83 protein-coding genes and 3 pseudogenes (2 of these 86 running past the window's edge) are annotated in these 115343 nt (G+C 41.9%); 23 read left to right on the top strand and 63 right to left on the bottom strand.

Going from position 1 to position 115343, the window contains the following annotated elements:
- Positions 1-1361, bottom strand: partial view of a M3 family metallopeptidase gene (locus GD630_RS10795; protein ID WP_143865482.1) — the 5' portion only. 700 nt of this gene lie to the left of the window's left edge; the window shows 1361 of its 2061 coding nt (coding positions 1-1361); the start codon lies at positions 1359-1361; its stop codon lies beyond the left edge, outside the window.
- Between the two features lie 168 nt (positions 1362-1529).
- A complete protein-coding gene (gene gap / locus GD630_RS10790) occupies positions 1530-2540 on the bottom strand; it encodes a type I glyceraldehyde-3-phosphate dehydrogenase (protein ID WP_007765077.1) in 1011 nt (336 codons plus the stop codon).
- 143 nt (positions 2541-2683) lie between these two features.
- Here gap and mscL point away from each other — a divergent pair, with 143 nt between their 5' ends.
- Together mscL and guaA are read left to right on the top strand one after the other, a co-directional pair.
- Positions 2684-3130, top strand: coding sequence for a large-conductance mechanosensitive channel protein MscL (mscL, locus tag GD630_RS10785; protein ID WP_007757250.1), 447 nt, complete (start codon positions 2684-2686; stop codon positions 3128-3130).
- A 135-nt stretch (positions 3131-3265) separates the two neighbouring features.
- Positions 3266-4789, top strand: a complete 1524-nt coding sequence (guaA, locus tag GD630_RS10780) for a glutamine-hydrolyzing GMP synthase (protein ID WP_143865480.1) — start codon at positions 3266-3268, stop codon at positions 4787-4789.
- A gap of 162 nt (positions 4790-4951) precedes the next feature.
- On the opposite strand, the gene GD630_RS10775 is transcribed toward guaA, so the two are convergent.
- A complete protein-coding gene (locus GD630_RS10775; RefSeq protein ID WP_055278462.1) occupies positions 4952-5620 on the bottom strand; it encodes a Crp/Fnr family transcriptional regulator in 669 nt (222 codons plus the stop codon).
- Positions 5621-5757: 137 nt separating this feature from the next.
- Between GD630_RS10775 and GD630_RS10770 the strand changes: the two genes are divergently transcribed.
- The 10 genes from GD630_RS10770 (at position 5758) to GD630_RS10725 (ending at position 22149) form a co-directional block, all read left to right on the top strand.
- Positions 5758-6357, top strand: coding sequence for a MarC family protein (locus GD630_RS10770; RefSeq protein WP_143865478.1), 600 nt, complete (start codon positions 5758-5760; stop codon positions 6355-6357).
- A gap of 608 nt (positions 6358-6965) precedes the next feature.
- A complete protein-coding gene (locus tag GD630_RS10765) occupies positions 6966-7487 on the top strand; it encodes an RNA polymerase sigma-70 factor (protein ID WP_143865477.1) in 522 nt (173 codons plus the stop codon).
- A 56-nt stretch (positions 7488-7543) separates the two neighbouring features.
- Positions 7544-8632: a FecR family protein gene (locus tag GD630_RS10760; RefSeq protein WP_182505586.1), complete on the top strand. Its 1089-nt coding sequence runs from the start codon at positions 7544-7546 to the stop codon at positions 8630-8632.
- A 106-nt stretch (positions 8633-8738) separates the two neighbouring features.
- A complete protein-coding gene (locus GD630_RS10755) occupies positions 8739-12353 on the top strand; it encodes a SusC/RagA family TonB-linked outer membrane protein (RefSeq protein WP_143865473.1) in 3615 nt (1204 codons plus the stop codon).
- Positions 12354-12408: 55 nt separating this feature from the next.
- Positions 12409-13848 (top strand): RagB/SusD family nutrient uptake outer membrane protein, encoded by a 1440-nt coding sequence (locus GD630_RS10750; protein WP_182505585.1) that lies wholly within the window; start codon positions 12409-12411, stop codon positions 13846-13848.
- A gap of 36 nt (positions 13849-13884) precedes the next feature.
- Positions 13885-14808 (top strand): hypothetical protein, encoded by a 924-nt coding sequence (locus tag GD630_RS10745; protein WP_143865469.1) that lies wholly within the window; start codon positions 13885-13887, stop codon positions 14806-14808.
- 39 nt (positions 14809-14847) lie between these two features.
- Positions 14848-16833: a TlpA family protein disulfide reductase gene (locus GD630_RS10740; protein ID WP_143865467.1), complete on the top strand. Its 1986-nt coding sequence runs from the start codon at positions 14848-14850 to the stop codon at positions 16831-16833.
- Complete coding sequence (locus GD630_RS10735) at positions 16834-19440, top strand: alpha/beta hydrolase family protein (RefSeq protein WP_143865465.1); 2607 nt, start codon at positions 16834-16836, stop codon at positions 19438-19440.
- A gap of 14 nt (positions 19441-19454) precedes the next feature.
- Positions 19455-20975, top strand: coding sequence for a S41 family peptidase (locus tag GD630_RS10730; RefSeq protein ID WP_143865464.1), 1521 nt, complete (start codon positions 19455-19457; stop codon positions 20973-20975).
- Between the two features lies 1 nt (position 20976).
- Positions 20977-22149, top strand: a complete 1173-nt coding sequence (locus GD630_RS10725) for a TlpA disulfide reductase family protein (protein ID WP_182505584.1) — start codon at positions 20977-20979, stop codon at positions 22147-22149.
- Positions 22150-22195: 46 nt separating this feature from the next.
- Here GD630_RS10725 and GD630_RS21580 read toward each other — a convergent pair.
- Positions 22196-22333, bottom strand: a pseudogene (locus tag GD630_RS21580) (rhomboid family intramembrane serine protease); the annotation flags it as partial.
- A gap of 165 nt (positions 22334-22498) precedes the next feature.
- On the opposite strand from GD630_RS21580, the gene GD630_RS10720 reads away from it, so the two are divergent.
- The 3 genes from GD630_RS10720 to GD630_RS10710 are packed head-to-tail and all read left to right on the top strand — an operon-like array spanning position 22499 to position 27137.
- A complete protein-coding gene (locus GD630_RS10720) occupies positions 22499-24436 on the top strand; it encodes a glycogen debranching enzyme N-terminal domain-containing protein (protein ID WP_143865460.1) in 1938 nt (645 codons plus the stop codon).
- 17 nt (positions 24437-24453) lie between these two features.
- A complete protein-coding gene (locus tag GD630_RS10715; protein WP_143865458.1) occupies positions 24454-25722 on the top strand; it encodes a glycosyltransferase in 1269 nt (422 codons plus the stop codon).
- Between the two features lie 17 nt (positions 25723-25739).
- On the top strand, positions 25740-27137 hold the full coding sequence (locus GD630_RS10710; RefSeq protein WP_143865456.1) for a glycoside hydrolase family 57 protein: 1398 nt from the start codon (positions 25740-25742) through the stop codon (positions 27135-27137).
- Positions 27138-27313: 176 nt separating this feature from the next.
- On the opposite strand, the gene GD630_RS10705 is transcribed toward GD630_RS10710, so the two are convergent.
- Positions 27314-29032, bottom strand: coding sequence for a DUF4270 domain-containing protein (locus GD630_RS10705; protein WP_143865454.1), 1719 nt, complete (start codon positions 29030-29032; stop codon positions 27314-27316).
- 21 nt (positions 29033-29053) lie between these two features.
- Entirely contained in the window at positions 29054-29893 is an 840-nt protein-coding gene (locus GD630_RS10700; RefSeq protein WP_007765114.1) for a glycogen/starch synthase, read from the bottom strand.
- A 142-nt stretch (positions 29894-30035) separates the two neighbouring features.
- Here GD630_RS10700 and panC point away from each other — a divergent pair, with 142 nt between their 5' ends.
- Together panC and panD are read left to right on the top strand one after the other, a co-directional pair.
- Positions 30036-30881, top strand: coding sequence for a pantoate--beta-alanine ligase (panC, locus tag GD630_RS10695; protein ID WP_143865453.1), 846 nt, complete (start codon positions 30036-30038; stop codon positions 30879-30881).
- 18 nt (positions 30882-30899) lie between these two features.
- A complete protein-coding gene (panD, locus tag GD630_RS10690; protein WP_007765116.1) occupies positions 30900-31253 on the top strand; it encodes an aspartate 1-decarboxylase in 354 nt (117 codons plus the stop codon).
- A gap of 103 nt (positions 31254-31356) precedes the next feature.
- Here panD and GD630_RS10685 read toward each other — a convergent pair whose 3' ends face one another.
- From GD630_RS10685 to GD630_RS10580, 22 genes are all read right to left on the bottom strand, one after another.
- On the bottom strand, positions 31357-33657 hold the full coding sequence (locus GD630_RS10685) for a bifunctional dihydroorotate dehydrogenase B NAD binding subunit/NADPH-dependent glutamate synthase (RefSeq protein WP_143865451.1): 2301 nt from the start codon (positions 33655-33657) through the stop codon (positions 31357-31359).
- A 140-nt stretch (positions 33658-33797) separates the two neighbouring features.
- A complete protein-coding gene (gene serS, locus GD630_RS10680; RefSeq protein WP_007765118.1) occupies positions 33798-35072 on the bottom strand; it encodes a serine--tRNA ligase in 1275 nt (424 codons plus the stop codon).
- Positions 35073-35218: 146 nt separating this feature from the next.
- Positions 35219-35482, bottom strand: coding sequence for a 50S ribosomal protein L27 (gene rpmA, locus GD630_RS10675; protein ID WP_007757287.1), 264 nt, complete (start codon positions 35480-35482; stop codon positions 35219-35221).
- Positions 35483-35504: 22 nt separating this feature from the next.
- Positions 35505-35822, bottom strand: coding sequence for a 50S ribosomal protein L21 (gene rplU / locus GD630_RS10670; RefSeq protein WP_007765121.1), 318 nt, complete (start codon positions 35820-35822; stop codon positions 35505-35507).
- A 140-nt stretch (positions 35823-35962) separates the two neighbouring features.
- Positions 35963-36601, bottom strand: a complete 639-nt coding sequence (locus GD630_RS10665; RefSeq protein ID WP_007757290.1) for an HAD-IA family hydrolase — start codon at positions 36599-36601, stop codon at positions 35963-35965.
- A 22-nt stretch (positions 36602-36623) separates the two neighbouring features.
- The gene (locus GD630_RS10660; RefSeq protein WP_143865449.1) at positions 36624-37136 is read right to left on the bottom strand and encodes a C40 family peptidase; all 513 of its coding nucleotides are present in this window, start codon (positions 37134-37136) and stop codon (positions 36624-36626) included.
- Positions 37137-37162: 26 nt separating this feature from the next.
- Positions 37163-37867, bottom strand: a complete 705-nt coding sequence (locus GD630_RS10655) for an ABC transporter ATP-binding protein (protein WP_143865447.1) — start codon at positions 37865-37867, stop codon at positions 37163-37165.
- A 40-nt stretch (positions 37868-37907) separates the two neighbouring features.
- Positions 37908-39401: a DUF5687 family protein gene (locus GD630_RS10650; protein WP_182505753.1), complete on the bottom strand. Its 1494-nt coding sequence runs from the start codon at positions 39399-39401 to the stop codon at positions 37908-37910.
- 22 nt (positions 39402-39423) lie between these two features.
- The gene (locus tag GD630_RS10645) at positions 39424-42261 is read right to left on the bottom strand and encodes a M16 family metallopeptidase (protein ID WP_143865445.1); all 2838 of its coding nucleotides are present in this window, start codon (positions 42259-42261) and stop codon (positions 39424-39426) included.
- Positions 42262-42341: 80 nt separating this feature from the next.
- Positions 42342-43142 (bottom strand): 3-deoxy-8-phosphooctulonate synthase, encoded by an 801-nt coding sequence (kdsA, locus tag GD630_RS10640; RefSeq protein ID WP_143865443.1) that lies wholly within the window; start codon positions 43140-43142, stop codon positions 42342-42344.
- A gap of 36 nt (positions 43143-43178) precedes the next feature.
- A complete protein-coding gene (locus GD630_RS10635; RefSeq protein WP_143865441.1) occupies positions 43179-44105 on the bottom strand; it encodes a diacylglycerol/lipid kinase family protein in 927 nt (308 codons plus the stop codon).
- 55 nt (positions 44106-44160) lie between these two features.
- Complete coding sequence (gene miaA / locus GD630_RS10630) at positions 44161-45081, bottom strand: tRNA (adenosine(37)-N6)-dimethylallyltransferase MiaA (RefSeq protein ID WP_007765136.1); 921 nt, start codon at positions 45079-45081, stop codon at positions 44161-44163.
- 709 nt (positions 45082-45790) lie between these two features.
- On the bottom strand, positions 45791-48451 hold the full coding sequence (locus GD630_RS10625) for a TonB-dependent receptor plug domain-containing protein (protein ID WP_143865439.1): 2661 nt from the start codon (positions 48449-48451) through the stop codon (positions 45791-45793).
- Between the two features lie 16 nt (positions 48452-48467).
- Entirely contained in the window at positions 48468-49673 is a 1206-nt protein-coding gene (locus tag GD630_RS10620) for an ABC transporter permease (RefSeq protein WP_143865610.1), read from the bottom strand.
- 73 nt (positions 49674-49746) lie between these two features.
- Positions 49747-50391: an ATP-binding cassette domain-containing protein gene (locus GD630_RS10615; RefSeq protein ID WP_143865437.1), complete on the bottom strand. Its 645-nt coding sequence runs from the start codon at positions 50389-50391 to the stop codon at positions 49747-49749.
- Positions 50392-50407: 16 nt separating this feature from the next.
- Entirely contained in the window at positions 50408-51955 is a 1548-nt protein-coding gene (locus GD630_RS10610) for a DUF4836 family protein (RefSeq protein ID WP_143865435.1), read from the bottom strand.
- Between the two features lie 50 nt (positions 51956-52005).
- Positions 52006-52704: a 16S rRNA (uracil(1498)-N(3))-methyltransferase gene (locus GD630_RS10605; RefSeq protein ID WP_143865433.1), complete on the bottom strand. Its 699-nt coding sequence runs from the start codon at positions 52702-52704 to the stop codon at positions 52006-52008.
- A gap of 8 nt (positions 52705-52712) precedes the next feature.
- The gene (locus GD630_RS10600) at positions 52713-53267 is read right to left on the bottom strand and encodes a bifunctional nuclease family protein (protein ID WP_143865431.1); all 555 of its coding nucleotides are present in this window, start codon (positions 53265-53267) and stop codon (positions 52713-52715) included.
- Between the two features lie 17 nt (positions 53268-53284).
- The gene (locus tag GD630_RS10595) at positions 53285-54532 is read right to left on the bottom strand and encodes a nucleoside permease (RefSeq protein WP_143865429.1); all 1248 of its coding nucleotides are present in this window, start codon (positions 54530-54532) and stop codon (positions 53285-53287) included.
- Positions 54533-54843: 311 nt separating this feature from the next.
- On the bottom strand, positions 54844-56022 hold the full coding sequence (locus GD630_RS10590) for a class I SAM-dependent rRNA methyltransferase (protein WP_143865427.1): 1179 nt from the start codon (positions 56020-56022) through the stop codon (positions 54844-54846).
- 6 nt (positions 56023-56028) lie between these two features.
- Positions 56029-56673 carry a 3'-5' exonuclease gene (locus GD630_RS10585; protein ID WP_007757345.1) on the bottom strand — a complete coding sequence of 215 codons (645 nt, stop codon included), beginning with the start codon at positions 56671-56673 and terminating at the stop codon, positions 56029-56031.
- Between the two features lie 6 nt (positions 56674-56679).
- The gene (locus GD630_RS10580; protein ID WP_007765165.1) at positions 56680-57330 is read right to left on the bottom strand and encodes a DUF5063 domain-containing protein; all 651 of its coding nucleotides are present in this window, start codon (positions 57328-57330) and stop codon (positions 56680-56682) included.
- A 125-nt stretch (positions 57331-57455) separates the two neighbouring features.
- Between GD630_RS10580 and GD630_RS10575 the strand changes: the two genes are divergently transcribed.
- Genes GD630_RS10575 through trxB form a run of 3 tightly spaced genes read left to right on the top strand, consistent with a single transcriptional unit; the run spans position 57456 to position 61602 of the window.
- Positions 57456-59945, top strand: a complete 2490-nt coding sequence (locus GD630_RS10575; protein ID WP_143865425.1) for a DNA translocase FtsK — start codon at positions 57456-57458, stop codon at positions 59943-59945.
- A gap of 19 nt (positions 59946-59964) precedes the next feature.
- On the top strand, positions 59965-60612 hold the full coding sequence (locus GD630_RS10570) for a LolA-like putative outer membrane lipoprotein chaperone (RefSeq protein ID WP_143865423.1): 648 nt from the start codon (positions 59965-59967) through the stop codon (positions 60610-60612).
- Between the two features lie 39 nt (positions 60613-60651).
- On the top strand, positions 60652-61602 hold the full coding sequence (gene trxB, locus GD630_RS10565) for a thioredoxin-disulfide reductase (protein ID WP_143865421.1): 951 nt from the start codon (positions 60652-60654) through the stop codon (positions 61600-61602).
- A gap of 135 nt (positions 61603-61737) precedes the next feature.
- On the opposite strand, the gene GD630_RS10560 is transcribed toward trxB, so the two are convergent.
- From GD630_RS10560 to GD630_RS10505, 12 genes are all read right to left on the bottom strand, one after another.
- Entirely contained in the window at positions 61738-63027 is a 1290-nt protein-coding gene (locus GD630_RS10560; RefSeq protein WP_143865419.1) for a thioredoxin domain-containing protein, read from the bottom strand.
- Positions 63028-63046: 19 nt separating this feature from the next.
- On the bottom strand, positions 63047-64222 hold the full coding sequence (locus GD630_RS10555) for a pepsin/retropepsin-like aspartic protease family protein (RefSeq protein WP_143865416.1): 1176 nt from the start codon (positions 64220-64222) through the stop codon (positions 63047-63049).
- Positions 64209-65348, bottom strand: coding sequence for a pepsin/retropepsin-like aspartic protease family protein (locus tag GD630_RS10550; protein ID WP_143865415.1), 1140 nt, complete (start codon positions 65346-65348; stop codon positions 64209-64211). Before GD630_RS10550 ends, GD630_RS10555 begins: the two co-directional genes overlap by 14 nt.
- Positions 65349-65358: 10 nt before the next feature.
- Complete coding sequence (locus tag GD630_RS10545; RefSeq protein ID WP_143865413.1) at positions 65359-67065, bottom strand: S8 family serine peptidase; 1707 nt, start codon at positions 67063-67065, stop codon at positions 65359-65361.
- Between the two features lie 30 nt (positions 67066-67095).
- Positions 67096-68100, bottom strand: coding sequence for a TlpA family protein disulfide reductase (locus tag GD630_RS10540; protein WP_143865411.1), 1005 nt, complete (start codon positions 68098-68100; stop codon positions 67096-67098).
- Positions 68101-68253: 153 nt separating this feature from the next.
- A complete protein-coding gene (locus GD630_RS10535) occupies positions 68254-69297 on the bottom strand; it encodes a hypothetical protein (RefSeq protein WP_238482984.1) in 1044 nt (347 codons plus the stop codon).
- Positions 69298-69345: 48 nt separating this feature from the next.
- Positions 69346-70914 (bottom strand): RagB/SusD family nutrient uptake outer membrane protein, encoded by a 1569-nt coding sequence (locus GD630_RS10530; protein WP_143865407.1) that lies wholly within the window; start codon positions 70912-70914, stop codon positions 69346-69348.
- Positions 70915-70933: 19 nt separating this feature from the next.
- Complete coding sequence (locus tag GD630_RS10525) at positions 70934-74512, bottom strand: SusC/RagA family TonB-linked outer membrane protein (protein WP_143865405.1); 3579 nt, start codon at positions 74510-74512, stop codon at positions 70934-70936.
- A gap of 25 nt (positions 74513-74537) precedes the next feature.
- Positions 74538-75698, bottom strand: a complete 1161-nt coding sequence (locus tag GD630_RS10520) for a FecR family protein (protein WP_143865403.1) — start codon at positions 75696-75698, stop codon at positions 74538-74540.
- 67 nt (positions 75699-75765) lie between these two features.
- On the bottom strand, positions 75766-76320 hold the full coding sequence (locus GD630_RS10515) for an RNA polymerase sigma-70 factor (protein ID WP_007765204.1): 555 nt from the start codon (positions 76318-76320) through the stop codon (positions 75766-75768).
- A gap of 33 nt (positions 76321-76353) precedes the next feature.
- Positions 76354-77055: a Crp/Fnr family transcriptional regulator gene (locus GD630_RS10510; RefSeq protein WP_143865401.1), complete on the bottom strand. Its 702-nt coding sequence runs from the start codon at positions 77053-77055 to the stop codon at positions 76354-76356.
- Positions 77056-77171: 116 nt separating this feature from the next.
- Positions 77172-79361 carry a glutamine synthetase III family protein gene (locus tag GD630_RS10505; RefSeq protein WP_007765217.1) on the bottom strand — a complete coding sequence of 730 codons (2190 nt, stop codon included), beginning with the start codon at positions 79359-79361 and terminating at the stop codon, positions 77172-77174.
- Between the two features lie 539 nt (positions 79362-79900).
- Between GD630_RS10505 and GD630_RS10500 the strand changes: the two genes are divergently transcribed.
- A complete protein-coding gene (locus GD630_RS10500) occupies positions 79901-82108 on the top strand; it encodes a DUF5686 family protein (RefSeq protein WP_182505752.1) in 2208 nt (735 codons plus the stop codon).
- Between the two features lie 269 nt (positions 82109-82377).
- On the opposite strand, the gene GD630_RS10495 is transcribed toward GD630_RS10500, so the two are convergent.
- The 14 genes and pseudogenes from GD630_RS10495 to GD630_RS10430 all read right to left on the bottom strand — a co-directional run bounded on the left by GD630_RS10495 (position 82378) and on the right by GD630_RS10430 (position 92338).
- The gene (locus GD630_RS10495) at positions 82378-82971 is read right to left on the bottom strand and encodes an RteC domain-containing protein (RefSeq protein WP_143865399.1); all 594 of its coding nucleotides are present in this window, start codon (positions 82969-82971) and stop codon (positions 82378-82380) included.
- Between the two features lie 122 nt (positions 82972-83093).
- Complete coding sequence (locus GD630_RS10490) at positions 83094-83903, bottom strand: alpha/beta hydrolase (RefSeq protein WP_182505751.1); 810 nt, start codon at positions 83901-83903, stop codon at positions 83094-83096.
- A gap of 292 nt (positions 83904-84195) precedes the next feature.
- Positions 84196-84543, bottom strand: coding sequence for a Spy/CpxP family protein refolding chaperone (locus tag GD630_RS10485; RefSeq protein ID WP_143865396.1), 348 nt, complete (start codon positions 84541-84543; stop codon positions 84196-84198).
- 36 nt (positions 84544-84579) lie between these two features.
- On the bottom strand, positions 84580-85944 hold the full coding sequence (locus GD630_RS10480; RefSeq protein WP_143865394.1) for a formylglycine-generating enzyme family protein: 1365 nt from the start codon (positions 85942-85944) through the stop codon (positions 84580-84582).
- A gap of 21 nt (positions 85945-85965) precedes the next feature.
- A complete protein-coding gene (locus GD630_RS10475) occupies positions 85966-87387 on the bottom strand; it encodes a formylglycine-generating enzyme family protein (protein WP_229093815.1) in 1422 nt (473 codons plus the stop codon).
- Positions 87388-87396: 9 nt separating this feature from the next.
- Positions 87397-87840, bottom strand: a complete 444-nt coding sequence (locus tag GD630_RS10470) for a hypothetical protein (RefSeq protein WP_143865393.1) — start codon at positions 87838-87840, stop codon at positions 87397-87399.
- Between the two features lie 21 nt (positions 87841-87861).
- Positions 87862-88191, bottom strand: coding sequence for a hypothetical protein (locus GD630_RS10465; protein ID WP_143865391.1), 330 nt, complete (start codon positions 88189-88191; stop codon positions 87862-87864).
- 4 nt (positions 88192-88195) lie between these two features.
- Positions 88196-88741, bottom strand: a complete 546-nt coding sequence (locus tag GD630_RS10460; RefSeq protein WP_143865389.1) for an RNA polymerase sigma factor — start codon at positions 88739-88741, stop codon at positions 88196-88198.
- Positions 88725-88934, bottom strand: coding sequence for a hypothetical protein (locus tag GD630_RS10455; RefSeq protein WP_143865388.1), 210 nt, complete (start codon positions 88932-88934; stop codon positions 88725-88727). The genes GD630_RS10460 and GD630_RS10455 overlap by 17 nt, the downstream gene beginning before the upstream one ends.
- Before the next feature lie 6 nt (positions 88935-88940).
- Positions 88941-89297 (bottom strand): hypothetical protein, encoded by a 357-nt coding sequence (locus GD630_RS10450; protein WP_143865386.1) that lies wholly within the window; start codon positions 89295-89297, stop codon positions 88941-88943.
- Positions 89298-89989: 692 nt separating this feature from the next.
- Positions 89990-90115, bottom strand: a pseudogene (locus tag GD630_RS21320) (DUF3408 domain-containing protein); the annotation flags it as partial.
- A gap of 404 nt (positions 90116-90519) precedes the next feature.
- Positions 90520-90888, bottom strand: a complete 369-nt coding sequence (locus tag GD630_RS10440) for a hypothetical protein (protein ID WP_143865382.1) — start codon at positions 90886-90888, stop codon at positions 90520-90522.
- A 23-nt stretch (positions 90889-90911) separates the two neighbouring features.
- Positions 90912-92144 (bottom strand): site-specific integrase, encoded by a 1233-nt coding sequence (locus tag GD630_RS10435; protein WP_143865380.1) that lies wholly within the window; start codon positions 92142-92144, stop codon positions 90912-90914.
- A gap of 26 nt (positions 92145-92170) precedes the next feature.
- On the bottom strand, positions 92171-92338 hold the full coding sequence (locus GD630_RS10430) for a hypothetical protein (RefSeq protein ID WP_182505750.1): 168 nt from the start codon (positions 92336-92338) through the stop codon (positions 92171-92173).
- Between the two features lie 339 nt (positions 92339-92677).
- Here GD630_RS10430 and GD630_RS10425 point away from each other — a divergent pair, with 339 nt between their 5' ends.
- On the top strand, positions 92678-93808 hold the full coding sequence (locus GD630_RS10425) for a retron St85 family RNA-directed DNA polymerase (protein WP_143865378.1): 1131 nt from the start codon (positions 92678-92680) through the stop codon (positions 93806-93808).
- A gap of 1 nt (position 93809) precedes the next feature.
- On the opposite strand, the gene GD630_RS10420 is transcribed toward GD630_RS10425, so the two are convergent.
- Positions 93810-99767 (bottom strand): DUF3320 domain-containing protein, encoded by a 5958-nt coding sequence (locus GD630_RS10420; protein WP_143865376.1) that lies wholly within the window; start codon positions 99765-99767, stop codon positions 93810-93812.
- Positions 99768-99863: 96 nt separating this feature from the next.
- On the opposite strand from GD630_RS10420, the gene rpsA reads away from it, so the two are divergent.
- Positions 99864-101666: a 30S ribosomal protein S1 gene (gene rpsA, locus GD630_RS10415; protein ID WP_004301842.1), complete on the top strand. Its 1803-nt coding sequence runs from the start codon at positions 99864-99866 to the stop codon at positions 101664-101666.
- Between the two features lie 90 nt (positions 101667-101756).
- Here rpsA and GD630_RS10410 read toward each other — a convergent pair whose 3' ends face one another.
- The 8 genes and pseudogenes from GD630_RS10410 to GD630_RS10375 all read right to left on the bottom strand — a co-directional run.
- A complete protein-coding gene (locus GD630_RS10410; RefSeq protein WP_143865375.1) occupies positions 101757-104006 on the bottom strand; it encodes a glycoside hydrolase family 3 N-terminal domain-containing protein in 2250 nt (749 codons plus the stop codon).
- 56 nt (positions 104007-104062) lie between these two features.
- Positions 104063-105583, bottom strand: a complete 1521-nt coding sequence (locus tag GD630_RS10405) for a hypothetical protein (RefSeq protein ID WP_143865373.1) — start codon at positions 105581-105583, stop codon at positions 104063-104065.
- Positions 105584-105598: 15 nt separating this feature from the next.
- Complete coding sequence (locus GD630_RS10400; RefSeq protein WP_143865371.1) at positions 105599-107344, bottom strand: fimbrillin family protein; 1746 nt, start codon at positions 107342-107344, stop codon at positions 105599-105601.
- Between the two features lie 30 nt (positions 107345-107374).
- Positions 107375-108322, bottom strand: a complete 948-nt coding sequence (locus GD630_RS10395; RefSeq protein ID WP_143865369.1) for a glycoside hydrolase family 16 protein — start codon at positions 108320-108322, stop codon at positions 107375-107377.
- A gap of 12 nt (positions 108323-108334) precedes the next feature.
- Positions 108335-109633, bottom strand: coding sequence for a hypothetical protein (locus tag GD630_RS10390; RefSeq protein WP_143865367.1), 1299 nt, complete (start codon positions 109631-109633; stop codon positions 108335-108337).
- 28 nt (positions 109634-109661) lie between these two features.
- Positions 109662-112796: a glycoside hydrolase family 2 TIM barrel-domain containing protein gene (locus tag GD630_RS10385; RefSeq protein WP_143865365.1), complete on the bottom strand. Its 3135-nt coding sequence runs from the start codon at positions 112794-112796 to the stop codon at positions 109662-109664.
- Positions 112797-113088: 292 nt separating this feature from the next.
- A complete protein-coding gene (locus GD630_RS10380; protein ID WP_143865363.1) occupies positions 113089-114813 on the bottom strand; it encodes a DUF6377 domain-containing protein in 1725 nt (574 codons plus the stop codon).
- 234 nt (positions 114814-115047) lie between these two features.
- A pseudogene (locus GD630_RS10375) lies at positions 115048-115343 on the bottom strand (ISAs1 family transposase); it runs 834 nt beyond the window's last position.

Below are 115343 nucleotides of genomic sequence, written 5' to 3'. Positions count from 1 at the left end.
ATAACAACGGATACGTGCGGACGGCTGTTTTCACCGGTTTGCTTATCTATCCATTGATCTTTGTAGCTGGTCATCCAAGCTCCGGCACGTTTTCCTAGACGCGGATGGAAGTCAGTATACAGGACAGCCAGGAATTTCCCGTCTTTATCGAATACTTCAAAAGCCTCTACATCTTTATGGTAGACAGGAATCTCCGTGTTTTTGCGGAAAGTTATTCCATATAACCTTTCTGCAAGTCCGAATACTCCTTTCTTTACCTGTTCGAGTTCGAAGTAGGGGCGAAGCATTTCTTCGTTGATATTGAATTTCTTATCTTTCAGCTTGTTGGAGTAATAACTCCAGTCCCACGGCATTAAGACAAAATCCTCTCCTTGCTCTTTACGTGCCAACTCCTGTACCTCTTTGTATTCCTGTTGTGCGGTAGGTGTGTATGCTTCCAACAGTTGGTTAAGCAGCTTGTATACAGACTCGCTGTTTTCGGCCATCCGTTTTACGAGCGTATATTCCGCATAATCCTTGTAACCTAGCAATTGCGCTATTTTCATGCGCGTATTTGCTATTTTTTTTACGATCTCGATATTGTTGAATTCGTTGTCATGCGTACATTTTGTATTGTACGCCATGTATAACCTCTGCCGTAAATCACGGTTGTCGGCATAGGTCATAAAAGGAACATAACTTGGCGCGTGAAGGGTAAATGCCCATCCTTCTTTATCTTCGCTTTTCGCTGTTTCGGCAGCTGCTTCCACAATAATTTCGGGAAGTCCGGCAAGACTTTCTTTTTTCGTCAACAGCATTTGGTAGCGATTTGTTTCTTTTAAGTTGTTCTCACTGAAAGTCAGTGTCAACTTACTTAACTCGGTGGTTAACCGACGGTATTCTTCACGTGCTTCTCCTTCCAGATTAGCACCGTGACGGACGAAGCTGTTATAGGCATTTTCCAACAACTTACTTTCTTCCGGATTGAGCTGTAAGTTTTCTTTTTGGTTGTATACCTCTTTTACACGTGCAAAGAGTTTTTCGTTCAGCGTGATATTGTTACTATGCTCGCTGAGTAGCGGCATTATTTTTTGCGCCAATGCTTGCAGGTCATCGTTGGTTTCCGCACTGAGCATATTGCCGAACACGGCGGTAACTCTGTCCAGTAACTCTCCAGATTGTTCGAAAGCTTCTATTGTATTTCGGAAGTCTGCTTTTTCCGGGTTATGTATGATAGCATTTATTTCTGCATTTTGTTGCTTGATTCCTTCAAGAATAGCAGGTTCATAGTGCTCGGTTTTTATACGGTCAAAAGGCACGGTTTCGTGCGGTGTCAAGTACTGCCCGAAGAAAGGATTCTGGGCATTTATTATATTACTCATGCTGCAAATTAGTATCAATGTTATTAATAATCTTTCCATAAGAACACAAAACTACTAAAATTGTAGCTTACTATGCGGATAAAAGCTTGCTTTTTAACAATATATAAAATGAATACAAAAAAACCGCTACGGTTATCCGCAGCGGTTTCTTATATGTTAATCTTCTAATTAAGCGTTAACTGATGCCATGTGAGCGATCAAGTCAAGAACTTTGTTAGAGTAACCGATTTCGTTGTCATACCAAGATACAACTTTAACGAATGTGTCAGTCAAAGCGATACCTGCTTTAGCATCGAAGATAGAAGTACGAGTGTCACCCAAGAAGTCAGAAGAAACAACTGCATCTTCAGTGTAACCCAGGATACCCTTCAATTCGCCTTCAGAAGCTTCTTTCATTGCAGCGCAGATTTCAGCGTAAGTAGCCGGTTTAGCCAAGTTAACTGTCAAGTCAACTACAGATACGTCCAAAGTCGGAACACGCATAGACATACCAGTCAATTTGCCGTTCAATGCAGGGATAACTTTACCTACAGCTTTAGCAGCACCGGTAGAAGAAGGGATGATGTTACCAGAAGCAGCACGACCACCTCTCCAGTCTTTCATAGAAGGACCGTCAACTGTTTTCTGAGTAGCAGTTGTAGAGTGAACTGTAGTCATCAAACCGTCAAGGATACCGAACTTGTCGTTCAATACTTTAGCGATAGGAGCCAAGCAGTTAGTAGTACAAGAAGCGTTAGATACGAATTGAGTACCTTTAACGTATGTTTTTTCGTTTACACCGCAAACGAACATCGGAGTGTCATCTTTAGAAGGAGCTGACATTACAACATATTTTGCACCAGCTTCGATATGAGCCTGAGCTTTGTCTTTGCTCAAGAACAAACCTGTAGATTCTACAACGTATTCAGCTTCTACTTCATTCCATTTCAAGTCAGCCGGATTTCTTTCAGCTGTGATACGGATAGCTTGACCGTTAACGATCAATTTGCTGTTTTCAACATCTGCTTCGATAGTACCGTCGAATTGACCGTGCATTGTGTCATACTTCAACATGTAAGCCAAGTAATCAACCGGGCAAAGGTCATTGATACCTACGATTTGAATATCGTTTCTCTTCATTGCAGCGCGGAAAACGAAACGTCCGATACGTCCGAATCCATTAATACCTACTTTAATCATTTTGTTTAAACTTTTAAGGGTTTTATAATATTTGTTCAAATATCTCTCGGTCTCCGCATTTGTTTTATTTTTCAAATGCGGTGCAAAATTACAAAAATGTTTTTATATTCGCATATTAAATTCACATTAAATATTGAAAAAAGATGGGAAAGAGTACATTTTTACAGGACTTTAAGGCGTTTGCAATGAAAGGAAACGTCATTGACATGGCTGTCGGTGTGGTTATTGGTGGGGCGTTCGGCAAGATCGTATCATCGCTGGTTGCTAATGTAATTATGCCTCCGATCGGCTTGCTGGTTGGCGGTGTGAACTTTACGGATTTGAAATGGGTAATGAAGGCGGCTGAGATTGGAGCCGACGGCAAAGAGATTGCGCCTGCGGTATCATTGGATTACGGTCAGTTCTTGCAGGCTACCTTTGACTTTCTGATTATTGCCTTTTCTATATTCTTATTTATACGCCTGATTACGAAACTGACGGCAAAGAAAAAAGAGGAAGCGCCTGCCGCACCTCCTGCTCCTCCTGCACCTACGAAAGAAGAGGTACTGTTGACGGAAATTCGTGACTTGCTGAAAGAGAAGAGAGATTAATTCCGATAAAATAATAGGAGGAGGTTCCGGGCATTATCCTGTGAATCTCCTTTTATTTTTCTCCTTATTATTAATAATAGATTGCGTACTTTTTTCTACTTTTGCAAATCATTTATTTAAAATCCAACCATTTATATGCAGGAAAAAATAATAATTCTTGATTTCGGTTCACAAACAACACAGCTTATAGGCCGTCGTGTGCGCGAATTGGATACATATTGCGAAATCATTCCTTACAACAAATTTCCAAAAGATGATTCAACAATTAAAGGGGTAATCCTTTCGGGCAGTCCTTTTTCGGTTTACGATAAAGATGCGTTTAAAGTCGATTTGAGTGAGATTCGCGGTAAATATCCGATATTGGGTATCTGTTATGGTGCGCAGTATCTGTCGTATACCAATGGTGGAAAAGTGGAACCGGCAGGTACACGTGAATACGGACGTGCTCATTTGGCTTCTTTCTGCAAAGATAATGTGCTGCTGAAAGGAGTGCGTGACGGCTCGCAAGTATGGATGAGCCACGGTGATACGATTACCGCTATTCCTGACAATTTCAAAAAGATCGCTTCGACGGATAAAGTAGAGATTGCGGCTTATCAGATAGAGGGTGAGCAGGTATGGGGCGTACAGTTCCATCCGGAGGTGTTTCATAGTGAAGACGGTACGCAGATATTGAAGAATTTTGTGGTGGATGTCTGCGGTTGCAAGCAAGACTGGTCACCGGCCTCTTTCATTGAAAGTACTGTAGCTGAATTGAAAGCCCAGTTGGGAGATGATAAGGTTGTGCTCGGTTTGAGCGGTGGTGTAGATTCTTCTGTTGCTGCCGTGTTGTTGAATAAGGCTATTGGCAAGAACCTGACTTGTATTTTCGTAGATCATGGCATGCTGCGTAAGAATGAGTTCAAGAATGTGATGAAAGATTACGAATGTCTCGGACTGAACGTGATTGGTGTAGATGCCAGCGAAAAATTCTTCTCGGAACTGGCGGGCGTGACTGAGCCGGAAGGTAAACGTAAGATTATAGGTAAGGGTTTTATCGATGTATTCGATGTGGAGGCTCATAAGATAAAGGATGTAAAATGGCTGGCTCAGGGAACAATCTATCCGGACTGCATCGAGTCGTTATCCATTACAGGTACGGTGATTAAAAGCCACCATAATGTAGGCGGACTTCCTGAAAAGATGAATCTGAAACTTTGCGAGCCGCTTCGCTTGTTGTTCAAGGATGAAGTTCGTCGTGTGGGGCGTGAATTGGGTATGCCGGAGCATCTGATTACCCGCCATCCGTTCCCCGGACCGGGCTTGGCTGTACGTATTTTGGGCGATATTACCCGTGAGAAAGTACGTATCTTACAAGATGCGGATGATATTTTTATTCAAGGATTGCGTGATTGGGGACTGTACGATAAAGTATGGCAGGCGGGAGTTATTCTGTTGCCGGTGCAGTCTGTCGGTGTCATGGGTGATGAGCGTACATATGAACGTGCTGTTGCATTGCGTGCTGTGACCTCAACCGATGCTATGACTGCCGATTGGGCACATTTGCCATATGAATTTATGGGTAAAGTATCAAATGATATTATTAATAAGGTGAAAGGCGTGAATCGCGTAACCTATGATATTAGTTCTAAACCGCCAGCTACCATAGAGTGGGAGTGACAAATTATTCCTAGTTATATATCAAAACTCACCACAGATTACACAGATTTCCACAGATTTTTTATTAAAACGAGCTTTTAATGTTAATCTGTGGAAATCTGTGTAATCTGTGGTGAAAAATTTAGCAATAGTCGAATTGTTTCGTTTATTGCAGAGCCACTTCTAATCGTTCACTAACTTCACTGCGTCCGGGATTAGGATCTCTTTCCGGCGTAATTCAAGCACACCGTTGTCTTGCAGTTCATTAAGAGCTTTGGACGTATTCAGCCGGGTGTCATCCAGATAACGGGCAAGGTCGTCCATCTTTACCTTGAATATTTTTTCTCCCTGTGTTTTTTCGCAATGTAGCAGGAAGAAACGAATGATTTTATTTTTCAAGTCCTGAGCCGGTTCCTCCCATAAACGGGAATAGAGATTTTGTGCCCGATTGCTGACAATATTCATGTAGTTAAGTCGGAAAATATCATATTTGAACAGGTCGCTGAGCACAAAGGCTTTGCTGATACTTACAGTATGCGCTTCTGTATGTGCTATGTAAGAAGAGGTGTAATGGGTGCTCATTCCGAACAGTGACTGCGGCTCTATTAAATAAGGTGCTTCCATCTGTTCAATAACTGTGTATATATTTTGGGGGGAATTTGTGACGATTGAAACTTCTCCTTTCAATAGAAAACAAAGTTGTGTGCAAGCACTTCCATTTTCAATGATGGTCTCCCCCGCTTTATGTTTAATAAAGTGTAGCTTTACTTTTTCCAGAATACTGGTAAAATCTTCATTACAAAGACCTTGAAATAAAGGCAATTGGAGCAAAGTGTCGAACATTGTTTCCATACGTCGTAATTTCTTGTTAATCGTACAAATTTACTCATAATACGATACTGCTGTCAACATCTGACCTCTCTTTTTGTTTTTTTTATTGTTTGAATGCATAAAAATAGAGTATATTTGCAGAAAAAAAGGAGGAAATTATGTTCACAGGCTTTAATTGGCAGCAGATGGTCAGTGCGTTTATCGTACTTTTTGCCGTAATAGATATTATCGGCTCTATACCTATTATTATTAACCTGAAAGAAAGAGGCAAAGATGTAAATGCGATGAAAGCTACTGTCATCTCTTTCGTCTTGTTAATCGGGTTCTTCTATGCGGGTGATATGATGTTGAAGCTTTTTCATGTGGATATTGAGTCATTTGCGGTTGCAGGTGCATTTGTTATTTTTCTCATGTCTTTGGAGATGATTCTGGATATTGAGATTTTTAAGAATCAGGGTCCTATCAAAGAGGCTACTTTGGTTCCGCTTGTTTTTCCTCTGCTTGCGGGCGCTGGAGCTTTCACGACGTTGCTTTCTCTCCGTGCTGAATATGCAAGCATTAATATTATTATAGCTTTGGTGCTGAATATGATCTGGGTATATTTCGTGGTGAGTATGACCGGACGTGTTGAGCGTTTTCTCGGCAAAGGTGGTATCTATATTATTCGTAAGTTCTTTGGTATCATTCTATTGGCTATTTCCGTCAGATTGTTCACCGCCAATATAACATTGTTGATTGAGGCATTGCAGAATCATTGATGTCACTAAACGATTAAAAAAAATCATCTCTCATATCTCTCATAAAATAATGATAAGCTATTGATAATTAGTTGTTTGTTTTATGAGAGATACTTTAATGTATCTGTATCTCTCATACTCTATGTCGTTATCTCTCATTCTTTTCTCTGCTATCTCTCATACACGATTTGTATTATCCTTTCTATCTTAAATTAAAGGCTGTTTATGTGTCGGATTACCGCATTTTTTAAGCGATTTAGCCTTTATTCTCCGTTTTCTAATAGACATATCAACCATTTCACTCCAGTGAATAGTTCTTTGCATTGAAGTGAACGGATCTATTCACTCTAGTGAGCAGATCTGTTCACTAGAGTGGAACGGTTGGGATATCTTATTGGAAATCGGACTTTAGTATTTGAACAACAGGAGTTTAAATGTTTGTTTATCTCTAAAATACAGTTTGTTGTTTTAAGGAATGCTGTTCGATGGAAAGAGAAAGGGGAGATTGCCAGTCATTTGGATTATAAGAGATTATAGAACAAAGATGAGTACAGGATTTAAAAATAAAAAGCTTTTTTATTTTAGTTTTTATCTATAATTTGTACTTTTGGCTCCAAACGAATGGGCTGATGAAGATGCATGAAAAGAATTTGAAGATAACAATAGAGGAGTTCGATAAGATATATAGTAAATATTATTCCCAACTCTTCTACTATGCCTATGGTTTCGTGGAGGATTCGGAGACTTGTCGTGATATTGTATCGGATGTTTTTGGACAGGCGTGGGAAAATATAGAGCGTTTGGAGAGAGCTACAATTGGGAGTTACTTGTATTCGTGCGTGCGAAATAAATGTATAGACTATTTGCGGCATGATCAAGCGGCTCGCCAGTATGTGGAATATTTGCAGGATGTTGTGGAAGATGATGAGGGAATGACTCCGGAAGAATATGAAGAACGGCTCAGAATCGTGAAACAGATTATATCGGAACTACCGCCTCGGACACGATTTGTTTTAGAACAATGTTATTTCAATAATAAGAAATATCAGGAGGTAGCAGAGATTCTCGATGTAACTTCCAGTGCAGTGAAAAAACATATTATGAAAGCACTTTCTATACTTCGAGAACGGTTATCTGTTATAAAATCGTAAAAATGGTACCCAAAATGGGGTTAAACCGTATTAATATAAAAGTAAGTTGTAGCAATATGATAGAAAATATAGATGATAAAAAGGATATAGGGCTGATATTAGACTGTAAACGAGCAATGGCAATGGACAATATTCCTTTTCCTGATATAGAGGAGGAAAGGAAACGTTTTTGGGAGAAACAAAAACAGATCCGTTCATCTGTCAATGAAGTACGTTGTGACGAATCTGTGAAGATGCGGCGGCTGAAGCGTTGGTGTATTGCCGCTTCGGTGGCTGCCATATTGTTTTTAGGGTTGTTTTTGGGAGTGTTTTTCTATCAACCTTCTGTGGTGCAGGTACAGGTATTTGCAGCCGATGAGTCGGCAGTAGATCCCAAGTTGAATTTCGGAGATGTTACTTATGTAATAAAAGAAGAAACGCCGGATCGTCAGTTATATGCTCATGGGATTGTTGCCACTCGTAAATCCATTGATTTGAGTGCGAAGAAAACGTCTGTTTTACCTTTGCAAGAACAGTTGCAAACACTGACTACTCCTTGTGGACAGGACTATACGGTTACTCTTTCCGATGGAACTACCGTATTGCTTAATGCTGCCAGTCAGCTAGTCTTTCCGGATGTTTTTGTGAAAGAACAACGAATCGTTTATTTGAAAGGAGAAGCTTATTTTGATGTAGCGTCGGATAAAGAACATCCTTTTATTGTGAAGACCGATTATTTCGAGACTGCTGTACTCGGTACTAAATTTAATGTGCGTTCTTATTCCAAAATAGATGCTCATGTCACTTTGTTAGAGGGTAAAGTGACGGTAACTAATGACAAAACGGAATCTTTGATTTTGGAACCGGGAGAGCAAGTTACCTTGTCTGAAAATGGAAAGTTAGAGAAGCAGGTAGTAGATACCTATCCATATTTAGAGTGGCAGAAAGGATATTTTTATTTTGATAATGTATCACTTATAGAGATAATGCAGGAATTAGGAAGATGGTATAATGTGGATGTTGTTTTTGAGAATGATGAGATGATCGATTATAAGATGCACTTTGTTGCCAGTCGTACAGAAAGCCTGATGTATGCGATACGTAATTTGAATGCGCTTGGCATATTTTATGTAACATTGGATGGAAACCGAATAATAATTCAATAAAATCTTCTATTTTTAATCTTTTTGCTATTTTCTTTTTAAAATTGGTACCCGATTATTGTTGATTACGTATTATTTGTGACTTTACATTTAAATTAGCAAATAATATATGATGAGACGATTGAATGAAGAGCTCCGAGAAAGATCGGGGGTACGGTATTGGAAGTACCTGGTGTGTTTCCTGATAATGTGCGCCTTGGTTACTGGTTTAGCTGCGCAGGAGAAGGAAAAGAGGGTTACGATGAAATGCGTGAATGAAAAATTAACAGATGCTTTGAAGAAAATAGAGAAGCAGTCTAGTTATAAAATTGTATTTAGTTACAATGAACTTCATGCCATCCGTGTAAATGCTACTATTGAGGGATTGACTGCTCCGGAAGCTGTAAAGAAACTGATTGCCGGACAACCGATTAACAGTTCGGTAGATGGTAGGTATATTCATGTGTTCTTGAAAAAAGATTATTCGCAGAAAGGTTTCTTAAACGGTCAGGTAGTAGATGAAAATGACGAACCTTTGCCTGGTGTATCCGTGCGTGTGAAGAATGGACGTTCGACAGGAACATTGACCGATTTGAATGGTTGCTTTTCTATTCCGGTAAAAGAGGGACAGAGTGCGATGCTTACCTTTTCTTTTATAGGGAAGAAGACTGTAGAAAAAATGGTAAATGATGGCTGGGGAGTCCAGGTGAAACTGGAAGAACTGGTGAATGCTGTTGATGAAGTGGTAGTTACCGGTTATCAAGTGATGGATAAGCGTCTGATGGCAAGTTCCACTTCTATGGTGAAGATGGATGATATAAAAATTCCGACTCTCAATACAGTGGATAAAATGTTACAAGGTACTGTACCGGGGTTAATGGTACAGAATAGTTCCGGTTCTCCTAATGCTACTCCCCGTATTCGTATGCGTGGCTCTTCTACGATTTATGGAAATGCTTCTCCTTTGTGGGTGGTGGATGGAATTGTTTATGAAGACCCTGTTGATTTGTCTAATGATGAATTGAATAATGTGTTACAGGGAACAGGAGCAGATATGCTTGAACAGGTGAACTTGAATGCCACCCGTAGTTTGCTGGGGAATGCAATTGCGGGAGTTAATCCGAATGATATTGAATCCATTACATTTTTGAAAGATGCTTCGGCTACCGCTATTTATGGTACGCGTGCAGCGAATGGAGTCATTGTGTTAACAACAAAGAAAGGTAAGATAGGGAAACCTTCGATAAGTTTCTCGGCTTCTTTGGGTTTCACAGGGCGGCCTCGTTATTCGCAGTACAATCTTATGAATTCAAAAGAACGTGTTGGTATTTCTAAAGAGGTGGCAGAAAAAGGGTATTTATATGATTATATACCTTATGCGACAGGTTTTGAAGGTGCTTTGTTCGATTTTTATAATATGAAGATTACGAAGAGTGAGTTTGACGCACAGGTGGCTAAATATGAGACAATGAACACAGATTGGTTTAAGTTGCTTTGCCAAAATGCCTTTAATCAAGATTATAGTGCCAGTATTTCAGGAGGAAATGAAACTATCAATTACTATACTTCTATTGGATATAATAATTCTAAAGGTACGACAAAGGGAGATAATTCAACCAGTTATAGTCTGACATCCAATATTTCCGCACGTCTTACAAAAAAGGTCAGAGCTTATACTCGTTTGAGCTTTTCGGAACAAAGCAGTGATGGATTTTACACTACTAATCCTTACTCTTATGCGTTAGAGACAACCCGTGCCATTGCTTCTGATGAGTACTATACAACCAAAAATAATACAATCGACGGGTTGTCCAACAACTATCCTTTGACCTATAATATATTCAATGAGTTGGCACATACCGGCAATGAGGCTAAATCTCGTAATTTCAGTGGTAATGTGGGTATTGACATAGATATCTTGAAAGGATTGAAACTCCAGACTCTTTTTGGGATGCGCTATGTTAATTCTACTAACTATCAATGGGCGGACGAACGTTCTTATTATATCGCTAGTATTCGTGGATATGATTATGGTGCGGTAGCTCCTAACAGTGAAGAAGAAAAGAAAAGCGTGTTGCCACATGGGGGTATTCTCAATTACAGTTCTACAAATAACGTAAGCTATACGGCTCGTGCACAATTTTCTTATGCTACGCTTTTAGGGGCGATGCAACAACATGCTATTAATGCTATGATTGGCTATGAAGCCAATTCTAATCAATATGATGGATTAAGTGATGTGGAATATGGGTATTATCCGGATCGTGGAATGGCCATTAGTTATGAGTATGATAAGGAAAGTGCTGGAAGTGGAGTTCTGAATAATTCTTCATTGGACAAACATAATGTGTCGCGTAAGAACTCGAAAAGCAATACGGTATCTGCTTATGCCACTTTTGTTTATGCATTAAAGAATCGTTATATTTTTAATGCTAATTTACGTGGAGATGCTTCCAATCGCTTTGGACAATATACAAATCATAAATTTCTTCCGGTGTGGAGTATGGCTGCAAGATGGAAAGTGAATGATGAGGCTTGGTTTAGGGGATGGAAAGCTTTAGATGATTTTAGCATACGTTTTTCTTATGGTCAGCAAGGAAATATTCCGACTTCGGTAGGTCCGAATTTGGTAGCGCAGTATATGGCGCTTGCAGTCAACCGTTTCTCCGGGAATTACCAGTTGGGTATCAAACGGCTTCCTTATCCGGATTTACGTTGGGAGAAGACTATAAGTACTAACTACGGATTGGATTTCTCTCTTTTGAATGGCCGGATATCCGGTACTGTTGATTATTATGTTCGTAAAGGAAAAGACCTGATTTTTAGTTTGCCGGTAGCCAGTGAATATGGAACGACTCAAACTTTCCGTAATGGAGCTAGTATGAAAAACTATGGTATTGAGGTAGGGTTAACTTTCATTCCTATCAAGACCCGTGATTTTACTTGGACATTAACTCCTATTTATTCAAAGAATACTAATAATATTAGTAATACTACTAAACAGGATTACACTTATCTTGATTATTTGGCTGGTAATGCCTATGAAGATGGAAAGCCTGTGAATGCACTGTATGCATGGGAGTTTACAGGGCTTGATCATGAGACGGGACGTGCTACGTTTGCGCATTGTTCAACAAAAGAATCGGATGTGGAGAAAAGTGACGACCCGAAAAGTTATTTGAAATATTGCGGTTCAACCGATCCGAAATTTAATGGCGGACTTTCTACTTCTTTGCGTTATAAGAACTTTATATTGAATGCCCAATTTGCTTATGCTTTTGGTCATGTGAGACGTCTGAATTTCCTATTCAACGGAACAATGAAGATGCCTACTCCACAGACAAACTTAACTACGGATTTTTTGAATTGTTGGCGTGAACCTGGCGATGAGGAGCATACAAATATTCCGGGCATTGCTTTTGGGGAGGCTCAGAACTATTATGTCTATACTCCGATTGCGAATGCATCTCAACAGAATACTTATGATATGTATAATTATTCAGATGTCCGTGTAGTAAAAGGTGACTTTTTCCGTTGCCGTAATCTGATGTTGACTTATACTTTTCCAGATAAGTGGATGCGTCCGTTAAATGTCGGAAGTATGTCTTGTTCATTTAATGTTACTAATCTTTTTACTTTGTGTAGTTCGAAATTTAACGGGCAAGATCCGGAGGTGGAATCTACAGGAAGCGTAGCATTGCCCATTACACGGACTTATTCATTTTCTGTAAGTCTTAGTTTTTAAATCTTAATATCTTTTGTAGATTATGAAAGTGAAAAATATATTAACAATATTCATTGTGTGTATACTATCTTCTTGTGGAGACTTTTTGAAAGAAGTCTCACAGGATGAATTTGAACCGAAAACCGCAACTGCTTATCAAGAATTGTTGAATGGAGAAGGATATTCGACGACAATCTGTTTGGATCCTATAACGGATGTATTGAGTGATGATGTTGAAGGGGTACAAGGACAATCGTATAATTATACAGATGAGAATTTAGCTCATCGGGCGGTTTATACGTGGCAACCCAATATGTATTTGCTGTTGGCTGATTATGATATGACTAGTCTGTTGCACGCATATCAAAACCTCTATAAATGTATTATGGCTTGTAATCTTGTGATTGATGGATTGACTGATGCGGATGGAACAGAGGATGAAAAAGCACAGACAAGAGGCGAGGCTTTGTCGCTTCGCGCTTATTACTATTTTTTATTAGTAAATATGTATTCTATGCCTTATAATTGTCCGGGAAATACTCCGGAAACTCTTTTGGGGGTACCTTTGGTTATTGAACCGGAGATAAAAGATGAGGGTATTGCACGTAATACTGTTGCTGAAGTTTATGCTCAGATATGTAAAGATATTGAAGAGGCTTGTAGACTGCTTGATGACAAAGCTAGTAATAATATCGGATTATTCCGTATTAATTATGTTGGAGCTCATCTTTTAGCCTCTCGTATCTATTTGTATATGGAGAATTGGGATAAGGTAATAGAACATGTGAATACCGCTTTGACAAACGCACCGGCACTGGTCGATTTGACAACATATCAGTTGAGTAATACATCCTTACCGCAGTATTCTACTAATAATATTATTTCCAGAGACTTTCCGGAAGTCATATTTATCAATGGAGGTGTAACAGGACGTATAAAAACGGAAGCTACGCTTATTAAAGTGTCTGAGAGTAGATCGGACGGTGGATTATTAAGTCTATATGAACCTTCGGATGCTCGTAAAGGTATCTTTTTTAGTGAAATGAGTATGTATTATAAATATTGGATGGCTAAACGGGGAACCCAAGAACAAGGCTTTGTATGGCGTACTGCAGAACTTTATTTAAATCGTGCCGAAGCTTATGCAGGCAAATATGTTGCCGGGGATAATTCTTGCGGGCAAAAATCGGCAGATGACCTGGATGCTCTCCGTAGCAAGCGTTTATCAGATTTTACAGCCTATACATTGACTACCCCAGAAGATTTGATTGAGTTTTGTCATGAGGAGCGCCGTCGTGAACTTTGCTTTGAGTCACACCGATGGTTTGATCTTCGTCGTTATGGTATGCCTTCTATCAAACATTCTTGGTATGATGCGTCGGGCAATCGTACTGTTTATACATTGAAAGAAAGAGATCTAGGTTATGCATTACCTATTCCGCAAGATGCGATGGATACGAATTCAGCTTTGAAACAAAACGAATTGGCACCGGAGCGTATTGGTGAGATGAATTAAGTACTAAACTAATATGGATAAATAAAAAATGATGGTATGAAGAAGTTTATATATTTAATGATTTGTTTGCTTTCTATTGGGATATATTCTTGTGGAGAGGATGATTTAACACCTTCAGAACCAATGACTTTTGGAGAGTTTCCTCAAGGAGACGCTACTTATGATCAGGAATTCGTAGAATTTTATAATAAATATGGAGTTCAAGTATTATATAAATTTAGTGAAGCTGATTTTCGTTGGAACATTACGGAATATATTCCATATTATGCGATAGAAGCTGAGAGTAATAGTATCGAAGATGGATGGAGTTTCCTGAAAGAAAATTGTTTGTCTATCTGGAGTGATGATTTTTTGAGGAAGTTTATGCCCTATCGGATTTTATTGGCTTCAGAAGTGTACAGTTTAAAAGATACCTATCAATATGATGATGAAGGAAATAAAATCTATCAGAAGATTCCAAAGAAAGCTATATATGGACTTAATCATCTTACTTTTGGTGCGGTGAATGGTAGGTTATCTTCTCTTTCTGTTTCAGAGAAGAAAGAATTGATTGGTGAAATAGCTTTTGCTATTACAGGTTACGCGACTTCAAAAGAAAAGATGGAGATTCCGCAAAAGTTTCAAACTTATCATGACGATTATATCAATAATGCGGGAGGAGATTATGTGGGTGATTGGGGATACAATCGGGGAGGTATTCTAGAGTATCGTGATGGTGGCATGGATGTCTATTATGATTTTGGATTGTTTGTAAAGTATCTGGTGATGATGAGCAAAGAGGAGTTTGAGAGTACTTTCCTAACGGATGAATTTGATAATGGTACATACTATGATGCCAATTGGAACTCCTACCGGGGATATCCTGTAAAGAATAAATATGAAGCAGTAATTGATTATTTTCAAAACACTTTAGAGATTGACCTTCATGAGATTGGGGCTAGGATATCTCAGTTGCAATAATCAAAAACTCTAGAGCATAAAAACTAAGGTAAAAACAAAATGAAAAAGTTATTAGTATTGTTTGTTTTTTGTGCATATGTATTTAGCGGCTATGCACAGTCTCGTTTGTCCGGTATTGAAAAACCACAGGCAGGTTCTCTTATTTCATTTAATTATCAAGCAACGGGAGGACCGTTGGAGAACCATGATACGTTGTCTTGTACTGTTTATCTTTATGAAGATTATTTATGGAGAATGGACGATGTGACTTTAATCCGTGTTGAAAAGAATCAGTGGAAAGGTACTTATCAATTATCCGATAATTGTGCTTTGTTTGCTCTTTCATTTCTTGCTGGTGAAATGTGGAACCGTATAATAGATAATAATGATGAGAACGGGGGATATGTATTTACTACATTGGATACACAGGGAAAAATGCTGCCTGGTGGCTATTTAGGATGGGGGACATTTCGTAAGCCTTCCTGCTTCCATATTGGAAATTACTTTCAGAAGTTTGATATTCAGGATGAGGCTGTGGAGATGTGGACAACTAAGGAAATGGAGCATTATGCAGCCAACCTTCCTAAGTTTGTGGACATCTATATGAATATGGTAGCCTTACGTATGGGAGAAAAAAACAAGAAGGCAGTTGATTTTCTGTTTCAGAAAATAAATAAGGAGTTTGCCGTAACAGAATTTATTTATGCTACTTTTGAGAATATCTATCGTTTTAAGTTGCAAGACAAAGAGAAGGCTGATTCGATAAAGGCGATTGTTTTAAAACAATATCCTAATGGGTTTACGGCCCGTGCCCAAATGTTCCATCAGATAGAGGCGATGCCGTTGGGTGAAGAACGTTTGACGCAGACAGAAGGTTTCTTTAAAAAGTATCCTTATGAGGATTGCGTGAACGATCGGTTCTCTAAGCAACAAGCTTACATGTACTATAATCTGACACGTGTTTATGCTTCTACTCTTTTTGATGGAAAGCGGTATGATAGGTTAATGGCTGCTTTACCATCTATGAATTTTGTTACATTAAGTGAGGTGTTCCGCTGGAATATATTTCGTGCTTACAAACTGAGACTGGCAAAAAATGACTCGATTTATCCGGTAGCGAAAGCGCTGATGGAACAGTTAGTGCTGAAGCGGAATGATTTGTCGAATAATACGGAGGAGTTAAGATATACTCCGAAGGAAGCGCAAGTATTGCTTGATATTCAGTTTTACGAACGTTTAGGAATCTATTTACAATTATTGAAAGATTTGAATAGAACAGAAGAGGCGTTGACTTGGTTGACTTATTACCGAGATGACCAATTGTCGTATGCAGATGCAACTGTTAATCAGACACGTTATGATATCCTGGTAACAGCAGGAAAGAATGAACAAGCATTGGATGTCTTGAAAAAGTCAGTGAAATATAATACGATTACTACGGAAATGATGGCTGCTTTACGCAAAGAGGTTAAGCCTGTATCTGAAGCTGAATTTAAGACTTATCTTGATAATTTGAAAGGGGTAGCTTTGAAAAAGGCCTTATATGAAGAGGTGAAGTCTCATATGACTGATGTAGAAATTCCTTCTTTTGAATTATTGGATATGAATGGCAACATTATAAAAAGTGATAGCTTTAAAGATAAGATTGTAGTGATTGATTTCTGGGCCAATTGGTGTGCACCATGTAAACGGGCATTTGAGGGGATGAAAATAGCTGTAGATGCTTATGCAAATGATTCTGATGTTGTCTTTTATTTTGTAAATACTATGGATTTTGGCATCAAGGGCAAACCTGCTGTAGAGAAGTACTTAAACAATAATGGATATTCTCATTTTAAGGTATTGTTTGATACATTGAAAGAGGGGACAAAAAGTTACAATAAAACTTTTAGCATATTTTCGCAGAAGTTTAACTCATCTGGTATTCCCCGTAAGGTAATTTTAAAGAATGGTAGGATGCTTTATACAGCTGAGGGATATTCAGGAAGCCCCTCTCAATTGGCAGATGAAATCAGTTATGCAGTTGAACTAATACGGAAAAGATAAATGAAAGGATTTATTTGTTTGATGATGCTTCTTCTGTCGGGGATGGGAGAAGCATTCTCGCAGAAGCCTCCAATGAAATTGGATGACTGTAAAATGTGGCGTTCGGTGGATCAGATTCAGTTGTCTGCGGATGGAAAGTGGATAGTATATAATTTTCGAGCTCTCTATAGGCAAGATTTGGATACCACTTACATATATAATGTACAAAGCGGAGAGACAATTTTAAAAACCGGATTGTCTAATTTCTCCTTTATGGGTAATGGTAAATTGCTGAAATATGAAAAGAAGAAGGAAGGAAATGATTCCGGTTCAGGACGTCCTTTGGTTTATACGCTGAATTTAGCTACGCAAGTAGAAAAACAATGGCCTGAGAATATTTTTCTAGTTCCGATTGCGGGTACCGACATGGCTTATTATGTACAATATAAGGCAGCAGGAAAGATTGATTTTACTTTTGTCAATCTGTTGACGGAAGAAGAGGACCATATCACTGGTATTAATACTTTTGGACAGGTTGAAGCGAACCGTTTGATTTACAGTGTGTCGGATAGTTTGAAGTCTACTTTGTATTTGTGGAACAGAGGGAAACAAGTACGAATCGGAGAAGTGCCATACTATATTACAGGCATTAGTGTCCCGGAGGCCAATGGTTGCGGAACTTTGACATGTGCTTCCGGTTACGATACTCGTTTCGATGCCGCTTCTATTTATACTTTTGATTTGAATAAACGTCTGTGTACAAAGTTGCTGTCTTATGGTGATATTACCGGATTACCGGATGGGACGAAGATATCTTCTTCGTCTAGATTGATAAATAATAATACTCAACTGTTGATTGAGCTGGAACCGACCGTCTATCCACAAATGAGGAGGGAAGCGGATCAGGTGAATCTGGAACTATGGGTTTGGGATGAGAATATTTCACCCCGTCGTTCTTTCAAACGTTCCGGTTTTGACGTCTCTTCATATGATAAATATATTTATGATATTGTTGCCGGAAAATGTTTCAGTTTGCCTACGAAAGGATTGTCTTCGTTGGCTTTCCCGCAAGGACAGGAAGTGAAAGGATGTATTGCGTTTGATGCAACTCCTTGGTATAAGGAGTCCGATTGGACCATGTCTCCTAATAATGATGTTTATTATATCGGAATGAATGGTAGTAAGAAGAAGTTGGCAAGCCATGGTAAATATGATTTGAGTTGGGCTCCCGATGGAAGTCAAGCATTGCTATATGATCCGGCTCCTAAAGCATGGCGGTTGATCAATATGGCAACGGGAGATATTCGGGATTTGACAACTGGCAAATTACCTTATCCTATATATGAGGAAGATCATGATTACGCTTTTGACGCTTCTTCTTATGGTGTAGCGGATTGGAATATGGATAATCAGTCTGTAATAGTATACGATCGGTATGATTTATGGAGTATTGATTTGAAAAATAGAAAAACTCCGGTGTGTTTGACACAAGGAATTGGCAGAAAAGAATTAATTACTTTCCGTAAAGCTGAAAAACCGGTTTCTATATCGGGGGGAAAACTATATCTGGAAGGCTTTGATGAAAAAAGTAAAACTAAAGGGTTGTATGTGCTAGAAGGTAAGAGACTGCGTAAAATGGCTGTGGATCCTCATTATAATCTTGTGGTAAAAGCGAGTACGGCAAATCATAAAGTAGTGCTTTGGACGAAAGAAAACTATGGAGAGAGAGACTTTTGGGTGTCCGACTTGACGTTACGGAATCCGAAACGGGTGACAGATACTAATCCACAGGTAAAGTATATTAATTGGGGGAGTACCCAATTGTACACATGGACTAATTTGGAGGGAAAGAAAAATGAAGGAATCTTGTTTTTGCCGGAGGATTACCAAAAAGGAAAGAGTTACCCTGTGATCGTATTGTTTTATGAAAAGATGACACAAGGACTTAATAGTTATCGTATACCGGAATATAGTAGTGCGACTATTGATATTCCTTGGTTTGTAAGTAATGGATATGTTGTTTTCTGTCCGGACATTAGTTATCGTATTGGTGCACCTTATGAAAGTTGTTATAATGCGGTGATAAGCGGAGTTGAGCAACTTATAAGGGATGGAATTGCGGATAAAGAACGTATTGGTATCAACGGGCATAGTTGGGGAGGTTCGCAGACTGCTTGGTTGGTGACACGTACGAACTTGTTTAAATGCGCTTCTCCATGTTCTGCAGTAACTGATCAGGTGGCAGATTATCTGATGCTCCGCGGAACCGGGCAGCCCAATATGTATTTTGAGGAGGATGCGCAAGGACGCTTGGGCAAAACATTGTGGGAGGACAGACAATTATATCTTGACAATTCTCCGGTTATGCATGCAGACAAGATACATACTCCTTTGTTAATATTCCATGGTGAGAAAGATACGAGTGTGCGTGTTTATCAGGGTATGGCTCTTTATTTTGCTATGCGTCGTTTGGGACGTCCGGCCTGGTTGTTGAATTATCGTGATGTAGGCCATCAAATGGGAGGAGATGCCGAATGTCGTGACTTTATGCAGAGGTTGATTGGTTTCTTTGACTATTATTTGAAGGCTGCTCCTATGCCGGAATGGATGAAAGCTGAAAGTAACTAATAAAACGGATAGGAATGAAAGTAATATTATTGTGGGCACTGTTGATGATTGCTGGCTGCGCGCTAAAGGCTCAATCAACTCCGGAAGAGAAACTGATGCAAACATTGTATGCAATAACGAATCTTTATGTTGATTCAATATCTAAAGAAGCTTATATCAATCATACAATTGCGGAGATGATGAGGAAGCTGGATCCTTTTTCTGAATACTTGCCGCCTGTACAGCTGCAAGGCAATGAGCAGGTATTGGGAGGGATGACAAATTTTGCTGGAATAGGTGTGGAAGGTACTTGGAAAAACGGACATTTTTATGTGACTTTTGTTGAGAGGAATGGAAATGCTTGGAAACAAGGTATTCGGGCGGGAGATGAGGTTGTATCGGTGGACGGAAAGACGCTGGGACAACTACAAGACGGTCAGATCTTTCGTTTATTGAACGGAGAAGAGGGAAGCGTGGTTACTTTGCAAGTAAAGCGGGGTAAGAAACTACTTCCTGAACGGAAGATAGTTCGTGCTTATCTACCGGTTTCCGGCATAAGAACTTCCTATATGATCGATGAGGAAACTGGTTATCTGGCTATTTCTGTTTTTTCTAAAAATGTCTCAAACGATTTTAAAAAACACCTTCAGGGGCTACTTCGTCAGGGAATGAAAAACCTGATTCTTGATATTCAAAAGAATGAAGGGGGACTTTTTGATGAAGCGGTGACGATAGCGGATGAGTTATTGGATGGAACTAAGTCTATAGTTTATGCAGATGGCGTACATATGGACCGGATGACATTTCAAGCTGGTACTAAAGGTCTGTTTGAACAGGGGCGGCTGACAGTGTTGGTCAGTGGGCAGACTAAGTCGGCGGCAGAGATTCTGGCAGGTGCTTTACAAGATTGGGATCGCGGAGTTCTGTTAGGAAGCCGTACTTTCGGAAAAGGACTTATTCAGGATACTTTTCCTTTTGAGGACGGGTCAGCACTCAGACTGACCGTAGCACGTTATTTTACTCCGAGCGGACGTTCTATTCAAAAAGTATATAAAAAAGAGGAGCAGCCATTCAAGCCATCAAGTGATACCTACAAATCTTTGCGTACTCATCGTACTTTGAAGAGTGGAGGAGGAATTATGCCGGATATTAGTGTGCAGACCGATACAATGCATTTTACGCAATGGTATAATATGTTGGTGTATAGTGGGGTACAAAAACAAACTGTGCGTGATTTTGTGGTGGAACATCGAATGGCATTGCAGAAAAAATATAAGACTTTTGAAACTTTTCAAAGAGATTTCCAAGGAGATGATTTATTACAAGAACTATGTAGAATGGCAGGAGAGGCTAATATAACTTTCTCGGAAGAAGAATATGAGAAATCGAAAAGCTTCTTGACTGTACAGCTGAAAGCGCTTTTAGCCCGTGATTTGTTTAACGAAAACCGATATTATTATCAGGTATTAAATTCGATGAATCCATGTGTCCGGAAAGCCTATGAAATATTAAGTACCCCAAGTGATTATCAAATGATTTTAAGAGAAAATGACTGATATGAAATATATTGTAATAAACATCTTTATGCTATGTGTCTGCTTGTCTTCGTGCAGGCAGGCTTCTGTATTTAAATTGGAAGCGGATGTGCATACGAATGAATATGATAGTTTGTATATTTACATGATCCGGCCAGATGTAATTTTTAGAGAAAATGATCAGAAACTGGATAGTGCGTTGATTCGTAACGGGCGTTTTAGCTTTGAGTGTCAAGTGAATGGTGAACCTTTTGTCGTCAAATTGGCTTTGCCGCCGAAAGATGATCATTTTATGTATGGTCTGCCGGAATGTAATTGTATTGTGGAGACTGGAGAGATAAAACTGGATTATACTTCTTTGGGAGTTCGATTGGAAGGAGGAATGCTGAATCAACAATATGATGATCGCCTTTTAGCTCTAAATCGGGAGATTAAGAAAAGAAATAATGTGCTTGTGGCTGAACGGGATTCCGTAGAGAAGTCACGTACTTTGAATCCAGAGGAAATGTCTGCCTTCAATCAGCGTATCGGTGCATTGTATAACGAACTGAAGCCGGCTCATGTCCGATTTGTTTCCGATTATATAGGAACAGAGGTTGGAGCATTTTTCTTTTTCTTTTATCCGGAAAATTATTATCCGGCAGATATTTACGCTAATTTATTGGCTTTGGTAGGCGAAAATTATCGATGCAAAGCAGAATTGAAGAAGGAAAAAGATAAAGAGGCTGTGGAGCATTGGAGAGAGTCCGTAGAATTAACAGAGATTGGTAATGTCTATCGTGACTTTATTTGTAGGGATTTAGCAGGAAAAGAGGTGAAATTGTCCGATTACGTACATCCTGGTCATGTGACAATGGTTGATTTTTGGGCATCTTGGTGTGTGCCTTGCGTGCAGGAACTTTCTTTCTTGAAATCGTTGTATCAAACCTATCACGGGCAAGGATTAGATATTGTCAGTGTTTCTCTGGATACGAAAAGAAGTGCATGGGAGGCTGCTGTGAAAAAACATCAGATTCCTTGGCCGCAAATCTCTGACTTGAAAGGTTGGCATGGTACGATAACTAAAGATTATGCTATAAGTGCGATTCCTTTTATTATTGTGATCGATCAGAAAGGGAAAATTGCAGTGCGTAATTTACATGATTATAAGCTGGAGAATGCAATAAAGGAATTATTGGCAGCGAAAAATAAATAAGATATTAATAGAACATAGCATTCGACCTTCGTACTGTCTCTGTGGTGACTCTTAATTTTCCAAGACATATTAGGATAAAAATTGGGAACAAAGATTTTGCTGTAGCCAGCATGATACGCTGAATATCTTGCTTCACGACATTCTTTTCTTTAGATATTTTACGCAATACTACGAATATTTGCACAAAAACTGAAAATAAAAAGCCTTTTTATTTTTGTTTTTATCTATAATTTGTACATTTGGGCATTATACCCGTTGTATATACCGCTCTAGCCGATATATATGCAATATGACGGTAATATATATACAATATAATGACCAATAATTAACCTTTAAATAATGCACAACTATGAGTTATTTACGATTTGACAAGACCCTCATGACGAATCTCGAAGAGTCTCTTCAAAGAGAAATTCTTCGGACGAACAAGGCAGGAGCTTATCATTGTACAACGATTGTTGATTGTAACACACGCAAATATCACGGCCTGTTGGTGATTCCTATCCCCAATATAGACGATGAAAATCATGTGCTGCTATCTTCTCTTGATGAAACGGTAATTCAACACGGTGCAGAGTTTAACTTGGGATTGCATAAATATCAAGGAAATAACTTCAGTCCTAACGGGCACAAGTATATCCGTGAATTTGATTGTGAACATATCCCGGCGACAACTTACCGTGTTGGAGGTGTGGTTCTCCGCAAAGAAAAAATCTTTGTACATCATGAAAATAGAATCCTGATTCGTTATACGTTGCTGGACGCTCATTCGGCGACAACTTTGCGTTTCCGGCCGTTTCTTGCTTTCAGAAGTGTACGCGAATATACCCATGAAAACGCTCAGGCGAGCCGTGAGTATCAATTGGTGGAGAACGGAATCAAGACTTGTATGTATCCCGGATATCCGGAACTTTACATGCAGTTGAATAAAAAATGTGAATTCCATTTCCAACCCGACTGGTATCGGGGAATCGAATATCCGAAGGAACAGGAACGCGGATATGACTTCAATGAAGATCTTTATGTACCCGGTTATTTCGAAGTGGATATAAAGAAAGGAGAAAGCATTGTTTTCTCTGCCGGAATTTCAGAAACGACGACTCGCAGGCTGAAACAGACATTTGAAGCGGAAGTGGCCGATCGTACACCGCGTGATAGTTTCTATCACTGTTTGGAGAACTCTGCTCATCAATTCCACAATCAGCAGGAGGGCGAACACTATATTCTTGCCGGTTATCCGTGGTTCAAATGTCGGGCGCGCGATATGTTCATCGCTTTGCCGGGACTGACACTTGCCATTGACGAGATAGATCAGTTTGAAGATGTGATGAAAACGGCGGAAAAGGCAATCCGTAACTTCATCAATGAAGAACCTGTGGGGTACAAAATTTATGAAATGGAACACCCCGATGTGTTGCTGTGGGCTGTATGGGCTTTGCAGCAATATACCAAAGAAACTTCGCGCGAACAGTGCCGCCAGAAATATGGAGAGCTTTTGAAAGATATCATGGTATTTATCCGTCAAAGGAAGCATGATAACCTCTTCCTGCATGAAAACGGACTGTTGTATGCCAACGGTACGGAGAAGGCGATTACTTGGATGAATTCTACGGTAAACGGTCATCCGGTGATTCCGCGTACGGGATATATTGTTGAATTTAATGCGTTGTGGTATAATGCGTTGCGCTTTGTGGCTGATTTGGTACGCGAAGGTGGTGATGTAATCCTTGCAGATGAACTTGATGCGCAGGCCGAAGTGACCGGTAAATCATTCGTGGAGGTGTTCCGTAACGAATATGGATATTTGCTCGATTATGTAGATGGTAATATGATGGATTGGAGTGTACGTCCGAACATGATATTTACCGTAGCATTTGATTATTCTCCTTTGGACAGGGCACAGAAGAAACAGGTGCTAGATATCGTAACCAAAGAATTACTTACTCCTAAGGGAATTCGCTCACTGAGTCCGAAGAGTGGGGGATACAATCCGAATTATGTAGGTCCGCAGGTACAGCGTGATTATGCATATCATCAGGGAACGGCTTGGCCTTGGCTGATGGGATTCTATCTGGAGGCTTACTTACGGATCTATAAGACGAGCGGACTGTCGTTCGTTGAGCGTCAGTTGATTAGCTATGATGATGAAATGACAAGCCATTGTGTGGGTTCCATTGCCGAACTGTTTGATGGAAATCCGCCTTTCAGAGGACGTGGTGCTGTGTCATTTGCAATGAATGTAGCGGAAATATTACGTGTTTTGAAGCTGCTGTCTAAATATTATTAAAGAAAGGAGGAACGAAGATGAAAGTTTTAATGTTTGGATGGGAATTCCCTCCGAAAATATATGGTGGTCTTGCAGTTGCTTCTTACGGAATAACTAAAGGATTGAGCTTGCAGGGTGATATGGAAACAGTATTTTGTATGCCTAAGCCCTGTGGTGAAGAAGAAAAGTTTTTGAAAATAATCGGTATGAACCAAGTGCCTATTGTGTGGCGTGATGTTAATTATGACTATCTGAAGTCACGCTTGCACGGGGGGATGTCACCAGAAGAATATTATTCTTTCCGCGACCATATTTATGCCGATTTCTCCTATATGCATGTCAATGATTTGGGATGTATGGAGTTTGCAGGAGGTTATCCTGGAAATCTGCACGAGGAAATCAACAACTTTTCGATTATTGCCGGAGTAGTAGCCCGTCAGCAGGAGTTTGATATTATCCATGCGCATGACTGGCTGACTTATCCTGCCGGTGTGCACGCCAAGATGGTGAGCGGCAAACCGCTTTGTATTCATGTGCACGCTACGGATTTTGACCGTTCTCGCGGAAAAGTCAATCCGACTGTTTATTCGATTGAGAAGAACGGTATGGATCATGCCGACTGTATCATGTGTGTGTCCGAACTGACCCGCCGTACGGTGATTAATGAATATCATCAGGATCCAAGAAAAGTATTTGCCATGCACAATGCCGTTTATCCATTGTCGCAGGAACTTCAAGATATTCCACGTCCCGATCATTCAAAAGAGAAAGTAGTTACTTTCCTCGGACGTATCACAATGCAGAAAGGTCCTGAATACTTTGTGGAGGCAGCCGCTCTGGTGTTGCAGCGTACCCGTAACATCCGTTTCGTGATGGCAGGTTCGGGTGATATGTTGAATGCCATGATCAATCTGGTTGCCGAGCGTGGTATTGCCGACCGTTTCCATTTTCCGGGATTTATGAAAGGTAAGCAGGTATATGAGGTTTATAAGAATAGCGATGTGTTTGTTATGCCTTCTGTATCAGAACCTTTCGGTATCGCCCCGTTGGAAGCGATGCAATGTGGAACGCCTTCCATTATATCAAAGCAGTCGGGATGCGGTGAAATTCTCGATAAGGTGATTAAGACCGATTATTGGGATATTCATGCGATGGCCGATGCGATTTATTCCATTTGTACCAATCCGTCTCTTTTCCAGTATCTACAGGAAGAAGGAAAGCGGGAAGTGGATGGAATTACTTGGGAAAAGGTAGGCTTGAGAATCCGTGCTCTCTACGAGGATGTGTTAAGAAACTATGGTAAATAACGAAACAATATACAAAAATGAGAACTATCTGTCTTTATTTTGAAATACATCAAATTATACATTTGAAACGTTATCGTTTCTTCGATATCGGTAATGATCATTATTATTATGATGATTATGCGAATGAAACGAGTATGAATGAGGTTGCCGAACGTTCATATATTCCTGCTCTCAGTGCATTGATTGAGATGGCTAAAAATTCGGGTGGCGCTTTCAAGGTGGCGCTTTCTATCTCGGGTGTGGCTTTGGAACAGTTGGAGATCCATGCTCCGGCAGTAATTGATTTGTTGCATCAGTTGAACGATACCGGTTGTTGCGAGTTCCTTTGCGAACCTTATTCACACGGTCTGTCCTCACTTGCTAACGAGGATTGTTTCCGTGAGGAGGTGATTCGCCAGCGTAATAAGATGAAACAGATGTTTGGCAAAGAACCGAAAGTATTCCGCAATTCCAGTTTGATTTACTCGGACGATATTGGTGGATTAGTGGCTTCTATGGGCTTCAAAGGAATGTTGACGGAAGGTGCTAAGCACGTATTGGGATGGAAGAGTCCGCATTATGTATATCACTGCAATCAAGCTCCCAGTCTTAAACTTCTGTTAAGAGATTTTAAGTTGTCGGATGATATCAGTTTGCGTTTCTCTAACTCGGATTGGGCGGAATATCCTCTGTTTGCAGATAAGTATATCAGTTGGATTGATGCGTTGCCACAGGAAGAACAGGTTATCAATATCTTTATGGAATTGAGTGCGCTTGGTATGGCTCAACCGTTATCTTCTAATATTCTGGAGTTCTTGAAGGCTTTGCCGGAATGCGCAAAGGCGAAAGGTATTACTTTCTCTACACCGACCGAAATTGTGACGAAACTGAAATCTGTATCTCAGCTTGACGTTGCCTATCCGATGTCATGGGTGGATGAGGAAAGAGATACTAGCTGCTGGTTGGGTAATGTCATGCAACGTGAGGCTTTCAACAAATTGTATAGTGTGGCGGAACGCGTTCATCTGAGTGATGACCGCCGTATCAAGCAGGACTGGGATTATTTGCAGGCAAGTAACAACTTCCGTTTTATGACTACGAAGAATACGGGTATCTGGCTGAATCGTGGTATTTATGATTCTCCTTATGATGCGTTCACTAACTACATGAATATTTTAGGTGACTTCATTAAACGGGTGGATTCATTGTATCCTGCCGATGTGGATAGCGAGGAACTTAATTCTTTGCTGACTACGATCAAGAATCAGGGAGATGAAATTACTGAGTTGGAGAAAATGGTTGAGAAGTTGCAGGCAAAGGTAGCTAAAGAAACTGCTGCTAAGAAAACGGCTACGAAATCCGTAGCAAAGAAGGCTGCTGCTAAAAAGGTTGAAGCTGAACCGAAAAAAAACAACCGGAAGACCCAAAAAAACTAAAATAGCTGAAAAGTAAAGAAGGAATAAGTATCTGATTATAATGAACCCCGTGAATGAGATGTAATTTACATCAAACTCACGGGGTTTTTATTGTGATTCTATGAGAACGGTGTCTATAAAGAAACAGCGCAGATTACATAAAAGTAGTCTGCGCTGTTTCTTTATAGATATATTTTCTATTTCGATTTAGTTCCAAAACTTGTAGAGATAACTTCAAGCTTGAGCACGTTGTCCGGATATAAAGGATTACCTTGTGGATCTTGTTGATTTCCTTTGCTTCCTCCTTTTAAGCGTGCATATCCCGGTTTCAAATCATGTTGTATGCTGATTACGTTAGAACTGCTGTAATAACTGTTTGAAGAGGCATCTTTGGTTACAAGTACTGGAATGAGTACAAATTTATCCCATTCAATCAACTCCTCCCATTTTTCGATATTATCAACATTTTCTTCATAGACATTCCCTTCTGGATCTGTCAAGGAAACTTTTGTAAATCCTTTTTCGCGTATGTCTCTTTCTGCTGCTTCTTTATCAGCCAAACAATTATTTATCATTTGTGTGATATTGTTGAATGTATATTGAGTCAAGCTAGATGTAGAAGATGAATAATCAAATAAGGATGAAGTAATTCCGTCACTTAACTGATTGTTTTTAAAGAAACTATCTTTATATTTATTCCGTATTAACAATACACTCTTAGGAATAGACATTCCGAATTTTCTATCATTAGTCTCATTATAAATAGGTATTCCTAATTTTACGGCATTCAGCGTGTCTCCTTGAAGTTGGTCTGCTATTTTATTGATAGGAAGAGTTATTTGCGTAAAGATTCCTGCAGGACTTTTCAAATATGTCCATCCGTCTTTCTTTATACAGTCTTGAATGGCGGTATTGTCATTCTTAAGTTGATTTGCCTGAATAACTTCACGGGTAGAAGTAAACATACGATATCCGTAATAGGTAGAATCAGGTGACTCGCCATCTTTCACTACTGTTTTTGGTAATATAGTACCTTTGATGGTATCAATAGCATAGGATTTGTATACCACATTCATTTGAATTTGATTAATGTAAAGTATTGTACCGTCACCATAGTCGCTTTTAACGTAAATCCCTTTGAACGCCTCTCTAAAAGCCTTATTATCGAAATTTGTACCAGCCTTATAAGCGTGTTGTATAATTTCTCTACCTATTCTTATTGCCGCATCATCTTTAAAAGAGACATGTACACTGGGGACGTATGTACTAAGATTTCTAATGGAATCTTTTACTGATAGGTCAACCGCAGTGTAGGCTTTAGTTCCTAATAGGTTTTGTGGGGTATAAAATTCTTCGGGGTTAATATCTGTATAATAAGCATTGTTCTCATTCAGCTCTTTTTCTGCATCTCCTAATTCATAAACACTTAAGCGGGATGCTGTTAATGAATCTCCAAAATAGCTGTCATACCATAAGTAGAGTTCGATCGTGTGAATATTGCCAATAATTTTGTCATTTTCATCCCTTACAAAAGTAATGTCTTCTTTATCTTTGGCGTTCCCACCTTCTCCCACCATTGTTTGGGTAAGTTTATTTTTGTTGTCAAAGGCTGTATTTTTGTCATAATTGAAGATTCCGGGAAATGTCGTTCCTTTAGGGCAATTTAATTCTGCCAAGAATCCGGCTTGGTAAGTTCCAAATGTTTCATCTGTGAATTTCCCGACATATCCGATATTACTCATAGCGTAAATCTTCCCGGCATGAACGGATTCTGTTGTCACGTCAAATGTCGTTAGTTTTCCATTAATATTCTGGTCACTTCCCGGAAACATTCCTAGTCCCAAACCGGCTGTATTATCATCACAGCCGAAAAAAGTGATTGCCAATAAAGCTATTAAGGCATATTTTGCTTTCATGATCGTCGTATCTTGAATTTTTTATTCTTCTTCGTTATTGCTGGCAGTAGTTTCCCATACCTTATCGTAGAATTCATTGCAGGCATCTGCATAGTTTTCCGGATTTTGGTAATCAAGTACCAGCTTGCCTGATTGGCGGGCATATTCAATAATGGATTCGTCCACTTTTTCACTGTTTTGTATTACTCCATCGGAATAATCAACAGCTAGTTTGCAGAGAGCAGCATAATCTACCGGTTCTTTCAAATCACCCAAGTCTTTCTTTGTGATACCTTTCAACATCAATTTAGTTGCAAAGTCATCGCTAAGTGTATTTTTAAAGTCGTCTTCATAAACCGAGAATACTACTTTAGCGTCACGGAAGGAAGGTTCGTCTTTGTAGGCTTTCTTAATATAAAGAGGAGCCAAAGCAGTCATCCAGCCGTGACAGTGAATTACATCCGGACACCAGCGCAACTTCTTCACCGTTTCCAGCACGCCGCGTGCATAGAAGATGGCGCGGCTGTCGTTATCATCATATTCCACACCATTTTCGTCTGCAGTCTGCATACGGTTCTGGAAATAATCATCATTGTCGATGAAATATACCTGCATACGTGCGGATTGAATAGAAGCGACTTTTATGATTAGGGGGTGGTCAGTATCGTCAATAATCAGATTCATACCGGAAAGACGAATCACTTCGTGCAGTTGGTTTCTGCGCTCATTGATGTTTCCCCATTTGGGCATAAAGGTTCTGATTTCACGGCCTTTTTCTTGGATCGCCTGTGGAAGGTTTCTACCTATATTGGCCATTTCGGATTCTGAAACGTAAGGTGTAATCTCTTGAGTAATAAATAAAACTTTATTCGCCTTTGTCATAATAACAATAGTTCTCTATAATATTGTGCAAAGATACGAAAAAAAAGACACATTAAATAAGATATTCTTTCTTTATGTGGCAAATATTAGTTTATTTTGCAGAGTTTTTGCAAACGAGTAAAACATAAACCAATAGACGAAAATGAAAGTAGTGCACACTATCAAGGACTTACAGGCCGAATTGTCGGCACTGAAAGCCCAGGGTAAAAAGGTAGGATTGGTTCCTACAATGGGTGCTTTGCATGCGGGACACGCATCTCTGGTAAAGCGCAGCGTAAGTGAGAATGGTGTAACTGTAGTGAGTGTCTTTGTGAATCCCACACAGTTTAACGATAAAAACGATTTAGAGAAATATCCGCGTACGTTGGAGGCTGATTGCAGCTTGTTGGAAGAATGTGGTGCAGCATTGGTATTTGCTCCTTCGGTGAGTGAGATGTACCCGGAACCGGATACCCGTCAGTTCAGTTATGCTCCGTTGGATACTGTGATGGAAGGAGCGTTCCGTCCGGGACATTTCAATGGTGTTTGCCAGATTGTCAGCAAGCTGTTTGACGCAGTGCAGCCGGATAGGGCTTATTTCGGTGAGAAGGATTTCCAGCAGTTGGCGATTATCCGTGAGATGGTTCGGCAATTAAATTATTCTTTGGAGATTGTGGGTTGCCCTATCGTACGTGAAGAAGACGGGTTGGCATTGAGTAGCCGTAACAAGCGTTTGTCTGCAGAAGAACGTGAAAATGCTTTAAATATTTCCCGCACATTATTTAAAAGTCGTAACTTTGCGGCCACTCATACGGTAAGTGAGACGCAAAAGATGGTGGAGGATGCGATTGAAGCTGCACCGGGCTTGCGTTTGGAGTACTTTGAGATTGTAGACGGAAATACATTGCAGAAGATAAATGATTGGGAAGATACTTCTTATGCGGTAGGGTGTATCACCGTATTCTGCGGGGAAGTACGACTGATTGATAACATTAAATATAAAGAATAACTAAAAAGACGAAACCTTATGATGATTGAAGTGTTGAAGTCGAAAATTCATTGCGCGCGCGTCACGGAAGCTAACTTAAACTATATGGGTAGCATCACGATTGATGAGGATTTGCTGGACGCTGCAAACATGATTGCGGGGGAGAAAGTGTATATTGCCGATAACAATAACGGCGAGCGCTTTGAAACCTACATTATCAAAGGTGAACGCGGTTCGGGCAAGATTTGCCTGAATGGTGCTGCGGCACGTAAGGTGCAACCGGATGATATTGTTATTATCATGTCTTACGCATTGATGGATTTTGAGGAAGCCAAGTCGTTTAAACCGACAGTTATTTTCCCGGATCCAGAGACAAACAAAGTGGTAAAGTAGGAAAGTATCTTTGATATTTGAATAATAAGAAAAGCCCCGTTTACTTGATGTAGACGGGGCTTTCCTTATTCTATTTTTATTATGCTGAAGCAAGCGCCGGCGGTTAGTTACCGGCATTTGCTTTTAGTTGCTCATTCATGGCAGCAGCAGCCTTGCGGCCGTCTCCCATAGCGAGAATGACCGTTGCTCCACCGCGCACGATGTCACCGCCTGCATAAATCATGGGAATGGAAGATTCCATATTGTCATTAACGGCAATCGTTCCTTTGCGTCCTAATTCCAGTCCTTTGATAGAACTCGGAACAATCGGGTTGGGAGATACACCTACACTGACGATGGCCAGATCGATGTCTATTGTTTCTGTTGCTCCGGGAACGGGTACAGGACTGCGACGTCCGGAAGCATCCGGTTCACCTAATTCCATCTTTTGCAGGACTACCTGTTTAACGCATCCTTGTTCGTCGGCTATGTATTCGATGGGATTATGGAGTGTCAGGAATTCTACTCCCTCTTCTTTGGCATGTTTTACCTCCTCGATACGTGCGGGCATCTCTTCTTCCGAACGGCGGTAGATAATCATGGCACGTTCGGCACCCAGACGCTTGGCGGTACGAACAGAATCCATAGCTGTGTTTCCTCCACCGATAACCGCTACATTCTTGCCGAAAGCTACCGGAGTGTCGGATTCTTCACTGGCTGCGTCCATCAGATTGACACGGGTGAGATATTCGTTGGAAGACATGATGTTGATCGAGTTCTCTCCGGGAATATTCATAAAGTTCGGCAGTCCTGCACCGGAAGCGACAAATATGCCTTTGAAACCTTCTGCCTTCAAATCCTCCACGCTGATTGTTTTTCCTACGATGCAGTCTTTGATAAAGTTAACCCCCATCTTCACAAGGTTGTCTATTTCTACATCTACAATCTTGTTGGGCAGACGGAATTCGGGAATACCGTATTTCAATACACCACCGATTTCATGTAATGCCTCAAATACAGTTACATCATAGCCAAACTTAGCCATATCACCGGCAAATGCCAGTCCGGCAGGTCCGGAACCAATTACTGCTATTTTGATACCGTTCTTATCAGCGATGACAGGTACTGAAATTTGTCCGCTTTCGCGTTCGTAATCAGCGGCAAAGCGTTCCAAATAACCGATAGCGACCGGCTTCTCATTCATTTTCAGATGAATACATTTTGATTCACACTGTTTCTCCTGAGGACAAACACGACCGCAAACAGCCGGAAGCGCACTTGTCTCTTTCAAAGTTTTGGCTGCTTCAAGGAACTCTCCGCGCTCGATATTTTTGATGAAACGAGGAATATCGATACCTACCGGACAGCCTTCGGTACATCCCGGATTAGCACAGTCAAGACAACGTTTGGCTTCTGTAACTGCCTGTTCTGCCGTCAAACCTTGATTTACCTCTTCTTTGCGGCTGTGTGAACGGTATTCCGGGTCAAGCTCATTCATCTCTACACGGGGAATCGCTGTACGTTCTTTGGGTTTCATTGATTTGCGCAACTCCTGTCTCCAGGCTGCATTGCGGCTGTTTTCGTCTATTTCTTTGGTGGCTTCGCATTCCGACTCCAGCTTGTGCATTTCTTCGCGTTCGATATTCTTGAATGCGCCCATACGTTTCAGCATTTCGTCAAAATTAACCTGGTGACCGTCAAATTCGGGACCGTCTACACAAACGAATTTCGTTTTTCCTCCTACGGTAATACGGCAAGCACCGCACATACCTGTTCCGTCCACCATGATAGTGTTTAGTGAAACATCGGTCGGAATCTCATATTTTTTGGTTAGCAAGCAAACGAATTTCATCATGATTGCAGGACCGATGGCGAAGCATTTATCCACTTTCTCGCGTTTGATAACTTCTTCCACACCTTCCGTCACCAGACCTTTGCGGCCGTATGAACCGTCGTCCGTCATGATGATTACTTCGTCGGAACTTTCACGCATTTCTTTCTCCAGGATGATAAGATCTTTGTTACGTCCCGCCAATACGGTAATCACACGATTTCCGGCAGCTTTCAAAGCCTGTACAATGGGGAGCATCGGAGCAACACCTACACCACCACCGGCACAAACTACTGTTCCGAACTTCTCAATGTGTGTAGCCTGTCCCAACGGACCTACTACATCCGTAATGTAATCACCCTCGTTCAGCTCGCAAAGACGGGTTGAAGAAAGCCCGACTTCCTGTACTACTAAGGTAATAGTGCCTTTCTTTACGTCAGAACCGGCTATAGTCAGAGGCATACGTTCTCCCTTTTCGCCTACACGTACGATGACGAAGTGTCCGGCCTTACGAGATTTAGCAATCAGAGGAGCTTCAATCTCAAATTTGAATACTTTCTCAGAAAAGCGTTCTTTGCTAATGATTTTGTTCATTATCTAATTATTTTGTTGGTTTTATTACGTAACTGCTATCAGAATGTTATAAATTTCGGCAAAGATACAGCTTATTTACGAAAAACAAAAAAGAAAAGCCACTCTTTTGATGAGTGGCTCTTTATATACTTGCTCTTTTATTAGTCTATCATGTCAAAGCCGCAATATGGAACCAGTGCTTTCGGGATTCTGATACCTTCCGGAGTCTGGTTGTTTTCGAGCAAAGCGGCAACGATACGGGGGAGTGCCAATGCCGAACCGTTCAATGTATGGCAAAGCTCGGTTTTCTTGTCCGCATTACGGTAGCGGCATTTCAGGCGGTTGGCCTGATAAGTATCGAAATTGGATACGGAACTTACTTCCAACCAGCGTTTCTGTGCTTCCGAATATACTTCAAAGTCGAAGCAGAGCGCAGCGGTGAAACTCATGTCGCCACCGCAAAGGCGAAGTATGCGGTACGGAAGTTCCAGTTTCTGCAACAGGCCTTCTACGTGGTCAAGCATTTCCTGATGAGACTGCTTAGAGTGTTCCGGCTTGTCGATACGGACTAATTCTACTTTGGAGAATTCGTGCAGGCGGTTCAGGCCACGCACATCTTTGCCGTATGAACCTGCTTCACGACGGAAACATTGAGTGTATGCGCAGTTCATAATCGGTAACTGTTTCTCTTCCAGAATTACGTCACGATAGATGTTTGTCACAGGGACTTCTGCTGTCGGGATCAGATATAAATCGTCTACTTCGCAGTGATACATCTGTCCTTCTTTGTCGGGAAGCTGTCCTGTGCCGTAACCGGAAGCAGCGTTGACAACTGTCGGCGGCATGATTTCGGTATATCCGGACTTGCGTGCTTCGTCCAAGAAGAAGTTGATAAGGGCACGTTGAAGTTGTGCGCCTTTACCTTTGTATACAGGGAAACCTGCACCTGTGATTTTTACACCCAGATCGAAATCAATCAGGTCGTATTTTTTAGCCAATTCCCAATGAGGAAGCGCATCTTTAGGAAGTTCTGTTTCCATGCCCCCCATCTTTTCTACGACATTGTCTTCTGCTCCTACACCTTCAGGTACACTGTCATAAGGAACATTGGGGATCGTGTAGAGCACGTTCTGCATTTCTGTTGCAGCTTGTGTCATGACAGCATCCAATTCTTTGTTACCTTCTTTCAGTTCGGCAACGCGGGCACGTGCAGATTCAGCCTCTTCTTTCTTGCCTTCTTTCATCAGTTGTCCGATAGTACGCGAAAGCGAGTTGACCTCTGCCAGGTTTTTATCTAATTGATTTTGTGTAGTACGTCTCTTGTCGTTTAAAGCAATCACTTGGTCGATTGTCTCTTTTGCATTTTTGAAATGCTTCTTTTCCAGTCCGCGGATAACCGCCTCTGTGTTTTCTGTAATTTGTTTAATGGTAAGCATATCTATACTTTTAATGAACTTTCGTTTAATGGATGCAAAGATAAAGAAAAAACAAAGAACCAAGCAATGAAAACTGACATAAAAAAGAAAGGAGATGCAATCACTTGGATTACATCTCCTTCTCTTGAATATTTTCTGTAATGCAATTACGCTTCAGTTGCAGGAACAACAGAAACATATCTTCTGTCTTCTTTGCCTACCTTGAAACTAACTGTACCATCTACCAAAGCGAAAAGAGTATGGTCTTTACCCATTCCGATGTTTTCACCCGGATGGAATTCAGTACCTCTTTGACGAACGATGATGTTGCCTGCTTTGCAAGCTTCGCCACCAAATATCTTAACGCCTAATCTCTTACTTGCTGATTCGCGGCCGTTCTTAGAACTACCGACACCTTTTTTATGTGCCATTTCTTCTTACTTTTTAAATTGATTAAGCTACTACTTCTGTGATTGTTAACTCAGTGAACTGTTGACGGTGACCGTTCAATTTTCTGTGACCTTTTCTTCTTTTCTTGTGGAAAACAAGTACTTTGTCACCTTTAACCAAGTTTGATACAACCTGGCAAACAACTTTAGCGCCTTCTACAATAGGAGCACCTACTGTTACGTTTCCGTCTTTGTCTACCAAAAGAACTTTTTCAAATTCTACTGTTGAACCGTTTTCTGCACCTTCGATGTGGTGAACGAACAACTTCTGACCAGCTTCTGCTTTAAACTGCTGACCGTTAATTTCTACAATTGCGTACATCTTATATATAATGTATAAGTTAGCTCCGGCGGGTGGTCTTTAATCACTTAGAGAACTCTTTGTCGAACCCGTTGCGGAATAATCGGGCACAAAAGTACTATTTTTATTCATACCCGGCAAATATTTCTTTTATTTTTTTGCTATCGGACTAACTCTTCAAGATTTCTCATGATGATTTTGTGTGGATAAGCTTGCAGTTCTTCTGCGGTAGTCATTCCGTTGAGTACTCCGGCAAAGTCCACTCCGGCGTTGCAGGCAGTCTCCGCATCAACGGTGCTGTCTCCGATGTACAAGGTCTCTTGAGGTGCACTACCCAAATGTTCCAAAGCAAATCGTACTCCTTCCGGTGAAGGTTTGGCGGCTTTCACATCTTCTCCGCCCACCACAATATCCAGAAAATCTTCGGGCATATACTTTTCCAAAAAGCTTACTATTCTAAAACGATATTTAGTAGAGATAATGCCGATACGGGCACCTTGTTTTTTCAGCGCTGTCAATGTTGATAATGTGTCGGGGAAAAGACAGGTATTCACGTTCATGTGTATATCTGCTTCCTGCCTGTATTCCTGTCGGAAGGCTGCAAGTTGTGCCGGGTCGGTCACTCCGGTCAGAATGCTGAAAGATTCTTCGAGTGTTTTACCGATAGTACGTTTGATAGCTTCATCAGTGACTGTCAAATATTGGTGACGGGTAAGTACGATTCTGAAGCATTTAACGATGCCGCGTGACGAATCGGCCAGGGTATAGTCGAAATCAAATAAATAGGTTTTATAATTCATAGGGAACTTTGGGGTTTGATTGTTAACGGATTCTGCCTCCGCTAATCCAATGTCTGTTATAGTAATCTTCACTTAGCCTGCTGACTATTACTCCTTTACTTGTGCTGGCATGAATGAACTTTCCATTCTTCAGGTAGATGCCGACATGGGCTACTTTTCTTTTAGAGCGGTTGCTGGTAAAAAAGAGCAAGTCTCCTTCTTTCAGGTTTCGTTTGGCTATCTTGTTGCTCCTGCTTTTCAGGGCCTCCGTGTTGCGTGGCACTTGAATGTGGTATACTTTACGATATATCTGATAAACCATGCCGGAACAGTCAGTACCTCTCTTTGAGTCTCCACCTCCACGATAGGGAGTTCCTATCCAATTGGCCGCTTCCAGATAGAGCTTGTGGTTATCTTCCATATTGATGTCCACCCCTAATAGGATAGAAGCCCGTGCCAATGCCTGATAATCCAGACGCGGAGCGGAGGTGCGGCAGGAACAGAGTATGGCGGTCAGCCCTACTAGAATAAGTATCAGTTTGAATTTTGCTTTCATCGTTTATTCTTAAATAGTAAATACCCTCATTCTTTCACATTAAAATAATCTTCCAGCTCTTTTTCGGCTGAATTGTCCTTGTTGGTTATATCGCGGATGATTACCCCATATTCCAGCAAAGCAATTCGAGGACATACATCTACCGTATGATTCAGGTTATGACTGGAGATTATGACTGTTGCCCGGTATTCTTCGTTATATTTTTTCAGCAGATGTCTGATGACAGACTGGGAACTGGGATCGAGGAAATTGAACGGTTCATCCAATATCAATAATTGCGGATGATGAAGCATGGCGGAGATGATACCGATTTTCTGTTTGTTGCCGGCGGAGTAATTACGGATCAGTTTCTTGTGTCCGATCACTTCTCCGTTCATGAAGCGTTCAAAAGTAACCAGGCGTTCGTCCACCTCCTCCTTTTTTAATCCGTACATCTTTCCGATGAAGTAGAAATATTCTTCAGGAGTAAGATAGTCAATCAAAAATCCGTCATCTATAAATGCGCCTGTAAAGCTTTTCCAGTCTTCGCTTTGGCTTACGTCAATGTCATTGATCACTACTTTCCCGTTGTCCGCTTTTAATAGGTCGAGCATTAATCGGAAAAGCGTTGTCTTTCCGGCACCGTTGTTTCCTACCAAGCCGAGCATATCACCTTGATTGATTTCATAGTGTTCTATATCTACCGCAACCTTTTCACCGAAATTCTTTCTAAGTCTGTCAATGGCAATCATGACTTTCTATGTTTATATGGGTTAATGATTCATGAACTTTTTATTGGCGGCTGTCTCTGAAACCTTCCATATTTTCGTATCTCCGCTCCATGAAGCGATGATATACATTCTTGATCCATAACGGAGAAGTCAGGACAAAACCAAGTCCGATTACCAACAGGATGGTGTAAGTAATCGTTTCACCTAAAAATGTATTTAATAGGCTGTATAAAATAAGAGGGACACCGAATGCCCCAAAGTTGACTAACATCTGTATCGCACTGTTGGTTTGGCGGCTTGTTACTTTTTCGTTGAGGGGGACTGTCTGCTTATTGTAAACAGCCAGTTGGAAAAAACAGAAATAAATAAAGCCGATGGTATAGAAAAACCAGGCGAAAGCACCTAACAGAGTCAGTTTGTGCATGATGATGGCGGGAATCATCAATAGGAAAGGAATGATTTCACCTATACTATAAATGTAGTATTTAGCTTTAAGCAAACTTCTGATTGATTCTTTGCGAGACATCAATCCGTCGATGTAATTACCCTCGAATGACATTATTTGTGATAAGATGATCATTCCGAAAGCGGCAAAATTGTAAACGCAGATAAAGGAGGTCATGACGTTACCGTCATAGACACTCGAAAAACTGAGCAGGGTGGAGAAGGTTATAACTACGATGGTGATACTGCGCAGTGAGCCCTTACAACGGCGGTTGCGTAGGAGCATTTTCAGTTCCAGTCTCATGTACTCGCCAACTTCTCCGTAACGTTCGAAGAATTTGTATTCGGAAACATGCTTGATCCGGGTATCATCTACTTTGGATAATTCTGCATAGATAAGTCCGGACATAATCTTGCGGTTGATCAGCCATAGAAGGATGATGACCAGTATCGTGCCGAGAAAATAGAGGATGTCCCCTTGAATATACCCGTCTCCCAGATCCATGAAAAAATAGAAGAGCGGACTGTCTTGGGGAATTAAAAGAAGGCAACCTGTTCCACCGTAAAAAACGATGGGTAACAGAATCCACCAAATACGTTCATTGATAAGTGTCCGGCAAAGCAAATACCAGTAATTGTTAGCGATAATCAGAAGTAAAATGCCTATGAGATAGGTAATGACTCCAATGGTACCAAAGAATTTGGTAATGGTGATGAAAGAAAAAGGGACAAATAGGAATAACCAGAACAGGTTGAACAGACTAAGTCCGGAACGGATAAGAAGAAAGTCGATGACGCGATTCCGTTTAACCGGCAGCAGGAGGTAGGGCTTTACCTCCTGTGTCGGTGTCTTTTGGAACGGAACACGCAACAGGAAATCGAGTGCCAGGATAAAAATCAAAACTACGCCGTTCATAACGTGATATGGTTCCCGATTGGGAACCATATCTGAAAAACCGAACGCGAACGTCGTACCGAAGAATATCAGGTAACCGGCCCAAAATGCGCCCATGACATAACCGAGTATTTTAGCTACTTTGTTCTTTTCATACATCGGATGCCGTTTGGCGGCGAGCCTTCCATGTTTGCGTAATTCGTTGAATATCATCATTCTGTTGATATGCTAGAGAATTTTATTTGGCTTCTTCCGGCATAGTCATTACAACTTGAATTTCGTTGTTCTGTTTCAGCAGCTTAGCGAGGAAGTCTTGTACTTCTTTTGCTGTAATGCTGTTGACTATCTTTTCGTAATCTTTTGTATTGTCGATACCTGTATAGAAGTATTCGTCCAGATTATTAAGCCAGTAGCCGTTTTCTTTCTGTGCATCTTTATATTTCTTCAACATATACTCTTTGATCTTCTGCATATGTTCGGCAGACGGACCTTCTTTTGCCATTTTGTTCAATTGTTCTACGACAACAGCAGACAATTTATCTTTCTTGGCAGGGTCTGTTTGGAATACAATCTGAAGAACAAGTTCTTCTTTCGGATATTTTCCGAGACTTCCATTACAGCTTACTCCATAAGTTCCACCCTCTTTTTCGCGGATCTCTGCTGTGTAAACCATATCTAAAGCCTGGTCAAGGAAGCTGAGCAGGATATTGTTGCGCAGATCGTATTTGCAAGTGCCGCTATAGAAGAACATGATGGTAGCCATCGGAGTTTCCTGTTTCTTGGCAAACTCATTCTTGTATTTTCCCTTGCGGATATACATCTTGTTATCTTTGAAAGTCTCTTTGCGGTTGATAGTCGGCAGGCTTCCCAGATACTTGGCAATCATTGGTTTTACTTTTTCCAAATCCACATTTCCTACCAGGTAGAAAGTAAAGTCACTGGCATCTTTGTAACGGTCTTTGTACATATCAATGATGCGGTCATAGTTGATTTTGTCTACCATGTTTTCTTTCATCTTGATAGCACGCGGATGATTGTTGTATAATGCGCTTGTAATCGTGTCGCTGAAAGCACTCATCGGATTGGCGTCCGCATTCTGAAGTTCAGCTTTCAGGCGGTTCTTATAAGATTCGAAAGCTTCATTATCCTTGCGTGGAGAAGTGAATGTCAGGTAAGTAAGCTGCATCATTGTTTCGAAATCTTTCGGAGAACAACTTCCTGAAATCGTTTCTGTCGTATTACCGATACCGGCTCCTACGGATGCGCGTTTACCGGCAAGAGCCTTGCCTAAATCTACTTTGCTGAAGTTTCCGATACCACCTACTAAAGCTACTCCGTTCAATTGGGCAATATCGATGATTTCATCGTTCGGGAATACACTGGTTCCACCGAGGCTTACACCTTTCATTACAATCTGATCGGCTTTGAAGTCAGTCGGTTTCACATATACGGTCACACCGTTGGAAAGTACTAACTTGGTAGACCCATAAATTTCTCCGGCTTTTTCGGATACGATTTTTCCACCTTTAAGATCTTCGGAGATTAACGGTTCATTAGAAACTTTGTCTTCATACGGCTTCAAATCGAATGACTTCATTTGTTTCAATAAAGCGGTGATTTCTTCTTTAGTAGGATATTTTACTCCTTCTTTTTCCGGACCGGCCAACAGAACCACTTGATTGTTGTCTGTGATAAGTTGTTGCATCATCTTATTGATGGCTTCTACCGGAATATTCGGAGCCATTTGCTTGGTGAGCATATACTCGAATTCAATTCCCGGAATCGGTTCCTTATCAAGGAAGTTGTTTACATATTCGTTAACGTATGAACCGCTTTTTGTCTTTTCACGTTCATTGTAAGCAGATTCTACGCCTTGCATATAATTGGCACGTGCGCGTTCGTATTCAGTAGCGGTGAATCCGAAACGGCGTGCGCGTTCAGCTTCTTCCAATACGGTTTTCATTGCCAGGTCGATACCGTCTACCTTGCTTCTCGCATCCAGACTGAATGCTTCTTTTGTTTTGGCAAGGAAAAATTCTCCATATCCTGCACTTGCGTTGGTGAAAGGAGGGTTGGCGGTCTGGCGAAGTTCATTCAAACGGTTGTTCAACATAGTCATAGCCATGCTGAGCATGTATTGGCTGGCGTAATAGTTAATTGTATTTTTTAAAGAATCCGGGGTAGCTTCATGTTTGAAGAAGATGTTTACAGAAGGATTCTTCACCTCTTTATCAGTTCCGATATAAATAAGCGGTTCCTGGTTGTCTGCTACCGGATAGTAGATACGTTCGGCAGGATTTACAGGAGCCTTCACATCTTCGAATACTTTTTTCAATTTGGCTTCCATCTCTTCTGCGTTGATATCACCGACAATGACGATTCCCTGTAGGTCCGGACGATACCATTTGGCATAATAATCGCGGATGGCCTGATAAGGGAAGTTATTGATTACGTCAATGCTTCCGATGGGCATACAGTCAGCATATTTGGAATCCGGATATAGCGTGGGCTGTGCATCTGTCATGATGCGGAGCATACCACTGTTACGGCTTCTCCATTCTTCACGGATCACACCACGCTCTTTGTCGATTTCCTTGTCGGCAAGGTTGATGGCATTTGACCAGTCATGAAGAATGAGCAGACAAGAGTCTACTACATTGGGGTTTTCTGTAGGAACGTTACTGATATTGTACACTGTCTGATCCACACTGGTATATGCGTTCAGGTTTGTTCCGAATTTGATACCTTTTGTTTCGCACCAAGGCACAATGCCCAATCCGGTTTCATCGCCGGGAAAATTTTTTGTTCCGTTGAATGCCATGTGTTCCAGGAAATGGGCTAAACCACGTTGTTGCGGCTCTTCAAGTATTGAACCCACTTTCTGTGCGATGTAAAACTCTACACGCTTTTCCGGAAGTGCGTTATGGCGAATGTAATAAGTCAGTCCGTTGTCTAACTTGCCAATACGGACATTTTTGTCCACAGGCAGTTGTTGCATCGGTTGTGCAAGTACGGACTGGAAATTGCAGCATATCAGAAGAACTGCAATAAATAATCCACGTAATAAATGTTTCATGTTCTATTTAATTTAAATAAATGTTTCTGAGTAATTTGTCGTAGTGTTTGACGTTAAATCACAAATTGACAGCAAAATAGTTATTTTGTAGCTTCTCTTATGCGGACCAGCTTGGTCAACAGACCTTCCAAAAGGTCTAGTCTGAGCATATTGGCACCATCACTCTTGGCTACGGCAGGATTCTCGTGTGTCTCGATAAATAGCCCGTCCGCTCCTACGGCTATACCTGCTTTGGCTACGGTTTCTATCAGTTGTGGCATACCACCGGTAACGCCACTGGTCTGGTTGGGTTGTTGCAAAGAGTGGGTGACATCCAGAATGACCGGATATCCGAATGACTGCATTTCAGGGATACCACGATAGTCTACTACTAAATCCTGGTAACCGAAAGTCGTACCGCGCTCGGTCAACATCACGTTTTTGTTGCCAGCTTCCACCACTTTGTCGGCGGCAAACTGCATAGCCAAAGGAGAAAGGAACTGCCCTTTTTTGATGTTAATTGTCTTTCCTGTTTTAGCTGCTGCGACCAATAAGTCTGTCTGACGGCAGAGAAAAGCCGGTATTTGGAGAATATCCACATATTCGGCTGCCATTTCGGCCTCATCTGCACTATGGATATCCGTTACGGTAGGAACCCCGAACGTGTCGCGTACCTTTTGTAGTATTTTTAGTGCCTTCTCGTCACCGATACCCATGAATGAGTCAAGCCGCGAACGGTTGGCTTTGCGGTAAGAGCCTTTGAATACGTATGGAATTTGCAATGTTTCGGTGATTTTTACTACTCGTTCGGCAATGCGCATTGCCATCTCTTCTCCTTCTATCACACACGGACCGGCCAATAGGAAAAAGTTACCGGCAGGATTGTTCTTAAGTTCTATCATTTTGTTATTTAATGAATTACAGGTTGTCAATCAATATTAGTTCGGAATAATAAGCGTTGTTCTTTCCGGAAGTACTCCCACCTCTAAAGGAAAGTGCTTGGGAAGCAGACGGCCATCTAAATCTACGGATGCGTTTTGTGCCCGAAGTACTTTTACCTTTTTGGTACGGTAGCTTTTCACTACCTTATGATTTAAGATTCTTCCTTGAATCAACATCCATAGTCCGGAAATAATCTGTAGAAATTCCGGACGATAGATTACGGAAACGTCCAACCATCCGTTGTAGGGTACGGCACTGGGCGTTTGTCCCCATCCCCAGGCACTACCCACACATACGGTCATGATGCGTCCGCGGATATGCTCGTCGTTGATGCGTAAATGCATTCTGTATAGTTTTCGTTCGAATATCAAAGAAAACAGGGCTGCAACGTATGACAGGAACTTTACTCCCCAGAAACGTTTGGTCTGGTCGGTGATCTTTACGATTCGTGCACCCAATCCGATATTGACGGCATTGAGGAAATAACGGCGATGGTGTTCTTTGCCGTCATAGAAGTTGCAGTAGCCTACGTCTATTTTCTTCAGCCGATGATTGATGATGCAATCCACTGCCGGTTTGTATTCAGTGCTGAGTCCCCAATATTTAGCGAAGTCGTTTCCGATTCCGTTCGGAATCAGGCCAAGTGCGATATTTTCTTTGTCTTCGGCGTCGGATAGCATAATACCGTTGATGGCGTCATTCAATGCTCCATCACCGCCTACAACGACAATAGTACGATAACCATTGTTGGCTAGAATCTTTGCGAGACGTTCTACTGAACCGAAACCTTCGGATTGTACATAGTCATAATCAACACCTTTGTTGTCCATGTACTCCTTGATCTCTTTCCAGCGCTTTTTTACCTTTCGGGTACCAGCTTTCGGGTTGTAAATCACACCCCATTTGTTCGGTTCTACACTCATATTCGTATTCCTATCCTACTGTATTAAAATCTCACTTTAATAACCGACAAAGATACTAAATCTCTTTCAGTTTTTCTTTTACAAAAGCTATCTTTTCTTCCATTGGAAGTGTCGCATTCACCCAATGAATGTTAAATCCTCTTCTTTCCATGCCTCTGAACCAAGTCATTTGCCGCTTGGCAAACTGGTGGATGGCTATTTCCAAACCGTTGAACATCTCTTCATAGCTCAACTTGCCTATGACGTACAATGTCAGGTATTTGTATTCCAAACCGTAATAGATCAAATCATCCGGTGAAATGCCTTGTTCAATCAAACGTCGTACTTCATCTACCATTCCTTCTTCCAACCGTTGTTTCAGTCGGCGGGTAATCTTCTCGCGACGTAGCTCCCGGTCGATATCTACTCCGATGATAAGGCTGTTCAATGCCGGAAACTCACGTTCGGGAACCGGATGGGTGGCGTAATATTCCTCGATTTCTATGGCGCGAATGGCACGCTTTACTGTATCCACATCGGTAGAGTTATGCAATGTTTTGTAGCGGCTTAATATTTCTGTCAGTTCCTCAAGGGAATGATTCGCCAAGCGGGTACGCAGTTCCGGATTTTCCGGTACGGGCATTAGTTTGTATCCTTTCAGTATGGATTCCAGATACATACCTGTTCCTCCACATAAAACGGGGAGGCGGCCTTTTTGTTTAATTGATTCGTAAGAAATCAGGAAATCGCGTTGATATTCAAATACATTGTATTTATATCCGGGCTCGGCAATATCAATCAGATGATAGGGAATCGTATGTCCGTTTATTGTATAGTCGGCAAGGTCTTTCCCTGTGCCAAGATCCATTCCTTTGTATATCTGGCGGGAGTCGGCACTGATAATTTCTGTGTTGAGTTCATAGGCCAAAGCAGCAGCAAAAGGAGTCTTGCCCGATGCGGTAGGTCCGAGTATGGTGATTAAATCATAGTCCGGCATAGCTTCATTCTTTATATATCCGCAAAATTACGAAATAAATTTAACCTATCCGGTATACAATTACTTTTTTATGAAGATTAGAGCTTGGGAAATTTGCAGAAAAGGGAGGAATACGTATTTTAGTTTAAAGCGAACTATATAGCGTTTGAACAGGAATTTAAATCTGATTATATGATAAAACTATACTTCTTGTCTTTTTTTATTTCTCTGCTACTATGTTTTTTATTCAGTTTTTATTGTCAATCTGTCAGGATAACAATTAATCCGCTGATTATCAGTGAAAATATAGCTGACAATAGAAACTGATAATAGGCTGACAATAGGAGATGAGACTTTTATTGTCAGCCTGCTTTTTGTCTTTTTCCCAGGTGAATTGTTTGATAAATACGTGGTTATACGCTTCTGAGATACTGGAAGAATAAGGCTAAGCTGACGGTAAAGTAGTGTTGAAATGCCGGTATTATTCAGTTAGGGTGCCGTTATCTTTAACTCTCCACGACCGTGACGACTTCTCTCCACAGCCGTGGTAGCTTCTCTTCACAGCCGTGAGAAGATCTCTCCACGGCCGTGGTGAATTAACAATGTCGGTGTTTTAATGGAACAATACCGGCTTGATAAAACAGGGATAAAGGCACCTTAACACAATAGTGCTTGCTTGATAGGACAAGGATACCCTAATATAAAAGCTATTGAGGAGCTTGAACTGCTATCAATTGTTGATTGTTTGAACTATCCGGCATACCTTTCCGTTTTTGTCTACTCCCTCTATGGTTATATCTTCCGGTGCGGTACTGTCCGGAGTATAATATTCAATGGTTGCTTTTCCTTCTGCATTCAGTTGCAGTGCTGGATTCCAATAAATCGTACTTCTTAAATCCGAACGCTGCGCATTCTTCTTTTCAGGAGTATCGTAAGTGGGTTGATAGAATTCGACAGAATCGCTGTAGCCTAGCGGAGTGTATGTGATAATGCCTCGCGCGGGTCTTGCAGGAAGATCTTTGCCCTCTTTCAGTGTGATAACAATGGCGCCTGCCGCACCACGAGAACCTAATATGGCAGCGTCCGCTCCACGAAGAAGGCTCAGACTGGACATATCGCTAGTCTGTATCATAGTCAGGATATCATTGTCGTCTTCATACACAACGTCATCAATGACAATGACGGGTTGCTCGGGATTATTTCGGATATGTATCTCATTGCCGTTTGTCACACTGACTCCCGGAAGTCTGCTGACTGCATCGAAGGCTGTCTGTGCACCATAATTCTCCAATTTATCCCCTTCGATAGTGTAAGTGTTGATACCTCCTGTGTAGATACTCTCCGAACCGGGCTTTTTACGACTTCCCGTGACAAGTACTTCTTTCAGGTTATACACCCTCATACCTCCTTCCATATAGTATTGGTCACGTGTGTTGAGTAAATAGTCTTCCATAAAGGTTGCTGCTTCATTACGGAAAGGTGACTTTGGGGAGGTTGCCGGATATTTAGGAGTATCGATTTCTATGTCTACTCCGGCAAATCCCCTTTTGGTGCGTGCCTGTACGAGGAAAGTTGTACTATCTTTGAATGATGTATTCACGATAAATTCTCCTTTTTCGTCCGTAGTAGTGGTAGCAACAATCTTTTGTTTGGGAGCTAAGACACAGATAGGGCCTTTTTTCACATTACCTCCAAAGAACCCTTTGATTCGTCCACTGATCGTTTGCCCCTTTTCTATGTAGTTGGCTAGATTCAAAGAAGGTGGAGTTACTACATTTTTGATATGATGTCTGCGCCACCCGTGTGTCATCATTAAGAAGTCCAGGGTACGTAGAGTTCTGAGATCTTGGCGGAGAAAATAATATCCGGGATTTTCCACATAACCTTTCAGATCGGAAGTCAGGAGAAGGTTTGATACGATATTATCTGCAAGGGAATCCGGCCGGATACTTCTCCGATCGGTAATGCTGATAGAAAAACTTCCTTCTATAGGACTACCGTTATGATCTTTAGCTGCGATTTGCAGAGATACCTTTTCTCTTTTTCCGTATGTCGGTTTGTCGGGAAGGATTTGCCACTGATGTGGATTACGGTCGGGGATGAAAACCAACCGTTCGCTAAGCGCATTGCCCTGTTGGTCGATAAGCATAAAATGAGTGATACCGGCATGAAACAGGCTGTCATTCATTCTTCCGAAAGGTTTGCTCGCATTGATCGGTTGCAGAATAGCTAATTTGCCACGAGTATGTGCTATTAAGAATAACCTTTCAGGCCATTCGGTTGTACTTGTTTTCTGGATTTCATAACGTATTTCCTTTTTGTAGTGCGTCATAGAGAGGGTAATCCCTTGCTGTTCGACAGCGGGAAGATTGAATCGCTTGCTGATACCATCATCGGATTTGGCAATTACATAGTAGGAATTTCCATCACTTGGATTTAAGGTGAAAACTCCCATACCATCGTGCTCGGAACGAAAAACGGTCAAGGTGTCTCCTTGTGAGTTGAACAGGAAACCTTCTATTTCTTTTGACAGACCGTCCGCTCCCTGCGCTTTGAAAGCTATATTCTGGTGGGGGACAGCTAGTAATGCACCGCCTTCCGGGAAGAATTTGATATCAAAATCTTTTGTGAATGAAGGCAGGTAGAAGGTTTTCTTATAGATGTATTGGGGATCGTCAAATTCTACTATGATCTGTCGGGTGGCGGCAGGTTTTAAATCCGGCAGGGAAATAGAAATAAGACCATGCTCGTCTGTCTTCCTTTTTCCTTTGTCTTCCACTTTGCCATTTTCGATATAACGGTAACGAATCGTTGTATTGTTGAACGTTTCCTGAGTATTGCTGGTAAATTTTATTTTAGCGGTGTAATGTGTTTCATCTTCCTGTTGATATTCAATGGTGGAAACGATTGTATTATCAATCGAATTACCGATCTTCAGATTGTGAGAATAAAAAAACTCCGGTTCTTGGTTAAGCATCCAGTTACTGTATCCTCGCAGGTAATAATCGCCTGCAGGGAGCGTGGGAGGAAGTGAGAAGGCATTATGGAATCCTAAGGAATCTCTGCGAATCTTTCTCCGTTCTATGATCGAGTCAGAACGATTGACAAGTTCTGTAATGATAAAGTTACTTTGTGTATTATCCTGATGTGTGACTGCATTTACCAAATACCCTTTAAACCATATTTTCTCCCCTGCTCCATAGAAAGGTTTATCCAGGTGCAGATATAGTTTCTCCTGAGGTACTTTTTCCAGCAGATTAAAATGGGCTATGATGGTATCTTGCATGTTTTGTGCAGATACGGTTATCGATACTGAGGAAATACACAACAGCATTCCGATGAGGAAAGCCATTGAACTTTGATTGATAGAAAACGTAGTCTTGCTTTTCATACTGTGTGCTTTACATTTACGACTTATGTGTCCAAATGGAAAAAATCTTCTTTCTGACTGTGAGTATATTGATTACAGATACAACGAGGAATAACAGAATTCCCATACTGACGGCTACCCATAATGAACCTGTTTCCAATTGCGGGAAAAGTAATTGGATACTGTTGAGGTAATAACCACGTAACCAGTAGACTAGTCCGATGGATAGGACAAGTACGACAATATTTAAACCTACCGTGAGTAATTGATAAGGCAATGCCACTCTGTTGGGACTATAACCGATTAATAATAAGCTTTCCAATTTTGTGGTGTTTTTCTGTAGTAACAAGAAGATACTTAGCATCAATATATAGAATGAGAGAATGCTGATAAATAAACCTACTCCCAATACTATTCCTACAATGAGGCGAAGAAAATAAGTGGTCTTTCCTGCATCCAGTTTTCCGTCTTCTGTTTCATATCCCTTTTTCTGGAAGTAACCGGCAATGGAAGAGTCGGCAGGGTTGTTGACTTCTATGATTAGTCGCGAAGGTTGTGCTTCTGCGCCCGGAGCGAAGTTTTCATTAGCCCATTTCATAAATGATTGCGGCACGAGAATGGTGTTCAGACGATTGGAAAAGCCGACAATGTTTCCTTTGTATTGTTCTACCCGTCCGTTGCCTCGCATCATTATGTCCATTTGGATAAGGCTCATCAATCCTTCCGAGAGCTTGGGCAGATTGCGGCTTTGGGCAAATCCGAAATTATACAGGTTCAGATAATTGCGGGGAATAATGATAGGGATTGTATGAGTGGATTCGTCAAAATGCCATTTGTCGAGTTTGATGTCGACAAATTCGTCAGGGACTGATTCGAAAAACATATCTGTGGAAAGGTGGATTCCTGCTTCCTGCATCCCTAATCCGGCTGATACTTTGAATTGTGAAGGAGTGAAAGCTCCTATTGTTTTAGTAAACGGCTGTTTTTTCAGGTCGGTGATGTCTTCGGCTGTGAATGTATTGCTTTTTCCTGCGAAAGACCCCAGCGTGCTGATCTTCTTTGTAGCTATGATGAAATCTTTTTTCATAAAGCTGTCTCCTTCGGTGAATACCGGAATCACATCCTTATAGAATTGCATACTAAGCAATACAATCATCATTCCGAATAGGTTGGCCAAGAAGAAACCGGCCAGCTGGCCGATACTGATATGTTGGCGGAGGAGTTTCCAGACAAGAGCAGACATTTTGTTTACGATTTTACAGATTACAATTAACGGTTTGAAAGAGTGTGATAGTATTTTCTTATGAGACAGCTGGTCATAGTTGGAAGATGTGGTCGTAAGGTAAATCAATATGCTTGCCAATGGAAGTTGCGATGACTCCGGCTCCTTGCCTTTCAACTTCGGCTGTGATAATTTCTCCCATGATACGGCTGTTCTCATTGTCCAGATGGCTGATCGGCTCATCGAGGAAAAGAAAATCGAACGGTTGGCAGAGTGCACGGATAAAAGCAACGCGTTGCTGCTGTCCGAAAGATAGTTTACCGGCTTTTACATTGATTTTATCTGCAATACCCAACTGCTCGAAGTATGCGAGAACTTCCTTCTTCTTTTTATATCCGGTAAGGTTGTTTTTCAGTTGTACGTTTTCGAGAGCGGTAAGTTCGGTAAAGATGCGTAAGTCTTGAAAAAGCATACTCAATGAATGTTTTCTCAAGTCTACCCATTGTTTCACGGAGTATGCTTTGATATTTGTTTCATCGAAATTGATAATCCCTTGATAATCGTTTCGATAGCCATAGATGTAACTGCACAACGAGGACTTACCGGTGCCGGAAGCTGCTTCAATCAGATACATTTTTCCTTTTCGGAAGAAAAGATCCTGATGCCATATATCCGAGACTATCGAATTACGGTCAGCAAACACTTGGGGAAGTGTTTGCTGTAAGTGAATACTATTCATACCGTTTGTTTACAGATTACATGCCGGCAAATTGCTTGGCAAAGTCAACGACTTGTTTAAGAGCATTGACATCTTTATCTTTCAGGCAAAGGTCGATTTCGCTGGTTTCACCTTCTGAACTGATAGATAGATAAGATACTTTGTTGGCTAATTCAAGGTAAGTCTTTACTTCCTTGCCTCCGAAACCTGTTATCATTTTAACAACGGGCAGATCGAGTATCGCTTCGGCATTGATAGCCATAAATACGGTTTTACCCTTCATGTCAGAAGCATAAGGAGTATCTTTGATGGACTTGTCTACTGCTTTGCCGACATTTTTGTAAAGTAACTCATCATTCGTCGCATACATTTGTTTGTCCTTGATTCCATAGAATATATTCATGCTTTTTGTTTTGTAGACATATTCATATTTTCCAAGTTCCAGAATGTCTTCACCTCTTTTCAGTCCCAACGACTGCTTGTTCTTATAAAGAGTTTCAAGCGCATTTCCATTTTTGACATCAGCGTATATCATAAAGGTCGGAGCACTGCTCATCGTGAAATTGATAAGGCCTCCGGAAACATCTCCATTGAATGAACTGAATAATTCTTTCACTTCGTCGGCTTTGGCAATGGATACCGTATTGCGGAATTCTTTATTCTCGCTTAACAGATTATAAAGTCCTTCTCCTTTCACTCCTATATTGCAAAACATTAGTGTGGAAGCCGGGAAATATTTGACAAAAGTATTGTTGGCTTTCCCGAAAGATTCCATTTGCTTTTTCAGTAAAGCCTTTACAGCGTCGTTCTCGGTATAGTTCTCTGTCTTGAGGGCAATCTTGCCTTTCTCAAAATTCAATCCTCCCAAAAGAGTAATATCTTCCGGTTTTACTTCGGCAGGCAGCCCCATGCTTACTTGATTGCGGTAATTGGAAGGAATGGCTGTCATGGATGCGAAGAAATTAATATCGTTTTTCTGCTTTTCCATTTTCTGGAAAGCTCCGGATTTTGCGATACTGTTCTCTGCTGTCTGTTTCATTAGAGTAACAATGCCTTCTTTGGCTTTTTCGGTCTGGGAAGCTCCGTTTACGTCGATGATCATCACAGTGAGGTTATTGAATACAAGCAAATCTCCGTTTGTTGTCGTAAAACTGTATCCATCGGCTTCGCTCACCGGCTGGCAGATCTGTTCTTTTGCCATTACATCCAATGAAGCATGCAAATTGTCTTCGTTGCTCACTTTTCCTACGATAGTGGGGTATGGGAAAGAAGAGGAAGAGAATACATAGACCGGAGATTCCACGTCAATTCCCGATTCACTGGGGTTTTTCATAATCTTCTCCAATTGTTGGAAAGTAGCGGCGTTCATTCCACTCTTCAGTGCTTCCAGTATTTTTTGTTTGGCAGCTTCATTCTCTTTATCGTCCAATCCGGCTTTGCTTGCGAGGGATTTGAGGTTGATAGAAGCAACTACCGAAGCATCAGCCGGTATCACATTTGTGTACTCTGATGTCTTGGAACATGCTGCCAGAAAAACAATCAGTACTGCCAGTACCGAGAGTCGTGAAATCATTTTCTTTACCATACTTATGTTATTTAAAAGTTGTATAATCATCTATTCAGTCGATTGTTGTGTTATTGGTTTTGAAGATTCAATATATGACAGGCTGCCAAAGCGGCTGTCTCCGTGCGAAGCCGTGATTTACCCAGACTGATTGGGACAAATCCTTGTTCAATGGCTTTCTTTACTTCCTCTTCGCTGAAGTCTCCTTCGGGACCTATCAGGACAAGCGCGTCTTCTTCGGGTTTGAGAATGTTTTTCAATAAAGGTTTGTCGCCTTCATAGCAATGTGCGATAAACTTCTGTCCTTTGAACTCACGGGTAATGAACTTATCAAAATCGGTCATTTCATTCAGTTTCGGCAATCGTGCTTTGAGTGATTGTTTGATAGCCGATATGAGAATCTTTTCGATGCGTTCGGTCTTGATAACTTTACGTTCCGAGAAACGGCAGTTGAGGAAGGTTAATTCGTCAAATCCTATTTCGGTAGCTTTCTCTGCAAACCATTCGTTACGGTCCATATTCTTTGTCGGTGCCATGGCAATGTGAAGATGACAAGGCCAGAGTGGTTCCTGAAATATGGTTTCCTTGATAGCCACCAGACAACGTTTGTTGGTCGCTGCCGTAATTTCTGCTTTATAGAAGTTTCCCTCACCGTCGGTAAGGGTGATTTCATCTCCGATATTCAACCGTAAAACACGGATGCAATGTTGTGCTTCCTCATCGGGCAGTTCGTTACTTTTCTGTATATCGGGAGTATAAAAAACGTGCATAATGTTAATTACTGATTATTGTTTCTTGAATTAATCTGGTCCCGTATCCGGGCAGCCAGCTCGTAGTTCTCCTCTTTGATAGCCTGTTGCAATGCTTCTTCAAGAGATATTCCCTCATCATTTATCTGTCCGGAACGAGTTCTTTCTTCTCCCGACAGGTGCAGGCATTCTTGTTCAAGGATGGATTCATAGATAAGAATCGGGCAATCGGCACGTACAGCCAATGCTATCGCATCCGAAGTACGTGCGTCGATTCGTATAATCTCGTTGTCTTTTTTAAGATAGATATAGGAGTAGAAAATACCGTCTTTGGCTTTATAAATCAATACACGTATCAAGCTTGCCCCCAGTACGGTGAGGCTTGTAATGAATAAATCGTGTGTCAACGGACGGGGAGTTTTCACTCCTTTCAGGTATAAAGCGGTGGCTTGGGCTTCTGCCGGACCGATGATGATAGGCAATTGCCGCTCACCGTCCACTTCGCCTAACAGCATGGCAAATGCGCCTATCTGTGCCTGACTGTTTGTAATATTTATAACTTGTAATTCTACCTTTTTATCCATTGTTTTTTCTTACTTAATTAGTTTTGACTTTCTCGCTGGTGTTTGTATTTGAATACTAAAGCAAACAAAACACCTATAACGAGTGCATAAGCTGCAAATATCAGCCAAATATCTGTCCACTCGCGGCTTACCAGCCTGCCATCGGCATATACGGAGAATGCATCCACCACAGCGCCGCTGGCATATCCGCCGATAATCGCTCCCAATCCGTTGGTCATCATAAAGAATAGTCCCTGTGCGCTGGCACGAATGGAAGAATTGGTTTCTTGTTCAACAAACAATGAACCGGAAATGTTGAAGAAATCAAAGGCCATACCGTAAACAATCATAGAAAGGATGAGCATCCAAAGTCCGGAACCCGGATCTCCGAAGCCGAACAGTCCAAACCGGAATACCCAAGCGAACATACTGATCAGCATTACCTGTTTGATTCCGAAATGTCTCAGGAAGAAGGGGATAGCGAGAATGAATAATGTCTCGGACATTTGTGATATGGATAACAATATAACCGAATGTTTCACTCCAAAAGAGTCGGCAAATTCCGGAATACCGGCAAAACTACTCAGGAAGAGATCTCCATAAGTGTTGGTGATTTGTAGTGCAGCTCCCAAGAGCATGGAGAATAGGAAGAAAATAGCCATTTTCTTTCTTTTGAATAACACCAATGCATCTAGTCCGAAAGCTGAAAGCCATGATTTGTTCTCAGATTTGGTAGGCAGGCAAGCCGGTAGGGTGAATGAATAAAGGCCGAGCAATAGCGCGGAAGCACCGCCTACATAAAGCTGCGCGCTCGAATTCTTGAAACCGGTAAGGTCTACCGCCCACATGGCACAGATAAAACCGATAGTTCCCCATACACGGATAGGAGGGAAGTCTTTGATCAGATCGCATTTATATTGTTCTAATGCATTGTATGAAACAGTATTGGCGAGTGATAGGGTAGGCATATATACCAGCAGATTAAGTAACATCGCCCAATACATATGATCGTAGTCTGTTGCTGTAGAGGCGTAGAAAAGGCAAGCGGCTCCTATGATGTGGCAAAGTCCGTATAACCGTTCTGCATTAAACCATTTATCGGCTATGATACCGATGATACCGGGCATTACTAAAGAAGCGATTCCCATAGTGGCGAAAATGGCGCCGATCTGTCCACCTTCGAAGTGGAGTTCTCTGCCCATATAACCACCTAATGATATTAACCATGACCCCCATACAAAGAATTGCAGGAAGTTCATAATAATCAAACGAACTTTTATACTCATGACTTTTTAAATTTGTGTTTCTCTTTCTCGTTGATAGTTGATAATAGATGCAAATATAATATTTTCATTGGATAGGTGAACTAGTAATCGGAGAAAAAGGTACAAAAAAAAGAAGGCTATCTATCCCAGACAGCCAATCTTTGTTAACCTTAAATCTAATACCATGAAAAACACAGTGCAAAGATAAGTGGTTTTATGTTATACAACATAATGTCTTGCTATAAAACTTCTGTTTGTTAACTCTAATTAACTTTGAATCCTTCTTTTTTCTGCTATTGCTTGCTGTTTCACCACAGATTACACGGATTCGGTTATTCTACATAGAGTACCAGCCCTTTCAGATATTCTCCTTCAGGATGATAAATGTTTACCGGATGGTCGGCAGGTTGGGTCAGTTGATGCAAAATGCGTACACTACGTCCTGACATCGCTGCGGCTGTAAACACGGCTGTACGGAAATTATCCTTGCTGACTACTTGCGAACAGGAGAAAGTAAACAGAATGCCGCCCGGCTTGATTTTCTCGAAAGCTTTGGCATTCAGTTTCCGATAACCTTGCAGTGCATTTCGTAACGCATCTTTATGTTTGGCGAAAGCAGGAGGATCAAGAATGATTAAATCATACTGATCGCCCATACGGTCAAGATACTTGAAAGCGTCTTCGGCAAAAGCTTCATGGCGGGGATCGCCGGGAAAATTCAATTCGACATTCTTATTTGTCAGGTCGATCGCTTTAGCGGAACTGTCAACAGAATGAACGAGCTTGGCACCTCCACGCATGGCGTAGAACGAGAAGCCACCGGTATAACAGAACATATTAAGTACTGAACGGCCTTTGGCGTACCGTTCCAATAAAGAACGGTTCTCGCGTTGGTCTACAAAAAAACCGGTCTTCTGACCTTTCAGCCAGTCTACATGGAATTTCAAGCCATATTCTTGTGCGATATTATCGTTGCTTCCTCCTTTCAGAAAACCGTTCTCAGGGAAAAGGTCTGCTTTAAAAGGAAGGGTTGTCTCTGATTTATAATAGATATTTTCAATCTGATCTCCCATCACTTTGGACAAGGCCTCGGCAATAACCATACGGTCTACGTGCATTCCTGCCGAATGTGCCTGCATAACGGCAGTCTTGGCATAGACATCGATAACCAATCCGGGAAGATTGTCTCCTTCACCGTGTACCAGACGATAGGTATTATTGGTCGGATTCGTGGCGATACCGATACTGCGGCGCATATCGTATGCTATTTCCAGCTTACGCTTCCAGAAATCGTGATTGATAGGTTCCTGTTGAAAAGAAAGCACACGTACAGCGATACTTCCGATTTGGAAGTGTCCTTCGGCTATAAATTCTTTTTTTGAGGTGTATACTTCTACTACTTCACCTTCTTCGGGTTCTCCGTCAAAACGGGAGATAGCACCTGAGAAAATCCAGGGGTGAAATCTTTTGAGAGACTCTTCTTTGCCGGGTTTGAGGTATACTTTATGCATGATATTTTATTTATCTGATTCAATTAAATGTTCTTCTTTCTTCTCTTCGGGAGCAATTTCATAATTGCCCGTTTGCTTCAGTTCCTGCAATAAGTTGTATATGTTGAGGCAGGCCCATGCGTCGGTAGCGGCATATTGCTTTTGACCGTCGCTCAGCACATCGGCTTCCCAATTAGACAAGCGTTGTGACTTGGAAATCTTCTCCTTAAACAGGATTGCATAAATCTTTTGCAGACTTTTATCCTGGATGCCGAACTGGCGTACGTAATCTTGCAATTCGATGCAATTTTGCTGGTTGAAAGGAGCACGTTTGTGCAACATCATAAAGTCATCCTTTAGTGAAAGACCGACTTTTATCACGTCCGGATTCTCTAACAAATCGACTAACGGCCGGGTCAGTCCGGTCATGTTGAGGCGAAACAGGAAACAACATTCTTCCGACGAAATCTGAAGGAGTGCCACTTTATGTGATTGCCCCTTTGTAAAGGAAGGGCGTGTTTCGCTGTCAATACCTATCACAGACCGGGATTGCAGATAAGCCACTGCTTTTTCCGTTTCCGTTTCCGATTGGATGACATAAATCCGTCCCGGAAAAACCGTTTTCGGGAGCTCCTTTACTTCATCTTTATTTATAGTTCTTCTTACAATCATTTTTATTTATTCATCGTGGTGACAATGACAGCCGTTTTCGTGGCAGTGGCAATCGTCATCGTGGCAATGGCACTCATCGTCTTCGCAACAGTTACCGTCGTCACTTGGTTCGTAAAATCCTTCTTCATTGTCCTCTTCGTCCTGTTGGCTGTACTTTACGTCGTGCAATGCGCGTAACGTGTTGACCAGTTTCTGTCCCCATAACATTCCGAAGTTTTCCTGGCAGACAGCCAATGAATCGTTCATCGTTTCGTTCAACCCCAATTGGAAAACAAAGATAAAGTCTTTGATATCCTGATAGATATCCGCCAGATCTTCCGAAATGGACTTCTTGATCGGCTGGTCGCTATAAACCATATCTTGTACGAATACATCCAGATAATCATCCTTGTCACCCATCAATTCCGCAAGGTTGATACGTAGAATTTCATAGATTTCCTCCGTTACATACGTTTCGAGCACTTCCTCTCCGATAGTCTCACATTTGGGGAGCATAGATGCTTTGAGATAGAGTAGGGGAAGTATTTTAAGGGATGTGTCAACGAAATCGCTACGCTTCATGCGTTCGGCACGTTCGAGGAATGCGCAAAATTCGGCGGCTACCGTTACGAACTCAATTACATTCTTATCAAATATCGTTTGGCTTTCTTTTTCCATAATCAGCATTGATTTGAAACGCAAAGGTAAGAAAAAGGATTGAATGAGCGTAGTGCTCGTTATTTTTTTATTATTTTTGCAGCTTAGATTATGATCCCAGTTTTATAAAAAGAATAAAAAGACTCATGGCAAAGAAGAAATTAGATAAGGAGACGGAACGTACTCCCTCTTCCCCTAGCAAAATTATTGCAATATTCAAGAATGAGACTGTCCATTTTGTGATTGGACTGATGTTGGTTATCTTTTCTGTTTATTTACTTTTGGCTTTTTCCTCTTTCTTTTTTACGGGAGCGGCCGATCAGAGTATTATCGACAGTGGAAATCCGGCAGATTTGTCGGTCGTTGATAATCATGTGAAGAACTATGCAGGTTCACGCGGAGCACAGTTGGCAAGTTATCTGATCAACGACTGTTTTGGAATCTCTTCTTTCTTTATCCTTGTCTTTTTGGCTGTGGCGGGATTGAAGTTGATGCGTGTACGTGTCGTACGGCTGTGGAAATGGTTTATCGGATGTACCTTGTTGCTGGTCTGGTTCTCCGTTTTCTTTGGATTTGCTTTTATGGAGCATTATCAGGATTCCTTCATCTATCTGGGGGGAATGCACGGGTACAATGTCAGCCGTTGGCTGATTTCCCAAGTAGGTGTGCCCGGCGTGTGGATGATTCTGTTGATAACGGCTATCTGCTTCTTTATATATATCAGTGCGCGCACGATTATCTGGTTGCGTAAACTTTTTGCTTTGAGTTTCCTGAAACGTAAAAAGAAAGAAGAAGTTGAGACGATTCCGGCAGGCGAAGATAATCCGGAATTTACTACTTCTCAACCTCAGGAAGTAGAATTCAATCTGAAACGGACTTATAAGCAGACTCCTCCTCCGGCTGTGGTGGATGTTCAGTCCGAAGAAGAGGAAGAGTTTCCAACAGAGCACGCTGAACCGGATGAGCCTTCTTCTGCGGCAGATGAGAGTGAAGGAGTTACGATGGTATTTGAACCGACTGTTTCTGATTCGGTTCCGTCGATACCTAAGGATACCGAAGATGAAGAAGAACCCGGATTTGAAGTGGAACCGGCAGTTGCAGAAGAGGAATATCAGGGCCCTGAATTGGAACCTTACAACCCGACTAAGGATTTGGAAAACTATCGCTTTCCTACGATCGACTTGATGAAACATTTTGAGAATGATGATCCTACGATTGATATGGACGAACAGAATGCGAATAAAGATCGTATTATCAACACATTACGTAGTTTTGGAATTGAGATCAGTACCATTAAAGCGACGGTTGGTCCTACGGTGACGCTGTACGAGATTACTCCGGAACAGGGAGTTCGTATCTCAAAGATTCGCGGATTGGAAGATGACATTGCATTGAGCCTATCTGCCGATGGTATTCGTATTATTGCTCCGATACCGGGCAAGGGAACTATCGGTATTGAAGTGCCGAACAAGAATCCGAAAATTGTTTCCGGTCAAAGTGTGATCGGAAGTAAGAAGTTTCAGGAGTCTAAATATGATTTGCCTATCGTATTGGGTAAGACTATTACGAATGAAGTCTTTATGTTCGACCTTTGTAAAATGCCGCACGTGTTGGTGGCAGGTGCGACCGGTCAGGGTAAGTCTGTGGGGCTGAATGCGATTATCACTTCCTTATTATATAAGAAACATCCTGCCGAACTGAAGTTTGTGCTGGTCGATCCGAAGAAAGTGGAATTTAGTATCTACTCGGTAATTGAGAATCATTTTCTGGCTAAACTTCCGGATGGAGGTGAACCGATTATTACGGATGTAACTAAAGTGGTACAAACTTTGAATTCGGTTTGTGTGGAAATGGATACTCGTTACGACCTTCTGAAGATGGCTCATGTGCGTAATATCAGAGAGTATAACGAAAAGTTTATCAATCGTCGCCTGAATCCGGAAAAGGGACATAAGTTTATGCCGTATATCGTAGTTGTGATTGACGAGTTCGGTGATTTGATCATGACGGCAGGTAAGGAAGTGGAACTTCCGATTGCGCGAATCGCACAGTTGGCACGTGCTGTCGGCATTCACATGATTATCGCTACACAGCGTCCGACTACGAATATTATTACGGGTACGATTAAGGCCAATTTCCCGGCACGTATCGCTTTCCGTGTATCTGCTATGATGGACTCACGTACTATCCTTGACCGTCCGGGTGCGAACCGGTTGATTGGTAAGGGAGATATGCTTTTCTTACAGGGAGCTGATCCGGTGCGTGTGCAGTGCGCTTTTATTGATACGCCGGAAGTGGAAGAAATAACGAAGTTCATTGCTCGTCAGCAAGGTTATCCTACTCCGTTCTTTTTGCCTGAATATGTGAGTGAGGATGGTGGTAATGAGGTAGGGGATATTGATATGGAACATCGTGATCCTTTGTTTGAAGAGGCAGCTCGATTAGTCGTTATTCATCAACAGGGCTCTACTTCGTTGATTCAACGTAAATTTGCTATCGGATACAATCGTGCAGGTCGTATCATGGATCAGTTGGAGAAGGCAATTATCGTGGGGCCTGCGCAAGGTAGCAAGGCGCGTGATGTCTTATGTGCTGATCTTGATGAACTTGAAAGGAAATTGAACAATTTGCAGTAACAGTTCGTTTATTAATCAAATGAAAAAGTACATTTTTAGTGTTTTAATAGCTTTACTGTCATTGCCTGTGATTGCTCAACAACAGCAGTCGCAGGCTAAGAGTATTCTGGATAAAACTGCTGAGGCTTTTCGGAAAGCAGGAGGAGTGAAGGCTGATTTTACGGTAAAGGTTATAACGGATGGCCTGATAGAAGGTGTCGAGCATGGAACGATCCAATTGAAAGGAGAGAAATTCGTATTGAAAACAACCGATATTGTAACCTGGTTTGATGGGAAAACGCAGTGGAGTTATGTAGCGAAGAATGATGAAGTGAATGTTAGCAACCCGACTCAGGAAGAGTTGCAGCAGATCAATCCTTATACATTTCTTTATATGTATCAGAAGGGATTCTCTTATAAGCTGGGAACAATGAAAACTTTTCATGGCAAAGCCATTTGGGTAGTGGTGTTGACGGCTAAAGACAAGGCGCAGGATTTGGAACGCATTACTCTTTATGTGACGAAAGAGGGATACGAACCTTTATATATATTGCTTCAGCAACGTGCGCATCCGACACGTAACGCGATTACCGTTACGAGTTATCAGACCGGACAGAAGTATGCGGATACTCTTTTCACTTTTGACAGAAAGCAATATCCGAGTGCGGAAATTATAGATTTGAGATAAAATGTTTTTGATTAAATAAAACGATAAAGGTATAATAAAATGGCAGAAATAGAAAAAGTTAAATGCCTGATTATTGGTTCAGGACCTGCCGGATACACGGCAGCGATTTATGCAGGACGTGCAAACTTATGTCCGGTGCTTTATGAAGGGTTGCAACCCGGCGGTCAGTTGACAACGACTACGGACGTAGAGAACTTTCCCGGTTATCCGGAAGGAATCAGCGGTCCGCAATTGATGGAAGATCTACGTGCTCAGGCCAGCCGTTTTGGAGCCGATGTCCGTTTTGGCATTGCGACTGCGGCAGACTTAAGCAAAGCGCCTTATAAGATTACGATTGACGGTGAGAAAGAAATAGAAACGGAAGCATTGATTATCGCTACCGGAGCTACTGCCAAATATCTGGGGTTGGAGGATGAAAAGAAATATGCCGGAATGGGTGTCAGCGCTTGTGCCACTTGTGACGGTTTTTTCTATCGTAAGAAAGTCGTGGCTGTTGTCGGCGGTGGTGATACAGCTTGTGAAGAGGCTGTTTATCTTGCCGGTCTGGCATCTAAAGTATATCTGATTGTCCGCAAACCTTTCCTGCGTGCATCAAAGATTATGCAGGAGCGTGTGATGAATCACGAGAAGATTGAAGTGCTTTTTGAACACAACGCTGTTGGTTTGTATGGTGATAATGGAGTAGAAGGGGTGAACCTTGTAAAACGTTGGGGCGAACCTGATGAAGAACGTTACAGCCTGCCTATCGACGGTTTCTTCCTGGCTATCGGTCATAAACCGAACTCGGATATATTCAAAGACTATATCGATACGGATGAAGTAGGTTACATTATCACGGATGGAGATAGCCCACGTACGAAAGTGCCGGGAGTATTTGCTGCAGGAGATGTTGCCGATCCGCATTACCGCCAAGCTATTACTGCTGCGGGAAGTGGCTGTAAGGCTGCTATTGAGGCGGAACGTTATCTTTCTTCGATAGGAAAGATTTGATAGTTTGTTGCTTTGGAGGAAAAGACGGAACTTAAAACATATTTGAACTGCCCCCTAAAAGTTGAATAAAAAACTTTTAGGGGGCAGTCATTATGAAGTATTCGTACTAAAAGTACTTGCAATTATTTTATCTTTCTATTTCAGTAATTGTTCCTCGATGATTTGTACGTACTTCTCCGGAGTAGCTCCGACTTCAATAATCGGTTTGCCGCCTGCAGGTATGAAGAATAAGGTAGGCAATGCCTGTACACCGAAGTGATTGCATAAATCCTTTTCTTTGTCTGCATTCACTTTGTAGAACATCACTTTCCCTTTGTATTGCTCCGCCATTTTTTCCATTTGCGGAAGCAGGCGCATACATGGACCGCACCAGGTGGCCCAGAAATCGATAACTATAGGTTTGTCGCCATTATAAACGAAATCATTCCCTTTTCTGTAGTCGAAGATGTGTTCGAGGAAGAATTGGCGGGTAATCGGATTCAGTTTGCCATCTTCAACCTTAGTTTCCGTTACTTTAGCTTCCGCCTCCGGTATTGGAACCATGTCAAACGGCTGGAAATAAATTTTCTGATGAATATAGTCGATGGATATGATTCCGTAGTCCAGTATCTTTTTGCCTAATACGGAGCGTTTCAAATACGGGTTCTTCACTGCCATGGCATCTTCAATCTTTGTTTTTACAAACATGGTTTCAGGCAAGATGAGGCTTTCCTCTTCTTGAGTCGCTTCTTTATATCCATTGGAAACTTTTTGGTTGGTTCCTTGGGTGTATTGTGCACTCCATGTATTGAAATCTTTTTCGGTAAGATTCACCAATCCTTCGCTCCATGTGTCCAGAATAAGAGAGACAGGTTTTCCCTGAATGGATATCGGACATACGATTCCTAATCCTGTAATCAGCTCAAAGTTCTCCCGATAGTTTAATTTCATGTAAGAAGGGCGGTAGGGCTGCGTAATGGTGAGCTTTTTCCGCTGCATATCAATGGTCAGAACGGAAGTACGGAAAATGGCACCGCTTAATACTCCCATCACTCCCAGCTTGCGCAGATACGGTTCGTCTTCCAGAACGAAAGCCGGAAGATCGTTGTTAAACGTGTTGTTGCCAATAGCAACAGTTGCCATTTCATATACTTTTCCGACGGGCACTTGTTTGAATACAAAATCTTGATAAGAACTAAAAGTGCCGTTCTTCCCCGTGTCGATGCGTAACTTCTTGAGAGCTTCAGGAAGCAGGGCGTTATGTCCTGACAGATCGAGGACAAAGTCTGCCACTTCGCCATTGATGGCGGCTTCTACGATAATCTTTCCATCAATGGTTTTGAATGGAATGACCTCTGTCATACTGTTCTGTGTCTGTGCACTGATTCCTCCGGCAATACAAAATGCAAGTAGACAGAGATACATCTTTGTTATTATTCGTTTCATATCTTTTTCTGTTTAAAGTTCATTTCTCTTTCCTGATTTCGATCTTTTTCTCTTGATTGTCTTTCTTGACAATGATATAACCGGTATCACCGGGAATGGCCTTCATGATATCTTCCACGGCCATTTGGCTCATGGGACAATCGTCCAGAGAAGTACCATTGATGTTAATCACCTGATCGCCGAAAGCTACTTTATCTTTCATGCTGTCCCAGATCGTTGTAATTTCGAATCTGTCATTGCGTGGCAGAATACTCACGTTCCAGAGAGCGGGAGCACCACCCATATCGGTTTTTCCTTCTTCAAACGGGAAGAAGTAGAACCGTCTGCGCATATAATCGATAATCACTTTACCGTATTCCAGTAAATCCACCCCGATGATACTTCCATTCATTACTGTGGTCGTACTACCCACGTTCGTGAATTCTTTCCCCATGATGTTGATAGGAGGAACAGTCACCTTCTTTATATCCACCGGCTTGCCCAGACCTGTTATTCCGGCAGCTACGATACCATATCCATGGTTGGTCACTTTTGAAATGTCAGACAGTCTCTCATAATCTTCTGTTGAATAAAGCAGAAAGCCATCTGCACCCGTATCAAACAGAACTTTGAAATCATTATTTCCTAGGCGGACATTGACGATGGAATGATGCTCTGTCTCATCCAACAGTGGAATCCCATCCGTTACTTTTAGTCCTTCGGGACGATACGGATAATTGATAACCATTATTTTCGAACGGGAATCGAATGTTACTACCGACTGTGCGAAAGCGTCTCCTCCAAGAATACCGACAACTCCTAGTCCAGAGAAGAATGGATTTTTAGGTAGTACCATTGTCTTCAACTGCTTGATTTTATAGTCTTTCCCGATAGACACATTCTGCACGTGTGCTTCCTGATAATTGGAGCCTTGTGCATTCACATCGGAGATGCGCGTATATCCTGCGGCGGTAGCTTTCATTTCCGTTGCGGCATCATACATAGTTCCGGTTCTCCCTCCCGTATCGACGATATATTTCACTTTTATACCGTTAACAGTGACGGGGATAATGATTTTTTCTTGTATAAACTCATAAGGAATGGTGTCGCAAACCTTATTCCGGATTTGCGCTGCCATTCTTTGTCCACAGTTTAGAAATAACAGCAGCCATAAACCGGTCAGTATTCCTATTCTTATCACATTATTCTTTTTCATAGATAATATCCTTTACTCCGGAAGCTGTCTCGATCGTCAGTTTCGTCTTCTTTTTCTCTTTCAATTCCGGTATTCCGTTCAGAATACTTTCGCAGAAGTCATATTTCTTAGCAGGTTTGCCATTGATTTTAATCACCTTGTCTCCGACTGCTATCTTACCTTTCGTACTACTCCATACGGTAGATACAAACAAATCTCCGTCTTTGACCGTCAAGTCAAAATTGTTACCTTGATTGTTTATTTCATTGTCCGGTTGAAATGCTTCGAAATAGAATCTTCCGCGTGGATAGTCGATGGTCACTTTACCGTATTGCAACAGTTTGACACCCAATAATGTGTAAGGGTGATTGTTGGTACTGGTTGTTACATTACGGAATTTGGTGGCTCCGACTGATAGCAATGGAATACGAACCCTGTAAGAAGAAGCCTTGTCCGCTTGGCCGGATACTCCGATACTTCCTTCTCCATACCCCTCGGAAACCACTTCCATAGAGGCTTCCGGTTTGATTTTTTCAAAATCGCTTTCGATAAGCGATAACAGACTGGGACTACCTGTATCGAATAATACATTTATATTGCTGACCGGAGCTATCTGTATGCTGACGATCGGCATACCTCCCCCTTTGGTGAAATTCAACATCTTTCGTAAAGACACAGTCGATGGCTTTTCAGCAGAGGTAACTATAATATTTTGGGCTTGCGAATCAATAGTGACAATGGTGTTGGCGAATAAATCACTGCCGATGATACCATCTACTCCAAAACATTCCCAGCCTTTTACTTCATCAATGACCAGTGACGGAGCATTTTTGAAATTAATGACATGGTCGGGAGTCGTCAGGTTCTCTATCCGGGTAGTTTTGTAATAGCTTTCCACGTTATTCACATCCGTAACTTTCATCGAGTCCGTTGCTACTATTTGTAGTACTTGGCAGGCTTTAGTCGTGAGCGCGGTACGTCCCCCTGTATCAAAGATAAAAGGACGTGCGGTGCCGTTCACTTTCATTTTGATAATCATTTTTTCGCCTACCATTTGATAAGGTATGGTTGCTTTATATTGTTGGGCGAATACAGGAACCGCCATGCAAAAGGCGACGACGGTTCCTATTATACGAGTATACTTCATAGACTAATCTTTATTTGCTGACTTTTTCTGCTTCCAAAATTGCCTGATAAGCGTTTACAATACCTCCGGAAATACACAAATCATCGAAAAGGAACAAGTCTTGTGAAGGGCTGTCGTTTACACGGATTCCTTTTTCCACTTCCACCCCTTTGCGTGAAGTGACGCTTTTCAGTAGTATGTCACGGATTTGTGAGCCGGTTAATTTAGGGAAATATGATTTCACCAAGGCAGCTACACCGGCTACAGTAGCCGAGGCCATTCCTTCACCTGTACCTTTTTGGTACGTATCACCCATATAAGATGAATAAATATCTGTTCCCGGTGCATAAAGATCAAGAGTGGTTGCACCGTAATTGGTGTTCAGTACCGGATTGCCTTTCTTGTCGGATGAAGCAACCACCATAAGATTGGTAAGCTCGCTGTCTTTGCCCATTTTCCGGTTTGGGAAGAATTCACTTTTATCCATGTCTACCGACAGATCCCAAACCGGAACTATTACCAATGCTCCTTTCTTTTCAGCTTCTTTCAGTGCATCTGCTACCCATTGTTTCTGTTCTTCGGGGTATAACGAATTTTGTTCCGGTAATAAAATAACATCCGCTCCGTGGTTTACTGCATAACGGATGGCCAGTGCCATATCTTTTAAATAAGGTTCTCCTTCTCCCGGATGAATACGTAAAGTCATAATTTCTGCATTATCGGCAATACCGTTACTTCCGACACCGTTGTCGCGTTTGGCTGCGATTACTCCCGCTTTCATAACCCCTGTTGCTGCATCAGATGTCAACAGTACATTATTGCCATATTGTGTGTCGTTAATATCCAGAGGATTATCACCTACAATTTCTTTCCGGTTGTCAGTTCCGTATTTTTTTAAAGCATCTTCATAGGACGTTTTGGCTGTTTCCACACTTTTCTTTCCCATTCTTTGGTACACAAGATCCCATTTGTCCGTTTGGTAAATGCTGAATGAATAAGCGGTAAATACAAAAGCGATTTCAGAAAGGCTGTCTCTTTCTGCTTTAGGATCATAGCAACTCTGGAAATCATCGACAGTCAGCTCTTTTCCGGGGAAACGCTTTTTCATGTCCTTATCGAATTTCTCAACATATTCTTCAATGACATAAGAGAGTTGCAGACCACCATATGAACCTCCGATTCTGGATTCAGGCATTACCTTATAACGATAATAACTATACTCTTCCATATTTTCCGGTGCGGGTACTTCCTGACGTTTTCCGTTAATGATTTTATAATATTTCTTTCCGTCAAAGATATAATCCGCATATTTATCTTTCAGACGGAAAAATTCACGTTCTCCTTCGCGTGTCAGAGATTCCATGACCTGACCGTCTTTGCCACCGATGAAATTCCATCCATTGATGTCGTCTATCAAACCATTCTTATCATCGTCTTTCTGATTTAGCTTTTCTTTGGGATTCACCCAGATAGCTTGTTTCAGATCTTCGTGTTCTACGTCCATTCCCGTTCCGATCAATGCAACAACCGGTCTTTTTTTAGCTTTCTTTTTATTAGCTTTCAGATACTCGTAAGCCTTGTTCACTTCAGCACCGTATACACTGTCTTTGTCGAAAGAACAGTTAAACCAGTCCAGTTCGGATTGCTTCTTTTGTGTTTCTACCTTTTGTTTGACTAACTGGGCCGATACTGCCATGCTGACAAAACAGCATACGATAGGAAATATAAGTTTCTTCATTGTTGATGAGTTATAATTTATACAATCTAGTTATTTTCTTATTTTTAAAATAGCTTCGCGTACCTGTTCTCCCCGGACGTTACGTGCAGCGAGTTTTCCTTCTTTGTCAATGACAACAAGGAAAGGGATGGAGTAGAAACCGTAAGCAGCCTGAATAACGCTTGGAGTCTTGCTGTTTTTGGGAAATCCTGTTTTATCCCATAGCATCACCCACGGCAGTTTTTCTTCATCCAGCATTTTTCTCCATTTTGTTTCGCTGTCATCCAACGAAACACTGATGAATTCTAAATCATCCGCTTTCAGTTCATTATATATTGTCAGCATACTGCGCATCTCTTTGCGGCAAGGACCACACCAGGAAGCACAGAAATCCAATACGACAATTTTTCCACGGAAGTCCTTTAAACTTACACTCTTTCCATTGCTGTCAATGAACGTAAAACCAGGACATTCTGCACCGATAATCTGGTGGGAGAGGACTTCTACTTTGTTGATCAACCATTTGGCAGACAAAGAATTCCTATCTTGTTCCGGTATCATGTCCAATAACATTTTGTTGGATGAGTAATCATTTACATCTGCCAGATAAGCCAATGCGGACGCCATGGCAGGTGTCAGCTTCTCTTTGGCGGAAGTCGAGATTGTTGCTTTATCCGGATCTCTTTCTGTAGGCATATAGTTTTGTAAAGTCAGAAATGAATCGATGCCGGTGAATGAGAGCGAACTTTGTTCGGGGTTCTTTTCATCAAAAAAACCATTAATGCTTACAGGAACGTTTTCGAAGTATATGTTTTGTTCCGTATTTCCAATATATAATGTGTATACATCAGGTGAAATTTCTTTTTTTTCAGTTTCGAATACTCCATTCTGGTTTATAGAACAATCTAGAATAAGGTTTCCATTCAGGTCCTTTACTTGTAAAGTGGTCGGTTTGAGCAGTCTTAACTTTCCCTTGAATTGCAGTCCATTGTCGCTCCATAGAGGAGTGGTACTGTATAAGAGCAATAATATCAGTGAGAGTCTTATTAATTTCATGATTTGGAGTTTATAATATATAGTGAATTTTAAATCTCTTCGTTTTTATTTTATCTATCCTGTAATAATGAAATGACTAATTTGATTGTTATGGAGTTTTTTACCAATCTGTCTCTCCAAGGAACATCATTGCCATTTCCAGCTTCTCCTTCATCAGTTTTCGGGTAGTTCTGGATAAGGTTTAATATCCCAATCTTCCGGCCCTTTGGCGATAGCCTCCAAATCAATATTATATTTTTTTAAATAGTTTATCACAAAATCGAACTTAGTACTTAGAAATGGATAGGTTGCTGAAGGAAACATTGCTTCCCGTTCTTCTTTGGTATGACGCATAGCTATTTGCAGATAGCCGATAAATGTTTCTTTAGGTGTTGGAGGATTATCAGAATCTGGTTTATAGTATTTTCCTGATGATGAATTTATATCACCGGGATAACCTCTTTTCAGATAGTAGTTAGCATCAGCTTTGCTTTCAATATCTTCATTTCTGATAAGTGGAGTTGAATGGTCGAATCCGGCATCAAACTCTTCTTCTGGTATGATGATATTTCCTCTTGTAATAGCTGTACGTATGATTTCATCAATGATTTTAAAACGACGTATTGTATAACTATCTTGATTACCGGCGATGGGGCTTAGCCATTCAGTAAAGGGATCTCTAGGATTCATAATCATACCAGACATAAAATCACTACAATGAAATGCATCTCCCCAAAAGCAAGTTACCCAACAATCGGTTTGATTTTCATCATGCTCTTTTAACGCTACATGAAATTCTAATACTGATATAGAAGTAAACACAGAATAATTGTATACAAAATACCAATACATAGGAAATACTCTATCAGTCACTTCCCGATTGAGATAAGGAAATACATGGCTTTTCATAAAGGTGATATAAAATGCACCCATTTCGTCATTGAGGCAATTTTCGAATATTTTTGATGAATTACTAAGTCCGCCATTGGTCCAGCTTTTATTGAGGTCTTTTTCTGCTATATTTTTATATATCAGCTTTACTCCGAAATTTTTATAGATTTCCAAAGCATCATTGTCCCACGGGTTATCTCCTTGAGGAAATTCAAATCCTCCGGCAAGTGCTAGCGGATCTGGTGTCGGCTCAATTATATCTTCATTGTAACAGGAAGAGAATGTGAGACAGAATAGTAATATCCATACATTATATATTGGCTTCATAATTCTCTGTTGTTTAAATTTGGTGATCATTGTTTTTTTATTTATAGTTTAGTCTATAACAGGAACTCCGGTTCGTTGAGGTCCGAATGAATTTTGTTCTAGTAATAAGTTTCTTTGCAAAACTTCTTGAGGGATAGGCAGCACATACGAAAGATCATTCTTTGTGAGTGTATACACTTTTCCTTCCCATTTATGTTGTATGGGAAGCATACCATAGCGGCGTAAGTCGAACCAGCGTTGCCCTTCATAGCAAAGTTCTTTTCTACGTTCTTCACGTATTTTAGTGATAAGAGCTTCTCCGGTTAGTCCAGAAAAGGAGGGGGCATTTCCTTCGACGTATCGTTTTTCCAATAATGTATGCATTGCGGTTATGGCATCTCCTTCAGCTTTATTCATGGCAGCAGCTTCTGCATAGTTCAGATAAGCTTCTGCTATTCGAAAAGAGAGGGCAAAATAGTCACTAGTTCCTGAAGCGGGAACAGAACGGAGTGTTTTGTATTTGCCATAAGGGAGATAAGTATCATAAAAAGTACTGTTTTCCGGTTCCCATTCGTTGTACTGTATTTCTCTAGTAATGTAACGATCTTTACGTAAATCACCTTCTTGGAAACTCTTGATTAATTCGTCTGCGGCTTTAAACATTTTTCTGTTCTCTTCTTTATCGGAATTATCGTCTTTTTTTTCGATATAACCTTCATATTCATCTGTTAGGTCTCTTATGGTTCCATAACTCCAGATAACTTCCGGTGAGTCGTATGTATTGAATGTATAATAAGGTTCTTTCATACCTGCTTCCGGTATAGGGATGGTATTCAGGTCGCGTAAGGAGAAGTTCCAATCTTTGATAACTTTCTCCGCATACGTTTTTGCTTCTGCCCAATTTTCCATATATAGAGCTACACGTGACTTTAATAGTTGCACCATAGGTAGGCTGACGAGGTAGTTCGGCTCATATTGTTGAGTAGTGGAGAGAGTTAGGAATAAGCGTTCCGCTTCGTTTAGGTCGGTAACAATCTGTTGATAGACTTCTTCTACCGTGTTCCGTTTCATCAATATATCGCCTTCATCCCTCATTTTACTATCCAGCTTGAGTGGAACTCCCAATGATTCTTTGTTATAATTATAAGGAAGTCCGTACTGATTGACCAACATATAATAATAAAAAGCCCTTAGCGCATAGGATTGTGCTTTGATATAATTTTTTTCAATTTCTGTGCCAGACACTTCATCGATATAGTCAAGTGCGGCATTGGCTCCTAAAATATATTCATATAGGTTTTCCCATGTATTGACCGTTTGGTATCCCAACTTCTCTCGTATTTCGAACATATTGGGTTGCCAGCTATACAAAATTTCAAAAACTTCCATTTTTGCTTGGTCATTTTCTGTGAATCCGTAACCTTCTACCTGATTCTGCTCGATATCATCTGTAAGTATTTCCAAATAGTTAAGAAATTTTGTGTCTTGTTGCCGGGGGTAAGCTTCTCCGATAAGCATCTCTTGTAATGCATTAGCGTCTTTGGGGATGTATTGGCTCTGTGATTTGGGCTCTAAAAAATCTCCACAAGCGGCGAGACTGATAAGTGTAATTGTATAGATTAAATATTTAATTTTCATATCACTCTTTGTTTATTGTTTAAAATCCGATATTAAGTCCCAGTGAGAAAGAGCGTGGCATGATGCTGTTTTCCAATTCCGGGTCAAAGCCGTTGAAACGTTTGCTGGCTATTACAAATATATTGTCCATATTGAAATTGACAGACAGATTTTTAGCATGTATCTTGTCACACCATTCTTGTTTCATTTGCCAGGATAATCCGATGTTTCGGCAGCGTAAGAATGAGGCATTTACTACCATAGCATCTGATTTTTCCCACATTGGAATGGGGGATTCTCCGGAATCTGTATTAGGCAAAGTCCAAGCTATCCCTCTCGGCCATGTGGGTAGTCCGGGAATATTTGTATGGGCTTCGTCTCCTGGTTTCTGCCAACGATTCAGTAAATCGCGGTTTATGTTGCTGATTGGACTGGGCATCATGTCATGGAATCCTTTAAAATCACCGTAAGGTGACGGTAAACGTTTATGACTACCTAATAAAAGAGAAAAACTGGTGTTCAGTGACAAAGATTTGTAACGGAAACTTAAACCGAGACCTCCGGTGAAGTAAGGCTCTTTTTCTCCGGAATATACAAGATAAGTAGTTGGGTCGATACTTTTACTCTTTTCTTCTTCCGGGACTTCAACATAGTTGAATGTCGGTTTACCGTTAGTTCCATCAAGACCAGCAAAAGAATATGACCAGAATGCGCTCAACGGATAACCTTCTTTTAAGATTTGGGTACCACCTCCATTCAGATACATTGTTGTGTTTCTGTCAATCGTGGTTTCTCCGCCTTTATTCCAGTTTTTAGAGGCATTCAGGTTGACGTTCAGAGTGAAATCACGCTTTTGGATAGGCGTGAATGATAATGTGTATTCAATTCCTCGATTGTAAATGATTCCACCGTTCCGTTTCATCTGATTAATTCCGTATTCGAATGGCAAATCAACATTGATTACTGCATTGGAACGTCGGGTGTAATATTCCAGATTCATATAAAACATACGGAATAGCTCCAGGTCCACACCAAAATTCCAGTTCTTGGTGCGTTCCCACGAGAGATACGGATTGGGGATCTGGCTGATAGTAGAGAAGTAACGGTTATATCCGGCTTGTACTCCACTTTGATTTAAGATTAATTCAGGACTTTCGCGTGTTAAAGCATTTCCCTGAATACCGAATGTTCCTCTGAGATTAAGTGTAGTGATCCATGGCAGATACTTTTGGAAGAAAGCTTCTTCCGATGCTCTCCAAGAAAAACCGAATGAATAAGTAGGGTCAATGCGATGATTGATATCCTGTCCGAAAACATTGGAAGCATCATTTCGCACGTTGGCGTTCACTACATAGCGGTTCTTGAATGAATATGCAAAAGTGGCAAAAAACGAAAGGAAGTTGTTAGTGTTGTTTGTTCTTTTCCAACCTCTGTCATAGATCTCTTTTAATATTCCCCAGCCTGTCGGACTTCCTCCTGGTGATACTACTTCACTAGGTATGGTAGGCGCTACGATACGTTCACCTCTGTCCGGGACGTATCCCCAAACGGTATTGGCAGTGCCTTTGGCTGTAGATGAACGTAGTTCCATACCCAATAATGCGTTTAATCGGTTATCAGCGTTGAATGCTTTACTGAATTGCAATTTGTTTTGAATATTGTAGGAATACTGGTTATTATCGTTTGTATACAATTTACCTCCGAATGGAAGTTGTGCAGCCTTAAATTCGGGGCTGGTGGGAGTCACGGAATTAAAATCGTATCCGCGATATTCGTTGGCTATGTAGTATGTGCGTTCGGTAGCCCAGCTTTCATTGGTACTGTTGTTATTTGAATAACCTCCGGTAAATTGATAAGTTAACCAGTCTAGAATGTGCCAGTTAACATCTAAAGCAGCGGACATGAAGTTTGAACGCGCTTTTGATCCACTGTTATCTCGTTCATTGATAAAATTGTATGAAAGAGTTTCTTTATTACCAGTTTTATAGCCGTATCCGTTCTCTTGCATATAGTAGGCGTCCGGATCGATGGCACGGTTTGTATTAGTGGCATACCCCATAGGATTGACATTGTCAAAGAAACCATTGGTGGTAGAAACGCTACCATTTAATGTCAGGCTGATAGTAAGTTTTTCTATAGGGCGTAGCATGAGGGCAATACGTCCGGTCATACGTTCGTTATCATTCCCTATCTCTTGCCCTTCGCTGTTGTTATAACCCATGGATGCTGAATAGCTGAACTTGTTTGTTCCGCCAGAAACACTAATATTGTGAGTATGGCTGAACGAGCGGCGTGTCAAGCGTTTGAACCAGTCAGTATTACGGGTTTCCATGGCGTTATACAGTGTTCTGTATTCGATGTCTGAAATATCATGTTCTTGTAGCATACGTAACAAACCTTCATAAGTGTTAGGATCTTTGTAAGGTGTTGTTGCATAGGAAATTCCAGCGTCGAATGCTTCTTGTGAAAAACGAATACGTTCTTGGGAGTTCATAAAGTTGAACATTCCATAATTAGGACGTTGACCGATGTTGAAGTTGGCAGAGTAGTTCACAGTCAACCTGTCAGTGGTGTTTTTTTTAGTTGTGATTTCGATTACACCGTTAGATGCTTTTGAACCATAGATAGCAGTGGCGGAAGCATCTTTCAAGATGGTGATGTTTTCGATGTCGGCAGGGTTCAGCCATGAAATTTGGTTACCGATGATGTCCTTTAAGTTTTTAGTCATCAATTCGCCGTTATCCAGTGTTACTTGGAAATCTTCTTGAATAATACCATCTACTACCCACAATGGATCACGGTTTCCTTGCAGTGTGCTGGTTCCTCGAATTTGGATCTTGGGAGCAGTACCTACACGACTGCTTGAGTTGCTGACTACCATACCTGCTACGCGTCCTTGTAGCATTTGGTCGATAGTAGTGTAAGAAGGCATTATAATATCTTTCGCTTTGATCGTAGTTATAGAGCCTACGAGGTCGCGGCGTTGAATGTTCTGATATCCGGTTACTACAACTTCATCAATTTCTGTACTGGAACCATTCAGGGTGACATTAATTGTTTTCTTACCCGTATATTTTATCGTTTTCTTTTCCATTCCGATAAAAGAATAAGTAAGGATCAATCCTTCTTGTGCCGGAATATTGAAAGTGTAATGTCCGTCCAGACCGGCAATGGCTCCATGTTTGGATCCCCGGATCGTAACAGTGGCGCCGGGAAGTGCCTCACCGCTGGTGTCGCGAATCCAACCGCTGATGGTCACTTTTTGGCTTTGCCTTTTCTTTATCACGATTGCACTACCGGAAATGTCATAAGTTAAATTAGTACCTTCCAGACATTCATCCAGAATTTCAATGATAGTTTTATCTTTAGCTTTGACGGTGATATCAGTTACATTAGCAATATCTTCCGTTGCATACATAAAGATAAATTTTGTGCGATTCTGTAGATACCAGAGTGCTGATTCCAAAGTTTCTCCTTTTAAGTCAATAGAGATTCTTTGATTGTCTTGCGCTTGAATCATAAGTGAAGAAAGGGAGAATATCCATAAAAGGCAGAATTTTATAAAATCTCTGCTTACATAAGATACCACCCGTGACAGGGATTGCGTTCGTTTTTTCATAATGCGTTAGTTATATTATGTATTATTACTGTTTGTAGGAAATGTGCAGGATGCCTTCCCGTTGTTTGATATTGACCAGATTTAACTCTGTTATCATATCGATAATCGGATTCATGTTTTCATAACGATTAAGGGATGCCCCGATTTGTACTTGTTTGGCAGTTTCGTCTTCGAAAGAATATTGAAACCCATACCATTTGGAAAGATATGACATCACATTCTTAAGGGGAACATTTAAAAAAATAAATGATCCGGACTCCCAAGATGTATACAGCTCTGTGTTTACATTAGTGACGTTGTTGGTATGAGTCTTTTTATTATAAGTATAATGTTGGTCGGGGACTAATTCGAAAGTTTCATTTTCACTACTGATTTTTACATTTCCGCTGATTAACGTAGTGCTTTCCATATCTTCATCTGCGTAGGCTCTTACATTAAATGAAGTTCCTGTTACTTGAATAGATGTATGCGCGGTTTGCACAATAAACGGATGTTTCTTATCTGGGGCAACATCAAAATAAGCTTCTCCCTCAATTTGTACAATACGTTCCTTATTACTGAAACAGACGGGGTAAGTTAATTGACTTTCTGCATTCAAATGTACTTTGGTTCCGTCCGAAAGAACAATGTGATATTCCATACCATGTAGCGTACGAAGCGTGTTTTTGATTTCTTTCACTTGGGGCTTATTGGCAGGAGTCTGATAATTAATTCCTTGGGAGTCGATGATGAATACTTCGGTTGCACCTTCCGGGAGAACATTATTAAAAAGATTGAAGGTATTTCCATTACTTAAAGTTAATTCTCCTCCATGGGTTCCCGGAGTAATTTCTCCGATCGGTTCTCCGGCTATCCAATTATATATAAGGTAGGAAACCGGTATTACCAGAAGCAAAATCAGAGCTGCATATTTCAGACTCTTTCTCCATGAAAGACGACCGAATGGTTTTTCTCCTCCCAGTAGGGGGTAGATTTTCTTCCATGCTTTTTGTGAAGAGAAACTTTTTATTAACTGGGTGTTTTTTTCATATGTTTCCTCATTCAATATTCGGTTGGCCAGCTTTTGATTTTCCGGTTTTGCACTAATCCATTCACGGTAGGCTTTTTCTTCCTCCGGGATAGCCGAATGGGTGAATAAAGAAGCAAGATTTTTTGCAATTTTAAATTTTTCTTTGAATGAATTCATCGTTTTTTCGATTTGTTATATAAGTAAAACAATCCAATCGAAAAAACGGGGTAATCAAAAAGTTACTTTATTTGCATAAAAATAGTAATAAGGTGTAGCTTATGCCTTTAAGGTTTTCACGAAGTTTGCGATAGGCGATTTTTTTTAACGTATGGACAGTGCCTTCGGAAATTTGCAATTTGTCAGCAATCTCATGGTTTTTTAACCCTTTCATTGAGTATAAGATGATATTCCGCATTTGAGTAGGCAATTCTTCTACCGCTTTGCGAACTATGCGGAACGTTTCCTGTTCAATGATGGTAGCTTCGAAACCATTATCAAACTCTTCTTGGCCGGAAAAAATAGGGATGTCTAATTGTTCGTGTTTGAGATGATTCAAACATTTGTTTCGGGTAACGGTATAAAGAAAGCTTTTTACTTTCAGAATGTCATTGAAATCTTCTTTTCGTTCCCAATAAGCTAATAATACATCTTGTGCAATATCTTTGCAAACTTCTTTGTCTTCGATGTAATGGTTGGAGAAAACACAAAGAATAGGGTAGTAGTCATCAAATAGCTTTTTGAAAGCCTGTTTGTTGCCACGTTTTATGTCTGCAATTATATTTTCTATATGTATGTTCACTTTTAGGGTGGAGTGATTGGTGTAGGAACCCTCTTAACCAATCTTGCTTATTTTCTTCAGCTTTTCTTCTTCGATGATTTTGATCTTTCTTCCGTCGATTGTAATCAGCCGTTCCGTAGCGAATTGCGACAGTGTGCGGATGGCATTCGAAGTAGTCATATTTGATAGATTTGCCAGATCCTCGCGTGAAAGATAAATGCTCAAAGTAGAGCCATCTTCTTCCAGTCCATAACTCTCTTTCAAGAAGATCAGAGATTCGGCCAAACGTCCTCGAATGTGTTTTTGTGTCAGGCTGACGGTTCGTTCGTCAGAAATGCCGAGATCAATGGAAAGCTGGCGGATAAAGAACATGGCCAGGTCATTGTTCTGGGCAACTAAAGTCATGATGGCACTCATGGGAATCAAGCAAACAACAGAAGGTTCGAAAGCTGCTGCGGCAGTAACAAAATCCTCTTTGGCAAAATAAGCACGATATGCAAAATATTCGTGTGGCTTAATCATACGAATAATCTGACTTCTACCTCCTACACCATCTTTGAAGATTTTGACTTTACCATTGATAAGACACATTAGATGCGATGGCGTTTCTCCTTCACAGTAAATGGTTTCATTTTTTTTGTAGGTTTGAATCGTATAATTATTCATCAGAAACTCCTTTTGTTCATTGTTTAGAGGAGCTAACATATCGGATAACGGTTCCGAAATATCGATGTCTGACATATTCATTTTTACCATGAGTGCTACAAAACTGTGTTATACAGCACAAAAGTAGAAATAAAAAATGAAAAAATGAACGAATCTATAAAAAGATTGCACAAAAGTGAGAGCTTTCGTGCAATCTTACGGACGTTTTATTTGGTAAATAACAGTTCCCTGTATTTAGGCAATGGCCATATTTCATCATCCACTTCCATCTCCAAGTGGTCGATGTGGTCGCGAATCTGGTCAAGATACGGGCGTACCTTTTCTTCGTATGCAAAGGCTCTATCTTTGTAGTTGTCCATGTGGTTGGCAACTTTTCGTGCCTCAGTCATTTCGCGAACCAATACTTTAATGGAAGTCACCCGGTGCGAAATCTCACGGATCAGTTCTTTGCGGTCGGCACTCAGTACTTCGTATTCTTCAGCCGGGAATATTTCTTTCAGTCCGCGAAGGTTTTCAAGCAAACGGTTCTGATAGGCAACCGCAGTCGGTACGATGTGGTTGATGGCAAGGTCACCCAATACGCGGCCTTCAATCTGAACCTTCATGGTATATTTTTCCAGTTCCACCTCCAGACGGCTGTTCAATTCGGTTTCGTTAAAGATACGTTCGCCGATAAGCACCGATTTAGACTGATTGTCGACGTAATGCATCAATGCTTCCGGAACGTGGCAAATATTGGTCAGTCCGCGTCGCGCAGCTTCCTGTTTCCATTCTTCGGAGTAACCGTCGCCTTCGAAACGGATTGGTTCGGAAGCGATGATTGTTTCTTTCAGCAACCGGAAGATGGCTTCGTCTTTTCCTACTCCTTCTTCCATCAGTTTCTCTACCGATGCACGGAATTCGTTCAATTGATTTGCCATGGCAGCGTTGATAGCTATCATTGCGGCAGCGCAGTTGGAAGAAGAACCTGCGGCGCGGAATTCGAAACGGTTTCCGGTGAAAGCGAAAGGAGAAGTACGGTTGCGGTCGGTTGTATCGAGCAAAATCTCAGGAATACGTCCGATACCCAGTTTCAGTGTAGTCTTTTCTTCCGGTGTCATTTTATCGTTTCCTACTTGGCGGACAATTTCGTCGAGAGTGGCGGAGAGTTGCGAACCCAAAAAGCAGGACAGGATGGCGGGAGGAGCTTCGTTGGCCCCCAGACGGTGGCTGTTGCTGGCACTCATGATGGAGGCGCGCAGCAGGTTCTGGTTCTTATAGACCATCATCAATACGTTGACGAGGAAAGTCAGGAATAACATATTCCCTTTCGGATTCTTTCCCGGAGCAAACAGGTTGATACCTGTGTCGGTGCAAAGAGACCAGTTGTTATGCTTGCCGGAACCATTGACCCCGTTATAAGGTTTCTCGTGCAGAAGTACGTTGAAGTGATGTTTGCGGGCGATTCGTTTCATCAAATCCATGACGAGCTGGTTGTGGTCGTTCGCCAGATTACAGTTTTCGAAGATAGGAGCCAACTCGAATTGATTGGGAGCTACTTCGTTGTGACGGGTCTTGGCGGGAATCCCCAGTTTATGGCATTCAATTTCGAGTTCCTTCATAAAGGCAGTGACACGTGGAGGAATAGAACCGAAGTAATGGTCTTCCAGCTGTTGGTCTTTGGCGGAAGAATGTCCCATCAGAGTCCGTCCTGTCAGGCAAAGATCGGGGCGCGCATTATATAAGGAAGAGTCCACAAGGAAATATTCCTGTTCCCATCCCAGATTCGTATATACACGTGTAATATTCTTGTCGAATAACTGGCAGACTTCCGTTGCAGCTTTATCTACAGCGGCTAGTGCTTTCAGTAGCGGAGTCTTGTAGTCCAGCGCCTCTCCTGTATAAGAGATGAAGATGGTCGGGATACAGAGAGTCGTATCTACTACGAATGCAGGTGAAGAAACATCCCATGCTGTGTAACCGCGTGCCTCGAAAGTATTGCGGATACCACCGTTAGGGAAAGAGGAAGCATCGGGTTCTTGTTGGATCAGCAATTTTCCCGAAAAACGTTCAATTACTCCACCGTCTTCTCCGAATTCGATAAAGCCGTCATGCTTTTCCGCTGTTCCGTCCGTCAAAGGTTGGAACCAGTGCGTGTAGTGTGTGACGTTGAGTGACTTTGCCCAGCTTTTCATGCCGTTGGCAACGAGGTCTGCCACTTCGCGGCTGATAGGTGTACCTTTTTCGATGGCATCGATGACAGCTTTATAGGCTTCTTTGGGAAGATACTCCTGCATCTTTTTGCGATCGAACACATGGCTGCCATAATAATCAGAAAGTTTGTTGGAAGGAGCAGTCACTTCCAAAGGTTTCCGGTTGGAAAGTTCTTGTAATGCAAAAAATCTCATTTTAGACATAAATGGTCTTCTTTTTATCGGTTGATGGCGCAAAAATATATGTTTTTTCTGAAAGTACCCCTATTTTAAAGGGGGTATTTTAAAAAATAGATGTGTTTTTAGAAGCGCACCCCCTTCTTAGGGCTATACTCCTTTAGTTTGATTCGTCCGGTGATGATTCGTAGTCTTTAAGGTTATTCTGTGCAGGGAATTTGATATTGCAGTGCAGAAAACTATAATAGTTTATGCACCCGAGTAGTGGTCCCCTTACATGGTGACCAATGTCACATTGTAACGTGACATTAGTCTGCTTATAACGTGACATTAGTCATTATGCAAGATGCCCATCTATATTTGAAAGGATGGAAATCACTAAAGATACGAAATTAATCAGTAAAAAGCAAGAGGGAGCATAGAAAATATGAGCTGTTCGGACACAAATCTGTTTATTTCCGATGCAGTTATGTATTTATGCCATGCGAAGGTTTTCTTTTGATAACTCTTTTTAGTGTCTAACTCTTCTTGCTTTTCGATATTCTTTTTTATATTTGTCTCCGTTAATGAAGGAGATACGACGATTGAGATATAAAATATTGATAGTATGCATATTGGGCTTGTTCTTTTTTACTTCAAAAGGAACGGCTCACGATTATGTAATGAATCCGTATACGCGTCAGGAGATCTCCGCCGATTCCATCATAGAGCGTGTCATGACCTTTGCCCCTTTGTATGAAACGATCGTCAGTGATTATCGTGCCAGCCTATATATAAAAGGTAAGATGGATATCCAGAAAAAGAATTTTATTCTTCGCTATGTGCCCTCTATGTTCCGTCTGCAGAAAGGGGTACGCGAATATTTGCTCGAAACTTACAGTGATCTTCATTATACGGCTCCTAATATTTACGATCAAAAAGTAAAAGCCTATCAAGGTACTGTGCGGGGAAACAGAGGACTGCCGGGTTTGCTTGAATATTTCAGTGTCAATATCTATTCGTCTTCGCTGCTGAATGATGAACGGTTGCTGTCGCCGCTTGCCAAGAACGGACAGAAATATTATAAATATCAGATAGATAGTGTGATGGGAGATCCCAATAATCTCGATTACCGGATACGCTTTATCCCTCGGACAAAAAGTGATCAGTTGGTCGGCGGTTATATGGTTGTCAGCAGTAATGTCTGGAGTGTCCGGGAAATACGTTTTTCGGGACGGTCGGAGCTGATAACATTTACATGTTGGATTAAGATGGGGGAGGTAGGTAAGAAAGATGAATTTTTGCCGGTCCGTTACAATGTGGAGGCACTTTTCAAGTTTCTCGGAAATAGGGTGGATGGCAATTATACCGCTTCTTTGAATTATAAATCGATTGAACTGAAAGAAAAGAAAGTACGCAAGAAAGAAAAGAAAAAGTATAACTTGTCGGAATCATTCTCCTTGCAGTGTGATACGAATGCTTACAAGACGGATGCTTCGACCTTTGCTGTCATGCGTCCTATTCCATTGAGTGAGAGTGAGAAGAAACTCTACCGTGATTACCTGCTCAGGCGTGACACGGCGACAACGCATAAGCCATCCAAAAGTCAAGCTTTCTGGGGAACGATGGGTGACTTGATGGTAGAGGACTATAAATTCAACCTGGCTAATATCGGAAGTGTACGTTTTTCTCCATTCATTAATCCTCTATTGTTCAGTTATAGTGGAAGCAATGGCTTGTCATATCGGCAGGATTTTCGTTATAACCGTCTTTTCAGGGGAGATAAACTGCTCCGTATTGTTCCTAAACTCGGATATAATTTCACACGCAAGGAGTTTTATTGGTCATTGAACGCAGATTTTGAGTACTGGCCGCAGAAACGGGGATTTGTCCGCTTGAATGTGGGGAATGGTAACCGAATTTATAGCAGTAAGGTGCTGGATGAACTGAAAGCCATGCCGGACAGTATATTCAATTTCAACTTGATTCATCTTGATTATTTCAAGGACTTGTATTTCAATTTCCGCCATACAGTCGAGGTTGTCAATGGATTGGATGTCAGTGTCGGTTTCTCTGCCCATAAGAGAACTGCCGTAGAACCTTCACGTTTTGTGATAACCGGTGATTATCCGATGCCTCCTCCGGAGTTTATGGACAAATTCAAGAATACTTATATAAGTTTCGCCCCTCGTGTCCGGGTGGAATGGACACCGGGACTCTATTATTATATGAACGGGAAGCGGAAGATAAACCTGCGTTCATTGTATCCTACTTTCTCGGTTGATTATGAACGGGGAATCAAAGGCGTATTCAAGAGTACGGGCGAATATGAAAGAATAGAATTTGATCTCCAGCATCAAATCCGTTTGGGATTGATGCGTAATATTTATTATCGTTTCGGCTTCGGAGCGTTTACTAATCAGGATGAGTTATATTTTGTTGACTTTGCCAATTTTTCCCGTCACAATCTTCCCGTAGGTTGGAATGACGAAATCGGCGGAGTATTCCAAGTGCTTGACGGACGCTGGTACAACTCTTCCCGCCGGTATGTGCGCGGGCATTTTACTTACGAAGCCCCGTTCCTTATATTGAGACATCTGATGAAGTACACCCGTTATGTGCAAAATGAACGCATTTATGTCGGTGCGCTCACTATGCCGCACCTTCAGCCTTATCTGGAAGTAGGGTATGGCATTGGTACGCATATCTTTGATTTTGGAGTTTTTGTGAGCAGCGAAAACTGGAAATTTGGAGGAATAGGCTGTAAGTTCACGTTTGAGTTGTTCAACCGATAGTTTTCTTCGTTCCGGTTGTTTTATCGAAAGATTTTAGTTATCTTTGTATAGGATAAGAAACTTTTATGTATCTGTCTGAATGACAGTGTAGAGTGGAGATTAAGAAAGTTGCCAGTAACGATTTAGCGACCGTGTAACTGCGCTGAACTACTGCGCTTTGCATCTCGTCGAACAACTCTATGCAAATATAACGTTTTTCTTGGAAATAGCAAAATTGGCGATTGGGTTTATGCAAAATGCGGACAGAATCTTCCATCCGCATTATTTAATCAGCGTCGCCGCTCCTGTTCTTTTTCATCGTCGCGTTGCATCCGCAGGTTCAGACGCTCGCGCAACTTGTCGAGAAAATAGGTACGGCTCTCACTCTTGCGCCGTTTGATGTCGGTATAAGCGTCGTAAAGACTTCGTGCATCAAGACGAATGTCGAACAACTCGCCGAAGAATCCGGCCAATTCGTTCATGGCTATCTCTCCGTCGTCGATACGTTTCATCTCGTGCAAGGCGTATATCAACTCGACCAGTTCGACAACGGCGCCCGTCCAACGTCGTTTACAGACATGAGGTTTCGGCGGATAAGTATCGCCGTAGCGATTCAATATCTCCAACTCCGTGTCAATATATCCGATGACGATATGCAGGAAACGAATTTGAGTATCACTCTCCGATGTTTCCTCTTTCGAGATATATCTGCATAATACGTGCAGACGGATTCGCGCATAACGCAGAGTGCGAAAAACGGCTTTGCGGTCGTCTTCCTCGTCGCAGAGGGTGCGGAGCGTGTTATCGAAGTCGCGGAACAGTTCTTCCGTGACGGCTTGGGTGGCGGATTCCACCAAACGATCCGCCGTGATATGATGTGTCATAAATGTTCGTTTTATAAGTAAATAAATCAGTTTCTTCGAGTTTGTTGAAGTGGACTCGGTGGAGATTTATTTCTTATAAAGTGAACAGTTTTCGACCATTAAAGTGAATAGTTCATCTTTCTTCAGTTGGGAAATAATGACGGTAGAGCATTGTATAGATATTCCGCTATAGGTTGGAATTCATGCCGAGCTCCTTCTTGTTCGTGGAAAGTCAGATTGCCGACAGAAAACACGTCCGTGATTTGTGCCATGGCTTGAACTTGTGCCCAAATTCTATCGTATGCGACATCATCCGTTCCGCTACAAGCCCATATATGAAAATCATTCTTCGATGAAGTGGAGGAACGGACAATGTTGGCAAAATATTCTGCTGTCTCAGTCGGATAATCCATTCCTGCAAAACGTCCTAATGACCAGCTATCAGAGCTTATCGGCATAAAGTATTTGAAACAGTCCAACGTGTGTTCCAATGCATACCAAGTTGTTACAGCCCCCATTGAAAAGCCTCCGATAGCCCGATGTTCTCTTGATGCTTTTATTCCAGTCATATCGGTATTCTTAGTGTACGTATGATAACGGTTCTCCACAATTGGAATTAAATCATTGACCAATTCTTGTGGCAGAACCTCGCAATAGGGATCTGCATCAGGATAGTAATCAACAGGATTACCATAAACATAGCTTGTTGAGACAACGATAGTCGGAGCCATATCACCATTGCCTATCATGTGATCCAGTAGTTTACATAACAACCCATTTTCATTTTGAAAGAAGGAAGCTGCCGTTTCGCCATGACCATGTACGAAATAAAATACATTATAGCATTGGTCAGATACTTCCTCGTAACCATACGGTAAATAGACGTAAGCAGTATTCTTGCGTATTTCCCCATTTCCTTCCACGTAATTTTGGGTGTCATAATCAATTTGCACAACACTCCCTTTTAAAGCAAATTCCTGATTATATTCAGACGGGACGGGTGTTGTTTTGTTCAAGAGCTCTGTATAATCAGATGAAACCCCAACTTCAGGTTCTTGCTCTGAAGGTATTATAGAATACCCCTTGTCATTATCATTGCAAGCAACCATACATAAGCAAAGCAACAAGACTTTAATCATTATTCTAAATTGATACATTATACTTCGGTTTCAATGAAAATAGTGTCATTAGCCCGGACTCCTTATGCTAAGAAGTCCAGACCCTGAAACACACAATGACTAACTTTTATTCTTTAACCTTGTCACGTCTGCCTTTCTTCATTTCAGCAATCGCTTGTTCCATCATTTGTTTGTAAATAGTTTGCTGTTCGGCAGTCAAGAGAAGAGAAATGTCTGCTGTCAATTTCGCCATGGCTTCCCTACGTTTCTCACGGGGATATTTTTGCTTGTTGAAGTCTGCATACAATTCACGGATTTTTGTTTCCTGTTCATCGGTCAGATTCAATTTTTCATTCATCTGCTTGATACGCTGTTCTGTCCGCTGTTGTGCGGTCATCTGACGGTTGCCGTCTTGTGCAGACACCTGAACGACTGTAACAATGGCAATGGCCATAACTAAAAACATTCTTTTCATACTGAATTTTCTTTTACGAGTTGATTATTAAATTGATTATAGCTTTGATTTCATGGATTTGGAGACATCTGTCCTTACAATTCGGAAACCTACGTTGGCATAGCCTTGCGTACCGACTCTTACATCATCCGATTTCTCGCTACGGCAATCGTCCCGTTTGGAGTCCCAACTTCCTCCTTTGATGATATGCTGTCCGTTGGCATTGGTCGAGGTAGTCCATTCCCAGCAGTTTCCCCAAAAGTCAATGCCTCCACACGCTCCGGTGGATTGTTTGTAAGCATCCACTGCTGTCAATCCAGATTCAACGTGGTCGGAGTTCATAGCGACATCTTTGGGCATGTGTCCGGCACCAAGAATCCACTCTTCTTCGCTTGGCAAACGGTAGATGTGCTTCCGATCTTGCTTTGTAAGCCAATCGCAATAAGCCTTGGCTTCGGCAATGGTGATATTTACCACCGGATAGTTTTCTTTACCTGTATCATAGGCAAATTGAGGATTAAATGCGGCATATTCGGCATTAGTTACCGGTGCGTAGCCGATATAGGCATTGGGAGCAGATGCACCACGCAGAACCATCCATGCATCTTTAGGATTCTCATCTCTGCGAGGGTCTATAAAGCGAAGAAATTGCTGCTGTATGCGGGTATCTCTATTCTGCACCATCTCTCCCACAATACCTTGCATGTGTTCCACTATGCTGTAAGTCCGGGCTTCACGTTCCAGTTCACGGAGTTTGTTTTTCTTTCTTGCCACTACTTTGTCATACCGTACAGACATCTGATCCAGAAGTGCTTGTCTGCCCGCTTCCGTCGGATTCTTCCGGTATTGGACGAACAGGTTATGTGTCTTGGAATCCATTTTGGGGCGCCCTTCTTCCACGAGTGGGGCACCGGGCTTGTCAAACTCCAATTCGCTTTCCACCAAATCATCGGGACTGATAAATTCTCCCAAATCCACTTTCTGATGCACACCGAAATAATGGGCCACAAGTCCGTCCCGATAAATGGAGAGCCTGTATCCTCCATAAAGGTCGCAAGGCAAGGTGGAAATATAGTAGTCTTTTCCGGGTATAAATCCGGACTTGTCGCTTGAGCTATATGTAATGATAGTGCTTGTATGTGCCATATCACCGATTGCAGCTTTTCCCTGAACATCCTTACAAATGGTTGCCGCACCCGCCAATGGAAGCCCGTCCACACTTTCCAGTTCTACCTTTGTCACGCCTGTAAGCCGGAAATTGAATTTGATACCGCACCGGTTGGCGGAATCGCCCTCGTATCCATCCGCTTTATCCGTCTGGTGGGTTGAAACCACGATTTTATCTTCTTTGTTGCTGTCTTGTGCGGACACAGCGGTGCCCGTCACAATGGCAACAGCCATTGCTAAAAACAATTTTTTCATATTTGTATATTATTTGGAGAATTAAATAGAATCAGTTCTTACGACTCTGAAACCGACATTGGCGTATCCTTGCGTACCAATTCTTACGACATCCGATTTCTCGCTACGGCAATCATCACGTTCTGAATCCCAACTACCGCCTTTAATTATATACTGCCCGTTTGCATCCGTGGATGAAGTCCACTCCCAACAGTTGCCCCAAAAGTCGATACCTCCACAAGCACCTGTTGTCTGGCTGTAAGCATCTACTGCTGTCAGTCCCGTCTCCACACGACCAGCGTTCATTACAACGTCCTTCGGCATGTGCCCTGCACCGAGAATCCATTCCTCGTCAGTAGGTAGACGGTAGCTATGCGAATTATCCTGTGCCGTAAGCCAATCGCAATAAGCCGTGGCATCCGCAATCGTAATATTCACTACCGGATAGTTATCCTGTCCGGATTCATAGGTAAAATCCGGCTTGAAGGCTGCATATTCCGCATTGGTTACAGGGGCATAACCGATGTAGGCATTGGGGGCAGATGCACCGCGCAGTACCATCCACGCATCGTTGGGGTTGTCATCATTCCGAGGGTCGATAAGACGCAAGAACTGCTGTTCGAGACGGATGTCGCGGTTCTCTACCATCTCATCCACAATCTCCTGCATTTCTTCCACCACATCCAAAGTCAAGGCTTCCCTCTCCAGTTCGCGGAGCTTGGCTTTCTTGCGGGCTACCACCTTGTCGTAACGAATACCCATTTGATCCAACAAAGCCTGCTTGTTTTCTTCCGTAGGGTTTTGCTGGTATTGACGGAGAAGTGCCGTTGTCGTGGCATCCAGTTCCGGTCGTTCTTCTTCCACGAGCGGTGCATCCGGATCGTCAAATTCCAGTTCATTCTCCCCCAAATCGACGGGACTTATGAACGAGCCTAATTCTACGGTCTGGTGTACACCAAAATAATGTGCCACGAGTCCTTCCCGATAGATTGACAAGCGGTAACCTCCATAAAGGTCGCAGGGTAAGGTAAAAATGTAGTAGTCTTTTCCGGCAGTCAAGCCGTTTTCATCCGAGGCATTGAACACCAGAATAGAGTTGGCGTTTTCCACTTCACCGACAAGTGTTTCCGCTGTTTCGCCCCATTGGATACCGACAGCTCCGGCCAAGGCATAACCATCTACACTTTCCAACTCTATTTTTGTGATTCCGGACAACTGAAAATTCAGTTTCAAGCCACTGGATATGCTGTGCAAATCCTGTGAACTTGGAAAGTTCAACACAGTAACCCCATTTTCATCATATCCATCACTTCCTGCCACTTGTTCGGCAAGAACGGTCATGGTTGGATTTCCACTGCCGGACACTTCTTCCTGTTGGTCTATAATATCTTCACTGTCACAAGAAGATAGAGCTGCTGTCATCAGAAACGACAGGCAAAATATGCCAAATACTTTTATTTTCATAATCTTGTCCTATTTATGGTTTTCTTTGTTTTTGGAACGGTTGAATAGCCTGTTCATCATTCCTCTTTCCAGTTCATACACCCTCTCTATTTGGCTGGGGGTTAAAAATTTGCAGTATTTCAAATAATACTTCTTCCTCAAGTCAAGTATCTTTTGGCTGTGAGCGAACCTTTCATTCATTGCCTGTTCAGCCTCTTTATCCGAAAGATGAGAGGTGTCTCTTTTAGGGCGGGGGCCAAGTGCCCAAATATCTTTCTGGAATTGGCAGAAAGTTTCCACAAACCGCGTGGCTGTCGAATCATCCATAGCCATCTCATTGGCTATAAAACGGGCTTGAGTTTCAGCCAACTGTTCTCTGGTCATGCGCTGCCGTTCATTCTTTTGGGCATAGGTACTTGCGCTGATAGTTACCATTGCGATTGCAAGTGTAAGAACTTTAATGATATTCTTCATGTCTTTTTATTTTTTACTCGTTCAAAATTTCATAAATAAGTCATCCTGATAAGTTGCAAACAGGTAATCCTGATCGTTGCTGCTCAGATTGGCAAAAGCCTTTTCAACATCTTCAAAATTACTTCTTGAATCATTCGGCAATAAATTGCAGACAACAAACAATGCAATACTTGCTGCCACAAGTCCTCCTGTCAAAGAATACCAAAGGCGAAAATGGCGTTTGGGTTTGGAAAGCAACATCTCCTGTCTTACAGTTTCCCATACGTTGTTTTCCATATCGTCCAAAAAAACATCGGGTGCGGTATAGGGAAGACGCTTGCCTATGCGGTCGAAATCAAAATCTCTTTTCATACATCTAATTATTAGCATTCATATATTTGACAATCTTATCTTTGGCGATATGGTAGTTGGATTTTGCCCCATCTACTGTTGAACCGATAATTCCGGCAATCTCGTCATATCCCAATTCATTATAGTACCGTAGGTTAAATGCCAGTTGTTGCTTGGTAGGTAAGGACAAGATGGCTCTCTGCAACTTAACGGCTTCCAAATCACTGTAATCGACATATTCATCAGCCATCAGGTTGCTTAGTTCGCTGTAAGAGTCATCCAATGACACCAGTTCTTCTTTTTTATATTTCCCAAGCAAACGTAAGGCTTCGTTGGTCGCAATCCGGTACACCCAAGAACGAAAGGTGCATTCACCTTTGAAATCAGATAAAGACCGGAATACCCTGACGAACGTTTCCTGCGTTGCATCCTGTGCGTCTTCGTGGGCAACGACCAACCTTCGGATGTGCCAGTAGACTACTTCCTTATATTTTGTCATCAGGTAACGAAAACCTTTCTCCGGATCTTTAGTCGTTAGCTCCACCAGTTCCTTGTCATCCTTTATACTCATAAACTGTTGCGAGATCCATTGCCATATAGATGGCCAGCGTATTAAACAAAGTTATATTTGTAGTCTGTTGGCTGATGACCATACAATGTCTGTGATGGTGATGACGGTGACGAGCTTTGCGCACGGTCACACAGGATTGTAGCAAAAACATAGCGATTACTCCCAACATCAATAGTTTCCAATTCTTTTTCATATCCCATTATCTTTTGATGTACACTTTCTTTTTCCCTCTGATTACAAGCTGTATGGGCTTTTTTTTATCCATAGCGAAAGCATCCAGTTCTGCTTCTGCCGATACCACGCTAAGTTTAGTCATTTTGGCATATTGCCTAATGGTAAGGTGCTTATGCGTTTCCAAATAAGTTATAGCCATCGCCAATCGTTCCTTTTGGTTGAAGCGGTTACTGACATGGGATATTACGTCAGGTTGAACTACAACGGTAACAACCCGGTTGGGGCGATAATGCCGATGCCAATGTTGTGCATTTACGGCTCCGCAAACCAATATCATTGCGACTACCAATATTCCTGCTTTCCATTTTCTCGTTGTACACATAGTCATTTATATTATTTTGTTATACATTCATATAAAATAAAAGCCTCCATGAACTCATTCGAATGGACGTTCTATATAAAAGACCTTGCAAAGAAATGAAAGTAAAATTGAACTGGTATTTTTTTTCATATATTTTTCACTGGACTAAAAAATAAGCTTCCGACTGTTGTTTCCGTCGTACGTTCTCCTGCTGTACGCCGTTGGTCTGTTCCTGCCCTGCTTCGGGTTTAGGCGGAGCGAGTGTAAGTTGTATCTTTCTCTCCAACGCCGCGACCTCCGCTTTCAGCGTCTTCAACTCGTCCTCCTACTTCCATACGCCGCCGACCGTTTCCTGTAAAATCGGAATGTCCCGATCGTAGGTTACGTTCTGCGCCTTGTATTGCTCCACGAACTTGGGTATGCGTTCCAGCGCGTTCAGGAAGTCCATCAACGCCGCTTTGTTTTCTCCTATCAATATTGTGTTTTCATTCTAATCGCCCGACTTCGGAGGAGCGATTGTCCCCGTCAGGGCAAGGCTTTTGAGAGTAACTCAAAAGGTATCGAGTAACTCGATACACACCTTGCTGTTAGTCGACGCTAACAAAATCGGAGAGCCGAAACTCTCCGATCATTAAAGTAGATTTCCACGCTGTCCGCTATACTCGCTATACCGAGTGGCAAACTCTATTATCCCAGAAAAGAGGATAGCCGGCTTACAATTTCCGCCACCGTTCGATGTCGTCGCCGTAGGTTTCCAGATAATGCCGGGCGAGGTTTTCGATCAGTCCCGAAACGCTCATCCGCCTTTCTCCTAACTTGCAGACGATCTCGTCCAGTCGACCGTAACAAACGAAGGTTGTACGGAACAAACCGATGAACTTCCGGACAATCCGCCCGATAAACGTACATTGTAACTGCTTGCCCAATGTTGCAACTAACCGACATTTGGCTGTTGGGCAGTACCTTCGGCTTTACATCGTGCCGACGGTACAAACCGACCGACTTGTGCAGCTTTCTCCGCACGGTAAGAGCCGAAACAAATTATCACGGTATCGGGTACAGGTTACCCGCACTACGCTAATAGAAAAACCTCATCGCTACTGTTGGTTACGATTTTCCGAAATAAAAATATCCATAACAAGTACAGACACGACACACAAGGATGAGACTATACTACAAGACAATTCCCTGAAAACGACAACGGGCAGGTGTCGCAGCTTGCCCGTTTCCTTGCTTGTCCGGTTCAATTCAGAAGTCCATCCTTATACCGAATGACAATCGGAGGTGTCGTGCGTCGGGGTGCGGTAGCTCTCTTTACCAGCCACTTTCTGAAAACCGACGCAGGGTAGGTGTTCAGTCGGAACGCGAGAGCTACGATGACCTCCATATTATACACGTCCGCACTGTTGCCGCTGTCCAGACGGATACACTTGCAGACATCGTAGTCGTGTAGGACGTTTTCTTTGAAGATAGTTTTGATACCCGTATGTACCGCTCCGGCGGTCGTGCCGAACAGTTCGACTATTTCCGCTTCCGTCATCCATACGCTTACCGTGTCGGTCGGTATATTCAATCTGCCGTACTCGTCTATCGTGATTATTTCTCTTTTCATCGTCTTCTGTTTTTTTAAGTTCATTAAATCGCTTGACAAATAAAGCTCTCCATCTGCTCGATACGCTGCGCGAGTTTCTCCATGTCGCGGCTCACTTTCTCGGCTGTAATCTTCGCATAGATTTGCGTCGTGCGGATGCTGCGGTGTCCCAACATCTTCGAGAGCGTTTCGATAGGTACGTCGTTCGACAGGCAGACCGTCGTGGCGTAGGTATGGCGGCTCATGTGCCACGTGACGTTTTTCTCGATGCCGCATCTCTTCGCTATGGCCTTAATGCTGTTTTTACAATTATTGTAGCATGGAACGGGCAGGAGCCTTCCGTCGGGTGCCATATCGCGATACTTCTCGATGATATGCTTGGCGACATCCAACAGCCGGATATTAGTTTCGACACCCGTTTTCTGACGGTTGGTGTTCAACCATAAATGTCCGTCGAACGAAGTTTGCAGGTTCGCTTGGGTAAGATTCGCCATATCCGTCCAGCTCAATCCCGTGAACGTGCAGAAGATAAACAGGTCGCGGATCAGTGTGTAACTCGGCTTCTTGAACGTCCCGTCGATCAGGAGTCTGATTTCATCTTTGGTCAGAAAGCCCCGTTTGGTCTCCTCTTTGGTGATGTTGTACGCGAAGAACGGATCGCGCTGCAACAAGCCGTTATTAACGGCCATGTAGATAATCTTCCGAAACGGCATCATATACGACCAGACCGTATTGTTGCAGTGGTTCTTTTCCACTTTGAGGAACAACTCGAAGTCCGTGATAAATGCCGGAGTAAGTTCTTTGAGCGCAATGTCGCTGACCTTATACCGCTTTTCGACAAACTCCGCGAGGTGTTTGTAAACGACGCAGTATTTCCAATAGCTGCGTAGGCTTTTGAGTTTGCCGACCTGCTTCTCGTAATCCTCGTTATGCTGGCGAAATACGGCGAGCAGCGTCTCGTGATTCATGCCTAAACCTAAATAGGCATTGCGGACTTTCTCGGCGGTAACGTAGTTGTCGCGGTCGCTGATCTGCTGATAGGCTCGATCGATGCCCACACGAATCTTATCCAATATCCGGTTAGCCTCCTGCGCCACGATGCTGCGACCGGAAACGCGGCCCGACTTTACGTTCCACGATTTCTCCTCCACGTCCAGCTTGCAACTGAATTGAGCGATTTTGCCGTTTACGGTAATACGGCACATGACCGGAATAAGCCCGTTCTTTTTCGGGGCATTGCGTTTTAGATAAAACAAAACTTTGAATGTCGATCTCATAACTCTACAATTTTTTGGTTACAAAATTATTTCTTGTAGAGTTGTTCTTCGATACGCAAATCGCAGCATATCAACGCAATCGCACCCGAAATAGAACTTTTTTCGCCTCCCTCTGCCCGAATTTCGGAAATCCGGCTATATTTGCAAGCGGAACAAGGCGAATAGAGCTTGTATTTCAGCGCTTTGAAATCCACTCAAAACCGTCTTTGCCTTTCGGAACAGAGTAACGGGATAGTAACGTAACTGAGGTCTCAGTTGGCTTTTCGATGGCTCCGGTTTGGCTGCGACAGTGCAGTCTGTTACTCTCTAATCCCCTTGTTTACAACCTTCTTGCTCCAATCCGCTCTAACTATCATTTTTTATCCTTATCTTTGCTGCAGAGAGGATGAGGGCAGAATTTAGCATCAAAGAGGTGTAGTCGCCTCATAAGCACAGGTATTTTCCTAGAAAATAAATTCTAAGGTATAAATACCTAAATTTATTTTAGTAAATAACTCATCCTCTCTTCTCTCTTTTTTATATGCATATACAAAATGGACGGAATTTTAATAACGATCATTGTTATCACCGCTTTCCTGGTTTATAAGATGATTTCCTCAAGCAGGAAACAGGAGGGGTATAAAAGATGGAAAGCAACAAGCAGTGGTAAGGAAGAAAAGACTACTAAGGTAAAATGGGAACACGGAGCCTGGCTTAGGCATGCTTTGGGGGGAACTGTTCCGAGAGCGCAGTATGTTCAAAAGTTTGATGAAGCGGCTGTTGTTTGGTGCGCCAACTTGTTGGGAGTGGAAACGGCACGGTTGAAGGAAATTCTACGGGATGTTTCCGAACATTACCGGGAGTTCTGGATGAGAAAAAGAAAAGGAGGTTATCGGATGATTTCTGCTCCTGACAAAGAATTACAATCTATTCAAACCACTATTAATTCTCGAATATTATCATCTGTGACAATGATTCATCCGGCGGCAGTAGGTTTCCGGAGCAATCATTCTGTGGTTGATAATGCCAGTCCCCATCTGGGAAAACGGTATGTCTTGAAAATGGATATTCATGATTTTTTCTTTTCGATACGGAGCCGGAGGGTGAAAAAGACATTTGAGAAGATTGGTTATCCGGAAAATGTGTCTAAAGTATTGGGAGTGTTGTGCTGCTTGTACAGGCACTTGCCGCAGGGAGCACCTACAAGTCCGGCGTTAAGCAATATCGTGGGGTATGAGATGGACAAGAAATTGGCTGCACTGGCAGCGGAATACGGACTGACTTATACCCGCTATGCCGACGACCTGACTTTTTCGGGAGATGTGTTCCCCAAAGAACAAATCATTCCCCGGATCAAGCAAATCATCCGTGATGAGAAATTCGAACCGAATCATAAGAAGACCCGTTTTATCAATGAGTATGGCAGGAAGATTATTACAGGAGTATCTGTCTCTTCCGGTGCGAAACTGACAATCCCTAAAGCCAGAAAGAGAGAGATCCGGAAGAATGTCTATTTTATCCTGACGAAAGGCTTGGCGGAACATCAGCGCCGGATTGGCTCGAGTGATCCTGTTTATCTGAAACGGCTGATTGGAGAACTTTGTTATTGGCGGTCAATAGAACCGGACAATGCGTATGTATCCGATTCTATTAACCGTTTGAAATGTTTGGAGAAAGGGTATTAATCTAATTGGCAATCGTTACCCGTTCATTTTCTATCTTGGCGTAATGTCTTTTCACTGCTTCGCGAATACCTCTTTGCATGGCAGCGTCTATGTTCGATCCCATACGGGCAAAGCCGAACTGTTGTGCGCATGCTTTTATCAAATCTGCCGCAGGCAGGCTGATGGAGTCGGTCAATAGTTGCCGGATGGCATTGGCTATCTCTTCAGGTGGTATGTCTGTCGCTTCCCGGTCGGAAACCGGGCGATAGATTGAATAGGAAGCGCATTGCTCTTTGTCGTTCCAGCAGAAGACAAGTCCTTCGTATTCTGTGCGATAGATATTCAATGTGTCGAGTGCTGTTTCTATCTGTGCCTCTACCCGTGTTCCCAAGCGGCTGATTCCCCATTCGGACAGGATTTTCTTACAGAGCAGAGATTTACTGATTGGCGCCTCACTTTCCATAATCTTCCGTATTTGGGAGAGGAGGATAGAGTAACTGTCCGTAAAGAAAAAGTCTTCCGGTGAATAATTGTATGGGGTAATCTTTGCAAACTTGTACTTTTGTTCTATCCGGTTTTGCGTAGAAAGAACGGAAGTTGCTTGCTTTTCAGGAGCAACAGGCGATGCCTTGAGCACGAATGAAATCTCATTGTTGGTTATCTGTGCCGTCGGTGCAGGTGCTGCCACTTCTGTGGGAGTTGAGTTAATTTCGGCTGCTGTCATTGAACCGACCTTTGAACTCTTTTTCCGGGCGATAGCCTCTTGGATAGTTGCCATTACTTCGTCCGGCTTTTCCCACCAGTCCATTGTCCATATCCGGTAGATGTTCCATCCGAGTGCTTTCAATACATTATTCTGCACAATTTCCCGGTCACGTGCGGTCTTGGTACGTTTGTAGTTTTTGCCGTCGCAGATAATACCTAACTGATAGTTAGAGGTATTTTCGGTGTCGACGATACCTATGTCTATTTTGTATCCGGAGCAACCGATGTCTGTATGCACGGTGTAACCCAATGAGCGCAGTCTGTCGGCAATGAGCGTTTCGATGGAGGCTGTTGCTTCCGACAGTTGTCTTGGCACACTGCTGATGGTGCTCCGGGTTCCCTTCTCCGCATATTCGAGGAAACGTTTTAGTCCGGCTACTCCAATAGAAGAAGTCCGGTTCAGGTCGATCATATCCGACCTTAGGGTGGAATAGATAATCATCTCATACCGGGCACGGGAAACGGCTACATTCAATCTTCTTTCGCCGCCTGCCCGGTTCAGTGGTCCGAAATTCATGCTGACGCGCCCTTCTGTATCCGGGCCATAGCCCACAGAGAAGAGAATAACATCGCGTTCGTCTCCCTGCACATTCTCCAGGTTCTTGATAAATAACGGTTCGTCGCATTCCAGCGCAAGAGTTTCCAGTTCGGGGTAAAAGATAAAAAGGTCGGATAATAAGTCTTCTATCAAGGCTTGTTGGACAATGCTGAAAGTGACTACACCGATACTTTTCTTTCTTAATTCTTCGCTTCTCAATCTTCTGGCTATTTCGTCCACCACTGCTTGAGCTTCCGCCCGGTTCTGGCGCGACTTGCCTTTATCATAGTAACCGTTGATGTTGACTATCCTGACTTTCGATTCAATGTTGTCCGGTGAGGGGAAAGTCATCAGTTTGTTATCGTAATATTCGGAGTTGCTGAAAGCGATGAGGCTCTCATGTTTGCTTCGGTAGTGCCATAATAAATATTTGGAAGGGATAGACAGGGCGAGACAGTCGTCAAGGATACTCTCCAAATCTTCCATTTCAATGTTGTCTTCATCAATGGTGTTGACCGAGAAGAAACTGGTAGGAGGCATTTGTTTCGGGTCGCCTACGATAATGACGTTTTTACCCCGTGCAATGGCGCCCACCGCTTCATAAGTAGGCATCTGTGAGGCTTCATCAAAGACAATCAAATCAAATTTATCAGCGTCCGTATCGATGAATTGAGCGACGGAAAGAGGACTCATCAGCATACACGGGCACATGCGCGACAATAAAGTGGGAATCTGGTCGAACAGCTTGCGAATAGATATGCCGCGGGCATTGTTGCGGATATTCTTTTGAAGGATACCCACTTCGGAACTTTGGATGGCTTCATGAGTGAAAGACGGAATGTTGGAGGCCAACCGGGCAAATAATTCTCTTTGCGTCGTTTCTTCGAATTTGGCGGATATTTGTTTGTATTTAGCAATGATGTCATTGAATATCTTACCGTTGAATAATTCCAGAGTCGGCTCTTTGGTAATGATATACCGGATAGCCGCCTGATAGAAACTCTTGCGGAAGCTGTCTGTAAGTTGGCCGGTAGGAATATTCTTTTCTTTATATTCCGTCGCGATAAATCCTATTCCCAGACTATGCAGGGTTTGGTAGGCTTGTAGCCACTGATACCAGTCCTTGAGCTTGTCGAGGTTCTCTTTCCAGGTTCGGGCTTTTGATAAGGCAATTGTTATCCAGTCGGCTGAATCGGTATAAAGTTCTTCGATCGAGATACCCAGCATGCCGGACAATTTCTTTTCGGTGGCTGTGAGTGTATCTGCGAGTTGATACAGTTCATTGAAAGAATGAGCATGAATATCTCTGAATGTTTGAATTCCTTCAGTGAGTTGTGCGGACAAATTCTGCTTGATTTGCGAAACTTTGGCAATGTCTTTTGCGTAGTTCAACAAATGAGAATGAAGGGAAGCCATGTCGTCGATTATCTGCTCAATGGTGTTCCAATCCTCGTTCTTGCCGGGGCGTCCGAATAGGGAGGGAAGTTGCCCGATGTATTTCCGGACGGCTTCTGCTTCTTCCTGATACCGGATAATGCGGTGGAGCAGAGGTTTGATATCTTCTGTTTCAATCGTTTTTAAAGCATATATGTTGATTGCCTTTCTGATTTTCCGCTGTCCGAAATATCTGGGAAGGAACCATTGACCGGATACCCGGTTCCATTCGGCTAACATCTGCTTTGCGTTGATGGACAGGATTTCTTGGGTGAATCCGGTTTCTATCTCTTTCCTTTGTTCATCCCGTTTCCGTCCGTGAACCACTACTTCCCGGTATTCATTCAGTGTTTCGTTGAGCAACGGCAAAGTCAGCAATCCGGGAGTCAGTTCCGGAATGTCGAGTATTCTCCGGATGATGTGGGAGATTGTCTGGAAATCCTTGCGTGTAGGGTGTATATCCGTATCTTTTAGAAGTATGGAGAATACATCCAGCTTCTGCCGGATGGTAGTTAACAGGTCGATAAATCCGGTGAGCAGTTGGGAGGATTCCTCCTTAACGGCTGATGAATATTCGGTAATCGAGATACCGGTTAATGGATGCTGGTAAGGATGTCCGCACGCATTGGCTGTCCGGACTAACAGCTCGATGGCATCTTCCCATTGGGCAAATGTGTCTTTATCTAATGTATCCAGATAAGCTTGTGGAATATCAAAACAAGATTCGACGTCCACGGATTGATAATGAATAATGGCGTCGTATAATGAAACTCCGAACGGGTATTCTTTATGCAGGGCTTCGATATATTGATTCAATTCCGCCCGTAAATTCAGCAGGCGTTCCGCTTCCTTTCTGAATTCTTCGGGAGGTGTCTGCTTGATAATTTCCGTAGTTTCTTTCAGTTGCGAGATAACGGCGGATTTCTTTGTTTTGTTGGAATGAATTTCCAGACAGAACGGAGCCAGGCCGATAGCTGCCAGCCTGTTTTGCACAACGGAGAGGGCAGCCATCTTTTCCGCTACAAATAAGACACGTTTTCCTTTGTAAAGCGCGTTAGCGATGATATTGGTAATCGTTTGCGATTTTCCTGTTCCCGGAGGGCCGTGCAGGATGAAAGTCTTGTCGTGTACGGCTTCGTAGATGGCTTCCAGTTGCGAAGAATCGGCGATGATGGGTAATACAATATCTGCGGGCGACACTTGTTTGTCCATATCCGCTGCATCTATTTCCTCTGTGGCGGCTTCCCATTCTATCTTTCCGTTGATGAGGCTGGACACAATCTTGTTCTGAATCAGTTTGTTGGCATTGTTGTGAATGTCATTCCACATGATGAACTTGTTGAAAGAGAAGATACCCAGAATCGCTTGCTCTTCCACGTCCCATTTACGCTGGTTCTTAATGCTGTTGCGGATAATGGAATAAATCAGCTTGACGTTTACGCCGCTTTCGTCGGTAGGCAACGGGTCCAATCCTGATATGGTGATTCCGAAGTTTTGGCGAAGCATTTCCAATAAGGTGATGTTCATCATTGTTTCTTCTTCCCGGGAACGGATTACGTAACCTTTGGCTGCCGATTTACGGATAATTTCAACCGGTAATAGCAGGATGGGGGCATATCGGGGGCGTTCGCTGGAAGGTGTCTCGTACCATTTCAAAAGTCCGAGAGCCAGATAGAGCGTGTTGGCTCCATTCTCTTCGATAGAAGTACGTGAAGAACGGTATAAGTGAGTCAGTGCCTTACTTAAATCGTTTTCGGGCAGATAGAAACGTAACCTTTTCTGTGAAAGTTCCGAGTTGATGAAACCAACCATGGGATCAGACTCCGGTATGGAGGAATAAATCCCGAAGTCCATCGCCGGACTTTCCCAATCGGCAGGGCGGTGAAGGATGCGGAATTCTTCTCCGTCGGCCAATGCATCTTCCAGACAGGATAGATTAGCCGGGATGAGTTGGAGCGTGTTTTTGGTAATCCGGATATTCAGCAGATTGTTGCGCAGGCTTAAATCCAGCAACCGTCTTTCCCATAACAGTTGTTTGGTAATCACGGCCTGGGTTTCATTGCCCGATAAATCATACGGATTGATACTTTGCGGAGTGGCATGAACGGCACTTCTTTGAATGTCGGTCTCCTTTTCTTCTACTTCCCATACCTGCCCGTGCAGAATGCGTTGGGGGATGGGGCGGATGCCCGAATGTCTCGCTCTTTTCACATCTATGGCAAGAATGAAACTGTTTCCATCCGTCAGCTTTCCGTTCGCTTTCTTCACTGCATCGTCGAAATCGGACGAATGTCCCATGTTCATGCAGGTCGTTTCAACTAAAGTAATGTCGTATATTCCTTCGGCTGTCCGTTTGGTTAACAGGGAAACATCGTCAATGGTAGGATCCGGGAAAGTCTCCGGCACTAGCCAGGCTCCAGCAAAAGCATGCCCTTGAGTGATGATAATGAGAGCATTCAGCCCGATTGCTTCCAGACAGGAAGCATAGAGTAAAGCCATATCCAGACAGGTTCCCAATTTTTGTGCCATCACGGAGTCGGCTAGCCGTACACGTTGCCCATATTCCTCGAAGCTGGCGGGGATGGTGCTGTATATAATCTGTTGTTCCGTGATAGCCGTGTAGATGGCGGCCATCTGTTTCCTTACCCGGTCCGGAGTGCGGCTTTGATATTCGTCGAGGGACGGATTGTCAGTCCATTGTCCCAAGATGGAAGCGGCTCTCTTGATGATCGGCACAATGGCTGTATGATTGGGGGTGATGAAAGCGGCCAGCATTTCGGGCAATACATTGAGCCCTCCCCATTGGTCGTATGCCAGAATGTCGATAGGGTAGGTTTGGCAGAATACGGATTCTGCTTCGGAGGTAATTTCAATTTTCAGATTGCCGGATAAACGTTCGGTCAGCTGTGTGAAATAGTTGGCGGACAAAGTGAGATTGAATGACGACAGGCATATCGATTCATTGGGCGGAATCTGTGCCACAGCTATCGGAGCAGCGTTTCCGAAAGTCGGTTCTGTCGTGATTTGTACCTGAATGTCCTTCAGCGGGGCAGGCGTTGTATTCTCAATAGAAAGCTGATGAATGATTGATGCACCGTTTTGTTGTATCGCAAAATTAATAAGCGGTAAATAGTCGCATTGCACCTTGACTTTGTCCAATCTCTCGTCCATGGCAAAAACTGTATAAATTAAAGATTGCAATATTACAAAAAATACGGATATAATTCTCTTTTCTTCTGCCATTCTTTTGTCAATCAAGAAAATATTCCTACCTTTGCGCCCGATTTATAGATAATATAATGTCTTATTTAATTAAAGTATTAAACAATTTATTTATTAATGGAAAACTTAAAGAACGTAGCTCCTATTGAAGATTTCAACTGGGATGCTTATGAAAATGGCGAAACAGTAACCAACGTTAGCCACGATGAACTGGAAAAAGCTTACGACGGTACGCTTAACAAAGTGAACGACCGTGAGGTTGTTGACGGAACCGTAATCGCAATGAACAAGCGTGAAGTAGTTGTGAACATCGGTTACAAATCAGACGGTATCATCCCATTGAATGAGTTCCGTTACAATCCGGATCTGAAGATCGGTGATACAGTAGAAGTATACATCGAAAATCAGGAAGACAAAAAAGGACAGCTCGTTCTGTCACACAGAAAAGCCCGCGCTACTCGTTCTTGGGATCGCGTTAACGCTGCTCTGGAAAATGAAGAAATTATCAAGGGTTACATCAAGTGCCGCACTAAGGGTGGTATGATCGTAGACGTATTCGGAATCGAAGCATTCTTGCCGGGTTCTCAGATCGACGTTAAACCGATCCGCGACTATGATGTATTCGTTGGCAAAACAATGGAATTCAAAGTGGTTAAAATCAACCAGGAATTCAAAAACGTTGTTGTATCTCACAAGGCTCTTATCGAAGCTGAACTGGAACAACAGAAGAAAGAAATTATCGGTAAACTTGAAAAAGGACAGGTTCTTGAAGGAACTGTTAAAAATATCACATCTTACGGTGTATTCATCGACCTCGGTGGCGTAGACGGTTTGATCCACATCACTGACCTTTCTTGGGGACGTGTTAGCGATCCGAAAGAAGTGGTTGAACTGGATCAGAAGCTCAACGTTGTTATCCTTGACTTCGATGACGAAAAGAAACGTATCGCTCTTGGCTTGAAACAACTGACTCCGCACCCATGGGATGCTCTTGACACTGACTTGAAGGTAGGTGACAAGGTGAAAGGTAAAGTGGTTGTTATGGCTGACTACGGTGCATTCATCGAAATCGCTCCGGGCGTAGAAGGTTTGATCCACGTTTCAGAAATGTCTTGGAGCCAACACCTGCGTTCTGCACAGGATTTCATGAAGGTAGGCGACGAAGTAGAAGCTGTTGTGCTGACACTTGACCGCGAAGAACGTAAGATGTCTTTGGGTATCAAACAACTGAAACAAGATCCATGGGAAACTATCGAAGAAAAGTATCCTGTAGGTTCTAAGCATACTGCAAAAGTTCGTAACTTCACTAACTTCGGTGTATTCGTAGAAATCGAAGAAGGTGTTGACGGCTTGATCCACATCTCTGACCTTTCTTGGACTAAGAAAGTAAAACACCCATCAGAATTTACTCAGATTGGTGCTGACATCGAAGTTCAGGTATTGGAAATCGACAAAGAAAACCGTCGTTTGAGCCTTGGCCACAAACAACTCGAAGAAAATCCTTGGGATGTATTCGAAACTGTGTTCACTGTAGGTTCTGTACACGAAGGTACAATCATCGAAATGTTGGATAAGGGTGCTGTTGTAGCTCTTCCTTACGGTGTAGAAGGTTTCGCAACTCCGAAACACCTTGTAAAAGAAGACGGTTCACAAGCACAGTTGGATGAGAAACTTGAATTCAAAGTGATCGAGTTCAACAAAGACGCTAAGAGAATCATCCTGTCTCACAGCCGTATCTTCGAAGATGTAGCTAAGGCTGAAGAAAGAGCAGAAAAGAAAGCTGCTTCTGGTGCTAAGAAGTCATCTTCTAGCAACAAGAGAGAAGATTCTCCGATGATCCAGAACCAGGCTGCTTCAACTACGCTGGGCGATATCGACGCTCTTGCTGCATTGAAAGAACAGTTGGAAGGAAAGAAATAATAAAAAGTATTTCTAAATAAACAGAAAGGTGTATTGCGAAAGCGATACACCTTTTTTATTATCTATGTTTTTATGTTCTTTGAGGATTGTTTATAAAGCCGATACGGTAAAGTCGGCAGATAAACCTTCAGCGCTGTTTGTTCCTACCCATAATTTGAAATCTCCCGGTTCTACGTTGTAAGTCATATTATAGCCCCAGAAAGCCAGTTCTGAAACAGGCAGAGAGAATGAAACATTCTTTGATTCTCCGGCTTTGAGTTCTACACGTTGAAAAGCCTTCAGTTCCTTTACCGGACGGGTTACAGAGCCTACCTTGTCCTGAATGTAAAGTTGTACAACTTCCGTGCCGTCATACTTTCCTGTATTCTTTAGATCTACCGTGACTGATATCTCGCCGTTAATAGCAAGTTTGTCGGAAGTTAACTTCAGATTGCTATATTCAAAGGTCGTGTAAGACAATCCGTAGCCGAACGGATACAAGGGAGAAGCCCCGGCATCGAGATAGAAGGAACGGCAGCCAACAGATGTTTGCCCCGCTTCGACAGGGATTTCATCAATGAGCATTTCTTTCGGGTTGGCCGGTCGACCTGTGCTGTTGTGAGCATAATATATAGGTACCTGACCTGTCATACGGGGGAATGTAACCGGAGTCTTTGCGCTTGGATTAACCTTTCCGAAAAGGATGTCGGCAATGGCAGGCCCTCCCATAGTGCCCGGATGGAACGCATAAAGAACTGCATCCGAAGCTTCAACTTCATCAGCGATTGTAAGTTGGCGTCCTGCCATCACTATGGTTACTAATGGTTTGCCGGTAGTGGACAGTGCTTGTATCAGTTGGCTCTGTGCTCCCTGAAGATTTAGGTTTGCCAAAGAATGGGCCTCACCCGAAAGTATTGCTTCTTCACCGACAAAAGCAAGGACTACATCTGCGCGGCGTGCCGCGTTTACGGCTTTGGCGATACCGTTTAGGTTTTTGTCACGGCTATAACCGAGTGCAGGTTCGAAAATTACGTTAACCTGATCGCCATACATTTCTCTGATAGCTTTGAGAGGTGTTTGAGTATGGTCTTTTTCACCGTCGAACACCCATGTTCCCATCTGTTCATAGGGTGCGTCAGCCATCGGACCTACTACCGCTACAGTACGGATTTTGTTTGTAAGCGGTAATGTTTGTGTGTCATTCTTCAGGAGAATAACGGATTGCTCTACCGCTTCTTTTGCTATTTTCAAGTGCTCTTCCGCATATTTCACATTCTGTGGTGTAACAATATACGGATTTTCAAACAAGCCCATTCGGTATTTCAGACGGAGAATATTCCGTACGGCGTCGTCTATTGATTCTATGGAAACCTTATTCTCTGCTAAAGACTGCTTGAGGTTTTTGATGAACGTTTCACTCACCATATCCATGTCAACGCCTGCATTTACCGATTTCTCGGCAGCTTCCTTGCCATCTGCACAGAAACCGTGATTGATCATTTCGGCAGCCGAAGCCCAATCGGTTACTACCATACCGTCATATTTCCATTCATCGCGCAATATATCTTTCAACACAAATTTATTTGCCGTAGACGGTACACCGTCGTTATCGTTGAACGAAGTCATGAAAGTGGCACAACCAGCGTCTACCGCAGCTTTGAACGGAGGTAGATATACATTACGCAGTACTCTTTCGGGAATAAATGTAGAATTATAGTCCTTACCGCCTTCGGATGCACCATAAGCTACAAAGTGCTTGGCACACGCCGCCATTGAAGTCGGACTGTTCAGCGAATCTCCTTGAAACCCTTTAATCATAGCTACTCCCATTACGGAAGTCAAGTAGGGATCTTCACCGCAACTTTCGGCTATGCGTCCCCAACGAGGGTCACGTGATATATCTATCATGGGGGCAAAAGTCCAACGGATACCATCAGCTGAAGCTTCTATGGCAGCTACACGTGCTCCGTTTTCTACTATCTGAGGATTGAATGTGGCTGCCTGTCCCAATGGAATAGGGAAGATGGTCTTGTAACCGTGAATTACATCGCGGGACACTAGTAGGGGGATACCTAACCGTGACTCTTCCATTGCGATTTTCTGTATTTTATTCACTTCTTCGGGATTCATATAATTCAATATGGAACCTATTTCTCCATTACGAACTTTGTTTGCCAGTTCGTTAGGATCCCACGGACTCAACTGATTCATCTGCCCTAGCTTTTCCTCTAAAGTCATCTTATCCAGTAAGGCTTCTACTTTGTTCTCTATCTCAGAATCTGAGTTGGCTCCTTTCGGAGAGCAGGCTGTTAATGCCAATGCTGTCAGTGTTGTGGTAAATAATAACTTGTTTATCTTCATAAATCGTCTTTTATTATTGATAATATTTGTTGGTTCTTGTTTTGAGAGTGAATGCATCAAAATGCACAGATCGGATAAAAAGCTTCGCCAGGTATACCGTGCCATCCATTTTCAGAACCACCCGTCATAAGGCGTAATCCATGGTCTCCCGTACCATTGTAAAAAGTGACAGAAGGAATTGTGCCTGCCAGTTCATCCGCATTTATTTTCTTCAATTGCTTGTTGATGTATTCTTGCCCCGATGTGGAACCTGTTTGAGTATTTTTACCTTGTATCAGGTATTTAAGTTCATTGAACGAAGGAGCATACCAAGCGGTACTATTGTTTAATTTTTCAGTATGATTATTCAAAGCGATAAATCCCAGATTTTCAGTTCCTACTAAAATTTGTGTCAATTTATAACCGTTTGATGTTTCCGTATCAGTGTATTTCTCTACATTTCCATCAATAAAGGCTTGCTCTATAGCAGCTGCTGCCACAGTGCCAAAATTATTTCCTTTTTTTGTAGAGACTACCAAGCCATGTTTTTCTTGATATCCATTTAAATTGGAGCCGTTTAAATCATTTGTAGATTTAAAAGTTTCAAAATCATCTATTATGTGGAATACGATTCCTTTGCAAGTAAGCCCGGTAGGAATACCGGCTGCATTTCTTGGAAGAATGATTGTTTTATTACTTTCTGTGGTACAGTAGAAGTCGCCTACTGCAATATCTGCCGTCCCTTCGGAGGATGTTGGGCAAGGGAAAGTGTAACATTGGTTGGCTGCCAGTGTTATAGGATCTTTCAGCGTCTTTGAATAAGTTGTATTATCAATCGTGTAGAAGTAGCGAAAATCATTTTTTACTAATTGTTCTTCGTCAACAAGACAGATGTACTTGCCGCTCATAGATTCGGGCGTGTACAGTTCGTCGCCAATGGAGAAAGATACATCGGAAAGATCTAATAAATAGGAAATCTCTTCCGTGCCATCTAGTTTAATGGTCGCTTCCGCAGAGAACGCTATCAATGAAAAGGCGTGCTTAAAGTTGATTGTCAATTGATGGGATTGAATATCATTGATTTCTGCTATCAGCAAATCTTTGTCTTTAAATTCCGTTGTTTCTTCCTCTTTCTTTAGTTCTTTTAGTTCATTAACGGATGAAGGAACAAACTCTTTTCCATCTTTCACTATTTGGGCGTATGGAAAGTAGGCGATGACTTTTTTAATTTTGCTGGTATAACTCACACTGTTTTTACTAACCCATTTGTTTGCACCGTTTTCGTTTATATACTTAAAGGGTTCATTGGCGAATCCGATTCCATCTTCGCCTATCAGTAAAATACCGATTTCATCACCGTTGACATCTTCCAAGCTGTTTCCTACTTCGAAAAAAACTGTGACACCGTCGTTAATTACACGGGTAGTGTTATTACTTTCGGTATTGAAGTTTGCTACATGTACGTTTTGAATAGTCAGAACATCAGAAACGGCGGTTTCGTTTTCTCCGATCTGAGGTAACATCTCGTCTTGGGTGCAAGCCGAAAATATTAATAGCGATACGACTGCCAGTTTGATATGTGAATATATTTGTTTCATAATTTGTATGATTAATTAGAAAGTAAGAATAAGACGAACCTTTTGTTCTGAATCTACAGCCCTGTAGAAATCAGTACTGCTTATTGCGCCATTTTCATTGAAAACTACTATATAAGCATTAGGGTCACTGTCGAATGTACTGTCCCAATATGTGCCATTCAATGCGCTGTAATTAGTGAATGTTTTACCCGCAAGAGTTGCTAGATCTCTTAATTGGGTATGAGAGGGTAAATACCAACCAGATGTGCCGGGTATAAGTGAATTACTGTTTTTGCTGGTAGAAGTTGAGGCTGCCGGCACTGTTGTATCCTCTGCTACAGCTGCTTTTGCTATAAGATATTTAGTGTTAAGGTATCCTAGATATTGTGTGGTTTTTCCGTCTCTTATGCCGTGTTCCGGAAAATCTGCCCCATACAAGTTTGCATTACCTTCTTTCCATTTGAAACTACTCTTTTCATCGCTGGTTTCATCAGTTAGCGCTACTACATATCCATGAATGGTTTCTATATCCGTACCTTCGTAATTTGTTACGTTATCCGTCTCATGTTTTCCTATCTTATAGATAATACCTAAGGTGGAACCGTCTTTGTAATCTGTCCCGTAAGTACCGTTACTATAGAAATAATAGCCTACTTCCATATATTCTTTAGTATATGTTAATTTGATATCAGAACGGATATTGCAGAATGTGAAAGTGACAGTCCCGTTTGGAGTATTAACTGTACGTACTCTGTCACATAGACCTTCGTAATCGATGCCTCCGCTTGCATTTGTTTCTTTATAAGTTATGGAAAAGCCGTTGGTCGCGTTGTCAATGAAGCTATTTTCCAAACCTGCAAGCTGGCAATTGGTCAAATTTGATACTTCATCAGATATAATAGCCTTAAATTTAGCATCCGTAATCTGATTGTCATCGATCTTTTCATTATCCCAATTAATTTCTCCGGATTCCATTTCTACAGTCAGTCCTTTTTTACTGACAGACAAGTAATATCTTTGCCATGTATTGGGAAGCAAATCTCCGGTTTTCTTATTGACGTCATTGGGGTTGGACTTACTTGGAGTATAGATATAGGTATCTTCTCCTATTTCTACTTTTATCAATGGTTTCTCCCACATTTCACAAGGAACCATCATAGCTTCACCGTTTCTATAATATTCTCCTTTTGTGTTATGAGTAGAAATCAATTGGTCAGCGTCGCCTACCGTTGTGATTTCTCCATTAGTATACGTTACACTTCCATAACCGATAAACGAAACTTTTGCGTTGCTCACTTCTTCATCTTTATATCCTTCAAATTTCTGTAGTTCCCACCACATACGGGTCATTTTGTGTCTGAATACAAAATGTACATTCTTTGCTTCCACTTTCGCATTACTTGCCAATAAGTCACAGTCGAAGAGTTTTTCTTCGGTAGTTTGGTCTGTTAGGTTTATCTGTTCTGCTGTGAGGGGAGTCCATGCCAGCAGATCATAGCTTGTGCCATCCCATGTATAAGGTGTATCTTCAGTCGACATTTTTCCATTGGTTGTCACTTTGTAAGTTTTTACTGTTTCTCCCGCTTTCACACCTATCAGTTCGTCACCATCCCATGCGCTTTCTGTGGCTCTGCTCATCGTTTTTCCTACTTGAGCTGAGAAAGCAATGTCGCCTTTATCCAGCGAATTGGCAAATTCCGTTTCGTTCGTACATGAAACCGCTCCAAGACTTATGACTGCCATAAGCCCTAAATAGTATCTTTGTATTTTTATTAAATTCATAATTTTAATCTTTAGCAGTTACATTGTTATTCATTTTAATTCTGGTTCTATAAGTCCTTTATCAGAATCCGGTCCGTTAAAATCCCATCCGGGAATTGAACCGTTTGAAGAGATATCTCCGGTATTAGTTCCGGGTTGTACTTCTGTTGATTTCTGATAAACCCTGACGTAATCTACATACATGCTTTGGGGGAATACAGTGTCTGCTGTGGGATTACCACCGAATGTACCGCCTACCGCTACATTCAGAATAATGAAAAATGGATGATCGAATATCCATTCGCCATCTGTTACATCAGCGGCTTTCACTCTTTTGTAAAGTACATTATCCGCAAAGAAGTCTATTTTGGATTCATCCCATTCTACGGCAAATACGTGGAAGTCTGTGTCAAAACGTTGGTCCTCATAGCCAAAAGTCTGTGTTATGGGATTTCCACCCGAATGTCCCGGAAAATGTAGAGCACTTGATACGATATTAGGTTGGTATCCTTTATTTTCCATAATATCTATTTCACCGCATTTTGGCCATACATCGGTGGCATAGTTTGCTCCTAACATCCAAAATGCAGGCCAAAGTCCCGGACCGTACGGAAGTTTCAGACGTGCTTCGAAACGTCCGTATCGTTGTTCGAACAGTCCTTCGGTCTTTATTCTGGCAGAAGAGTAAGCTATTCCGTCATAATTGTCGTTCAAAGCTGTTATTTTCAGACATCCTAAACCTTTGTGAGTCGTGTATGAAGCGTTTTCTACTCTGTCGGTATAGTTCTGAAGTTCCTGATTACCATATCCTGAAGCGCCTTTTTCATACGTCCACTTTGAAGGATCGGGTCTGTTGTCGGGAGTCGGTGTGTCAAATTCGTCCGACCACACCAATACCCATCGGGTGTTTTCTATCTCTTCTTCTTTCTCGCAACTTCCAAGTAACAGTGGCAAAGGAAGTATCAGCAAGCTAAGCAATATTGTTTTATATGGTTTCATAAGTTATCATTTTTAATAGAAATAAATATTGTCCAAAAGAATGTTCCTGGTGTTGTCATCACATGCCAATGCCAATTGTGGTATTAGTTTATTTTCTTTTTCAAGTTCCAGATCGAGTGACAACCACTGTTTTGATTTGAAATCAGGATATTTCTCCAATGTTATCGGATGCTTTATTTCCGTTGTTCCATAGTATATAGAGACTGTTATAATAGTGCTTTCACTTACTTCGTCCATGCATAATACATCCAGGTGGAGGTGAGTCTTTGACGAACAATCCGCAGTTTTGTTGAATACAATACCTACAAAGTTCAAACCGCTATACCGTGCTATATGATTATCACCGGTATCTATTTCCGTATATTCAGCTGTTGACCATTCCCATCTAGGATTCCAGTTTGCGGAAATCTTATTAGTATAAGAATCACTGAACAGAGATAACACTTCCGATTCGTCTCTCGTTGGTGTTGGAGCGAAATCGTAGCAATGTACCTTTATTTCGCCTTCGGCTTCCTTTAACGAGATAACGGCTTCTCCTGTTTTGTGCACGGTTATGTTACCATCATTTGTTACCGAAGCTACATTGGCGTCAGATGACTCGAATGTAAAATAATTAGGAGAGACCCGCATTTTACGGTTAATGCCGTTCGGAAGATTGATAGTCTCGGTCAGAGTTCCTATTGTCAGTTTTCCGGGAAAACCGGGGACCTCTATATCTTCTATTTTGGCATGAGCCAATGTACCGAGTTTTTCAAACTTGACCTCATCGAACCAGATGGTGTAGCCTTCGTCATTTACTGCACCGGCGGAGTAGTAGAATAATCCCTTTTCCGATAAAAGTTTTGCGGAATTAGGAATAGGGATGATAATCTTGCTCCAGTTTGTATTCAGTTGGACATCATTAACTTGAACCAGATATTCGGTAGTATCATAATTTCCTATTCCAACTTCAATAGCGGTAGCTACGGAAGACTTGGCATAAAAAGTCAGTGCGTCATATCCGGACAGGTTTCTGCCTGTAGCGGAATAGAAAGTACCTCCTGCCCAACTTCCCATAGGATCACTCGGATTGGGAACTTCTATTCGCATAGATGACGTGCCGTCGTAGGTGGTTTCAGTATCCACCCCGAAATTAGTTACTTTTCCCCATGCCTGGTATTGCAGGTCGGATGCAAATTCATCGATAAAGACATCAGACAAGTTTGGGTAAGTTGCCAGCACATCCGTATTTATATCTCTCGTACATCCTGTCAACGAAAAGAGAACAGCGACAACAGAGAGCTTACATGATATATTGATTTTGTGATTCATAAAACTATCTTATTAATTAGTTCGTAGATTAGAAAATGCTGAATGAAATGTAGGTTCTTATTTCCCATTCGTTGCCACGCCCTGCGCCTACAATATCTGTGCTTGGTTCAAAACCACCGGAACCGTCCGGTATATATCCGGCAACGTAACGAGGAGAATATTGATCTAATGTTCTGAAAGTACCTCTGATTCCTACGCGAGTGGATACCGGGCCCAACCATTTAGGCTTGGCGAGACTGGTCGAAAAGTCTAACATACATTGGAAAGGGAAAGTAAGGTTAAAATCCCTGTGATAGTCGTACGGTCCCCAGTCATTAAACTTCACCATTGCGTTCAGCCGCAGTTTCTTATAAATCATTTTGGCGTCTGCACCTACCCGCTTAACTAAACGGGTATCATCTCCGTTGGCTTGGGCGGTACCGCAGTAGACACTTGATATGATACCAAAATCTCTTGATATTCTAGACGCTATTTTCAGGTTTGTTTCCCATAAATCATGAGCCGGTGCAGCTCCTCCGAAAGCAAAGGTAGAACGCCCGTTGGCAAGTATACCTATGGCTGCATCCTGTGAAGTGGGATGATGGCGGTAAATGAAACCAAGTGAAGCGGCAAACGGTGCATCTTCGTTATTGTCATTCTCCCAGTCGTACATCCAAGTAGCGGGTGTCGGGTCATAAGTCAGCAACAATTCTCCCGCTGTTGTCTCCCTGTTATCCCTAACAGCAAAAGGATCATCAATAATATTTCGTAATCTTCCGGGAGCATCGATTCCATTAGGCATTGGACCTACAAGCGGTTTCTGCCACAGGAAATTAGGGGCAATCTGGAAGTTGCCTATCTGATAAGTAAAACCGGCAAGGACGTTCGATTGATTTCCGCTACCGCTATCTTTTAGCCTCCATCCTGTTAAAGTTTGTGTGTAATCGGCTCCGCCACTGGCTACCAATCCCATTATCGCCCCCTGCGCATAGGCATTAAACTTTCCTCCGCTATATACCACTTTCATCTTCCCTCCGAATGTATCGGATGTTTTTATTACGTCGGAATATACGATAGCTTCTTTATTGTATTCTGTGGTAGCTTGAAATTCCCGTCCTACAAGCGTTGTTCCTGACCATAATCCGCCCGCTGTAATATTGAAACGTCCGAAATTTCTTTCCACCATAAGAGAGGCCCGTGTATTCTTGGGGCGGGGTATGGCGTAAGAAGTAGTCGTTCCTTCACGCTGGTCTATATCATAATGGAAAATACCTGCTACGTTATATTTACCTATATTCCGTTGGTATTTGACAAGTAGAGCCGGGTTTGCACCCCACCATAGTTCGGGACCGAAAGCAATTTTCAGCCCTTTGAAGTATTTCTTACCTTCAATTTCACTTCCGAAAGGAGCTTCGCCACCATAAATATCCATATTATCACCGTAGCTCGCTTCGGGATACAACCCAAAGAAGTCTCCTTCGTATCCCCAATGATAGTGTCCCTTGCGGTAAAATGTTTTCAGATTAAAAAGTTTGCCATCCCAGTCAAAACTCGCACTATAAAGTCTTAAGCGTTCCAACGGACCCAGATCTACTACTTCTCCGCTTTCGTCCGTTATATATCTGGAGCGTCCTCTGTTCTCATAAAAGATTTCGTCTATCGGGTTCTCTGCCACATTTCCAAGAACATTTACAGTGACTTCCGCCTGTACATTCTCTGCCGGTTTTGAAGCTACGCCTACGTAGAACGATTCAGTATGGTCAAAGCCTTTAAAGCTGGGGAAACTTGTCGGATTCTTCGGCCTGGAACTTGGAGTGGTAGTATTCTTTGCTCCTGTATTGTAGGTAGTTATGTCACCTCTCAGTTCGCTCAGGCGTATTAGCTGAGTCTTTTCGCCTTGCAAGGCAGCTTTATCACTTCTGGAGGATAAAACGGCTGACATTACATTGATATCGGAAAGTTTGCTTATTATCGAAGAGGTGGTACTTCCGGGAGAATAAGGATTAATCTTGTGGACATCTTTCAGCACATAGTATGCGGCACGCGGGTAAAGTTCGTATATTCCCCTGCTGTCAGGAGTTCCTTTTGCGCATATACCGAACCATTCTTCGTTCATATTGTTTTCACCGTTCACATAGTCAAATACATATCCGCCGTTGGCCCATGATGCATTGGTGTCATGTATGCTCAGGTTAGTATTTTGGCCGAATTTCCACCAACCGTCGGCAAATTGGAAAGTGAAACCTCCGAGTGAGTTATTGTTGTTGCCTAGTCCTGCCGCATTCAGATATATTTCAGTCCAATTCTTCAACAGAATGTCTGCTTGCTCTTTTTGTGCTTCACTTTGAGTTATGGCATTGAATGCATCGGATCCGAACTCTGTAAACAATACCGGTTTTCCATACTCCGCTTTTACCCTGCTGAACAAGTCGCCGAACGAGTCACCGCGATAGCAGTTGATTCCCAGAATGTCAACATCCTTACATTCTTTGGCTATAATATCAAGGAATAGAAGGTCACCGTTGCAAATGGCTATAGGAGCTGAAGCATTCATTTTCTTCATCTCGACAGTCGCTTCGTTGAACAGTTTATATAAGTGAACCGCTTGAATAGTGGATTTACGATCTTCTACCGGAATATCTTCCGTTTCTGCTCCTTGCCAGAATAAACCATAATTGTTTTCATTTCCAAGAAGATAGAGGAGTATTCCAGGAGTATTATTGTATTCCTTTACCAATTCTCTCGCCTCGTCGAGAAGTACTTTTTTTACTCTAGGGTCGGAATAGTCGGTGTTAGCCATCCATACCCCGTCCAAAGCTACTCCATAGCGTCCGAAGGAGCTATATATCATTGTGTGAATACCATATTGTTCATAGATATATTTTACCCATCTGGGTGGAACGCCTATGTGTTGTCTGATAGCGTTTACACCCATGTTTTTCAATAAAGACATATCCGTATCGAGAGCAGCCTTGATTATATCGTCAGGCTTTGTCCATAAGGAATATGAATAATTGGTGCCGATTGGGAAGTAATCCCAGTTCATGCCATTCACCATAAAAGACTTACCGTTCACAAGCAACTTGGAACCTGTTCTGTCGTTGACTAAGGAGACTTTTTCCTGTTGTGCCGAAAGGGGAATGGACAAAAGGATTAGCAAAGATAATAATATTACATTTTTCATGATAAGTAAAATAACAAATTAGCACTTTGTGAAAAGAAAGCGTCTGAGATTACAAACGTATGTTTCATAGTTTGCTTTGGATTTAGTAGTTTCTCTTGCCTCATAGATTAAATTTAAAAAGTATATACTCGATTAATTTCTCGGAGGACAAAGGTAGTATAGTATAAGGTACGGTGTATATACAAGTAAATAGTAAGAGTAAATAAATAAAAAGTTAATATGTTGATTATTAATTATATAGTGTTTGGTGAAGGTAAATAGTTTATGAAGTAAAATGGTTTGTTTGCTCTCTCTATTTTTGCATTTTACCCAATGAACGTACCGTCTCGGTGAATTCTTCCTTAGGAATTATTGCCTTGTTTCTGGTTTTTAAACGATTATTGTAAACCGTCTGCGGAGAGCAATGAAGAAATTCTGCAATCTTTATACTGTCGTTTATTCCGAGTCTGACAAGCGCATATATCCTCAACTCCGTGTTCAGGAGTTCGCCTTCTTTAAGCATTATCTTTTCTTCGGGACGCAGGAGAGAATTGAAGTCTTTTACAAAATCGGGATATACGTGTAGGAAAATGGCGTCGAAACTATGATAGAACTCCTTCAACTCACTTTGTACCATCGTAATGTTGGAAGTTAATGATTGGATATCGTCTATTTGACCGGCTTTAAGTTTTCTGCTGATATTCTTCCTGTATTCCTCAAGTTTGGTTATATAATTGGAGCATATTGAGAATACATATCCGATGTATTCTTCTTTCACATAATTGGACTCTAGTAATTGGTTATTGATCACTTTTAGCTTTTCATTTACTTCGCTAAGTTCTCCGTTCACTTCACCCAGCATTCGTTGGGCCTCAGAAAGTTCTCTGACGTGTGAATTAAGCAGTCGGTTACTTTCGTTCAGTTTTTTACGTGAACGGGACAGTTTTCTGAATTGGAAATAAATGAGTAGGATGGAGATGAGTAATACAATGGATAATATACTTGTGGTGTAGAGTGATTTACGCAATTTGCTTTCCTGTATTTTGTTCCTTTCACGATAGGCCTGCTGTAGTTTATCCATAACGGTCGATATGTTTATTACGCGCACCCTGTTGGGATACAGCAATGCGGCTTTAAAGCAATAACTGATGTAAGTGTAGCCTCTGTCTATGTCTTCACGCAAATAGAGGATATTGGAAAGTTCCTCCAATGAAGCTATATCGCGGTTGCAGATTTTAATATCGGCTATGGCAGAATAAATAAGGTATTTTACGTAATTATCTTCATCACCTTCATTGTAAAACATGATAGCAAGCATATAAGAATTGATGGCATCCACCCGCGTGGACAATGATGACTTGTCTACTATATCTTTTAATTTTAATTTTATACTGTCTCCCTCTGCAGAACGGGGATATTCTCTATGTAGTGACGCGCAAAAACTATAATATGAAGGATGATCAGAAGTTATGTATTTCTTGGCTTCGTGCTTGAATTCCTTCTCAAGATTGTAATAAGAATTTGTCAGTTCCAGGCGGTTACCGATGAATTGCACCAAATGGGAGTATAGATAGATTTTTGTATCATAATACTGATACATATTTTCTTTACTTAATGAAGCTATATCTACATTCAATAATTCTTTCTCAGCCTCATTCAGTAGCCCCTGGGCTGTAAGAAGGAAAACTTTATGCAGTAGCCACTCCTGTTCTTTGTCCTTTCGGCCTAATACGCCGGCTATCTCTATATTATTGTTTACATAAACCATAGCCGAGTCCGCATTATAGACAAAATATTCATCATACAGCATTTTGTTAAGCCATAGTTTTTCTTCCGGTTTTAGAGGCATAGACTGTTTCTTACGCAGTTCTTCTATTTTATCTTCTTTCTCTAAAACGTACTTTTCACTGTTTGTCAATACGGAATCCAATCTGGAAAACAATTGTTCCATTTCTTTATTCTTGGAATAAACATTCCCGAAAGCAATAAACAGTAGGAACAATACTGATAATTTTCTGTATATAAAGGGATTCGTCATATTAAATACTTCTTTTTCTGATACTGTGACCAGCTTTCATATCATGTTCTTGAAACAGGTTGTCGATCTGCAAATATATATTCTTTTTTGATACTATATGGCAGGTAATACACGGCTTTTTCATTTAAGCTTTGATTTAGGGATATAATCTCCCTACCCATGCCAGTGCGGCATGGGAGCTAATCCAGTTGTTGATAATCAATAATTTACAAATATATCAAATCTAAATTTTTCTCATTTTTGAGCCAGAAAATGTAACACCTTAGTGAAGCTTACCGATAATTCCCTTGTTATCTCAGCTGTACCTTTTCGCTTATCTGATATTTTTTTCCTTCTGTTCTTCCAAACAGCAATCAGTGCCAAGACCATCCTTTGAATTGTGTCGAGGTTTCTAGCCGCCCGTTCAGCCTTACGCTTTATACTATCCTGCCGGAGGTTTCGGTCAAGATCCCAGTGCATGCTTTCAATAGCCCAATGCTGTTTGGTTATCTGACTAAGCCGCTCTGCACTGCTATCCAGGCTTGAAATGT

This window comes from Bacteroides zhangwenhongii, assembly GCF_009193325.2.
Lineage (GTDB): Bacteria > Bacteroidota > Bacteroidia > Bacteroidales > Bacteroidaceae > Bacteroides > Bacteroides zhangwenhongii.
The sequence above is the reverse complement of the archived record's forward strand: the minus strand, read 5'-3'. Positions and strand labels throughout refer to the sequence as shown.

Bases quoted from the DNA above. Each gene is read 5' to 3' on its own strand.
- GD630_RS10580 (WP_007765165.1), bottom strand. From the start codon at position 57,330: ATGGAAAAAGAAAGCCAAACGATATTTGATAAGAATGTAATTGAGTTC.
- rplU (WP_007765121.1), bottom strand. From the start codon at position 35,822: ATGTACGCAATTGTAGAAATTAACGGTCAGCAGTTTAAAGCAGAAGCT.
- GD630_RS10560 (WP_143865419.1), bottom strand. From the start codon at position 63,027: ATGAAACGAATAATAACAAAGATGTATCTCTGTCTACTTGCATTTTGT.
- GD630_RS10405 (WP_143865373.1), bottom strand. From the start codon at position 105,583: ATGAAACAAATATATTCACATATCAAACTGGCAGTCGTATCGCTATTA.
- GD630_RS10685 (WP_143865451.1), bottom strand. From the start codon at position 33,657: ATGAACAAAATCATTAGCAAAGAACGCTTTTCTGAGAAAGTATTCAAA.
- GD630_RS10480 (WP_143865394.1), bottom strand. From the start codon at position 85,944: ATGAAAAAATTGTTTTTAGCAATGGCTGTTGCCATTGTGACGGGCACC.
- GD630_RS10720 (WP_143865460.1), top strand. From the start codon at position 22,499: ATGAGTTATTTACGATTTGACAAGACCCTCATGACGAATCTCGAAGAG.
- GD630_RS10555 (WP_143865416.1), bottom strand. From the start codon at position 64,222: ATGAAAAAGAATAATGTGATAAGAATAGGAATACTGACCGGTTTATGG.
- GD630_RS10455 (WP_143865388.1), bottom strand. From the start codon at position 88,934: ATGAAAAAGAATTGGAAACTATTGATGTTGGGAGTAATCGCTATGTTT.
- GD630_RS10715 (WP_143865458.1), top strand. From the start codon at position 24,454: ATGAAAGTTTTAATGTTTGGATGGGAATTCCCTCCGAAAATATATGGT.
- miaA (WP_007765136.1), bottom strand. From the start codon at position 45,081: ATGCCGGACTATGATTTAATCACCATACTCGGACCTACCGCATCGGGC.
- GD630_RS10710 (WP_143865456.1), top strand. From the start codon at position 25,740: ATGAGAACTATCTGTCTTTATTTTGAAATACATCAAATTATACATTTG.
- GD630_RS10505 (WP_007765217.1), bottom strand. From the start codon at position 79,361: ATGTCTAAAATGAGATTTTTTGCATTACAAGAACTTTCCAACCGGAAA.
- GD630_RS10590 (WP_143865427.1), bottom strand. From the start codon at position 56,022: ATGCATAAAGTATACCTCAAACCCGGCAAAGAAGAGTCTCTCAAAAGA.
- GD630_RS10420 (WP_143865376.1), bottom strand. From the start codon at position 99,767: ATGGCAGAAGAAAAGAGAATTATATCCGTATTTTTTGTAATATTGCAA.
- GD630_RS10500 (WP_182505752.1), top strand. From the start codon at position 79,901: ATGAAGGAGATACGACGATTGAGATATAAAATATTGATAGTATGCATA.
- gap (WP_007765077.1), bottom strand. From the start codon at position 2,540: ATGATTAAAGTAGGTATTAATGGATTCGGACGTATCGGACGTTTCGTT.
- GD630_RS10665 (WP_007757290.1), bottom strand. From the start codon at position 36,601: ATGAATTATAAAACCTATTTATTTGATTTCGACTATACCCTGGCCGAT.
- GD630_RS10390 (WP_143865367.1), bottom strand. From the start codon at position 109,633: ATGAATCACAAAATCAATATATCATGTAAGCTCTCTGTTGTCGCTGTT.
- GD630_RS10465 (WP_143865391.1), bottom strand. From the start codon at position 88,191: ATGAAAAGAGATTTTGATTTCGACCGCATAGGCAAGCGTCTTCCCTAT.
- rpmA (WP_007757287.1), bottom strand. From the start codon at position 35,482: ATGGCACATAAAAAAGGTGTCGGTAGTTCTAAGAACGGCCGCGAATCA.
- GD630_RS10740 (WP_143865467.1), top strand. From the start codon at position 14,848: ATGAAAAAGTTATTAGTATTGTTTGTTTTTTGTGCATATGTATTTAGC.
- GD630_RS10520 (WP_143865403.1), bottom strand. From the start codon at position 75,698: ATGAATTCATTCAAAGAAAAATTTAAAATTGCAAAAAATCTTGCTTCT.
- GD630_RS10545 (WP_143865413.1), bottom strand. From the start codon at position 67,065: ATGAAGAAACTTATATTTCCTATCGTATGCTGTTTTGTCAGCATGGCA.
- GD630_RS10730 (WP_143865464.1), top strand. From the start codon at position 19,455: ATGAAAGTAATATTATTGTGGGCACTGTTGATGATTGCTGGCTGCGCG.
- GD630_RS10620 (WP_143865610.1), bottom strand. From the start codon at position 49,673: ATGTCTGCTCTTGTCTGGAAACTCCTCCGCCAACATATCAGTATCGGC.
- GD630_RS10660 (WP_143865449.1), bottom strand. From the start codon at position 37,136: ATGAAAGCAAAATTCAAACTGATACTTATTCTAGTAGGGCTGACCGCC.
- GD630_RS10645 (WP_143865445.1), bottom strand. From the start codon at position 42,261: ATGAAACATTTATTACGTGGATTATTTATTGCAGTTCTTCTGATATGC.
- GD630_RS10755 (WP_143865473.1), top strand. From the start codon at position 8,739: ATGATGAGACGATTGAATGAAGAGCTCCGAGAAAGATCGGGGGTACGG.
- GD630_RS10610 (WP_143865435.1), bottom strand. From the start codon at position 51,955: ATGGTAAAGAAAATGATTTCACGACTCTCGGTACTGGCAGTACTGATT.
- GD630_RS10725 (WP_182505584.1), top strand. From the start codon at position 20,977: ATGAAATATATTGTAATAAACATCTTTATGCTATGTGTCTGCTTGTCT.
- mscL (WP_007757250.1), top strand. From the start codon at position 2,684: ATGGGAAAGAGTACATTTTTACAGGACTTTAAGGCGTTTGCAATGAAA.
- GD630_RS10440 (WP_143865382.1), bottom strand. From the start codon at position 90,888: ATGAAAAGAGAAATAATCACGATAGACGAGTACGGCAGATTGAATATA.
- GD630_RS10595 (WP_143865429.1), bottom strand. From the start codon at position 54,532: ATGAGTATAAAAGTTCGTTTGATTATTATGAACTTCCTGCAATTCTTT.
- GD630_RS10600 (WP_143865431.1), bottom strand. From the start codon at position 53,267: ATGGATAAAAAGGTAGAATTACAAGTTATAAATATTACAAACAGTCAG.
- panD (WP_007765116.1), top strand. From the start codon at position 30,900: ATGATGATTGAAGTGTTGAAGTCGAAAATTCATTGCGCGCGCGTCACG.
- GD630_RS10735 (WP_143865465.1), top strand. From the start codon at position 16,834: ATGAAAGGATTTATTTGTTTGATGATGCTTCTTCTGTCGGGGATGGGA.
- GD630_RS10400 (WP_143865371.1), bottom strand. From the start codon at position 107,344: ATGAATTTAATAAAAATACAAAGATACTATTTAGGGCTTATGGCAGTC.
- GD630_RS10550 (WP_143865415.1), bottom strand. From the start codon at position 65,348: ATGAAGTATACTCGTATAATAGGAACCGTCGTCGCCTTTTGCATGGCG.
- GD630_RS10475 (WP_229093815.1), bottom strand. From the start codon at position 87,387: ATGAAAATAAAAGTATTTGGCATATTTTGCCTGTCGTTTCTGATGACA.
- GD630_RS10510 (WP_143865401.1), bottom strand. From the start codon at position 77,055: ATGGTAAAAATGAATATGTCAGACATCGATATTTCGGAACCGTTATCC.
- panC (WP_143865453.1), top strand. From the start codon at position 30,036: ATGAAAGTAGTGCACACTATCAAGGACTTACAGGCCGAATTGTCGGCA.
- GD630_RS10450 (WP_143865386.1), bottom strand. From the start codon at position 89,297: ATGTGTACAACGAGAAAATGGAAAGCAGGAATATTGGTAGTCGCAATG.
- GD630_RS10535 (WP_238482984.1), bottom strand. From the start codon at position 69,297: ATGAAGCCAATATATAATGTATGGATATTACTATTCTGTCTCACATTC.
- GD630_RS10495 (WP_143865399.1), bottom strand. From the start codon at position 82,971: ATGACACATCATATCACGGCGGATCGTTTGGTGGAATCCGCCACCCAA.
- GD630_RS10570 (WP_143865423.1), top strand. From the start codon at position 59,965: ATGAAAAAGTACATTTTTAGTGTTTTAATAGCTTTACTGTCATTGCCT.
- GD630_RS10460 (WP_143865389.1), bottom strand. From the start codon at position 88,741: ATGAGTATAAAGGATGACAAGGAACTGGTGGAGCTAACGACTAAAGAT.
- GD630_RS10435 (WP_143865380.1), bottom strand. From the start codon at position 92,144: ATGAGATCGACATTCAAAGTTTTGTTTTATCTAAAACGCAATGCCCCG.
- GD630_RS10485 (WP_143865396.1), bottom strand. From the start codon at position 84,543: ATGAAAAGAATGTTTTTAGTTATGGCCATTGCCATTGTTACAGTCGTT.
- GD630_RS10395 (WP_143865369.1), bottom strand. From the start codon at position 108,322: ATGAAACCATATAAAACAATATTGCTTAGCTTGCTGATACTTCCTTTG.
- GD630_RS10770 (WP_143865478.1), top strand. From the start codon at position 5,758: ATGTTCACAGGCTTTAATTGGCAGCAGATGGTCAGTGCGTTTATCGTA.
- GD630_RS10385 (WP_143865365.1), bottom strand. From the start codon at position 112,796: ATGAAAAATGTAATATTATTATCTTTGCTAATCCTTTTGTCCATTCCC.
- GD630_RS10705 (WP_143865454.1), bottom strand. From the start codon at position 29,032: ATGAAAGCAAAATATGCCTTAATAGCTTTATTGGCAATCACTTTTTTC.
- GD630_RS10650 (WP_182505753.1), bottom strand. From the start codon at position 39,401: ATGATGATATTCAACGAATTACGCAAACATGGAAGGCTCGCCGCCAAA.
- GD630_RS10425 (WP_143865378.1), top strand. From the start codon at position 92,678: ATGGACGGAATTTTAATAACGATCATTGTTATCACCGCTTTCCTGGTT.
- GD630_RS10540 (WP_143865411.1), bottom strand. From the start codon at position 68,100: ATGAAATTAATAAGACTCTCACTGATATTATTGCTCTTATACAGTACC.
- GD630_RS10575 (WP_143865425.1), top strand. From the start codon at position 57,456: ATGGCAAAGAAGAAATTAGATAAGGAGACGGAACGTACTCCCTCTTCC.
- trxB (WP_143865421.1), top strand. From the start codon at position 60,652: ATGGCAGAAATAGAAAAAGTTAAATGCCTGATTATTGGTTCAGGACCT.
- GD630_RS10765 (WP_143865477.1), top strand. From the start codon at position 6,966: ATGAAGATGCATGAAAAGAATTTGAAGATAACAATAGAGGAGTTCGAT.
- GD630_RS10525 (WP_143865405.1), bottom strand. From the start codon at position 74,512: ATGAAAAAACGAACGCAATCCCTGTCACGGGTGGTATCTTATGTAAGC.
- GD630_RS10605 (WP_143865433.1), bottom strand. From the start codon at position 52,704: ATGCACGTTTTTTATACTCCCGATATACAGAAAAGTAACGAACTGCCC.
- guaA (WP_143865480.1), top strand. From the start codon at position 3,266: ATGCAGGAAAAAATAATAATTCTTGATTTCGGTTCACAAACAACACAG.
- serS (WP_007765118.1), bottom strand. From the start codon at position 35,072: ATGCTTACCATTAAACAAATTACAGAAAACACAGAGGCGGTTATCCGC.
- GD630_RS10655 (WP_143865447.1), bottom strand. From the start codon at position 37,867: ATGATTGCCATTGACAGACTTAGAAAGAATTTCGGTGAAAAGGTTGCG.
- GD630_RS10625 (WP_143865439.1), bottom strand. From the start codon at position 48,451: ATGAAAAGCAAGACTACGTTTTCTATCAATCAAAGTTCAATGGCTTTC.
- kdsA (WP_143865443.1), bottom strand. From the start codon at position 43,142: ATGATAGAACTTAAGAACAATCCTGCCGGTAACTTTTTCCTATTGGCC.
- GD630_RS10530 (WP_143865407.1), bottom strand. From the start codon at position 70,914: ATGAAAATTAAATATTTAATCTATACAATTACACTTATCAGTCTCGCC.
- GD630_RS10775 (WP_055278462.1), bottom strand. From the start codon at position 5,620: ATGGAAACAATGTTCGACACTTTGCTCCAATTGCCTTTATTTCAAGGT.
- GD630_RS10585 (WP_007757345.1), bottom strand. From the start codon at position 56,673: ATGATTGTAAGAAGAACTATAAATAAAGATGAAGTAAAGGAGCTCCCG.
- GD630_RS10470 (WP_143865393.1), bottom strand. From the start codon at position 87,840: ATGAAGAATATCATTAAAGTTCTTACACTTGCAATCGCAATGGTAACT.
- GD630_RS10745 (WP_143865469.1), top strand. From the start codon at position 13,885: ATGAAGAAGTTTATATATTTAATGATTTGTTTGCTTTCTATTGGGATA.
- GD630_RS10410 (WP_143865375.1), bottom strand. From the start codon at position 104,006: ATGAAGATAAACAAGTTATTATTTACCACAACACTGACAGCATTGGCA.
- GD630_RS10760 (WP_182505586.1), top strand. From the start codon at position 7,544: ATGATAGAAAATATAGATGATAAAAAGGATATAGGGCTGATATTAGAC.
- GD630_RS10380 (WP_143865363.1), bottom strand. From the start codon at position 114,813: ATGACGAATCCCTTTATATACAGAAAATTATCAGTATTGTTCCTACTG.
- GD630_RS10635 (WP_143865441.1), bottom strand. From the start codon at position 44,105: ATGAGTGTAGAACCGAACAAATGGGGTGTGATTTACAACCCGAAAGCT.
- GD630_RS10615 (WP_143865437.1), bottom strand. From the start codon at position 50,391: ATGAATAGTATTCACTTACAGCAAACACTTCCCCAAGTGTTTGCTGAC.
- GD630_RS10700 (WP_007765114.1), bottom strand. From the start codon at position 29,893: ATGACAAAGGCGAATAAAGTTTTATTTATTACTCAAGAGATTACACCT.
- rpsA (WP_004301842.1), top strand. From the start codon at position 99,864: ATGGAAAACTTAAAGAACGTAGCTCCTATTGAAGATTTCAACTGGGAT.